The sequence below is a fragment of the Rhizobium sp. 62_C5_N11_2 genome (assembly GCF_051811185.1).
Lineage (GTDB): Bacteria > Pseudomonadota > Alphaproteobacteria > Rhizobiales > Rhizobiaceae > Rhizobium > Rhizobium leguminosarum.
On record NZ_JBPWPW010000004.1, the window covers coordinates 229,743 to 345,085 of the forward strand.

The 115,343-nt window shown below is 58.5% G+C and carries 74 protein-coding genes and 27 pseudogenes (2 of these 101 cut by a window edge); 65 read left to right on the forward strand and 36 right to left on the reverse strand.

Annotated elements, in window-relative coordinates:
• The 4 genes and pseudogenes from AB8B31_RS32880 to AB8B31_RS32895 all read left to right on the forward strand — a co-directional run.
• Positions 1-1,111 (forward strand): annotated as a pseudogene (locus AB8B31_RS32880) (glycosyl hydrolase 2 galactose-binding domain-containing protein) (it extends 1,318 nt beyond the left edge of the window).
• A 24-nt stretch (positions 1,112-1,135) separates the two neighbouring features.
• Positions 1,136-2,149, forward strand: a complete 1,014-nt coding sequence (locus AB8B31_RS32885) for a 1-aminocyclopropane-1-carboxylate deaminase (protein WP_096772145.1) — start codon at positions 1,136-1,138, stop codon at positions 2,147-2,149.
• 351 nt (positions 2,150-2,500) lie between these two features.
• Positions 2,501-3,547: an aspartate-semialdehyde dehydrogenase gene (locus AB8B31_RS32890; RefSeq protein ID WP_096772144.1), complete on the forward strand. Its 1,047-nt coding sequence runs from the start codon at positions 2,501-2,503 to the stop codon at positions 3,545-3,547.
• Positions 3,529-4,692, forward strand: a complete 1,164-nt coding sequence (locus AB8B31_RS32895) for an amino acid kinase family protein (RefSeq protein ID WP_096772143.1) — start codon at positions 3,529-3,531, stop codon at positions 4,690-4,692. The genes AB8B31_RS32890 and AB8B31_RS32895 overlap by 19 nt, the downstream gene beginning before the upstream one ends.
• 247 nt (positions 4,693-4,939) lie before the next feature.
• On the opposite strand, the gene AB8B31_RS32900 is transcribed toward AB8B31_RS32895, so the two are convergent.
• The 3 genes and pseudogenes from AB8B31_RS32900 to AB8B31_RS32910 form a co-directional block, all read right to left on the reverse strand.
• Complete coding sequence (locus tag AB8B31_RS32900; RefSeq protein WP_239621050.1) at positions 4,940-6,073, reverse strand: response regulator transcription factor; 1,134 nt, start codon at positions 6,071-6,073, stop codon at positions 4,940-4,942.
• A 364-nt stretch (positions 6,074-6,437) separates the two neighbouring features.
• Positions 6,438-6,949, reverse strand: a pseudogene (locus AB8B31_RS32905) (IS66 family transposase); the annotation flags it as partial.
• Between the two features lie 13 nt (positions 6,950-6,962).
• Positions 6,963-7,052: pseudogene (locus AB8B31_RS32910) on the reverse strand (IS5/IS1182 family transposase); the annotation flags it as partial.
• 75 nt (positions 7,053-7,127) lie between these two features.
• Between AB8B31_RS32910 and AB8B31_RS32915 the strand changes: the two are divergent.
• The 8 genes and pseudogenes from AB8B31_RS32915 to AB8B31_RS32950 all read left to right on the forward strand — a co-directional run bounded on the left by AB8B31_RS32915 (position 7,128) and on the right by AB8B31_RS32950 (position 15,188).
• Positions 7,128-8,230 (forward strand): annotated as a pseudogene (locus AB8B31_RS32915) (IS3 family transposase).
• A 120-nt stretch (positions 8,231-8,350) separates the two neighbouring features.
• Positions 8,351-8,965: a group II intron maturase-specific domain-containing protein gene (locus AB8B31_RS32920; protein WP_170961545.1), complete on the forward strand. Its 615-nt coding sequence runs from the start codon at positions 8,351-8,353 to the stop codon at positions 8,963-8,965.
• A 79-nt stretch (positions 8,966-9,044) separates the two neighbouring features.
• Positions 9,045-9,533, forward strand: a pseudogene (locus AB8B31_RS32925) (IS630 family transposase); the annotation flags it as partial.
• Positions 9,534-9,625: 92 nt separating this feature from the next.
• Positions 9,626-10,278 (forward strand): annotated as a pseudogene (locus AB8B31_RS32930) (aminotransferase class III-fold pyridoxal phosphate-dependent enzyme).
• Positions 10,279-10,372: 94 nt separating this feature from the next.
• A complete protein-coding gene (locus tag AB8B31_RS32935) occupies positions 10,373-10,618 on the forward strand; it encodes an aminotransferase class III-fold pyridoxal phosphate-dependent enzyme (protein ID WP_245424680.1) in 246 nt (81 codons plus the stop codon).
• Between the two features lie 447 nt (positions 10,619-11,065).
• Positions 11,066-12,451 (forward strand): annotated as a pseudogene (locus AB8B31_RS32940) (condensation domain-containing protein); the annotation flags it as partial.
• Positions 12,452-12,694: 243 nt separating this feature from the next.
• Positions 12,695-13,747, forward strand: a complete 1,053-nt coding sequence (locus tag AB8B31_RS32945) for a KamA family radical SAM protein (RefSeq protein WP_342588558.1) — start codon at positions 12,695-12,697, stop codon at positions 13,745-13,747.
• Positions 13,748-14,294: 547 nt separating this feature from the next.
• The gene (locus AB8B31_RS32950; RefSeq protein ID WP_096772316.1) at positions 14,295-15,188 is read left to right on the forward strand and encodes a MurR/RpiR family transcriptional regulator; all 894 of its coding nucleotides are present in this window, start codon (positions 14,295-14,297) and stop codon (positions 15,186-15,188) included.
• Here the strand turns inward: AB8B31_RS32950 and AB8B31_RS32955 are convergent.
• From AB8B31_RS32955 to AB8B31_RS32965, 3 genes and pseudogenes are all read right to left on the reverse strand, one after another.
• On the reverse strand, positions 15,172-16,038 hold the full coding sequence (locus AB8B31_RS32955; protein WP_439004414.1) for a recombinase family protein: 867 nt from the start codon (positions 16,036-16,038) through the stop codon (positions 15,172-15,174). The two genes, AB8B31_RS32950 and AB8B31_RS32955, sit on opposite strands and share 17 nt — an antisense overlap.
• Positions 16,039-16,382: 344 nt before the next feature.
• Positions 16,383-17,579: an IS256 family transposase gene (locus AB8B31_RS32960; protein ID WP_097622234.1), complete on the reverse strand. Its 1,197-nt coding sequence runs from the start codon at positions 17,577-17,579 to the stop codon at positions 16,383-16,385.
• 183 nt (positions 17,580-17,762) lie between these two features.
• Positions 17,763-19,404: pseudogene (locus AB8B31_RS32965) on the reverse strand (MFS transporter).
• A gap of 593 nt (positions 19,405-19,997) precedes the next feature.
• Here AB8B31_RS32965 and AB8B31_RS32970 point away from each other — a divergent pair.
• Both AB8B31_RS32970 and AB8B31_RS32975 read left to right on the forward strand, forming a co-directional pair.
• Positions 19,998-20,769, forward strand: a pseudogene (locus AB8B31_RS32970) (IS110 family transposase); the annotation flags it as partial.
• Positions 20,770-21,105: 336 nt separating this feature from the next.
• Complete coding sequence (locus AB8B31_RS32975) at positions 21,106-21,672, forward strand: UPF0149 family protein (protein ID WP_096772352.1); 567 nt, start codon at positions 21,106-21,108, stop codon at positions 21,670-21,672.
• A 96-nt stretch (positions 21,673-21,768) separates the two neighbouring features.
• On the opposite strand, the pseudogene AB8B31_RS32980 reads toward AB8B31_RS32975, so the two are convergent.
• Both AB8B31_RS32980 and AB8B31_RS32985 read right to left on the reverse strand, forming a co-directional pair.
• Positions 21,769-22,002, reverse strand: a pseudogene (locus tag AB8B31_RS32980) (IS5/IS1182 family transposase); the annotation flags it as partial.
• A 183-nt stretch (positions 22,003-22,185) separates the two neighbouring features.
• Positions 22,186-22,878: a GntR family transcriptional regulator gene (locus AB8B31_RS32985; RefSeq protein WP_239621056.1), complete on the reverse strand. Its 693-nt coding sequence runs from the start codon at positions 22,876-22,878 to the stop codon at positions 22,186-22,188.
• Between the two features lie 1,276 nt (positions 22,879-24,154).
• On the opposite strand from AB8B31_RS32985, the gene AB8B31_RS32990 reads away from it, so the two are divergent.
• The 6 genes from AB8B31_RS32990 to AB8B31_RS33015 all read left to right on the forward strand — a co-directional run bounded on the left by AB8B31_RS32990 (position 24,155) and on the right by AB8B31_RS33015 (position 30,037).
• Complete coding sequence (locus AB8B31_RS32990; RefSeq protein WP_096772288.1) at positions 24,155-25,237, forward strand: lysine-2,3-aminomutase-like protein; 1,083 nt, start codon at positions 24,155-24,157, stop codon at positions 25,235-25,237.
• A 435-nt stretch (positions 25,238-25,672) separates the two neighbouring features.
• On the forward strand, positions 25,673-26,374 hold the full coding sequence (locus tag AB8B31_RS32995) for a CoA transferase subunit A (RefSeq protein ID WP_096772291.1): 702 nt from the start codon (positions 25,673-25,675) through the stop codon (positions 26,372-26,374).
• On the forward strand, positions 26,358-27,014 hold the full coding sequence (locus tag AB8B31_RS33000) for a 3-oxoacid CoA-transferase subunit B (protein WP_245424675.1): 657 nt from the start codon (positions 26,358-26,360) through the stop codon (positions 27,012-27,014). The genes AB8B31_RS32995 and AB8B31_RS33000 overlap by 17 nt, the downstream gene beginning before the upstream one ends.
• A complete protein-coding gene (locus tag AB8B31_RS33005) occupies positions 27,015-28,298 on the forward strand; it encodes an ArgE/DapE family deacylase (RefSeq protein ID WP_096772286.1) in 1,284 nt (427 codons plus the stop codon).
• Between the two features lie 3 nt (positions 28,299-28,301).
• Complete coding sequence (locus AB8B31_RS33010; protein WP_096772285.1) at positions 28,302-29,480, forward strand: thiolase family protein; 1,179 nt, start codon at positions 28,302-28,304, stop codon at positions 29,478-29,480.
• 53 nt (positions 29,481-29,533) lie between these two features.
• On the forward strand, positions 29,534-30,037 hold the full coding sequence (locus tag AB8B31_RS33015) for a GNAT family N-acetyltransferase (RefSeq protein ID WP_096772290.1): 504 nt from the start codon (positions 29,534-29,536) through the stop codon (positions 30,035-30,037).
• Between the two features lie 99 nt (positions 30,038-30,136).
• Here AB8B31_RS33015 and AB8B31_RS33020 read toward each other — a convergent pair.
• Both AB8B31_RS33020 and tnpA (AB8B31_RS33025) read right to left on the reverse strand, forming a co-directional pair.
• Positions 30,137-30,298, reverse strand: a pseudogene (locus tag AB8B31_RS33020) (IS110 family transposase); the annotation flags it as partial.
• 100 nt (positions 30,299-30,398) lie between these two features.
• The gene (tnpA, locus tag AB8B31_RS33025; RefSeq protein ID WP_439004415.1) at positions 30,399-30,860 is read right to left on the reverse strand and encodes an IS66-like element accessory protein TnpA; all 462 of its coding nucleotides are present in this window, start codon (positions 30,858-30,860) and stop codon (positions 30,399-30,401) included.
• Between tnpA (AB8B31_RS33025) and AB8B31_RS33030 the strand changes: the two genes are divergently transcribed.
• The 3 genes from AB8B31_RS33030 to AB8B31_RS33040 all read left to right on the forward strand — a co-directional run bounded on the left by AB8B31_RS33030 (position 30,782) and on the right by AB8B31_RS33040 (position 34,796).
• The gene (locus AB8B31_RS33030) at positions 30,782-31,177 is read left to right on the forward strand and encodes a cupin-like domain-containing protein (protein ID WP_239621062.1); all 396 of its coding nucleotides are present in this window, start codon (positions 30,782-30,784) and stop codon (positions 31,175-31,177) included. The genes tnpA (AB8B31_RS33025) and AB8B31_RS33030 overlap by 79 nt on opposite strands.
• A 433-nt stretch (positions 31,178-31,610) precedes the next feature.
• Positions 31,611-32,864, forward strand: coding sequence for an ATP-grasp domain-containing protein (locus AB8B31_RS33035; protein ID WP_096772284.1), 1,254 nt, complete (start codon positions 31,611-31,613; stop codon positions 32,862-32,864).
• A 687-nt stretch (positions 32,865-33,551) separates the two neighbouring features.
• A complete protein-coding gene (locus AB8B31_RS33040; protein WP_096772283.1) occupies positions 33,552-34,796 on the forward strand; it encodes an ATP-grasp domain-containing protein in 1,245 nt (414 codons plus the stop codon).
• Here AB8B31_RS33040 and AB8B31_RS33045 read toward each other — a convergent pair.
• The gene (locus AB8B31_RS33045) at positions 34,753-35,067 is read right to left on the reverse strand and encodes a M81 family metallopeptidase (RefSeq protein ID WP_275593049.1); all 315 of its coding nucleotides are present in this window, start codon (positions 35,065-35,067) and stop codon (positions 34,753-34,755) included. The genes AB8B31_RS33040 and AB8B31_RS33045 overlap by 44 nt on opposite strands.
• 13 nt (positions 35,068-35,080) lie before the next feature.
• A pseudogene (locus AB8B31_RS33050) lies at positions 35,081-35,131 on the reverse strand (hypothetical protein); the annotation flags it as partial.
• A 345-nt stretch (positions 35,132-35,476) separates the two neighbouring features.
• Here AB8B31_RS33050 and AB8B31_RS33055 point away from each other — a divergent pair.
• Positions 35,477-36,430 (forward strand): LysR family transcriptional regulator, encoded by a 954-nt coding sequence (locus tag AB8B31_RS33055; RefSeq protein ID WP_239621063.1) that lies wholly within the window; start codon positions 35,477-35,479, stop codon positions 36,428-36,430.
• A gap of 42 nt (positions 36,431-36,472) precedes the next feature.
• On the opposite strand, the gene AB8B31_RS33060 is transcribed toward AB8B31_RS33055, so the two are convergent.
• Positions 36,473-37,255: a GntR family transcriptional regulator gene (locus AB8B31_RS33060; RefSeq protein WP_439004416.1), complete on the reverse strand. Its 783-nt coding sequence runs from the start codon at positions 37,253-37,255 to the stop codon at positions 36,473-36,475.
• Positions 37,194-38,501 (reverse strand): aspartate aminotransferase family protein, encoded by a 1,308-nt coding sequence (locus AB8B31_RS33065; protein WP_096772375.1) that lies wholly within the window; start codon positions 38,499-38,501, stop codon positions 37,194-37,196. Before AB8B31_RS33065 ends, AB8B31_RS33060 begins: the two co-directional genes overlap by 62 nt.
• 167 nt (positions 38,502-38,668) lie before the next feature.
• Between AB8B31_RS33065 and AB8B31_RS33070 the strand changes: the two genes are divergently transcribed.
• Positions 38,669-39,625, forward strand: coding sequence for an IS481 family transposase (locus AB8B31_RS33070; RefSeq protein ID WP_116273131.1), 957 nt, complete (start codon positions 38,669-38,671; stop codon positions 39,623-39,625).
• A 6-nt stretch (positions 39,626-39,631) separates the two neighbouring features.
• Here the strand turns inward: AB8B31_RS33070 and AB8B31_RS33075 are convergent.
• Positions 39,632-40,580 (reverse strand): IS630 family transposase gene (locus tag AB8B31_RS33075; protein ID WP_097622115.1). Its coding sequence is split into 2 segments (ribosomal slippage): positions 39,632-40,243 and positions 40,245-40,580, totalling 948 coding nucleotides; the frame shifts between segments, so codons are not numbered across the junction.
• A 407-nt stretch (positions 40,581-40,987) separates the two neighbouring features.
• Between AB8B31_RS33075 and AB8B31_RS33080 the strand changes: the two are divergent.
• Both AB8B31_RS33080 and AB8B31_RS33085 read left to right on the forward strand, forming a co-directional pair.
• Positions 40,988-41,746, forward strand: a pseudogene (locus tag AB8B31_RS33080) (transporter substrate-binding domain-containing protein).
• 160 nt (positions 41,747-41,906) lie between these two features.
• Positions 41,907-42,047 (forward strand): annotated as a pseudogene (locus AB8B31_RS33085) (ABC transporter permease subunit); the annotation flags it as partial.
• 229 nt (positions 42,048-42,276) lie between these two features.
• Here AB8B31_RS33085 and AB8B31_RS33090 read toward each other — a convergent pair.
• The gene (locus tag AB8B31_RS33090; protein WP_096772056.1) at positions 42,277-43,323 is read right to left on the reverse strand and encodes a C45 family autoproteolytic acyltransferase/hydolase; all 1,047 of its coding nucleotides are present in this window, start codon (positions 43,321-43,323) and stop codon (positions 42,277-42,279) included.
• 955 nt (positions 43,324-44,278) lie between these two features.
• On the opposite strand from AB8B31_RS33090, the gene AB8B31_RS33095 reads away from it, so the two are divergent.
• From AB8B31_RS33095 to AB8B31_RS33105, 3 genes are all read left to right on the forward strand, one after another.
• Positions 44,279-45,382 carry an ABC transporter substrate-binding protein gene (locus AB8B31_RS33095; protein WP_096772057.1) on the forward strand — a complete coding sequence of 368 codons (1,104 nt, stop codon included), beginning with the start codon at positions 44,279-44,281 and terminating at the stop codon, positions 45,380-45,382.
• A 143-nt stretch (positions 45,383-45,525) separates the two neighbouring features.
• On the forward strand, positions 45,526-46,620 hold the full coding sequence (locus AB8B31_RS33100; protein WP_096772058.1) for an ABC transporter ATP-binding protein: 1,095 nt from the start codon (positions 45,526-45,528) through the stop codon (positions 46,618-46,620).
• A gap of 15 nt (positions 46,621-46,635) precedes the next feature.
• On the forward strand, positions 46,636-48,402 hold the full coding sequence (locus tag AB8B31_RS33105) for an ABC transporter permease subunit (protein WP_096772059.1): 1,767 nt from the start codon (positions 46,636-46,638) through the stop codon (positions 48,400-48,402).
• Positions 48,403-48,519: 117 nt separating this feature from the next.
• Here the strand turns inward: AB8B31_RS33105 and AB8B31_RS33110 are convergent, their stop codons facing one another.
• The gene (locus AB8B31_RS33110; protein ID WP_096772073.1) at positions 48,520-49,404 is read right to left on the reverse strand and encodes a MurR/RpiR family transcriptional regulator; all 885 of its coding nucleotides are present in this window, start codon (positions 49,402-49,404) and stop codon (positions 48,520-48,522) included.
• 232 nt (positions 49,405-49,636) lie between these two features.
• Between AB8B31_RS33110 and AB8B31_RS33115 the strand changes: the two genes are divergently transcribed.
• The 19 genes and pseudogenes from AB8B31_RS33115 to AB8B31_RS33205 form a co-directional block, all read left to right on the forward strand.
• Positions 49,637-50,962, forward strand: a complete 1,326-nt coding sequence (locus AB8B31_RS33115) for an aspartate aminotransferase family protein (protein WP_096772060.1) — start codon at positions 49,637-49,639, stop codon at positions 50,960-50,962.
• Positions 50,963-50,974: 12 nt separating this feature from the next.
• On the forward strand, positions 50,975-51,511 hold the full coding sequence (locus AB8B31_RS33120; protein ID WP_096772061.1) for a carboxymuconolactone decarboxylase family protein: 537 nt from the start codon (positions 50,975-50,977) through the stop codon (positions 51,509-51,511).
• Positions 51,512-51,866: 355 nt separating this feature from the next.
• The gene (locus AB8B31_RS33125; RefSeq protein WP_239621066.1) at positions 51,867-52,190 is read left to right on the forward strand and encodes a transporter substrate-binding domain-containing protein; all 324 of its coding nucleotides are present in this window, start codon (positions 51,867-51,869) and stop codon (positions 52,188-52,190) included.
• The gene (locus tag AB8B31_RS33130; RefSeq protein ID WP_342588547.1) at positions 52,180-52,989 is read left to right on the forward strand and encodes a N,N-dimethylformamidase beta subunit family domain-containing protein; all 810 of its coding nucleotides are present in this window, start codon (positions 52,180-52,182) and stop codon (positions 52,987-52,989) included. The genes AB8B31_RS33125 and AB8B31_RS33130 overlap by 11 nt, the downstream gene beginning before the upstream one ends.
• A gap of 115 nt (positions 52,990-53,104) precedes the next feature.
• Entirely contained in the window at positions 53,105-54,283 is a 1,179-nt protein-coding gene (locus AB8B31_RS33135; RefSeq protein WP_096772062.1) for a M24 family metallopeptidase, read from the forward strand.
• A 182-nt stretch (positions 54,284-54,465) separates the two neighbouring features.
• Entirely contained in the window at positions 54,466-54,933 is a 468-nt protein-coding gene (locus AB8B31_RS33140) for an Lrp/AsnC family transcriptional regulator (protein ID WP_096772063.1), read from the forward strand.
• 152 nt (positions 54,934-55,085) lie between these two features.
• Positions 55,086-56,270 (forward strand): M20 family metallopeptidase, encoded by a 1,185-nt coding sequence (locus AB8B31_RS33145; protein ID WP_096772064.1) that lies wholly within the window; start codon positions 55,086-55,088, stop codon positions 56,268-56,270.
• A 29-nt stretch (positions 56,271-56,299) separates the two neighbouring features.
• Positions 56,300-57,253, forward strand: a pseudogene (gene eutB / locus AB8B31_RS33150) (hydroxyectoine utilization dehydratase EutB); the annotation flags it as partial.
• Between the two features lie 27 nt (positions 57,254-57,280).
• Entirely contained in the window at positions 57,281-58,270 is a 990-nt protein-coding gene (gene eutC, locus AB8B31_RS33155; RefSeq protein WP_096772074.1) for an ectoine utilization protein EutC, read from the forward strand.
• A 187-nt stretch (positions 58,271-58,457) separates the two neighbouring features.
• Positions 58,458-59,174: a hypothetical protein gene (locus AB8B31_RS33160; RefSeq protein WP_096772065.1), complete on the forward strand. Its 717-nt coding sequence runs from the start codon at positions 58,458-58,460 to the stop codon at positions 59,172-59,174.
• 28 nt (positions 59,175-59,202) lie between these two features.
• A pseudogene (locus AB8B31_RS33165) lies at positions 59,203-60,378 on the forward strand (M24 family metallopeptidase); the annotation flags it as partial.
• A 399-nt stretch (positions 60,379-60,777) separates the two neighbouring features.
• Positions 60,778-62,181 (forward strand): aspartate aminotransferase family protein, encoded by a 1,404-nt coding sequence (locus AB8B31_RS33170; RefSeq protein ID WP_096772066.1) that lies wholly within the window; start codon positions 60,778-60,780, stop codon positions 62,179-62,181.
• A gap of 136 nt (positions 62,182-62,317) precedes the next feature.
• A complete protein-coding gene (locus AB8B31_RS33175; protein WP_096772067.1) occupies positions 62,318-63,727 on the forward strand; it encodes an aldehyde dehydrogenase family protein in 1,410 nt (469 codons plus the stop codon).
• Positions 63,728-63,834: 107 nt separating this feature from the next.
• Positions 63,835-64,533, forward strand: coding sequence for a CoA transferase subunit A (locus AB8B31_RS33180; protein ID WP_096772068.1), 699 nt, complete (start codon positions 63,835-63,837; stop codon positions 64,531-64,533).
• A gap of 16 nt (positions 64,534-64,549) precedes the next feature.
• A complete protein-coding gene (locus AB8B31_RS33185; RefSeq protein WP_096772069.1) occupies positions 64,550-65,179 on the forward strand; it encodes a 3-oxoacid CoA-transferase subunit B in 630 nt (209 codons plus the stop codon).
• A 74-nt stretch (positions 65,180-65,253) separates the two neighbouring features.
• Positions 65,254-66,435, forward strand: coding sequence for an acetyl-CoA C-acetyltransferase (locus AB8B31_RS33190; protein ID WP_096772070.1), 1,182 nt, complete (start codon positions 65,254-65,256; stop codon positions 66,433-66,435).
• A 14-nt stretch (positions 66,436-66,449) separates the two neighbouring features.
• On the forward strand, positions 66,450-66,932 hold the full coding sequence (locus tag AB8B31_RS33195) for a UPF0262 family protein (protein WP_096772071.1): 483 nt from the start codon (positions 66,450-66,452) through the stop codon (positions 66,930-66,932).
• Between the two features lie 57 nt (positions 66,933-66,989).
• Entirely contained in the window at positions 66,990-68,435 is a 1,446-nt protein-coding gene (locus AB8B31_RS33200) for a Glu/Leu/Phe/Val family dehydrogenase (protein ID WP_425351035.1), read from the forward strand.
• A 369-nt stretch (positions 68,436-68,804) separates the two neighbouring features.
• A pseudogene (locus AB8B31_RS33205) lies at positions 68,805-68,994 on the forward strand (aspartate aminotransferase family protein); the annotation flags it as partial.
• Here AB8B31_RS33205 and AB8B31_RS33210 read toward each other — a convergent pair.
• On the reverse strand, positions 68,942-69,610 hold the full coding sequence (locus AB8B31_RS33210) for a GNAT family N-acetyltransferase (protein WP_245424655.1): 669 nt from the start codon (positions 69,608-69,610) through the stop codon (positions 68,942-68,944). The pseudogene AB8B31_RS33205 and the gene AB8B31_RS33210 sit on opposite strands and share 53 nt — an antisense overlap.
• A 1,089-nt stretch (positions 69,611-70,699) precedes the next feature.
• Here AB8B31_RS33210 and AB8B31_RS33215 point away from each other — a divergent pair.
• The 4 genes and pseudogenes from AB8B31_RS33215 to AB8B31_RS33230 all read left to right on the forward strand — a co-directional run bounded on the left by AB8B31_RS33215 (position 70,700) and on the right by AB8B31_RS33230 (position 74,349).
• Positions 70,700-71,678, forward strand: a pseudogene (locus tag AB8B31_RS33215) (IS30 family transposase).
• A gap of 343 nt (positions 71,679-72,021) precedes the next feature.
• A pseudogene (locus AB8B31_RS33220) lies at positions 72,022-72,117 on the forward strand (integrase catalytic subunit); the annotation flags it as partial.
• Between the two features lie 211 nt (positions 72,118-72,328).
• Entirely contained in the window at positions 72,329-73,966 is a 1,638-nt protein-coding gene (locus AB8B31_RS33225; RefSeq protein ID WP_439004417.1) for an MFS transporter, read from the forward strand.
• A gap of 77 nt (positions 73,967-74,043) precedes the next feature.
• Positions 74,044-74,349, forward strand: a complete 306-nt coding sequence (locus tag AB8B31_RS33230) for an autotransporter (RefSeq protein ID WP_096772359.1) — start codon at positions 74,044-74,046, stop codon at positions 74,347-74,349.
• A gap of 777 nt (positions 74,350-75,126) precedes the next feature.
• Here the strand turns inward: AB8B31_RS33230 and AB8B31_RS33235 are convergent.
• A pseudogene (locus AB8B31_RS33235) lies at positions 75,127-75,453 on the reverse strand (AIR synthase-related protein); the annotation flags it as partial.
• 13 nt (positions 75,454-75,466) lie between these two features.
• Here AB8B31_RS33235 and AB8B31_RS33240 point away from each other — a divergent pair.
• Positions 75,467-76,139: pseudogene (locus AB8B31_RS33240) on the forward strand (helix-turn-helix domain-containing protein); the annotation flags it as partial.
• Positions 76,140-76,535: 396 nt separating this feature from the next.
• On the opposite strand, the gene AB8B31_RS33245 reads toward AB8B31_RS33240, so the two are convergent.
• Both AB8B31_RS33245 and AB8B31_RS33250 read right to left on the reverse strand, forming a co-directional pair.
• A complete protein-coding gene (locus AB8B31_RS33245; protein WP_439004418.1) occupies positions 76,536-79,622 on the reverse strand; it encodes a Ulp1 family isopeptidase in 3,087 nt (1,028 codons plus the stop codon).
• Between the two features lie 721 nt (positions 79,623-80,343).
• The gene (locus AB8B31_RS33250; protein ID WP_439004419.1) at positions 80,344-82,920 is read right to left on the reverse strand and encodes a Ulp1 family isopeptidase; all 2,577 of its coding nucleotides are present in this window, start codon (positions 82,918-82,920) and stop codon (positions 80,344-80,346) included.
• Between the two features lie 1,538 nt (positions 82,921-84,458).
• On the opposite strand from AB8B31_RS33250, the gene AB8B31_RS33255 reads away from it, so the two are divergent.
• Positions 84,459-85,346, forward strand: coding sequence for a host specificity protein (locus tag AB8B31_RS33255; protein ID WP_096772325.1), 888 nt, complete (start codon positions 84,459-84,461; stop codon positions 85,344-85,346).
• Between the two features lie 142 nt (positions 85,347-85,488).
• On the opposite strand, the pseudogene AB8B31_RS33260 reads toward AB8B31_RS33255, so the two are convergent.
• Positions 85,489-85,756, reverse strand: a pseudogene (locus AB8B31_RS33260) (nuclear transport factor 2 family protein); the annotation flags it as partial.
• A 284-nt stretch (positions 85,757-86,040) separates the two neighbouring features.
• Here AB8B31_RS33260 and AB8B31_RS33265 point away from each other — a divergent pair.
• On the forward strand, positions 86,041-86,244 hold the full coding sequence (locus AB8B31_RS33265; protein WP_096772326.1) for a transcriptional regulator: 204 nt from the start codon (positions 86,041-86,043) through the stop codon (positions 86,242-86,244).
• Positions 86,245-86,520: 276 nt separating this feature from the next.
• Positions 86,521-87,096, forward strand: a pseudogene (locus AB8B31_RS33270) (radical SAM protein); the annotation flags it as partial.
• A 210-nt stretch (positions 87,097-87,306) separates the two neighbouring features.
• On the opposite strand, the gene AB8B31_RS33275 reads toward AB8B31_RS33270, so the two are convergent.
• The 12 genes and pseudogenes from AB8B31_RS33275 to tssK all read right to left on the reverse strand — a co-directional run bounded on the left by AB8B31_RS33275 (position 87,307) and on the right by tssK (position 102,225).
• The gene (locus AB8B31_RS33275) at positions 87,307-88,317 is read right to left on the reverse strand and encodes a LysR substrate-binding domain-containing protein (protein WP_096772327.1); all 1,011 of its coding nucleotides are present in this window, start codon (positions 88,315-88,317) and stop codon (positions 87,307-87,309) included.
• Between the two features lie 192 nt (positions 88,318-88,509).
• Positions 88,510-88,836 (reverse strand): annotated as a pseudogene (locus AB8B31_RS33280) (carbamoyltransferase N-terminal domain-containing protein); the annotation flags it as partial.
• A gap of 943 nt (positions 88,837-89,779) precedes the next feature.
• On the reverse strand, positions 89,780-90,079 hold the full coding sequence (locus tag AB8B31_RS33285) for a hypothetical protein (protein ID WP_096772366.1): 300 nt from the start codon (positions 90,077-90,079) through the stop codon (positions 89,780-89,782).
• The gene (tnpC, locus tag AB8B31_RS33290) at positions 90,079-91,713 is read right to left on the reverse strand and encodes an IS66 family transposase (protein WP_096772363.1); all 1,635 of its coding nucleotides are present in this window, start codon (positions 91,711-91,713) and stop codon (positions 90,079-90,081) included. Before tnpC ends, AB8B31_RS33285 begins: the two co-directional genes overlap by 1 nt.
• Before the next feature lie 59 nt (positions 91,714-91,772).
• Positions 91,773-92,123 carry an IS66 family insertion sequence element accessory protein TnpB gene (tnpB, locus tag AB8B31_RS33295; protein WP_096772364.1) on the reverse strand — a complete coding sequence of 117 codons (351 nt, stop codon included), beginning with the start codon at positions 92,121-92,123 and terminating at the stop codon, positions 91,773-91,775.
• On the reverse strand, positions 92,120-92,551 hold the full coding sequence (gene tnpA / locus AB8B31_RS33300; protein WP_439007666.1) for an IS66-like element accessory protein TnpA: 432 nt from the start codon (positions 92,549-92,551) through the stop codon (positions 92,120-92,122). The genes tnpB and tnpA (AB8B31_RS33300) overlap by 4 nt, the downstream gene beginning before the upstream one ends.
• Positions 92,552-92,764 (reverse strand): annotated as a pseudogene (locus tag AB8B31_RS33305) (SIR2 family protein); the annotation flags it as partial.
• 99 nt (positions 92,765-92,863) lie between these two features.
• Positions 92,864-94,480: a hypothetical protein gene (locus AB8B31_RS33310; protein ID WP_096772076.1), complete on the reverse strand. Its 1,617-nt coding sequence runs from the start codon at positions 94,478-94,480 to the stop codon at positions 92,864-92,866.
• Between the two features lie 296 nt (positions 94,481-94,776).
• On the reverse strand, positions 94,777-98,382 hold the full coding sequence (gene tssM / locus AB8B31_RS33315) for a type VI secretion system membrane subunit TssM (RefSeq protein ID WP_096772078.1): 3,606 nt from the start codon (positions 98,380-98,382) through the stop codon (positions 94,777-94,779).
• A 9-nt stretch (positions 98,383-98,391) separates the two neighbouring features.
• The gene (icmH, locus tag AB8B31_RS33320) at positions 98,392-99,681 is read right to left on the reverse strand and encodes a type IVB secretion system protein IcmH/DotU (protein WP_096772079.1); all 1,290 of its coding nucleotides are present in this window, start codon (positions 99,679-99,681) and stop codon (positions 98,392-98,394) included.
• Complete coding sequence (locus tag AB8B31_RS33325; RefSeq protein ID WP_275593050.1) at positions 99,681-100,862, reverse strand: type VI secretion system-associated FHA domain protein; 1,182 nt, start codon at positions 100,860-100,862, stop codon at positions 99,681-99,683. The genes icmH and AB8B31_RS33325 overlap by 1 nt, the downstream gene beginning before the upstream one ends.
• Before the next feature lie 7 nt (positions 100,863-100,869).
• The gene (gene tssK, locus AB8B31_RS33330) at positions 100,870-102,225 is read right to left on the reverse strand and encodes a type VI secretion system baseplate subunit TssK (RefSeq protein ID WP_007636670.1); all 1,356 of its coding nucleotides are present in this window, start codon (positions 102,223-102,225) and stop codon (positions 100,870-100,872) included.
• A 601-nt stretch (positions 102,226-102,826) separates the two neighbouring features.
• Between tssK and AB8B31_RS33335 the strand changes: the two are divergent.
• Positions 102,827-103,382: pseudogene (locus AB8B31_RS33335) on the forward strand (transposase); the annotation flags it as partial.
• Positions 103,383-105,307: 1,925 nt separating this feature from the next.
• The gene (locus AB8B31_RS33340) at positions 105,308-107,788 is read left to right on the forward strand and encodes a hypothetical protein (protein ID WP_239621081.1); all 2,481 of its coding nucleotides are present in this window, start codon (positions 105,308-105,310) and stop codon (positions 107,786-107,788) included.
• On the opposite strand, the gene AB8B31_RS33345 is transcribed toward AB8B31_RS33340, so the two are convergent.
• Both AB8B31_RS33345 and AB8B31_RS33350 read right to left on the reverse strand, forming a co-directional pair.
• Positions 107,779-108,998 (reverse strand): IS3 family transposase gene (locus AB8B31_RS33345; RefSeq protein WP_096772081.1). Its coding sequence is split into 2 segments (ribosomal slippage): positions 107,779-108,662 and positions 108,662-108,998, totalling 1,221 coding nucleotides; the frame shifts between segments, so codons are not numbered across the junction. The genes AB8B31_RS33340 and AB8B31_RS33345 overlap by 10 nt on opposite strands.
• Before the next feature lie 1,428 nt (positions 108,999-110,426).
• Positions 110,427-110,608 (reverse strand): annotated as a pseudogene (locus tag AB8B31_RS33350) (IS3 family transposase); the annotation flags it as partial.
• Between the two features lie 159 nt (positions 110,609-110,767).
• Here AB8B31_RS33350 and tssA point away from each other — a divergent pair.
• The 6 genes from tssA to tssF form a co-directional block, all read left to right on the forward strand.
• On the forward strand, positions 110,768-111,760 hold the full coding sequence (tssA, locus tag AB8B31_RS33355) for a type VI secretion system protein TssA (protein ID WP_007636664.1): 993 nt from the start codon (positions 110,768-110,770) through the stop codon (positions 111,758-111,760).
• A 33-nt stretch (positions 111,761-111,793) separates the two neighbouring features.
• A complete protein-coding gene (gene tssB, locus AB8B31_RS33360) occupies positions 111,794-112,348 on the forward strand; it encodes a type VI secretion system contractile sheath small subunit (protein WP_096772082.1) in 555 nt (184 codons plus the stop codon).
• A gap of 2 nt (positions 112,349-112,350) precedes the next feature.
• Positions 112,351-113,838, forward strand: a complete 1,488-nt coding sequence (gene tssC, locus AB8B31_RS33365; RefSeq protein ID WP_007636661.1) for a type VI secretion system contractile sheath large subunit — start codon at positions 112,351-112,353, stop codon at positions 113,836-113,838.
• Positions 113,839-113,953: 115 nt separating this feature from the next.
• Entirely contained in the window at positions 113,954-114,487 is a 534-nt protein-coding gene (locus AB8B31_RS33370) for an Hcp family type VI secretion system effector (RefSeq protein WP_007636660.1), read from the forward strand.
• An 84-nt stretch (positions 114,488-114,571) separates the two neighbouring features.
• Entirely contained in the window at positions 114,572-115,078 is a 507-nt protein-coding gene (tssE, locus tag AB8B31_RS33375; protein ID WP_054185915.1) for a type VI secretion system baseplate subunit TssE, read from the forward strand.
• On the forward strand, positions 115,078-115,343 hold the beginning of the coding sequence (gene tssF / locus AB8B31_RS33380) for a type VI secretion system baseplate subunit TssF (protein WP_096772083.1). Its footprint extends 1,621 nt past the window's final position; only the first 266 of its 1,887 coding nucleotides appear in the window; the start codon lies at positions 115,078-115,080; its stop codon lies off the right edge, out of view. Before tssE ends, tssF begins: the two co-directional genes overlap by 1 nt.

A 115,343-nucleotide genomic window follows, 5' to 3' on the forward strand; every position in this document is an offset into this window, starting at 1 on the left:
GCGGTTGCCCGATCGCTTCGGCCGGATATCCCCTATGTCGCCAATTCGCCCTTCGGCGGCGCCATGCCGTCGGCGTCGGAGCCTATATGCGCCCTCTCGATGACTCACGCCGCGCTGACGTCCGCTTTGCGGCGGAAAGCTTGGGTTTCGCGCATTACCACAGGCCCGGAGCTGTCGCGGCATCTCTCGGTTCCTCCAGTCCAAAGCCCGCTATGGAAGGAGCGTGTGCCGCGCGATCGTGGCGCCTCCTGGGATTTTGAGGATGTGCGCGATCATTATCTTGCGAGCTCTATGGTTTCGAGTCGGATCGGCTGCTCCGGGAGGATCCTGATCTCTATCTTGCTCTGTCGCAGGCGGTCACCGGCGAAGTCGCGGAAGAGTGTTATGCCGAGTGGCGGCGGCAGGGTTCGGGCTGCAACGGCGCTCTGGTCTGGACGCTGTAGGATTTATTGCCTGGCCCGGCTGGGGCGTATCGATTCGACCGGAGAACCGAAGCCAACATGGTATGCGCTGCGCCGCCCCTTTCGGCCCGTGCAAGTGCTTTTCACCGACGAAGGCACCAACGGTCTCGATTTGCATGTGGCCAACGAGAGCAATGTGACGCTCGACCTCGATCCCGAGGTCCGCTGCCTGCGCGATGGCCGTCAAAAAGTGGTGAGCGGTAAGCTTGGCCTCTCGATCGAAGCCCGCGCCAAGTGCAAGATCGCCTGCACCGATCTCTCGGCGCCTTCTTCGACACCACCTATGCCTTCCGCTTCGGCCCGCCGTCGCATGACGTCACGGTAGCGCGTCTCATAGCGCCCGACACCGAGGCGCTGATCGCGGAAGCTTTCTATTTCCCCTTGGGCAGGACGAAAGCCTTTCATGAGGCCGAAATCACCGCTTCCGTCGCGCATCAGGACGATCACTGGTTCCTTGATCTGCGCAGCGACCGGCTGCACAATCGGTACAGATCGATCTTGAGGCCTATCGGGCGGAGGATGATTGGTTCCACCTACCGCCGGGTCCGATGCGGCGGTTGAGGCTTCATCCGAGAACTGGAACGTCGGCGGAAACTGTTCCCACCTGTCAGATCAAAACCCTGGGTAGCCGGCGAATAGTCGAAGTCTGATCAAGGTAAGTCACTGGAGAGAACATGCTGAAAAAGTTCGAACGATACCCGCTCACCTTTGGACTTACGCCCATCGAGAAGCTCGACCGCCTCGGCAAGCATCTAGGGGGAAAGATGGAAATCTACGCCAAACGCGAGGACTGCAACTCCGGTCTCGCGTTTGGCGGAAACAAGCTTCGCAAGCTCGAATACATCATCCCCGCTGCGATCGCGTCGAAAGCCGATACGCTTATCTCCATCGGCGGCGTGCAGTCCAACCACACGCGGATGGTCGCGGCGGTCGCCGCCAAGATCGGCATGAAATGCGTGCTTGTCCAAGAGAGCTGGGTACCACATGAAGATGCCGTTTACGACCGAGTCGGTAACATTCTCTTGAGCCGTATCATGGGAGCAGAGGTGCGGCTGGTCGATGAGGGCTTTGACATCGGCATCCGCGGCAGTTGGGAAGAGGCACTCGACGAGGTCAAGTCAAGAGGAGGTAGACCCTATGCAATACCAGCCGGGGCATCCGTTCACACATTTGGTGGTCTCGGCTACGTCGGCTTCGCGGAGGAAGTCCGTGCACAGGAGAAGCAGCTTGGATTTGCCTTCGACTATATCGTGGTTTGCACGGTGACGGGTTCGACGCAAGCCGGCATGGTGGTCGGGTTCGCCAGTGACGGGCGACAGCGCAACGTGATCGGGATCGATGCCTCCGCAAGCCCCGCCCAAGCCAAGGCGCAGGTGCTAAAAATTGCTCGGCATACTGCAACGCTCGTTGACCTCGACAAGGAAATCGACGACGACGACGTGCTTCTGCTCGAGGGATATGCGTATCCTAGTTATGGCATTCCGTCAGAGGAAACGAAGGAGGCCATCCGCTTGTGCGCGCAGCTGGAGGGCATGATCATCGATCCGGTCTACGAGGGCAAATCAATGCAAGGGATGGTTGATCTCGTGCAGAAGGGCTTTTTTCCAGAAGGATCGAAGGTCCTCTATGCGCATTTGGGGGGCGTTCCGGCGATCAACGGTTACAGCTATGCCTTTCGCAACGGCTGACGCCAGGCGATGTTGCGGCGAGCGCACGCGCTATGCGGTGGTACTGCTCCACGAAGATGCTCTTGCGAGTCTCGGAAATCTCCAGTTTAGAGCCAACCTCGGTCTGAGTGACAGGCACCTCCAACAAAAAGTACGGTTTGCTGAATGTTTTTTCATGTGATGCATAGCAGGTGCATTCAATACGGCCCCTACCGAACCTGGTAGTTTTTGATGATTCCATCATCACATAGAGTGTGGGCGGTGATCGTCCACCATACCCAATCAGGAACCTGACACAGCCTCCATAGGAGCAGTGAACATAGCCACGCGGGCAGCGAGCTGCCCGGAACTGCCCTCTGGAGGTCGAGTATCATGAGAGCCTTGGATATTTCTATCATTGGAGCCACGGGGGCCGTCGGGGCTGAACTGATAAAGTTGCTGGATTCGAGCCAGCTTCCGGTCTCTCGTTTGCGGTTGCTAGCGTCCCGCACCTCGGTCGGTCGCCAAACAAGGTTTCGAGATGAAATCTGCATCGTGGAGCCACTCGACGAAATCGACGATACCCAAGCCGATATCGCGTTATTCTCCGCAGGGGGCGCGGTAAGCGCCAAATATGGACCTCTGTTCGCAGCCCAGGGCGCCCTCGTGATCGACAACTCGAACGCCTTTCGAATGAACCCGGACGTACCACTCCTCATACCACAAGTTAGTCCTAATGCGCTCGCGGCTCGCCCGCGTTCGGGGATAGTGGCAAACCCAAACTGTTCTACGATTCAGCTGGTCCGCGCTCTTAGACCATTGGTCACTGAATTCGATGTCCATCAGATCATTTTGACCACCTTTCAGGCCGCTTCGGGGGGCGGCCTGAAAGGGATCGACGAGCTATTGGAAGGGGCCAGAGCCGCACTGGTTGGACGAGCGCCGCCAACCGCGGAGCATTTCCCTTTTCCCCTTGCGTTCAATGTAATACCGCAAGTTGGTGAGATCGCCTCGGAGGGCGTGACTTTAGAAGAGCGTAAGCTCGTTCAGGAGTCTCGAAAAATCTTGGGTCTGCCTCATCTGCGGTTAACCTCCACCTGCGTTCGGGTTCCCGTAGTAAATGGCCATTCGGAGGCGGTGTATCTCGAGCTACACGAGCCCGTTCCCCTGGAGCGGGTTCATGAGTTGCTGGCGATAGAGTCCGATGTCCGGCTCTATGCAGACGGAACCCACGAAGGATACCCCACACCGCGCTTTCTGGAAGATCCTACGGTTGTTCACGTCGGGCGCGTGAGAGTAAACCCCGAGAATCCGTGCGGGCTCTGGCTCTGGATCGTCGCAGATAATCTTCAAGTTGGAGCGGCGCTTAACGCACTTCCCATCGCAAAGCTTGCAATCGCCAACAACGTGATTGGTGGACCATGTACGCAACGGTTCTAAAATTCGGAGGCTCTAGTTTTCGGCATCCTGAAGACTTCGGTCGAGTCGCTCGGCATTTAGCCGAGCGACTCGCAGCCGGTGAAAACAAAATCGTTGCCGTGGTCAGCGCAATGTCGGGAACGACCGACAACCTCAAATCAGTCATGCTCGACGTCAACAAGCAAGTAAAACCATCGAACCTCGATGCGGCACTCGCAACCGGAGAGATGCTCAGTGCCTGCCTGTTGGAGGCCGCCGTGAGCCGGCAAGGGATTCCCGTCATGTCTTTAAACGGTTATTCCCTTGGAATATGTACGAATTCAGACTTCGGCCGCGCTTCGATAGAAAGCGTAAATCCTAGTTCAATTATTGCAGCGTTACGGGGAAATGACATTGTCATTGCCACGGGCGGACAGGCAATTGATCAGTCGGGCAGGTTAACGTTTCTCGGCAGAAATAGCTCTGATCTGACAGCTATCGTAATTGCCTCCATGTTGGGAGAGCGCTTTTGTGAAATATACTCGGATGTTCCGGGTGTCTATACAGCAGACCCTTATCTTGTGCCGGGAGCGCGATTGATTCCAAAGATTGCCTACGAGACAATCGCACGGATGTCGAGATATGGCGCAAAAGTACTGCACCACAGGGCAGTGGAGTATGCCGAAAAGCACTCGGTCACCATTGCTTGCAAATCGCTCACCAGCGACGGAGTGGTTAATGGCACGATTGTCACAGAGCATGGGAATGCCCCTTCCGTGACACTGGCTCGCGGTGCAGCCGTGTTATCGTGCGGCAGCCTTGCGGAACGCAACAAGCTCCGCGCGATTCTTGATCAGGAGGACATCAGCGCAATCTGTACGGAGGACAACCGCGGGATCGGCATTTGCATTTTAAGCGACGTTGATTTTGCCCTTCGGATTGTCGCGCTGACAGGCAACCGCTCGGTCTCCGTTGGTTCAAGAACCGCAGTGACAGAGCTCGATTCTTCAACGTTGCGCGTCCATTTGGAAGACGATCATAAGCTGGCGATTTCCCGGGCGCGTGAGATCCATGAACGATTGTATCCCGGAACGGACGGCGAACCAGTTGCGCCGAGAGCGGCTAAGCAGCGCTCCGCTCACAGTTCGTTGCTCATCGGTACGGATGCGCCGGAAAATACGCAATGACGCCGTCGAGGGGTGCCGAAGCGGATGGGACCGTCGCTCGAGACACTTGGAGCCCCGGCGCATGGGGCAACGCGTAAGAAGCAGGAATGAGCAAATATTGAGCTTGCTCGTCATCCTTTCCCGGCATTGAACAGTAATCACATCACAGCTGATTTGATGGTATGGAACAGCTCCAACATCGGTACAATTGAGGGCGCGGGGGGAGGCAGGTCGACGAAGCTACCTGTAGCCAAAATACCTCGCGTGCCTAATCGGAAAGTGCGTATCCGACGGACCATACGGTGCGTATGAGATCCTGTCCGCCCGCCTTATTGAGAGCCGCTCGCAAGCGGCCAATGTGGACATCGATGGTGCGGGGGCCAACATGAACAGCGCGTTGCCAAGCCGCGCCCCGCAGTTCATCCCTGGAGTACACCTTATGTGGGTCCTTCATGAGATGGTGCAACAGTCGAAACTCCATTGGAGCGAGATGAATCGTACGTCCATTTCGCCGCACGCGATAACTGCTTGCATCCAGTTCGAGATCGAGAAAGGTCAAGAGTTCTCTTGGGCTGAGGGCGGGATCCCGATTCGCTTCCTGCCAGATCGCGCCAATACTTGTCATGAGTATCTCGGGCGAGAATGGTCTGCAAAGATACTGGTCGGCACCGGACTCAAGCATTTCTTGCCGACTTGCTTCGTGACCTTCGGCCGCAAGCGCGATAATCGACATTGACTGCGTCCGGCGGTCCAAGCGGAGGCGTTCACAGAGCGTCTGCGTCTCCACACCGGGTATACGTGATTCAAGAAGCAGCAGATCCGGCGCCGTTGTCCGGAGGCGCTTCGCAAGCGCCTCGCCATCGCTCACGCCTGCAACCACAAGGCCATTGCTTTTTACGGTGTATTCCAAAAACGTGCGAAAGCTATCGTCTGCCGCAGCGATCAGTACCATTGGCGGTGGCAGGAAACCCGGACTAGTAGCGTCATTCGACATCGTAGACCCTTCAGATGTGCCTTCGACCGGCCGCTCCATTTGTGGTTCTGTCGCGAATATGAATTTTGGCCACGAAGAGCAGTGTGCTACGCGACGCACTGATTGCCGCCGACACCATGCTTTCAAGTCAGCATCAATCGGATTGGACCGGACTTTGATGTAGTTCTTGTCAATATGCCAGTTTCCGGTGGGGCCGTTGCATCCGTTGAACAGCTCCAGCAGGTGAGTAGAGACGGGAACAATGCAGCGGTTGATCGTGGATTGATCAACCTGCAGATTCCGCTCAGCAATCGTATCTTCCAGATCGGGATGAGCGACCTGGGAGTGGCCGGGACAGTATTGTAGATGGGTGTTATCACAGGACGACTTCTCCTCGCTCGGTAATGCGGTTTGCTCACAATCATGCATGCACCGTGCCAAAGTAGCCCGACGTTCTAAAAACAATATGGCGTAAGTGCTGTTGTCGCGTTTGTGACGTCGCCGGACATGCTACAATGCGGGGCGCGGGTGGTATGGCGCGTGTGAATTCCGCTCGAAGGTGTCCTGGGTGCCGTTTCCTGGCCGGATACTCCAATCGCCGGTGCATGGGAGTTCGTGGCAATTGATAGCAAAAACGGCTGGAAACCGACACCTACTGTCGGGTTTGTCGAATCCGAAATATGGTCAATATTCGACCTAGCGCTTGCAGCGGCATAGTCGTAAGCGCGATTTTCGATGCGCATTGACGGCGGCAAGACCGATGACGTTCGCGCATTGGTAGCGAGATCCGGTTCTATCCGGCCTTAATAGTCTTGGAGAAGTTGAACGGCAGCAGGTCGTCGATTTCGGCCGCTTTGCCCCGTTGCGGCAACTCTGTGAGCAGTGTGGCGCAGCCAGGCGAGCGGGTCGATCCGCAGGCACGGCAGGTCAGCATGAGACTGTAGATCACGGCGCTGGCCTTGGCACCGTCGGAGGTATCACTGAACAGCCACGATTTTCTGCCGGTGGCAAAAACTCTGATCTCGCGCTCCAAAATGTTGTTGTCGATCGGCATCCTGCCATCGCTGATGTAGCGTGTCAGGTAATCCCATTGGTTCAGGGTGAGGAGACGGCATCGCCGAGCTTGGTATCCGGCACGATCTTTGGCGCGATGTTGTCGAGCCACGTCTTCAGGGCGTTGAGGACAGGCAAGCTGTGCTGTTGGCGGAATCGGCGAATGCAGTCACCTGTCGTTTCACCGGCGTCGGGCTTTTCGCCTCGCGTCTGCCTTTCGATCCGGTAGAGCTGCTCGAAGAACCTGAGAGCCCGATTCAAAAGTTCATTCGTATATCCAATATCTTGCGATGCGCCTTGTGAGCATTCTGATTGAAGCGATTTGCGCCCATGCGGTTGCGCTTTCGATTGATCTGAACCCTTCAAACTGGACCAATTTTGGTTAGAGTTTTCCGGTGCATTTTCCTGGCTGGGAAAGGACCAGAAGACGATGAAAGCATCGCAGTTTTCGGACGCTCAGAAGGCGTTCATTCTGAAGCAAGGTGATGAAGGCGTGTCGGTTGCTGAAATCTGCAGGAAGGCGGGGATCAGCCAGGCGACTTATTTCAACTGGAAGAAAAAATACGCGGGCATGCTGCCACCGGAGATGAAATGGTTGAAGCAGCTCGAGGAAGAGAATTCGCGCCTGAAGAAGATCGTCGCGGATCTAACGCTGGACCGCGAGATGTTGCAGGATGTCATCCGCCGAAAGCTCTGAGGCCTGCTCGGAAGCGGGAGATGGTGAAAGGCATGTGCCGCGATTGGGCGATCTCGATCCGGCGTGCTTGTGGAGCGTTGAACTTCGATCGATCAACTCACCACTATACCTCTCGCCGTGCTGATCAGGCCGGTTTGGAACGTCGTATTCGCGAGATCTGCGAGATCCGTGTGCGGTACGGCTATCGCCGCGTGCATGTGCTGTTGGAACGCGAGGGTTGGGGCACCAACATCAAGTGAACTTACCGCATTTACGGGGACTTGGGGCTACAGTTGCGGAACAAGACACCGAAGCGGAGGGTAAAAGCCAAGCTTCGCGAGGATCGGCACATGGCCGTCGGACCCAACGACGTCTGGGCGATGGACTTCGTTCACGACCAACTCGCAACGGGTAAGAAACTGCGCGTGCTGACGGTGGTCGACACCTTCTCGCGCTACGTGCCGGTGCTTGATCCACGTCATAGCTATAAAGGCGAAGACGTTGTGCAAACCCTTGAACGGGTGTGCCAAAAAGCCGGCTATCCGAAAACGATCCGTGTCGACCAAGGGACGGAGTTCGTGTCGCGCGACTTGGACCTGTGGGCCTATTCCAAGGGCGTGACGTTGGACTTCTCACGCCCCGGCAAGCCAACTGATAATGCTTTCATCGAAGCGTTCAATGGCCGCTTCCGTGCAGAATGCCTGAACCAGCATTGGTTCCTGACCCTTGCGGATGCCCGCGAAAAGATGGAGGATTGGCGTAGATACTACAATGAGGAAAGACCTCATGGTGCGATCGGCAACAAGGTGCCGATCTCGTTGGTGAATTCAGGGTGCGCAACCAGCCCGCCTCCCTGAGTAAAGCCGGAAAACTATAGCATCCGGTGGTCCAACGTTTGGGAGCGGTTCACCCGCAAGGGGGCGTGGTCAGCCCGATCCTATCGAATCCTCTTCGTGCATTACGCGTTTGACGTCTGGATGACCCGGACGCATCCGGATCTACCATGGTGTCGGTATGCAGACGATGGTCTGGTGCACTGCCGGACCGAGCAGGAAGCAGAGGCCCTCATGGTCGAGCTCCAAGCGCGGCTGGCAGAATGCGGACTTCAGATGCATCCGACTAAGACCCATATCGTCTACGGCAAAGATAATCGGCGCCGGGAAATGTATCCGACGTTCAAATTTGACTTCCTTGGATACCAGTTCAGGCCGCGACAGGTGGCGACTTCACAGCGGAATGAGTTCTTCTGTGGCTATACCCCAGCGGCCAGTCCGGCGGCGCTAAAATCGATGCGGGCCACGATCAAGAGCTTGAACATTCCGCGGCAAACGCCCGGGACGCTGGCTGAAATTGCCAAACAGATCAATCCGCTCCTCCGGGGATGGATTGCCTATTATGGGCGGTTCAGTGGTTCGGCCCTGTTCTTCCTGGCTGACTATGTCAATCGGAAGCTCAAGGCCTGGATCATGCGAAAGTACAAGCGCTTTCGGTTCCACAAAACTCGGGCTTCGCAGTTCCTGCGGCAACTTGCCCGAGATAGACGGGACCTCTTCGTACACTGGCAGGCGTCCGGAACGAACACGTTTACCTGATGGGAGCGGTGTAATCGAGAGGTTCACGCACCGTTCTGCGAGAGGCCGGCAGGTGAAATCCCTCCGGCCTACTCACCCCGGCCTTTCGACCAAGATGGCACGGCTACGCGGACGTGCACTTCGAGGTGAGCGTTGCCGAGCTGGCGTGCCACATGGCCATTGGAAAACAACGACCTTTACCGGAGCGTTGCGCCTCACCGGGATGACCGCGCCGTTTGTCTACGATGGCGCCATGAACGGTAACGTCTTCCTGGCTTACGTCGAACAGGTGTTGGTGCCTACCCTGGAGATCGGCGACGTGGTGGTCATGGACAACCTACCGGCTCACAAGACAGCCGGTGTACGCGACGCCATCGAACGTGTCGGCGCCACGCTCATGTTCCTGCCTCCTTACAGCCCAGACTTCAATCCGATCGATAACGCCTTCTCCAAACTGAAGGCGATGCTGCGAGGCCGGGCGGAGCGTAAGATTGACGCCCTGTGGGACGCAGTCGGCGCCTTGATACCCCGCTTCACCCCCGCAGAATGCGCCAATTACTTCAAGGCTGCTGGATATGATCCGGATTGAACAGGATTTGCTCCAGACGATGCCGTGGAATACTTGAAATCAAATCGGATTATCCACGCTTGGACATGGCCACGTCAGCGAAACGAGAGTTTATGGAGTATTTTGACGAGATAAAATGGCGCCCGCGTCGTCTGACATACAAATTTCAGTTTGCCGGTCCTACGGGCGCCAATGCCGTCGAAGCTGCTTTGAAACTCGCGCGCAAGGCCACTGGACGGCACAGTATAATTTCATTCACCAACGGCTATCATGGCGTGAGCTTAGGCGCGCTCGCAGTAACTGGCAATCGATACTGCCGAGATGCAGCAGGTCTTCCTGCTGGCGGCGCAGTGTTCATGCCCTACGACGGGTATTGGGGAGCTGACAAAGACACTTCAGAATATCTGGAAAGGGTGCTCGCGGATGCTAGCAGTGGTATTGACATGCCGGCAGCCATCATTTTAGAAACCATCCAAGGGAAGGGGGTATAAATCCTGCCAGCAAAGACTGGCTGCAGTCGCTCGATCGGCTTTGCAAAAAGAACGGCATCCTCCTGATTGTTGATGACATTCAGGCGGGCTGCGGCCGAACCGGCGATTTTTTCAGTTTTGAGTTTGCGAATATATCTCCAGACATCGTTCTTTTGTCAAAGTCCCTCAGTGGCTGTGGACTACCTCTGTCCCTTTTGCTGTTCAAACCCGACTGGACGTGTGGCGACCGGGCGAGCACAGCGGGACTTTCAGAGGCAACAATCTCGCACTCGTGACGGGCACTGCCGCTTTGCGAAAATACTGGACAAATGAAAACCTGTCTAAGCTGTTGTCGAAACAGGACGCATCCTGAGCGAGCGCCTTCGGCAAATCGCTCAAAGCAACCGAGATTCTTACCTTTCCGTACGTGGAAGGGGCATGATGATGGGGCTTGACTGCAGTACGGGCAAACTGTCCGAGAAAATTGTCCGCCAGGCCTTCGAAGACGGACTTGTGATAGAACGATGCGGCACGGAGGACCAAGTGGTCAAATTTCTTCCTCCGTTGACTATTGACGGGCAGACGCTTCAACGTGGTCTGGACATTCTGGACAAGGCTGTGCGTACAAGCCCCTAAAGCCGCCCTCTGACGGCGCAGCCGGCGCATTGAATTGCACAAACACCTGCCAACGCATCGAGAGCGACCACCAGGATCGGCAAATTGTTCGACTCAGCAAGAAAGGCCGGTGCCATGTTCGAGGCGATGCTTTCCTGAGCAAAGGATTGGACCGCTGACCATCCGTCCGCCAGCAGAACGAGCTGCTCGCGCTTTTTCTGAATCAAGGGTCAGGCTAAAAAGCAGGCTTTTTAAGGCATTCTCGCGCCCAAAGTCCGAGTTTGCGATAAGCCTGTTTATGTTCGGAACCTGACACGCCAGCCGCAAGTTTCCGTCGCTGCGATGCAAATCCCTTGGTTTTGCGCCTTTTGACACAATCTCTTCAATGGCACGCCGATTGCATGGGACAGCGTGAAATAATCCGTTACGACCATGGGGGTCTTGCAAGCTCCGGCCGAGGAGGTCTACATGAATTTTGCTCGAACGCTCCCAATCAATGCGATAGATGCTGCACTGTTTGGTGCGGTTCCGCCAATTGAAGCTTTGCCTCGCCCACAGCGGGTGCCGCTGTCGTTGTCCCAGGAGCGTTGGTTTTCGTCGCGTCCGGTGGACGGCAGCCGAGCCCGTCACGTTCAGATGGAGCTTCGGCTTCGCGGCGAGTTGAACGAGGCAGTCCTTCAGTCTTCTTTGGACGGGCTGGTGGCGCGTCATGAGATGCTGCGCACCACCTTCGGGGTTGACGACGGCCGGCCGTTCCAGCGGATCGGGCCGTCGGACGTCCGGCTGCCACTGAAACGGGACGATCTGACGGCGGCAGCAGATGTGGAGGCGACCCTCGCGGAGTTCATGAGCCACGAAGTGCAGGCGACGTTCGACTTGGACTCCGGGCCGCTGATCAGTGCTCGGCTCTTGCGCTTGGCAGCGAACGACCACGTGTTACTGATCACCATGCACCGCATGATCTCCGATGAGCAGTCAGGAAAGATCCTGGCGCGCGAGTTCAACGAGCGCTACACTGCGGCCTGCGAGGGCCGCGCCGATCAGCTGATGCCATTGCCGGTGCAGTATGCGGACTATGCTGTTTGGCAGCGTCGTTGGCTGGCGGGCGAGCTGTTGGAGCGCCACTCGGAATACCGGGGCCGGATACTGGTGGGCGCGCCAACGACGCTGAAGCTGCCGACAGACCGGCCGCGTCCGGCGCGGCAGGACCGCAGGGACAGTTACGTCGAGTTCGTGTTACGGGAGCCGCTGGCCACGCGGCTCAAGGCACAAAGCAGTCTTCTTGGGACCACATTGTTCGTCACTCTGCTGGCGGGCTGGGCGCTCGTGTTGGCACGGTTGTCGGGTCAGGATGAGATAGTCATTGCCACGCCGGACGCCAACCGCACGCGCTCCGAGATTGCGGGGCTGATCGGCCCCTTTGTAGACGCGCCGACACTGCGGATTGATCTGTCAGGCGACCCCACTCTGGGGGACTTAATGAAGCGGGTGAATGCCGCGCTTTGGGCGCAGGCATACCAGGACCTGACGTTTGAACAGGTGATCGAGCTCGCCAATCCGCCCCGTAACGAGTCTCACACCGCGAGCTTCCCGGCTATACTTGCATGGCAAAATAATTCTGCGGCTCCTCTGGAGCTGCCGGGACTTGAGTACGTCAGCGTTGACGAACGTGTGGAGCAACATGATCTTGCGCTTGAGTTTGTTGAGGTCGGCGAGGCGATTCGTGGAAGGCTGATCTACGCGCCGTCGCTGTTTGAGCGCAGCACGGTCGAGCCGTTTGTGAGCTATTTGCAGCACGCGCTGAGCGAGATGGCGGTCGACCTTGGGCAGCGAGTTTGGTCGGCGGCACTTCCGTTGGGGGAGGAACGTCACCGTCTTCCGGCAGAGCCGAACCCGAGGAAAGCGGCCTATCCTCAGGACCGGCGCACGCACGAGCGGTTTGGGGCGCAGCCGGAGCAGGACCCGAGGGAGAGTTCGGTTGACTGCAAGGATCAGAGCCCAAGCTATCGTGAGCTGCGAACGACCTCTGGCGCGCCTCGCGATTGGTCGTTTCAAACATCGCCAATCAACTCGGATCCGCCGATCGATACCGCAGTCATGACCTTCATTGAGGGGACGCGCAGCGTTAGCCCCGGTGAACTACAAGCCAACAGCATCACGCGTTATCATGTCACAAGATTCTACCGTGAACAGATCACCAAAAGTGGCTATTATAACCAACTTAAATACATCGTCGAACCCTCATTCGAAGAGTTCGAGAGCCCCGGCAATTTGGATACCAGCGGCGAGCACGATAACACAGTTGTACCGGGGTTTCAGCACAAATACGCCCGGACGGGATTGTTGCTGGTAACGGACCGTTGCGCTTCATACTGCCGCTACTGCTTTCGCAAACGCATTGTTGGCAAGGACTCCGATGAAATCGCAGCTGATTTCGCGCAGATTGCGCAATATATCGGAAGTCATCCTGAGATGACGAACGTGCTGCTCTCGGGAGGCGACCCGTTCATGCTCAGCACCGCCAGACTTGATGAAATTCTTGACCATCTGCTGCCCTTCCCACATTTGGAGTCCATTCGATTCGGCACAAAAATGGTCGCCTACACGCCCGAAAGGTTCGAGGACCCTGCGTTACCGGCTTTGTTCCAACGGATCCATGACGCGGGCAAGGCCGCAGTGATCGTCACACATTTCGACCACATCGGTGAAATCTCGGTCGATGCTGAGCGCAACATTCGCTCGTTACGCGCGTGTGGCGTGCAGTTCCTCAACCAATCCGTGCTTCTCGGGAAAGTCAACGATGATGCCGAGATCTTAGCGGCAACCTTCGCCAAGTGTCATCAAATAGGTATCCGCCCATATTATCTCTTTCAAGGCAGGCCGGTGAAAGGTGCATCGCATTTTCAGGTTTCATTGCTCCGCGGACTAAAGATTGTGCACGGCATCAACCAACGTCTCAGCGGCATCCAAAAGACATTCAAATACATCATGTCGCATTACACAGGAAAGATTGAGATCCTGGATCTCGGAGCCGATGGCCGCTTGTATATGCGATATCATCAAAACAAAGCCGCAGAAATGATTGGAAAGGTCTTTTCCCGGCCGCACCTCGATGGCGCCTGCTGGTTGGACGACTTGCCTGAAGCGTGAGATCGAAGCGGAAATGCGGATTGCCGTAGAGAGCGAGTGGAGCACGAAGCACCGCCTTTTTTATATGGCAGCACCGTGAGGCGGTGGTGGCGACTTTCTCGCTTGCCCGAGAGTGGAGATGCTATGTGTTCGACGGGAACACCATTAAGGGGTTGGTCACTGCGGCGTGCGGAGTGGCGGAGGACTGGCTTGAACGATTCCATCTGGAACGCGCCCCCAGGACATTCAGCGTGCTTGGTCGTTTGGTAACCGCTACCCTCATCTTGAAAAAATGCTTCGGCAGATCACAGATAGAGCCCTAGCCGGGACCATGACAGAGCTCACGACTGATAGCCCGAAGAGCGGCGCATCGAGTTGCCCACCCAGCTCTACAAGGCGGCCAGGGGCGTGCTGTTCGTGCTCCTCGTCAATGTCTCGTTACTTGGGGTGTTTAAGAAGGACCACAGTTGGGGCACGAGTGGCCGTTAGGCTGAGCCTCGTCGCTGCACTGCGTTTGCGCTTCTGCTGGACTCAACCTTGATCGATCGACCTGAGGACGTAAATCAGAATGGATTTCCCCGTCTCAAACCTCATAAGGGACAGCTATGAGCGCTTCCCGCGGCAAATGAAGGTCGCCGCGCGTTGGTTAGTTGATCATCCGACGGAGGTCGCACTGCTTTCGATGAGAGAGCAGGCACGTCGAGCACGAGTCCCTCCGGCAACACTTACGCGGCTTGCAAAGCGCCTTGGTTTCGATGGTTTCGAGAAATTGAAGGAAGTATTTGCGGACAGCATCAGGGAAGGGCCCGAGAGCTTCATCCGGAGTGCAGAGGAATTGCTGGTGCGACGGCATATCGAGGGCGATGAGGCCCTCATCGGCGATACAATTAGAGCTTTGCATGGCCATCTAGGCGAATTTGCACAGCCCTCAGCGATTGCCACGCTGACAGCAGCCGCCGACCTCATGGTGGAGGCAAGGCAAATTTTTTGTATCGGCCGCCGTTCAAGCTTTCCGGTAGCTTATCTGATGCACTACCTCGGGTCATTGCTCGACTCTCCCACGATATTGATTGACGGAATGGGTGGCTCCTCCACCGATGTGCTCCGAGCTGTCGGTCCACAAGACGCATTGGTCGCGGTTACAGTCAGCCCGTATACTCGCTTCACTGTGCAGGCCGCCGATTTCGCGGTCTCGCGCGGTGCTAAACTAGTGGCTTTGACCGACAGCGACCTGTCTCCGATCGCTAAGATTTCTGAAATTGTGATCCGCGTTCGGACCGAAATGCCCTCGTTTATCCACACAATGACTCCCGCATTTGCCGCGGTGGAATGTCTCCTGCGCCTGGTCGCCGCCAGACGCGGTAATTGCGCCCTTCAAGCTTTGGCAGCCAACGAAGGACATCTCGCAGAATTCGGCACTTATGTCCTGCGGACACCGCGCAAACCTATCGCAAATTTCTGAGCTCAACGACGACCTGTTGGGCTCGCGCAGCATGTCGATGTTGGTATTGGTCCCGCCAACTGATGTAACCTTGATGATTGTCGCGCAACAGCACGCTCCATTCATCCCTCGGCTTGCGCACCCCGGTAACCTTGCGAGCGCGGCCATCGACGATCCGCGTTCGCTGCGCACGTCTTCCGAAGGCATAGGCGCCCGCGTAGAGTGGATCGTGGAGAATCTGCATGACGCTGTGGTAGGCCGGCGCCTTCCAGGCAAGCTTGCAGACGTCGACATTGCGCAGAACGACCGGCATCTTGATATCGGCCCACCGCAGCCACAAAAAGACCTGTCGTCCACTTCCCAGTTCCCGGAATTTGGCGAAGACGAGCCTGATCGTTTCTGCCACATGTTCGTCCGGGTCAATCTCGATCTTGCCCGCCTCGCTCCAGCAAAATCCCGGCGGCAGCATGAACCGCAGTTCCCCGCGTCCTGCCTTGGAATCACGTGCGGCGATGCCGCGCTGACGCATCAAGCTAAGCTCATACTCCGACATCGTGCCTTTCAATCCAAACAGCAGACGATCGTTGACGAGCTGCGGATCATAGGCGCCATCCGGATCGATGACCAGCGTACCCGCAAGCGCGCAAAGGTCGACCAGATGATGCAAGTCCCTGCCGTTGCGCGCCAGGCGTGACGCTTCAATGCAATTGACAGCTCCGACATTGCCGGAGCAAACCTGTTCCACAAGCCGTTCGAATCTAGGTCGTTCCATGCTGCCTGAACCGGAGCGGCCGAGATCATCATCGATTACGCTCACCGACCTGGCGCGAAAGCCTTGGCCACAATCTGCGCACGATCTTCCCACGACCATCGCCGACGCCGCTCCGGCCCCGTCAACAAAACTGCATGTCTCATGCTTCAATGCACTCTTAATTCCACTCTTACGAGCGCAGACTCACGGGAGACGCGGAACTTCGCAAGGCGGTTCACGCCGAAGGGATACGTTCCGCTTCGGCGGGCTGCGGCAAGACCAGAATCGAAAAACGAGGAAAAGGCGGCTGTCGTGAGCAGGGATCGACGCCAGCCGAGTGAACCTGGATGGCAGGTGTTGATGCCACACCCAGGCCAGGAGCTGTGTTGGGTTTGCTGCTATTCTCCGCATCCTAATGAGGTTGTGTGCGTCAAGTTCAGCAAAATGGGCAGTCATGAGACTGGTCATGCGGCATTGCGGAGAGCGAGTTTCTTGTGCTCTCTGAGGTCGTCCATATTGATGTAGCGGTTGGCCTCCATCCAGTTTTCGTGGGTTTCGACGGCAAGCGCCCGGACTAGGCGCAAGCAGCTGTCGGTGTTGGGAAAGATGCGCACGACATAGGTTCTGCGCCTGATCTCCTCGTTGAGGCGCTCGAGCATGTTGGTGCTCTTGAGATGCTTGTGGTGAGTGCGCGGCAGGCGGAAGAAGGTGAGCGTCTGCTCGATGGCCTCCTCGACCCAGCCGGTGAGGCGCGGATATTTGCCCGACCATTTGCCCAGCCAGGCGGCAAGATCGGCCTTCGCCTCGTCGATGTCACGCCGGTCGTAGATCCATCGCAGTTCCTGCAGGCAATCGTCGCCGTGCTTGCGCGGCAGGTGGTCGAGCGCATTGCGCAGGAAGTGCACGTAGCAGCGCTGCCAGGCGGCTTCCGGAATGACTTCGCCGATCGCCGCGACGAGGCCGGCATGATCGTCAGAGACGACGAATTCGATACCCTTGAGGCCGCGGGCTTTCAGCCCCAGCAGGAAGTCCTTCCAGGCCGACCGGCTCTCGCGGCCGGCCATCTCGACGGAGAGGATCTGCCGCCGGCCATCCCAATCGATGCCGACGGCGATCAGCACCGCCTGGCTCCTGACGACGCCGGCCTCTCTGACCTTCTCATAGCGAGCGTCGAGAATGAGATAGGGAAAGGGCTCTTGAAGCGGGCGGCAGGCAAAGGCCTTCAGGCTTTCGTCCAGGCGCTTGTTGATTGCTGAGATCGATGACGCCGAGAAGGAATGACCGCACAGTTCCTCGGTGATCGCCTTGACCTTGCGCGTCGACACTCCCTGCACATACATCTCCGCCAGCGTCGCCACCAGCGCCCGCTCCGAGCGCTGGTAGCGCTCGAACAGTTCGGTGGAGAAGTGCCCGGAGCGATCCTGCGGCACCCGGAGCTCTAACTTGCCGACCCGCGTCATCAGCGTGCGACCGTAGTGGCCGGAGCGGTAGCCGAGCCGCTCGGGCGTGCGTTCGCCTTTCGCAGCTCCCAAAGCCTCGTCCATCTCGGCTTCAAGTACCTCCTGCATGACAGCACGGATCACCTCGTGCAGCCCATCGGGGTTTGAAAGCAAAATATCTTTGACGGCGCCAACGGCAGTCTTATCTTCAATCTTGGTCATGGTGGCGTTCCTTCCAGGGAATCAGGTGACGTTGAACATCACCAGCCTGCCATGGCCGCCCTTCTCAGCGAAATTTGCAGAACCTTCCGCACACTACCCCTAATGATCGTGAGGCTTCGTTTCTGGCCGGCGACACTATGACCGTTGCTGCTGCTCGATAGATGGCCTCATCGCAAAATCACCTCACGGACGCGAAACGCGCGCGGCCGGTTGGCTCCGGGTCCGTCGCGCGTCTGTTGTACGCTCAATTACAAGATCAGTTTCCGGAGGCTTGTCACTCATATGGAAATCGGCGAGAAGCTGGACGACTTGCTGATCCGATGGAGAGAGGCGATGATGCAGACGCAGGAAATCCATCCAGGTCGGCGTGCGGAACGTTTCCGTCCACCGGGAGGGCTTTCGAAGATTTCTCTGGAGCGTCCAGTCGCGCGCACCTGCGCGAGCTAGGGCGTATCTGCGAGTGCGCATGTGATCGAGGAAGATGTCAAGGTCGGTTTCATCTATGGAATATTCCGTCCTCGCTGCAATCGGACCGTTTCGGGGCTTTAGATCAAGCGCCACAGCGGGCGCCGGATACACCGAGCCCTGCTGATCACCCTCCGCCTCCAGATGCACCGGCAAGACGAACCCTGAAGCCGCAAAGAGGAATAGGGCGGCCGCGGCTAATTCGAGAGAAGAAGCCAGCGAATAGGTCTGGGCGACGGTCCCCCAGATCCAGCTCCCCGCTGCCATGCCACCCGACAGGAATGCATAGTAGATTGAGAGCGTACGGCCGACGACCCAGCGCGGACTGCCCAATTGTACCCAGACGTCGAACCCGGTCCAGGTGATGACCCATCCGGCGCCGCCGATGGCAAGCGCAAGTGTCGCCATAGGTACATAGGAGGTGAAGGCAAGCGAGATGCAACACACCGCGGAAGCGATCGAAGCGATCGCCATCAACCATTCCGGAGGAAGCAATTTCCTTAAGAGCCGGTTGTTTAGACCGGCGATGCAGGCGCCTGTTCCAAAACCGGCAAATAGTATGCCGTAGATGATAGGTCCGCCGGCCAAACGATCGCGTGCGACGAGCGGCAGAAGTGCAAGAATGGCAATGGCGGCAAGACCGAAGAGGTTGCACGGATAATCGCCGCTCGGATGTCGGAGGAAAGTGCCGTGAACCGCATGCCGTCGTGGATTGCTGTTGAAATCCGCTCTGCTGGCAGAGGAGACGAGCGAACGTGCCACTTGTTGCGCAACACGGCGCCGAGCGGTGCGAGGTTGCTGCACGCGGCAAAAAGAAAGGCCGCCAAAGGGCCAAGGAACGCGAGAACGGCTCCGCCCACAGCCGGTCCGAGGCTGCGCGTCACGTTGTATCCAACCGACATGAGTGTCACCGCAGCCGGAATATCTCGTTTGTCGAGTTATCACCCACCGAGGCATGCCAAGCGGGGTCATTCAGCGCAAATCCGCAGCCTGCCATAAATCCCAGCCCGAGAATGAGCCAGGGACTGACGAATCCAAAGGCGGCAGCAACTGCCAGTGCGATAGACGCGAGCGCGATTAATGACAGCCCGATGATCATGACCGATCGGCGGCTATACGTATCGGCGATAGCTCCAGCGATGATAGAGAGTATGAATGCTGGAAGCGTGGTCGAAGCCTGCACAAGTGCGACCATCAGATCCGAAGTGGAGATCATCGCCATGAGCCAACTGATTGTGACAGTTTGCACAAGCCATCCTAGATTTGCGACTTGCGTCGAACTCCAGATCGAACGGAATGCGATATTCCGCAGCTGATAGAGGGTGCTTGGCCCGCGCACGGAGACGTCTTTGATCTGCATTCTGCGGGACGCCTCGAGCTTCTTGGAACCCCAGTGACGTAGCAGGATATCCGCAACCATGCTACGAATTCCGCCGTTATTGAGGGCCCTTGGCGCAGGAAGCCTGTGTTGAGCGGGACTGCACCCGGCAGTCCGAGTCCCACTGACATTTCGCTTGCTTATTATAAAGCTTGTAGCCTGTTTAAGATTTTCCGTTTCGAACCCGGGTCAATCGTTTGTCGCGCTATTCTACCGTCCGTTTTTCGCGCACGTGATTGGTTTCACCAGCAGAGAGTGACGAGTCGTCTGTGACCAGCATATCGAGAAGGCGGGCGCTGAATCTGCGGCTTCTGTCTCGGCCATTTTGCTCACTAACACTGTCCGATTATTCCTCTGGAAGGGCGTACCGGAGCACGCGCACTTTCTCCTGGTCGTGGAGGGAATTTCCAACACTCGATTGACACGATAATTGTCATCCTCGAGTTGTTGTTGTCAAAACTTACTAGAGGCGCGGCGTTTTCAGCCAGTTAGAAACGCGACACTAGGACCGTCGGTCAGCCACCGATCTGACCGGCTGGTCCGGGTTGCAGGCGGAGTGGGGCGGGTGAGACGCACGCGGCAAGAACGACGCGGCGGACGCGGAAGCCTTGTGTGAGGCGATGAGCCGACCCACCATGAGGTTCGTGCCGGTGAAGACCGCGAATCAGCAGGCGGCGTTGATGCTGGTCGGCGTGCGGGAGAGACTCATTCGCAATCGAACGCAGCTCGCCAATGCCATTCGCGGTTTTGCCATGGAGTTCGGCATCGTCGCGGCCAAGGGCATGTGCCGGATCGAACCGCTATTGGAGCGAATAGCGGCTGATCAATCCCTGCCTGAATTGGCGCGCGAGCTCTTTGCCATGCATGGTGTTGAATATCGGCAATTGCTTGCCGAGACGAAAGCCATCGAGGAAAAATTGACCGCGCTGCATCGCTCCGATGAATGCAGCAGGCGGCTTGCCGAAATTCCGGGTGTCGGGCCGGTCGGCGCATCGCTTTTGAAGATGAAGACCCCAGATCCCCGAATGTTCAAGTCGGGTCGCGAATTTGCCGCCTGGATAGGGCTTACATCCAAAGACCATTCGACGCAGGCAAGGTAAGGCTTGGTGTGATCACACGTGCCGGCGATGCTGAGGAGCGTTTTAGTGGTTGGCGCGACTGCCCTTCTTCAGCACGTCAGAACAGGTCGAAGCAGACATGCTTCCCGATGGCTCACCGAACTCCTGCAAAGGAAGAAATCGAAGCTGGTTGCGGTGGCACGCCAACAAGATCGCCCGTATCGCCTGGAAGCTCATGGTGAGTGGCGAAAATTATCGGCGGACGGAGGGGCAAACACAGGCAGTATAGGAGATTGGCCATCACGGTGAGCATGATAATGCTACCGTGTTGAGCTGATGCAGTGAACTTGCAAGAGAAAAGCAGATGGTGCGATCGATCGATCCAAGACGCGTGAAACTCCGTCAGTTCCACTGGCCATTCAAGGCAGTTACCGTGTTAGGAGCACGCGTTGCGGAAACCATCTTGGCAAGTGGTCATGTGCGACCACACAGAAAGGCCGCACAGATGGAAGCAAGCGATCCGATCAAAAATTTCTGTTAAAAAACACTTGCAAGTGGGGGCCGTCAACATATGGAACTGGAAGGCTGAGCGCGAGGCGATGACAGAGCAGGAGCGACGGGCGGCATGACGCACAACAGCCAGGGGACGACGACCGCACGACCGAAGCTTGATGATGTGGCGTTCGAGGCGTTTATCAGGGCACGTCGTCCGGCATCGCCAATCTGGTCAATGAGCGGTCTCGATGGCTATCTCACTGCTCTCATCATCGGACCGAGATTTATCGACCCACGCCAATGGATCCCGGAATTGACCAGTCCGGATGCCCTGAATCTGCCGATGGAAACAACTGAACATCGGGCCGTGCAGACGATCGTTGCGGAATATAACCGCATCTCTGCGAGCCTTTCTGAAACACCGAAAGACCCCCGGCCCAAGTTCACCAGGATCGATGATCAGACCTTTGATCCATTCGATTGGATCTCTGCTTTCTGCGAGGAAACAAGTTACGCGCCCAAGCTTTGGCAGCCCGTCCTTCGAGGTCATGCCGTCACTGGGGATATCATCGCGCCCATCCGCAAGCTCGGCGAGGCAAAACGGAAAGCGACCCGCCACGATGCTGCTGAAGTCGCCGAAGCACTCGTCAATATCGGAACCCATTTTATGCCGAAGCGGGCAAAGCAGAAGTTCTGACCGAGAGCCAGAAACCTATTTAGCCGACCGTGAAGAACGCTGTTTTCATTGTGGCGGGCAGGATTGTCCGTCGCCACAGTTTTTACGTTGAGATCTTCAGGAAGCGTGTGACGCGGAAACGTGCGGGGATCGCGGCAGAGCCGCCAGGAGCAATGCGGCGAGCAGGCACAAACAGTCTCTGAACCAGTTAAGCAGGAGCGAGAAGTTGTAGCCAACGGCAGCCAGAACGGCATTGATGGCATCTCCTTGTTGTCCGGCGAGATAATTGCGATCCATCCGATGCTCGTTCTTGATGTGGCCGATGACGGGCTCGACGGCTGACCGTCGTCGTGATCCGTGCAATGCAGGCACGTCGAGGTCCATTTCGTGGTGAACCCGCGCCGAAGCATGAACCCAGCCGAGACCGCCTTCGTACGGACGATTCATGAGATGGTCGCGAAGACCTCGTTGGAGGAGCGCACCTATCTGTAGGGCGACCATCTGGGTTGTCGCGCTGCCCCGATCGGTAACGACTCAGTCCGTCGCCTCGCGGAACCTCATCGCCTCAAGCAAGAATTCGCTCGCATTGCGGATCTCCTCGATGAGGAAGTCGCGCGCTAGATCGGGCTGGTCCTGGCGCAGGGCGCCCATGATTTCCTTGTGCCTGTGCGGCGCCCGGCCGAGCGAGCTTCCCAGCAGCGCCCAGCGCGCCTCCCAGAACATTGGGCTGCGGCGAAGCCACAGGCTCTCGATGAAGCTGAGCAGCAAGGTCGAACCGGAGGAGCGGTAGAGCTCGAACAGGAAGCCGGTATCGGCTTGCCGCACTCCTGTCGGATCGCTGGCGAGCCGGGCGGCTTCATGCTGCGCCACGAAGGCGTCAAGCCGCTCGAACTGTGCGGGCTTCAGATGGGGCGCGGCAAGCGTCAGCGCCAGCGGCTCCAATTGCAGGCGCACCGCCGTCAGTTCGGAAAACTCGCGCCGGGTCATGCGCGGAACCACGGCCGTTCCCGATGGCTTGGCATCCAGCGCTCGCTCGTTGACTAGGCGGCGTAGGGCTGCACGCCCCGGCATGGGGCTCAGCGATAATGTCGCGCAGACTCCCCGAATGGAAAGCTTGCTGTCCGGTGTGAAATCGCCATTGATCAGCGAGTTGCGGATCAGCCGATAGGCCGCTGCCTCCAGCGCGCCCGCGGCCGTGGTTTCGGTGCTCGCTTCGCTCTTGCCCATATGCTCTATGCTCGCTCGATTTCGGCTCCGGATTTTGTCTTGCTGGAACTCAGTCGCACCGTCTGGCTCGTCACGACCGGGTTGCATGGATTGGCTGGTGAGACCGCTTCTGCCAGCCCCTACCTCCATGCTGCGCTTAGTTTTGGAGATACCGGTCGCGCTGAGTCGGCGCGGTCTCCGCCGTATCGCTCGGCACCGCCGTTGATCGTGGCGGGATGATCAGTCAGCGGCTTGTGTCCTGCGGGGTTCGGCCCGGCAGCCGGCAATCGCCTCGTCAGAAAACCAGACGGCGAGGCTTCCGCGCTGCTGCAAGGCAGATTCATACTCCGCCCAATTCCGCACCCGGTATTGCTGCTTCGGAATGCAGTGACGGCGAGCGGCATTAGTTTTGAAGGGCATAGCGGAAATCCGAGATCAGGAGGACGCGGTTCCCTATGCCATGCCACTCCGGCCGCTAAATCGCTCATCGGTGCAACAATGCGTATCAACACCGATCGCCTCGGTGGCGTCCCTCGCAATGTAGTGTACTGAGCTGGATCAGCCGACAGGGCCCTTGGATGAAAACCGAGACGCCAGGCCGCTTGGACGTAGAGCAGACCATCGCCCGGTGTATTGCTTTCAAACAGGATGAGGGCTCTTGTTGCCATTTGTGTTGGCCTTTCGTGGTGTCCGATGCGGCGACATGACGGTAAATCGAGCCAGTTCTCAGACGTGTCTGACTTCCGATTTTTGGTCAGCCTGCCATTAGATTGCCAAGCCTTCCCATCTGCTCCGCAGGTCGGGAAAGCGCGATCCTCATGGCAGTGACATCATTTTGGATGAGCGTGTTCATGAGATGTCCTCGTCGGTCTGCGACGCGCTTTAGGATAACCATGCATCTACCGTTCCAAAAGAGAATACCATTAAAACACAATACGATACCTCTCATGCTGCTATGTCGCTTGTCCAACATCGTTGGACATCAGACAACGCGGGGCGCGCTTGGATGGTGCGTGAGCCCCACTTTCCCGCGAAAGAACCTGTTCGCCATTTCTCGGAGAATGCTTGGGATCCAACAATTGTCGGGTTTGTCGAGTGTGTGGCACGATGCTATGTGACCTGGCGTCCTGCCGCAGTCTCATGGGAGCTATTGAATACACTGCCCAACATATCATCTGAGGCTCTTTCTGCGCAGTTGGCATGACTTTTGAAGCTCCCCTTGTCGCGGTCAGGAATTGCCGTCTGGCATTCATGGCGTGAGTATAGCGCGATCGCTGAAACGAGGGAGTAAAGCAACATGTCAGGGCAGCACAATCAACCTAAGCCGACAAGCGCTCGTCCCATCCGCACACCTGCAGAGCTGGTCGAATCTGGCTTCGTTACGGCTGAAGACCTTGCTAGTAGTATCGACGCCGTGGCCGAGCGCCATGCCGTCGGGATCAGCCCCGCCATCGCCGCGCTGATCGACCGGAACGATCCGAAGGATCCGATCGCGCGCCAGTTCGTGCCGGATGCGGCCGAGCTAAATGTGGCGCCCGAGGAGCGCGAGGATCCCATTGGCGATCTCACGCACAGTCCTGTCGAAGGGATCGTGCATCGTTATCCCGACCGGGTCCTGCTCAAGGCCGTGCATGTCTGCCCGGTCTATTGCCGCTTCTGCTTCCGCCGCCAAATGGTCGGTCCGCAGGGGCTCGGCACCCTCTCGCCCGAGGCCATGGACGAGGCGTTTGCCTATATCGCCAATCGCCCGGAAATCTGGGAGGTGATCCTCACCGGTGGGGAACCGCTCATGCTCTCACCCCGCCGCCTCGGGGAAATCATGCAGCGGCTGGATGCCATCGATCACGTGAAGATCGTCCGCTTTCACACCCGCGTTCCCGTGGTCGAGCCGGAACGGATCAACGAGGCTTTGATTACCGCCATAGAGGCGAGCGGCAAGACGGCCTATGTAGCCCTCCATGCCAATCATCCGCGCGAGTTGGCGCCTTCGGCTCGCGAGGCCTGCGCTCGTCTCGTCGATTCGGGCGTCGTTATGATCAGCCAATCGGTTCTGCTCAAGGGCGTCAACGACGATCCCGACACGTTGGCGGCGCTCATGCGCGCTTTCGTGGAAACGAGGGTAAAACCTTATTATCTTCACCACCCGGACCTCGCCCGCGGCACGAGGCATTTCCGCCTCTCCATTGAGGAAGGCCGCGCCCTCGTGGCAGGCCTGCGCGGTCGAATCTCGGGGCTTTGCCAGCCGACCTACATCCTCGACATTCCGGGTGGGCATGGGAAGGCGGTGATCGGACCGGATGCCATTCAGCAAGAGGAGGCAGGTTGCTATAGGGTCTGCGACTTCAAGGGCGGCGGGCACGCGTATCCGCCTTCGGATTAACATAATTCAATTCAAGCACTACCGATCCTTATGTGGACGGCCTCCACCTCCTATGGGCAATACTCTGATCGACTCGCTTGCGCCCATGTTGGAATAGACGGCCCCTGCGCAGGCGGTTCCAGTCCAGCTCCCAGAGAAGACACTTTTCTCGTAAGGGAGAGCCATAAATTCAATCAATGATCATGATTATATTTATCTGTTTGCGTTATGTAGCGGGAGTGGTCAAATTCGCGAACAAAGTAGATTCCAAACGCAAAGCGACCTTGATGGGTGCTGTCTGGGCAGGGAGGTCCGCACCGGGAACGGCATTCCGCCGTCCGGGACATTGTTTTCCAAAGCCGACAGCGCGAAACCAACGTTTTGGCGCAAGACGATCTGTTCGAACTATTCGCGAACGCTGGCCCGCCGCATATGCGCGAGTCGGCAAGAAGTGGGATGACTTGCATGACACTGCCTGACAAGCGCGGCGCGATTGAAGAGGCCATCTCGGCCATTGGGGACGGCGCCTCGGTCATGCTCGGCGGCTTCGGCGTGCCCGGAACGCCCTTCTGCCTGATCCGTGAGCTGGTTAGGCAGGGCCCCCGCAATCTGATAATCATCAAGAACGACGCCAATGAAGCAGGAATGGGCGTCGATTGGTTGCTAGAAAATGGCCAGGTGGCCAAGCTGGTAACCAGTCATATCGGTCTCAACCCGACCGCCATACGCATGATGAACGAAGGCGCCATCGAGGTGGAATTCGTCCCGCAAGGCATTCTGGCCGAGCGCATCCGCGTGGCCGGAGCTGGAATGATGGGCTTTGTAACTGATATCGGCCTTGGCACTCCCGTCGAGGAGGGAAAGCAGAGCATTGTCATAGAGGGCAGGACGGGTCTTCTCGAGACCGCACTGCGTGCCGATTTCGCGTTGATCCATGCCCACAAGGCCGATGCTTTCGGCAATCTTTCCTTCTCGGCCTCGGCGCGCAACTTCAATCCCCTAATGGCCATGGCCGCGCGCCAAACCATTGTTGAGGCTGAGAGGATCGTGACCCTTGGCGCGCTCCTACCCGAGAGTATCCACTTGTCCGGAGCTTTTGTCGATACGGTGGTTGAACTGACTGAATTGCCGGAGGTCTACGGTGTCGTCCAACGCTAAAGAGAAGATGCTGAAGCGCACAGCTGCCGATATCCTGCCCGGCATGACTGTCAATCTGGGCATCGGGCTGCCGACTGAGGTGCTGCAATATGTGGTCTCCGGCATCCCGGTCTGCCTGCATTCGGAAAACGGGATCGCCGGCGTCGGACCTGTTCTATCGCCCGACATGGCCGACCGCAACCTGATCGACGCTGGCGGCGCCTATGTCTCCACCATACCCGGCACGGCATTCTTCGACAGCGCGGTCAGCTTCGCGATCGTGCGCTCCGGCCGCCTCGATCTGACCCTGTTGGGGGCCTTCGAGGTCGCGGCGAACGGCGATCTGGCGAACTGGAAGATCCCTGGCAAATTCTCGCCGGGCATTGGCGGCGCGATCGAACTGGCGCAAAAGGCGCGGCGGGTGGGCGTTATCATGATGCACACGGATCGCAAGGGCAACCCGAAGATCCTCGTACAATGTACCCTGCCCTTAACCGCCAAAGGCCGTGTGAGCCGGATCTATACCGATATGGCGGTCTTCGACGTCACCGCCGAAGGCCTACATCTGCGCGAAATCGCCGAAGGCGTCGGCCTCACCGAGCTTCGCGCGGCCACCGGCGCCCCATTCCGTATCCCCGATCAGGATTTGCCGAGGTTCTAGATGGACAGGACTGCCATCCTTCATGCGGTCGATGCACTCTTCGATCGCGAACTGGAATTTCTGACCGAACTGGTGCGCCAGCCGTCGACACGAGGGGCCGAGCAATCGGCACAGGATTTCGTGGAGAGGGAGTTGTCTGGACTCGGTTTTGAGGTCGACCGCTGGCAAATCGATGTGAAGGAGATCGCGAACATGCCCGGCTTCTCGCCGGTGATCGGCAATTATGAGAACGCCGTGAACGTGGTGGGCAGCCTACGCAGCCGGACCAGCAGCGGACGCAGCCTGATCCTTAACGGCCATATCGACGTGGTGCCGACAGGCCCGCTGGACATGTGGGATCGCGCACCCTTCGACCCGCACATCGACGGCGACTGGATGTACGGCCGCGGCGCGGGTGACATGAAGGCCGGGTTGACCTCGAACCTCTTTGCCATCGATGCGTTGAAGCATCTCGGCCTGCGTCCCGCCGCCGACGTGTTCTTTCAGTCTGTCGTGGAGGAGGAGTGCACCGGCAATGGCGCGCTAGCCTGCTTGCACCGCGGCTACCGCGCCGATGCAGCACTGATTCCCGAACCGTTTGCCGAAAAGCTCGTGTCCTCGCAGGTCGGGGTGATCTGGTTTCAGGTGCGCCTGAAAGGCTTGCCGACGCATGTCGCCTATGCCGGTTCGGGCGCCAACGCCATCGAGGCGGCCATCCCCCTATTCGAGGCGCTGCACCGGCTGGAGCGGCGGATGAATGCGCCGGAATGCCGCCATCACGACTATGTCGGCCACAGCCATGCGCTCAACCTCAACATCGGCAAGATCGAGGGCGGCGACTGGGCAAGTTCTGTCCCCGCCTGGTGCGTCTTCGATGTGCGCATGGGGGTATTCCCTGGCCAGAGACTCGACGAAGTGCGCCACATGATCGAAGAGACCATCTTCGATGCGGCCCGCAACCACCCCTTCCTCGCCGAGAACGGTCCCGAAGTTGTCTATAATGGCTTCGCCGCAGAGGGCTATTCCTTCAAGGATGACAAAAGTGCAGCGGCGCGCGCGGCGCTGGCCGCGCTCGACCGCGCCCACAGCCTTGTCGTTGGCAAGCCCCTTGAACACGAGGCGATCACCGCCACCACGGACGCCCGTTTCTTCGGCCTCTACGCCGACACCCCAGCGCTCGTCTATGGCCCGCGCGCCGAGGCGATCCACGGGTTCAACGAGCGCGTCGACCTAGACTCAGTCCGGCGCGTGACACAATCGACCGCCCTGTTCATCGCCGACTGGTGCGGCCTGGAGGAAGTATAACCCATGCGCGACGCCGTCATTGTTTCCACCGCCCGAACCCCGATCGGCAAGGCCTATCGCGGCGCCTTCAATGCCACGCAAGGGCCGCTTCTGGCGGCCTATGCCGTGCGCGCCGCCTTGGCTCGTGCCGGGCTAGAGGGCGGAGAAGTGCAGGATTTCACGCTGGGCTGCGCCCTGACTCAGGGCACCAGCGGCATCAATGTCGCCCGCCATACCGTCTTCGCCGCTGGCCTTCCCGACGGCGTGCCAGCCGTTACCATCGACCGGCAATGCGCGTCTGGTCTATCGGCAATTGCAACGGCAGCCAACCAGATCCGCTCCGGCGACTGCGATATTGCTCTGGCCGGCGGCATGGACAGCATCTCGCTGGTGCAGAACGACGATTGGAACGGCACCCACTATCGTGTGCCGGCGATCCGCGGGGGATACTATATGCCCATGCTGGCCACGGCGGATCTGGTCGCGCGCAAATATCGCGTCACCCGCGCGGCGCAGGATGAATATGCGCTGATCAGCCAGGAGCGCACTGCCGCCGCGCAGGAAGCGGGGCGCTTCGCCGACGAGATCGTTCCGGTTTTGGCCGAGCAGCCTCCAAAGAACCGGGAAACGGGCGAGGAAAGTATTGCGTCAGTCACATTGGGGCGCGACGAATGCAATCGTCCCGGCACCACCCTGCAAGGCTTGGCGGCGCTCGCGCCCGTGATGGGCGAGGATTCGACCGTCACTGCCGGTAATTCCTCCCAGCTTTCCGACGGCGCCTCGGCTTGCGTCCTGATGTCGGCCTCGGAGGCGGCCTCACGAAACCTCACCCCGCTCGGTGTATTCCGCGGCATGCTAACCGTCGGCTGCGCTCCTGAGGAAATGGGGATCGGACCCGCGCTGGCCATTCCGTCCTTGCTCGATCGCCACGGCCTTTCGCTCGACGACATCGACCTCTTCGAGATCAACGAAGCCTTCGCCGCGCAACTGGTCTATTGCCGCGACCTACTCGGACTTGACTCGGATAAGTTGAATGTCAATGGCGGCGCCATCTCCATCGGTCATCCCTACGGGATGAGTGGATCGCGCCTTGTCGGCCACGCGCTGCTGGAGGGACGCCGGCGTGGCGCGCGCTTCGCCGTGGTGAGCATGTGCGTGGGTTGGGGCATGGGGGCGGCAGCGCTGCTTGAGGTCGCTTCCTGAGCAATATCGACCTCTCTCGAGGTCGCCTGGCGAGCGGAGCAGAAAGGATCATGATGACGTCTGGATTATCATTCCGGTTGGCCAAGCGCGAGGATTGCGAAGAGATCCTGCTGGCGCTTCGGTTGCTGGCTGAGTCTCTCGGCACTCCCGGGCGCTTGAAAAGCACCAGGGAAAATATTGAAGCCGCCGGATTCGGTCCTCGGCGCGAATTTACCGTGATGCTGGCCGAGGTCGACGGCAAGATCGCCGCCATCTGCCTTTACTTCCCGATGTTTTCTTCTTGGATGGGCAAGCCGGGCCTGTACATCCAGGACCTCTTCGTCCACGAGGAATTTCGCAGCGCCCGGATTGGTGAAAAGCTGCTGCGCCACGTAGCCCGATCCGCTAGCAATGACGGTTACCACTATCTCCGCCTGACAGTCGATCATGGCAACCAGGCGGGGGCTCGCTTCTATCTTCGGCATGGATTCGAACCGGCGAACGATGAGACGAGCTACAGGCTTCATGGTGAGGCATTCGAGAGATTTTGTCGCAGCGGAACTAACCGCCACTCTTGAGGCTGTACGACTAGCGCCCTCTGCCCTTTGTTAAGGTGCCCCTCCGGATACGTGTGCCAGTTTTTTTGGACTTGTTTCGGAAAAGATACTGCTGTCGAATCCAGTACGAGATCGCACCTTCTCCTGGAGCTGAGCAAAACGATCCAGCAATGCCGTCACATCGCCACCAACCACCGAGTGCTTCGACATCTTCTCGCCGTTTCACAGCGACAACAAGGTGATCGGCCACATTGAGCGAGAGCGTTCCAATAATACGAAAATTGCGGCATGATCGTCAACACTGGTGGCGCTATTCGCAGTTCTTTGTGGGGCCGAAGGGAGTCGTTACCCCCTTCATTTTGACACGCTACCTAGCCATAAACTATTTTCCAGATCTACGGTCGATGGCGGCGATCCGGGCAGCAGACGCCCCTTCCTCAAGACGGATTGTGACAGAACCGACGACAATCTCGGCGCGGGAGGTCTGCTTGGCCGCCGGCGGCTCCGGCGCGGGAGTCTCGACAACGATGGCCGCGAATTCGACTGCGTCTTCCGGCTCAGGCAAGACCAGCTTGCCCTGCCGCGCCAGTGTTCGCCAGGACGACAGGTGATTGGCCTTCAACCCGTGGCGTTCCGCCACTTCGTTCACCGTCACTCCCGGACGCAAATTCTCCGACACGATCCGCGCCTTGACTTCGTCCGGCCATTGCCGATGAAACTCCCGTCGGCTCCGTACGCTTCGTAAGAACCTCCAGTGTAGTATCCATGGAGAAACTCCTTGTCGCTCGTCCATGGAAACTCGATCACAGATCAGGCGACAGCGGGCAATGTGGGGGCACAACATCGGTTAAGGTGCAAAACAAGTTCACCATTCTGCCGCCTAGCCAAGCCGCCTACTGTGGACGCCGCGGCTGGCGGTGGTTTGATGTCGACCCAGAGCAACCGGACTACAAACGCTTCCCTCAGTATAAACGAGCTGCACCCGCTGCAGTTACGGTGAATGCTGGCGACATCCTGTATATGCCGCCGGCAGCACTCCACCATGTCCGCAGCTTATCCACCTCAATTTCCTTCAATATCGATTTCCACACAAAAACGGAGCGTATTAGATGCGCTAGCGAGGGCGGACAAGGATATGCCGAAAGAGGTGGTTTTCTATAATGCAATCAACGCGCTCGCGGTAACAAGCAGCATACCAGAGGCCATCACCTTTCCGCTATGCCGGCCTTACTTAAGCTATATAAGTTGACGGACGAACGCTCTCTGCGGTGAGAGCTGCCTGCGCGACAGGCTCGCACCCATCAGTCTTAGTACACGCGCAGGACTAGCATTCTGGTGGGACAGTCGCTCACGCCGCATTTCACTTAGCTGCGGCTCAGCGATGGCAGGACCACAGCTCTGTGACGGCCTGATCCGGTCGGCATCCGATCTTGCGAATTTCGCTCGCATAACGAGCGCCGTAGAGGCCGATTTCAAAATTTTACACAATCTTTGCAACGCAATTCCACCGACAATGATACGCTCGCCGCGAGTATCCATTGAGAGAAAGACGCTACCTGTTACTTGCCCTTGCATCGGTCGGAGTTTAACACCAATGGCAAAAAGAGCGCTCATCCTAATTGAAGGTAGTAGAGGTAATGGTCCTCTGTATATGAAGGCGGCTGAGCGCCTTGGACTTTATCCAATTACATTAGCGGCTGATCCAACTCAGTACGGCTATCTTGAGTTGGAAAGGGGTGAGGCAATCCGTGCCGACACGGATAGTCTAGACGCTATGATCCGCCAGTGCTCCCGACTAAGTGCTCCGTATGACCTTGCCGGCATTACGGGCTTTGCCGGTCGCGATGAATCGGAATATTTGATAATAAGCAAGCTTTGCCGCCACTTCGATTTGCCCGGTCCGAATCCGGCTTCAATCGAACGGTGCTATGACAAATTCGCCCAACGGGAGGTCCTCGCACAAGCCGGGGTTCCAGTACCTGCTTACCGTCTGGCAACAGACGCGACTGGCATTGAAAGTGCTGCTAAAGAAATCGGGCTGCCGGTAATTCTTAAGCCAGTTGTTGGCAGTGGCAGCACGGGTGTTCGATTGTGCCGCAACTTGGCTGAATTGACTGAGCACACGGACCAGCTGCTAGGCGGGAAACACGTCTGGCGGTCTTCGCCGAAGATGCTGGTGGAAGAATTTGCGCAAGGCCCGTATTATACCGTCGACACTATGGGAAATGAGGTTATCGCAATTGGCACCGCTGATTTCGGCGATCCACCCTATTTCATTGCTCGTGAATACATCTTTCCGGCCCTGCTGGCTGACGCCGAGCATGAGCGAATCTCGGATGTGGCAATGAGCTGTTTGGAAGCTCTGGGTCTTGGGTGGGGGCCCGCGAACATTGAATTCCGGTGGACAAAACGCGGACCGGTCGCCATTGAAATCAATCCCCGCGTTCCGGGCTTGGCGACTCCTCGGCTAGTGCAGCTGGCGTATGGCGTAGATCTCGTGGCCGAACACATCAAGCTTGTGGTAGGCGAGGAATCGGTTTTGCGCATAACGCGGTCACAGGTCGCCGGCGCACGGTTCCTAGTGCCGGACAGGGACGGCATTCTCGAGTGGGTCGACGGTGATCGAAGGGCGGCGGCTGAAAAGGGAGTGGCCGAGGTCGAATTGTACATTAAACCCAAGACGCCAATTGTCAGAAAGAGCGACGACCGAGACGCGATCGGACATGTCATCGCTACCTCATCCCACCACACTCATACCGAGACGATACTCGAGCGTGCCACAGGCCTAATTACTTGGTCTATTGTACCGTTCTCGACCCCTGCCGATAAACGGCACCCAATCACATAAATTCCCTGCTTGCAGGTGGAGGAGACTCTCTCCCAGTGTCCTGCTGTTGATCGGTTTTGTGTCCGAGCGGCTTTATGCTGGGTCTAACTACCGCATCCTCAATCATCGCGTGCCAAATTATCATCGACCTAAGCTCCAATCGTATGGATGGTGTCCCAGGGAGTTGTGTAGCTCGATAGCGGTGGTCATCGGCTTTTTTCCGGTAGGGTTGGGTTGTTCAAGCGTTCAAGCACAACAGCGAGAAGGGGCTGAGAATGTCAATCGTCCGCAATCGAGCACGATTATTAAGCGCGCGACAGTTGTCGCCACAGGTGTGACGGTCGGCTCTGTCCCTTGCAAACCGCACAAACCAAGTTGATGGGCCGCCGTTCTCAATGTCCGAAAGCGGATAAGACCGGTTTCCCTTCGCGATGATCATGTTCTATACGCGATTTTAACGGCCGACTGATCAGCATCAAAACCGCCAGCATCTCTTCCGAGGGTGCACCTTTTTGAGGATGCTCCATGCTACCGACCGCCAATCAAAATATTGCACCAGATTCGTCAAATAAAAATTTACAAGATCTTTACGACCGCAACTCGGTGAGAATGGTACGTTCACTGCAGGTCGGGGTCGGGCGCGGCTAGCAAGCTTGATGCCGTTAACGTCCGGACCGCCGCACATAACGATACGGAGGTCAGTAGTCAATGGCAAGAAGAGCGCTCATCCTGCTTGAAGGCGCACACGGTGTTGGTCAGCAATATGTCCAAGCTGCCCAGAGTTTTGGCCTTCATCCAATTACTCTGTTGGCCGATCCAGCTCAGTACCACCATCTCGCAGCGGGAGGCCTTGACGCAATCCAGGTTGATACGAACAATCTTTCTGCGCTTATCCACGAATGCTCTCGGCTACGTGGGACCTACGAGATTGCTGGCGTTACAAGCGCCGAGGATAAGGTCTATGCGATGGTGGGAAAGCTCTGCCAGCATTTAGATTTACCGGGACCGAATCCCGCGTCCGTCGAACGATGCTGCGACAAATTCACTCAGCGTCGCCTGCTTGAAGACGCCGGCGTTCCGATACCCTTTTATCGTTTGGCCACTAACGCGGCGGAGGTTGAAAGCTCTGCCGCGGACATCGGCCTGCCAGTGGTAGTCAAGCCAGCGCTCGGCGGTACCGGCGGCGTCGGTGTCCGACTGTGCCGCAACGTCGCTGAATTGACTGAGCACACGAACCATCTGCTAGGCGGGAAACACCTCTGGCTGTCTTCACCGAAGATACTCGTCGAAGAATTCGCACAAGGCCCGTTCTATGAAGCTGAAACCATGGGAAATGAGGTCATTGGGATTAGCGCCGCCGACTTCGATCATCCACCGCATTTTGTCTTTCGCGAGAGCATCTTTCCGGCCTCGCTGACTAATGACGAGCACAAGCGCATCTCCCACGTGGCGCTGAGCTGTTTGGGAGCTCTGGGTCTGGGGTGGGGCCCAACTAACATTGAATTGCGGTGGACGACGCGTGGCCCAGTCGTAATAGAAGTCAATCCGCGTATCGCGGGTGGAACCTATCCTCGGCGGGTTCAGCTGGCTTATGGTGTCGATCTCGTAACCGAGCACATTAAACTTGCCACGGGCGTGGACTGGGAGTTGCGCAGACGGTATCTCCAAACTGCAGGCGTGCGGTTCCTATTGCCTGATCGCGATGGCACTCTCAATTGGATCGGTGGCGACAGTCGGGCTGCTACCGTGTCGGGTGTTGTAGAGGTCAAACTTTATGTCGAACCTAAGACGCAGATCGTCAGGAAAGGTGACTACCGAGACCGCATTGGACATGTGATCGCCGCTTCATCAAGCTTTGCACAGACCAAGGCCATACTTCAGGACGCGGTCGGTCTAATAGATTGGTCGATTACTCCATTCTCGCCCCCTGACCAAGAGGAACACCCCTCATGACTGGACGATTCGCCAGCGTGACGCTTGGCTTGATCTCACCCGGCATCGCTCGCTGCAGCAGGCGGGCGGCACGCTCGGCGGTCTCGTACGTCTCGGTATGCGGCGTCGTCCGGTAGGTGGTGATGATGTCGGCCAGGCACGCCATGTTTTCCGTTGCGTTTGCGTGCAGGTCCGGGGTGACGGCAACGGGCAGTTCGCACCCGACGATTGCCCGTACTTGCCGGGAGGATCTCGCCCTCGGCGTCGTCGTGGCTCTCGGTGACCATCGCACCGTCTAGCAGTATCACGCCGTCCACTGGCATCTCGCGTTTAAGCGCTTGAGTGATGATCCCCATCAGGTTGTCGAAGGCCTGGTCCGTGACTTTCCCCCGGCCTCTTCGATAGCGGCGGCGAAAACGGTAAGAGACATTCGATCAACTCCCTTTGTCATCTTATGCCTCAAGCGTGGCGGGAGGTTTGGGAACATCGATTCAAAACTTTTAACGGTCCGTCCCACTGCAATGGACGTTGCCAGCGCAATCTTAGCGATTTCTCGGCTATCGAATGGTCGTCTGCATGCGACGATGACTTCAAACTCGACTAGCACTTTGCATTTGGAATCAGGTTGTTGGCCAACTTGACTCATCACCGCTCATAGCGCAAAGAGATCATCATAATCCTGATGATTGATTGGATTAATAGTGCGGCCATACGAAGAGCGTTTTCTCTGGAGGCTTGACTGGAACCTGCTGCGCACTTTCACGGTGGTCGTCGAACAGGGCGGCATTACGCGGGCGGCGGAATTTATGAACCTCAGCCAGCCTACTATCAGCAGTGCGCTGAAACGCCTGGAAGAGACCACAGAGAAGCGGCTGCTTGATCGCCGACCCGGGCATTTCGCGCTGACCCCGGCGGGTGAGACGCTTTTTCGCGAAAGTTGCATGCTTTTGGGCTCGATCTCACGACTGCCGGGTCTAATGGCGGCGGCGGAGACCGTTGTCACCGGCCATGTGGCCATCGCGATGACCAGCCATGTGGTCTGCCCGCATTTCGATGAGGCAATGGCCCGCTTCAACACAGCCTATCCCGAGGTGACCTATTCGATCTCGATCACCGACAGCGCCGAGGTCCTAAGCCGGGTGCGGCAGAACCAGGCGTCGGTAGGCTTGTGCCTAATGTGCGAGGATGATCCCATGCTGGACAGCCGCATCCTGTTCCGGGAGTTCTTCGGCCTGTTCTGCGGTCCGCCGCACAGGCTGTTCGGCCGATCGGACATCGGGATCGAGGATGTGTCCGGCGAACGCTCGGTGTCGTTCCAAACCGAACTCGAGAACGGGCCGCTCTATCTGGTGCGCCAGTTGCGTGAGCGCGTCAATCTGCACCCCGAGCCCCACGGCCTGTCTGCCAATCTGCCCGAGGTGCGGCGAATGATCATCACGGGAACGGGCATTGGAGCGCTGCCAGTGCATATCGCCAGTCGCGACGTCGACGCCGGGCTCCTGTGGCAGGTGCCGCCGAAGGACCATCTGCCGGCGGTCGAGGTCCATTTCGTGGTGAACCCGCGCCGAAGCATGAACCCAGCCGAGACCGCCTTCGTACGGACGATTCATGAGATGGTCGCGAAGACCTCGTTGGAGGAGCGCACCTATCTGTAGGGCGACCATCTGGGTTGTCGCGCTGCCCCGATCGGTAACGACTCAGTCCGTCGCCTCGCGGAACCTCATCGCCTCAAGCAAGAATTCGCCCGCATTGCGGATCTCCTCGATGAGGAAGTCGCGCGCTAGATCGGGCTGGTCCTGGCGCAGGGCGCCCATGATTTCCTTGTGCCTGTGCGGCGCCCGGCCGAGCGAGCTTCCCAGCAGCGCCCAGCGCGCCTCCCAGAACATTGGGCTGCGGCGAAGCCACAGGCTCTCGATGAAGCTGAGCAGCAAGGTCGAACCGGAGGAGCGGTAGAGCTCGAACAGGAAGCCGGTATCGGCTTGCCGCACTCCTGTCGGATCGCTGGCGAGCCGGGCGGCTTCATGCTGCGCCACGAAGGCGTCAAGCCGCTCGAACTGTGCGGGCTTCAGATGGGGCGCGGCAAGCGTCAGCGCCAGCGGCTCCAATTGCAGGCGCATCGCCGTCAGTTCGGAAAACTCGCGCCGGGTCATGCGCGGAACCACGGCCGTTCCCGATGGCTTGGCATCCAGCGCTCGCTCGCTGACCAGGCGGCGTAAGGCTGCGCGAACCGGCATGGGGCTCAGCGATAATGTTGCGCAGACGCCCCGAATGGAAAGCTTGCTGTCCGGTGTGAAATCGCCATTGATCAGCGAGTTGCGGATCAGCCGATAAGCTTCTTCCTCCAGCGCGCCCGTGGCCATGGCTGACGAAGTTATGTCGCTCCTGTCCATCTTGTAGCGATCTGCCTTTGGTGCCGGCCTATCGTAGCAATGCCGCCCTTGCGTCGAGGAAATCCCCGACGGCAGCGGTGAAATGCGCAAGGTCGCGTTCCGTCGTCGGCAAGCTGAGCGCAGTCATGCCGCGGCGGGCGATGTAGATGCCGGCGTCGAGCATGTCGAAGAAGAACAGCTCTTTCAGCGCCTCCTCCCTGGGGGTGACCGCATAGGGGCGGTCAATGCGGCCCCGACGGAAATGGGCCGTGGCGAGCGAGCCAAGGCCACAGAACTGCAGCGGCGCGCCGGCCGTGTTGGAAATTGAGTTGTGTCGTTCGCGCAGGCCCTCCCCGAGCGCGAATAGACCGGCAGCTGCTGCGGCGGTAAACACCTCTTCCATGGCGGTGACGCCTGCCGCCATGGACATCACGTTGTTGTTGAAGGTGCCAGCATGAAGCACCTTAGAGACGAAGATCTCCATGAGGTCGTGGCGCCCGCCAAAGGCGCCGAAGCTCATGCCGCCGCCGATATATTTTCCAAGCGTGGTCATGTCGGGCAGGATACCGAGACGTTCCTGCAGGCCGCCTCCCGACATGCGCGAGGTCATCACCTCGTCGAAGATCAGTATCGCACCGGCAGCGCGTGTGGCCTCGGCGACTGCCGCCAGAAAGGCAGGCTCCGCGGCGATGCAGCCCCCGCTGCCCATCATCGGCTCGACAATTACGGCAGCAAGGTCGTCGCCGATGGCCCGGATGGCGGCCACTGTGCCATCGGTGTCGTTGTAGTCGCATAGCGTCACCGGGAACGGGGCTGTGATCAGGCTCGAGCCGGTCACGGGGTAATACAGAAGGCTGCCGTGATAGCCGCCGCGGAAGGCAATGATGCGCTTGCGCTCCGTCACCACCTGCGCGGCGCTAAGCGCAATAAGGTTGGCCTCGGTGCCACTGTTGGTGAAGCGGATCATGTCGATGGACGGAAAGCGGTTGCAGAGGATCTTGGCAAGGCGCTGCTCAGCCTCTCCCACCGCCGCCAGGCTCAGTCCTTTCGCCATCGCGTCGTGGAGGGCGGCATGGATGCGGCTGTCGGTATGGCCGAACAAACCGGCAGTGTATTCGCCGCACAGGTCGAGATAGGCGTTGCCGTCAATGTCCCAAAGCCGGCAGCCCTCGCCGCGCGCCATGGCAGTCGGAAAAGGCGCATAGGCGAGCACGGACCGGGTGTTGCCGCCGGGGAGGACGTTTATCGCCTCGCGATGCAGCGCCGCACTCTTGGGGCGCTTCGCGTTATAGCGTTCCCGCGCTTCGAGGAGAGCGGCGTCGAGGGAAGATTTCTGTTGGGCAGGGGGCTGGGGCATCACAGATCAGATCTCACTATGGATAGTTCTGAGATCACAAAAGTCTATTTTAGGGATTTAATCAAGGGCCTTCTGCTGACTAGATGTGAGCTTCCAATAGGTTGTCCATTCGATCCGGACCGGGAAAGCTGAGGTTGTCGAAGCTTCAGTGATTCTCGGGGGACCGAATGGACATCCATATGAATGCCCGCCTCACGCCGCTCAGTCGAGCGGTAATTGCGCACCGCGTGCTGATGGAAGGACAGCGACCGATGGCCGTCGCTGCGGCTTTCGGCGTCTGCGTGAAGACTGTCTATAAGTGGGTAAGACGCTATCGACGGGAGGGCGAGGCCGGTCTCAATGATCGCAGTTCCCGACCGCACCGCCTGTATCATCCGACCTCGCAGGCCACCGCCGCCCGGATCGAGACGTTACGCCGCCTGCGCATGACCGGCCAACACATCGCCAAGGAGACGGGTGTCTCGCCAGCCACAGTCAGCCGCATTCTCAAGCGCCTTGGCCTGAACAAGCTCAAGGCCTTGGCCCCGGCTGAGCCGGTGCGGCGCTACGAACGCGACCAGCCCGGCGAACTCATCCATATCGACATCAAGAAACTCGGCAAATTCAACCGAACCGGCCACCGCATCACCGGCGATCGCACGGGGCAGAGCAACAGCCGCGGCATCGGTTGGGAATACGTCCATCTGGCCATCGACGACCACTCACGCCTGGCCTATTTGGAAATATTACCCGACGAGACGCGACGCTCCTGTCTGCGCTTTCTCTTCAATGCTTTGCGCTTCTTCAAAGCCCATGGCGTCAAGGTCCAGCGCGTCATGACCGACAACGGCACAAGCTTCCGCTCCCATCGATACGCCAAGGCGCTGCGGCGGCTCAGCATCAAACACATCCGCACCAAACCCTATACGCCGAAGACAAATGGTAAGGCCGAACGCCTCGTCCAGACCGCACTGCGCGAATGGGCATATGCCAAGGCCTACGAAACCTCGCAGCAGCGCGCCGCCGACCTGCCGCTCTGGCTCCACCGTTACAATTGGCATCGCCCGCACGGCAGCCTACAATCCAAACCGCCCGTCAGTAGACTCGGCCTGATCAAGGACAACCTGTTGAGGCTCCACAACTAGAGCGTTTCAGGTTTTCACGGAAGCATATCCGGCATTGGCGAAGTAGTTGCTGCATTCGCTGGGCTCGATGGTTGTGACGAGGTGTCCGATGTGGCGCCAGGTGTCATCGATGGTTCGCTTCTGAGCCAGGCGCATCCAGTGCTTGATTTTGGCGAAAGCCTGTTCGATCGGATTAAGGTCGGGGGAGTATGGCGGCAGGTACCAGAGCCGAGCACCAGCGTTGCGGATCATCTGACGGATGGCGACCGACTTGTGGGAGCCGAGATTATCCATCACGACGATATCGCCGGGTTTGAGCACTGGTACGAGTTGCTGTTCGACATAAGCGCGAAAGCACTCACCGTTGATCGGTCCATCGAAGACACAAGGCGCGGTGAGCCGATCGCAGCGCAACGCGCCGAGGAAAGTCAGGGTGCGCCAATGTCCGTGCGGGGCGAAGCTGCGCAGCCGTTTGCCCTTCGGCCCCCAGCCTCGAAGCGGCGCCATGTTGGTCTTGATCCAGGTTTCATCGATGAAGACCAGCCGGCTTGGATCGAGGCCAGCCTGCCAGGATCGCCAGCGCTGTCGCCGTCGTGCGACGTCAGCGCGCGCCTGCTCAAGGGCGAACAGTGTTTTTTTTGAACCGTAGTCCCTCGCGCCGCAGAAACTGCCATACGGTGTCGTGGGATACCTTCACCCCTCGTGCGGCCAGTTCTTCCTTCAACCTGTTCAGTGACACATGCGGCGTCTGGTTGATCCGCTCGGCGATAAACGCTCGGTACGGCTCAAGAACCCGCTTGCGGTGGCCGCCCATCTTCCCAGGCGCGACAGATCCGCTCGAACGGTAGCGCTGAGACCACTTCACCGCTGAAGACACGGCAATACCGAACCGCACCGCCACCGACCGGCAGCTCTCGCCGGCTTCGATTGCATCAACAACACGCTTGCGAAGATCATTTGAAAGAGGTCGAGTCATCCGATGCTGGCCTCCACTCCAGCAGCATCTTGAATCACAAAACAGCCAAAAACGGAATCCCTTCCGATTCAACTAAATCCGGATACGCTCTAGCCGATGCGAGAGCGGGCGCAGCCGAGGGCCGCTTCCGTCTGGGGATGGAGGCTCGCAGCCGATGGTCTGATGATGATGGGGTTCCGATCAGCGATCGCATGGCGTGACAATGCAGCCTGGCATCAATGCTGTGCCTCATAGGTTGGCTCGCAGGCACAAGCCCATCGGCGTTGCATTCTGTAGATCTATACTCGCTATTCAAACTATTTGACGAATGACTTACAGGAGGAGAGTATCGAAATTCGGAAAGCACCGATGCATATCAATCATAAGCGGGGGAGTCATCCATGTTTCAATGCATCTCACGGGTCGCAATGCGCTCCACGGTTGTCCTCGGCCTGGCGTTCAGCGTGGCCTTGCCGGCGACTGCCGATGAACTGGCTTCGATCAAGGAGCCGGGCAAGTTCAGCGCCGCCATGTCGGGCCAGCATCCGCCCTTCAGCATGACTGACGGGCAGAACCGGCTCGTCGGTTTCGACGTCGATATTGCCAATGAAATCGCCAACCGTCTTGGCGTGAAACGCGAAGTTCTGACCACGGCGTGGGACGGCATCATTCCGGGTCTCGTCGCAAACAGGTATGATTCCATCGTCGGTTCCATGACCATCACCGCGGAACGTCAGAAGGTCGTTGATTTCGTTGGACCTTATTATAGTGATGGTCGCGGCATCTTCGTGCTGAAAGACTCGACGTCGAAAGGACTGGATGATCTCAAGGGCGGCCATCGGCGTAACCCTCGGCGAGACCCATGAAAAGTGGACCCGCAAAACCGGTGGCTGGACGATCCGAACCTGCAAGGGGCTTCCCGAACTGGTGATGGGCTTGAACGCCGGCCGTATCGATGCGGTTTGGTTGACTACATCGCGCTGCTTGCCGTGATCAAGCAATCCGGCGACCCAATCCGCGTGCTCGACATTCCGAACATCGAAGGCGCCAGCGTCAGCATTGGTATCGCAATCCGCAAGGGTAATCCGGAACTTAAGGCAGCGATGCAGAAAGCGCTTGATGGCATGATGGCCGACGGCACTTACGAGACCATTGCTACGAAATGGATCGGTCGCGACATCCGCTGATCGCCATTTGCCGGGCCTGATGGCCCGGCCTTCCACGGGAGGGGGCATTGGACATCGCGCTGATCCAGGGTTTTTTTCCCTATTTCCTTGACGCCGCCGGAGTGACGGTTGTCATATCATTTCTGGCTTTCGTTCTGTCCTTGCTGCGGTGCTGACCGCAATGCGGCTGTCGCGCAGCCAGATCCCACGGTCCATCGGTACGGGCTATGTCAGCGTCTTTCGCGGCACGCCCTCTCTCGTGCAGCTCTTCCTGCTTTACTTTGGCGGCCCGCAGATCGGCATAAACCTTTCGGCCTTCACCGCGGGCTGGATCGGTCTGGGCATGAACATCACGGCCTATATGGCGGAATCCATACGCGGTGAGTGTCAGCGACTGGACGGTGGAGCGGGGCCAACCCCATCGATGCCGAGGTGCCGGCTGTCGCAAGCCGGCAAGAGATGCCCAGACTTTTCTCGCCCGGGTCTACGCACCCATGGGCCGCCGATCGCAGGACGAAGCCAGCGCTACGCTCGGCGATCAAAGAGCTGCATTAGACGACGCGCATGGTTCCGCTTAGTGCGTTTCGCTCGTCACGAGCCGCATGTATGCGCCACTCGATGCGGTTTGGGAAAAGCTCGAAAATGCTCGTCGCGAGCGTCCGGGAGTCTTTCCATTCTTTAAAAATCGGAGTGGTCTCATCGAACAGCACAGCTTCTGCTCCACCCGCCAACGCGCCTTCGGCGATCATCCGATCTGCCGCTTCTTGTCGGTCGCGGGAGGAAGCACCGATGGTCTGCTTCAATCCACTGAACTCGCCGGAGAGAAGATGGTTGGCATGAGCGCGTGGCTCAGTAACCTCTACCGCGACGCAGCCGGAGGCCGGCGCTTCGACAGAGAGTACCTTGCGGGTCTTCGCATCGCCGAGAGTGTGATGGAATCCGCAAGAGCGGTCGTTTCGCTTCAAAATACCGACCGCATCCTCCAAGCTTTTTGCATCAAGGATGGCGCGGCAGAGAACCTGCCGGGGCACGCCCGGTTTTTGGTCGTTCGGCGTGATCTCGTTGATCGTCTGGACCAGGCCGGACTCGTTCAGGCCAAAAGTCCCACCTGGGAGCATGCCGGGCGTCATAAAGCTGCTCCACGCGAGCCCATCATCGGGCTCAATTTCTATCCAGAAATTGGCACCAAGATAGTCGGGTTCGCCGTCCTCATTATGGGCGATAACTGCCGGGCCGTTGCCTTCAGCTGGAATCAGGACAGTCGTGCAGCCCATTCCGGCAACAGAGTTTTGTGTGGCGGCCGCTTCTGAAATTTGCAGGTCGGCCTGGCAATTCAACAGGAAGATGGTCTCAAAATCCTTGCCGGCACCTTCTGCGATCCCCTCGATTTCGCGCACGTAGCGGGGATAGGCCGCGCGGGCTGCGGCTTCCAAATTCTTCAAATACTCCGATCCGCGCCAGCGAGCATCCAAGGCGCGAAATTGCTCGGTGCCAAGCCGATATTCAAGGAAGCTTGTGGCATTGGCTTTTCCGAGCGCACAGCCAATCTCGAAGGCGTTGCCCTTGGCGCGCACGCACGTGATAAGATTTTTTTTCATTGAGTCCTCAGCCTTTCACTCATTGTCCTATTTAGGCGGGCTATGCAGCAGTAGGTTCCTTTCGGCGGAACCCCGGCAAACGCACCCTGCGAAGCGCGCCGCGTGCGTCATTTGATACACAATGCAAAAATATGCGTCAAGTGTTTCACTCTGCCACTAGGACAGCGAGAAGGCTGCAGACCAAAAGATCCCTGAACCTGATGCGATTGAACTCAAACGATCGCCGTTGCCATTAGGTCCGATCAGTAAAAATTCCTGGCCTTCACCTTGAGGGTGTCGATATGCAAATCGAGTACTTATCCCGAGCCGGACACGATGCCGAGCCCATTCCCCAAGGCCCGAGATTTCCGGTAATCAGGATTGAAAACTCGGCATAGTTTAAGCGCGTTGGAAGACCGGGGTCGGCCGTTTGCGGAGGTAAGAATAGAGCCAGCGGTCTAGCGAGCGTGCAGTTCAGTAGAAATGAAGTCGGGACAGCTCGATTTCGTAAGGATCGATGAGAATCGGCTTTCCGTTTTCCTTATAGATTTCCAGCTCGGAGGGCTTTCCTTCGATCACATGCAACGCGAGCGCGCGCTTATCAGGTCAATCCCGCAGGCTATATTCCCCCAACGTTCTTCGAGTTGGCCAAAATCGCAGCTCGGGCCGACTGCATCTAATACGCTTGACGCATATCCGGACGCATAAAACATTTGTTGCAATAGGCGCCGTATTACGCTAGGCATTGCCTCCAGCCGGTATAGTCCGTGAGGGCGTGCCGTTGCTTGAAACTGGTCAGCCGGCAACCGCCGCGTTGGTTGGTGAAATGGAAGGATGAAGTCCGTCACAACAATGACGAACACCGCGGTCCAAACACCGCTTGCGGCAATGAGTTTGATCCCGTGAGTTGTGTTCGCCACAAACCGAGCAGAATGAATGCCCCTTGATAAGCAAGGGAATAACAGAGGGAACGAAAATGAGCTTTTTGATAAATCGCAGGCACTTCATGCAGGCCACATCCTCCGTGATCGCCGTCGGTGCGATGTCTTCCGTTTCGGGTCGCGCACGGGCCGCTTCCGCTGGTGAGTTGAAAGTCAACATGAGCGGCGGCACCTGGGGAAACGCAGTCATGAAGGCTTATGTCGAGCCGTTCGTGGTCGAGACCGGGGTTAAGGTTATCCCGGTTACCGCAGACTTTTCATCCACGCAGATCGCGATGATGGTCGACACCAAGAACGTCTCGGCTGACGTCGTGAATCTTGGTCAGACCAACGTCGACCCACTCACCGCCAAGGGATATCTCGAACAGGTAGATTACTCTTCGTGGAAGAAAGACGAATTGGACGCAATATCTGAATTCGCGAAACACACCAATGGCTTCGCTTCGTACGTCTATTCCACCAACATGGTGTATAACACCAAGAAGTTTCCGGCTGACAAGCCGCGGCCGACTACCTGGGCGGAGTTCTGGGACGTAGAAAAATTCCCGGGCGTGCGCTCGCTCTTCACCGGTGAATATGGAAACGGGCCGTGGGAGGAAGCGCTGCTTGCGGATGGCGTGCCTATGGACAAGCTATACCCACTGGATGTCGACCGCGTCTTTGCCAGCCTCAACAAGATCAGGCCGCACATCCGCAAATGGTGGACAAGTGGTTCCGAAATTCTGCAGATCATGCGCGATAACGTCGCCGACGTCGTGCAGTCCTATGATGGTCGTGCACTTTCACTGATCGATGAGGGGGCGCCAATCGAGATCAATCGCAATCAGGCGAAGTTGACCACGGATTTCTGGTGCATTCCAAAGGGCAGCCCAAATGCGGAAAATGCTCAGAAATTCCTCGAATTGACCGGTCGCGCCGATCGGCAAGCTGCGTTCGCTGAGTTGATCGGGCAGGGCCCAACGAACAAGAACGCTTACAAAACGATAGCTGAAAAAATCGGACGAAAGCTCGCATCGTATCCCGATTACACGGCCTCCAGTTTTGCTCTGAACGCAAAATGGTATGCCGAGACAAGCGCGGACGGCAAGTCGAATAAAGAGCTGATGGTCCAACGCTGGAATGAGTGGATTCTCCAGTAAGCCGTTCATCGAACTTCGATCGGTGGCGCCATCCAATCGCGGACGCTGGACTATGCTCCGTGAGGATGGTGCCACCTTATCTGACGACTGAGTTTTAGGCATGGTACGCCAAACTGGCGCACTGTTCCTCCTGGAGTATCCTGATGACCCTGAACCTGAAAAGTTATCTTCCTGCCGAGGACGAAGTATTGAAGAACGACCCAGCCGCCACCCAGATTGAATTCCGTAATGTTACAAAGATGTATGGGGCCGTGGCTGCGGTTAAGGATATCTCCCTTTCCGTATCTCGGGGTGAGTTTCTGACTATTCTCGGTCCAAGCGGTTCGGGAAAGACGACCGCTTTGATGCTCCTTGCCGGCTTCACGGCACCGACAAAGGGCGACATTCTCATTGCCGGAAAATCAGTTTCCAAGGTTCCGTCTTACAGACGTGACCAAGGCATCGTATTCCAGAGTTATGCCCTTTTCCCGCACCTCACGGTTCATCGCAACTTGGAGTTCCCGCTGGAGATGCGTGGGATCAAGGCCGCCGACAGGGCGACGCGAGTCAGCCGAATGCTGGAGCGCGTTCGGCTCGGCGAATTTGGCAGCCGGATGCCGTCACAACTGAGTGGCGGCCAGCAGCAGCGCGTCGCCGTTGCGCGCGCGCTGATCGCCGACCCGCCGATATTGCTGCTCGACGAGCCGCTTGGTGCGCTGGATCGAAACCTGCGCGAACAAATGCAGGTCGAGATCAAAGAACTGCATAGAGAATTTGGAAAGACCACCATTTGCGTGACCCACGATCAGGAGGAGGCCCTGACCTTGTCCGACCGCATCGTCGTGATGCAAGCTGGCCAAATCGAGCAGATCGATACGCCCGAAGCACTCTACGATCGACCGAAAACGCGCTTCGTCGCCAATTTCCTGGGCGAGGCCAACATCCTCGAGAACACCGAATTCAAAGTGGAATCGGACGCCGTGCCGTCTTCCGGAATGGTTTCAATGTTGCGACCCGAACGCATTTGCATTGGTGGGCGCACGGCCGCGAGACGCGCCGACGCGGATCAAAGACAGGCTGTGTCCGGCACCGTTGAAGATATGATCTATGCAGGTCCGCTGAGGAAATACCGGGTACGTGTCGGGAACACCATGCTAATCGCGCGCGAACATGTTGCCTCAGGCCAGGAAGTCTTCCAACCCGGGGATGAGGTCCGCTTAGACTGGCTCCGGTCCGATATCCGCTTTGTTGCGGCGTAACGTGGGGGCAGGTAAATGACGATTCAAAAACTACGGTCAATGCCGATCCTGCTTACGGTGCCGGCCTGCGGCCTCTTGTTTGCGGTTTTCGGTATACCGATGATCCTCTTGTTCCTGACGAGCTTGAACGCGCCAGCGTTTTCTCTTGCAAATTATGAAGGATTTTTTGCACAGCGATCCTTCGTCCTGATCCTGTTTCAAACCTTCGAGATCAGCTTCATCGCGACGGCACTGTGCTTGGTCATCGGCTACCCTACTGCATTTCTGATCGCCAACGCCGGTCGCGCACGTCCCATCTTGATGGTAATGGTCTTCCTACCTTGGCTAACGAGCGCACTGGTGCGCACGTATGCTTGGACGGTCGTTTTGGGCGACAGTGGCCTGATCAACACCCTGTTGCTCAATGCTGGTCTTATCGAAAGGCCACTATCGCTCATATATAATCGCTTCGCCGTATACGTCGGCATGGTGCATATTATGCTGCCGATGATGATCTTGCCATTGATCAGCGTGATGATGGGTATCGATAAGTCCTTGATGTCGGCTGCTCGTAGCATGGGGGCAAAGCCTCTCACAGCCTTTTTGCGTGTGTTCTTTCCACTCAGCATCCCGGGCATTCGAAGTGGCTGCATCCTGGTCTTTGTCGTGTGCCTTGGGTTCTACATCACGCCGCAGGCTCTTGGCGGTCTAGGCGACACTATGCTGTCTACCCTCATCAACTCGCTGCTTACGACCTCCTTGAACATCGGTCAGACGGCAGCTGCGGCTTTCATTCTCCTTGCGGTGGCGCTTCTGCTTCTTTCCACAGCAGGAGTCAATCTTGCAGCCGCCCATGACCAATCAGGACAAGCGGAGCGAAAGCCACGCCCGATCCGGTTGCCGTCTGCCAGCAAGGGCGTCCGCTTTCTGCACGAACTTGCAATACCGTATCAGGCCCGTCGGTGGGCTGCGGGGGTCTACAAGGCGCAACGGGATACCTCCTGGTCGAAGATCCTCGGAGCTGTCTTCCTTACCCCCGTTATGATCTATCTGCTGGCGCCGGGCTTGATCGTCATCGTGATATCGTTCAGTTCGGGAGAATTTATCGAGTTTCCCCCAAGAGCAGTTTCCCTGCGGTGGTACTATTCGTTCTTTGGGGATCCTTCCTGGATCGGAGCTTTGTGGAACAGCTTCCAATTCGGTGTGGTCGTCGCCGTCGTGTCCACGGTCGTTGGTACATTGGCCGCCTTTGGTCTAAGCCGCTGCGCACCCCGCCTCCGTTCGGGTCTGACCATGGCAATCCTGACGCCAATAACGTTTCCAATCATCGTCGTCGGTGTAGCCGTCTATCTCGGACTGGCGAGATTTGGCCTTGTGGGAACCAGCACAGGAATTATTCTGGGCCAAACCATCGGCGCCATTGGTTATGTCGTGGTGGTCGTCTTGGCGACTCTCTCGGGCTTCGACAGGAGGCTGGAGCAGGCTGCGATGAGCATGCGTGCCGGACCTATGCAGACCTTCATGCGGGTGACCCTACCGTTGATCCGCTCAGGTATCATCGGTGGCGCTTTGTTCGCGTTCCTTGCGTCCTTCGACGAGGTCATTATCACGTCGTTTGTCAGCGGCTATTCGATCCCCACGCTCCCTTTGAAGATGCTGGAGAACTTGAAGCAGCAAATCGACCCAACGATTGCTGCAGTTGGATCGTTTTTGACGCTACTCCCTGTTGTCTGGCTGGTCGCTCTTTACTTCACCTTGTGGCGGGGCCGAGGAAAATTGCAGGCAACGGTCGGCGCGACCTGAGCTTTCCCGACGATATCGCGTCTAAGCAGTGTGGATGCTTCTAACGAAAGGGCAGCCCCGGAGAATCTGTGGGGCTGGCTATTTGGGCAACGCACAACTGTGCTGGTATCCGCGCGCTCAGATCTTCCGCCGCGGAATGGAGGTGGCATAGGTATTCATCGCTGAAAGGTGGCGGTCGGCACGCTTCAGTTCTTCCAGAGCGGCTAAGCGATCATGGCTCGCAAGAAGGCCGCACAAGACCTCGGAAACGGCTAGCGCTGGCGTCAACGTATGAAAGAATGTTTGGCTCTCGGTCGGGAATAACACCACGTGCTCTGCGATCGTCACCAAAGGAGACACTTCGCTGTCGGTAATCGCCAAAATAGGCATCCCTTTTTCCCGGGCCGCCTCGGCCAATTCAAGGGTCTGAAGCGAATAGGGATTTATGGAAATAGCTAAAAGCACGTCGTCTTGGGTGGCGCGAATGAGCGGATCTCCGCTTGTGCCGGCCGGACCATCCAGATGAACTGTTTTCTCGCCAAGCAACGTCATAACGTAATGGAAATGCCAGGCGACAGAATGGCAGGAGCGCAACCCGAGCACATAGATGCGCCGAGCTTTGGCGAGGTGATCGGCCATCGTGTTGAGCCGCAGAATTGTATCGGAATCGCAGAGCCGATCGATCTGACCTGAGAGGCCCTGGAGCATGCGATACGCCAAGCCCTCGCCGTTGGCCGCTCCTTCGTCTCTTTGCAGTGCGCGGGCGGCAAAGCCGTCTGCGCTCACCCGGATGACGTCAGCGTGATGTCCTCTAAAGTCTTCATATCCTGAAAAGCCAAGAAACTTCGCCAGCCGAGTCATCGTCGACGGCTGCACACCAGCATTGCGCGCGAGCTCGCGCATAGAAACAAGCGCTACTTCTTGGGGATGCTCCAAGATGTGTCGAGCTGCTTGTTGCAACTGCTCAGACATCTCGTCGAACCGCTCAATAATTAGAGCGTGCAATGGACCCTTTTGCAACATTTGCCTCACATACGATGTCATAATTCACCCGGACCATCTCTCTCGGGAACAAAAAAGTCAAATAATTGAATGCCAATCCTTAACAAAAGCCGCTCCAGAAACATGGCTGGGGCGGTGAAAACAAATGCGTCAAAACCTATTGCATAAAACATTTGTTGCATATTTCGGCGAAACCTGCAAATCAATGGTTGGAAACGTTCGAAAGCCGGACGGATAAGCACCCGAGATCACCATGACCAAAATTCTCCATCGAACGATCGGTACAACTCTGCCTACCGCGGTAGCAGGGCAAGGCATCTACATCGTGGACAGCGACGGACGGAGCTACTTAGACGGATCGGGCGGCGCCGCGGTCAGTTGCCTGGGGCACAATCATCCAGAAGTTCTGGACGCGATGAAGGTGCAGATGGGCCGCATCAGCTACACCCATACGTCCTTCTTTACAACCGATGTCGCCGAGCGGCTTGCAGAGCAACTGATTGAACTCGCGCCGGATGGCCTTGATTATGTCTACCTGGTGTCCGGCGGTTCAGAAGCTGTCGAGGCGGCGCTCAAGATGGCGCGGCAGTATTTTGTCGAAATCGGGCAACCGCAGCGGCGCCACATCATCGCACGTCGGCAGAGCTATCACGGCAATACGATCGGAGCTCTGGCCACAGGCGGCAATGCTTGGCGTCGTGCCCAGTTCAAACCCATCCTGCCTGAAACACATCATGTTTCTCCCTGCTATGCCTACCGCGATCTTCAGGTGGGCGAAACGCCCGAGGCTTATGCCGAGCGTCTTGCATCGGAGTTGGAAGACAAGATCCTTCAACTTGGAGAGGACAAGGTCATTGCTTTCGTCGCCGAGCCGGTAGTCGGTGCGACGCTTGGCGCAGTGGGGCCGGTTGCCGACTATTTCAAACGGGTTCGGCAGGTGTGCGACAAGTATGGCATCTTGCTGATCCTCGATGAAGTCATGTGCGGAATGGGGCGCACCGGCACGATCTTCGCGTTGGAACAGGAGGGGATTGTCGCGGATCTTGTAACGATTGCAAAGGGCCTGGGCGGTGGCTTTCAGCCGGTCGGGGCGGTGTTGCTTTCCGAGAAGATCTACCGCGCGTTCGCAGACGGATCGGGTCTCTTCCAGCATGGCCATACCTACATCGGACATCCGATCGCAGCGGCGGCAGCCAGTAAGGTGGTTGAGATAATCAGCCGCCCCGAGATGGTGACAAACGTGATCAGGATGGGTGATCGCCTGCAGGCCGGCCTCGATGAGGCACTCGGGCAATCGCCGTATGTCGGCGACATCCGTGGCCGCGGTCTTTTCCGCGGCGTGGAGATCGTATCGGACAAAGACACCAAGCAACCTTTCGATCCAGCCCGCAAGATGTATTCCCGGATCAAGAAGGAAGCGATGCGCCGAGGCCTTATGTGTTACCCCATGGGCGGCACGATTGACGGGGTGCAGGGCGACCATGTGCTGCTGGCGCCACCCTATATTATTCAGCCCGAGCAGATTGACCTTATCGTCGAACGGCTTGGCGATGCAATCCGCGCCGCAGTGGCAGACTGAGGTTCTCGCGAAATGACGACACCGTCCTGCCCACCTATCTCTGACGAAAACTGGCCCGCAGATATCGCGGATATGAAAACTGGTTTTGCCGCCGCGCTCAATGTCTATCGCACCATGGCTCATCATCCCGCGCTCCTCCGAGCGTGGGCCCCCTTACGGCAGCATATCGTCAAGGACAGCGCTTTGGGGGCAGTTCGATCCGAGCTCGTGATTCTGCGCGCGGCACATCGGATGGGTTCTGCCTATGAGTGGGCCCATCATGTAAGCCGCGCTCGTGGTCTTGGCATTTCCGATGCCCGGATCCGGGGTATGGCTGGAACTCCGGATGGCGAAGATGGATTGATTGCCGGAGCTGTTGACGCGCTTTTTGACGGAGCGCGTCTGCCTTCGCATCTTGAGCGAGGGATTTCTGCTGCCATGGGGCAGCAAGCTGTCTTCGACATTATGGCCACGGTCGGCTTCTATTCGGTGCTGGGTTACATATTAATGACCTTCGATACACCGATTGACCAAGACGTTGCCGACGAGATGGCAAAGCATCCTCTTTAGGACGCTGGCAAAGCACGCATTCCGGCCAAGTTTTCAGGCGTGCGGGCGCAAGGGCATGAAGCCTTCGAACGCCCGGGCCATCGGCGCGATACGTTTGTATCATTGAATAGGTGTTAAAACAGTTGTTGCAATACGCGGGAGTTTCATGTACATGAACTAATTGAACGCAAGTCGCCCTAAAAATGCGGGTATCAGCGTTCCGAAGATGGATTTGGGTGCCAGTAGTCGTGCTCATGATCAAAAAGAACAGGGGAACATCGCATGAAAAAACACTCGCAAATATCGCAGCCATGTCCTTGGCTCTGGCCTCCGCCGCATTTTCTGCGTCCGCTATGCCGGCGAAGTCCTCGATCGCGTGCTTTCGAACAAGACGCTCACAGTCGCAGTTGGAACCGACTGGGGCCCGATCTCGCACCTGGACGAGAAGCACGAACTTATTGGATACGATGTGGACGTGGCGGGGAGCATTGCCAAATACCTTGGCACGGGAATTGCGTTCGTAACGCCGGGGTGGGACATCATTGCAGGCGGCAAATGGCAGGGGCGTTGGGACGTTGCCATGGGTCAGATGATACCGACCAAGGCGCGAGCGGAAGTATTCGATTTCCCGGCACTATATATTTGGGGGCCGAACGTCGCTGTGGTCCACAAGGACAGCAAAGATATTGTTGAACTATGAGTGTGTAGTCTTCGTCGGCCATGACGAATATTGGACTTGGGAGATGCGCGACGCCGTCGACGCCTATGTCGATCAAGGCGGTCGGGTGGCGCGTTTCGCGGGCAACTTTTGTTGGCAGACGAGGCTTGAAGACGAAGGGCGGCGGCAGGTTTGCTACAAAGCGCGGGCCCGTGCAGAGGACCCGGTCTACAAAACCGGCGACGCCAGTCGCACGGCGACCCTATGGGAGACGCCGGAGGTAGGCCGGCCCGAGGCCCACACGTTCGGCCTCAACTCCACCAAGGGCATTTATGCTGGATGGTTGGGCTGCGCTCCGCGCGGAGCCCGGGGCTTCCCTATCTATAGACCTGAGCATTGGGCTTTTGCCGACACTGGTCTTTTCTACGGTGACGTGCTCGGTGCCGAGAGCCACATCTTTGGCTACGAGGTGGACGGCCTGGACTATGAAATTCGCGATGGGCTGCCATACCCTACGGCAACAAGCAGGGCGCCGGAAGGAACGGAGATCCTCGCGATCGGAATGGCGGCACAGATGGAATGGAGCGCGGATTTGGCGCGTGAAGACCTGGCGCTCGACGACTCCGAGATGCGCCAGACCGCGGAATTGCTGTTCGGCGAGGCAACAAGAGAAAATATCGAAAAGCTCAAGCGTGGCAATGGAATGATCATCAATTTCAAGCGCAATAAGGGTGAGGTGTTTCATGCCGGAAGTTGCGAATGGGTTGCCGGATTGCTGAGAAACGATCCCATGGTCGAGCAGGTAACCCGCAACGTGCTCGACCGGTACCTGCGCCCGTAATAGGCTTAGCGCGGCGCATCTGAGTGACTTTCGAAAACTCCGCGCCTCGGCAGATTGTGCCGGAGCGCTCTGATCAAAGCTTCGCCATAGGCGAACGTCCTACACGGAGAACCACGTGATAAAGGAACTGCACTTCGAACTAGGCGAGTTCCAGACTCGTCTGGCGGCTGTCAAAAAGGAAATGGCGAAGCGAGGAATTGATATCCTCCTCCTCTCGGAACCGCCCAACCAGAACTACCTTACCGGCTACAATGCCTATTCCTTCTACACTCCTCAAATGGTGGTTGTGGCACAAGACCACGCGGAGCCGATCTGGATTGGCCGTTTCATGGACCGAGTTTCAGCCTCCATGACCACCTATCTGTCCGAGGACAACATCCGGGCCTATCCGGACACCTATGTTCAATCTGCTACGCTCTCGGCCTATACTTTCATGGCCGATATCGTGAAGGAGCTTGGAGGGGAAAAGGCGCGCATCGGCGTCGAGATGGGGGGATATTACTATCCGGCACGCGGCCACGCCGATCTCACCCGCGCACTACCGAATGCCGAGTTCGTCGACGCCGACCTCCTTGTTGGATGGATCCGACTCGTGAAGAGCCCGGCCGAAGTGGCCATCATGCGTCAGGCCGGCCAACTTGCAGACGCCGCCATGACGCGCGTCATCGATATGGTGCAAGCCGGGGTTCGTGAGTGCGATATCGCGGCTGCGATCTATCACCAGCAGATTTCGGGCACGCCCGAATTCGGTGGCGACTATCCTTGCTGCCCTCCGGATCTCTGCATTGGCGAGCGCTCGATCGCGCCACATGCCGCCTGGACCGACGATCCCCTACCGGAGTCCACCGTTGTCAACCTGGAACTGAACGGATGCCGGCATCGCTACCAGGTCAACCTGGCGCGCACGATCGTCGTCGGCCAGCCTCTACCCGCTTTCCTGAACCTGTCGGAAATTGCTGTTGAAGCCTTGAACGCTGGGCTGGAAGCAGTTCGACCCGGGCGAACCTGCTCGGAGGTCGATGGCGACTTCCGGAAGGCCCTGGCACGCCACGGGATCGAGAAAGAGTCTCGCATCGGTTATCCGACCGGCATCGGGTTCCCTCCGGCCTCGGGCGAACGCACGGCGAGCATTCGCAAGGGCGACGAAACCGTGCTCCAGCCCGGCATGGTGTTCCACATGATGCCCGGCCTGTGGCTCGACAATGTCGGAATCACGATCACACAAAGCTTTGCGGTCTCCGACACTGGTTATGAACCCCTGACGAAGACCCCGCGCACCCTCTTCGTCAAATAGAGACTGAATTCGGTGCATACTCGTCTGATTCCAACATGTCTCCTTCGCTCTCGAAATGGCGTGACCAGGTCGGATGACTATCTGTGCCGGAGACAGAAATGCGACAGAAGTTTGCGAGACCCAATAGGCCTCGCAGGCTTCCGCACGCGCGTCCCAAATTGCTTCTTCGGGGAGGCATAGCGGTGGTCGAACTCGATCGTGCGGACATCGCGCTTCTCCAGGCGGTCCAAAAGAACAATCGATTGACATCGGAGGAACTCGCGGGCGTCGTTCACCTCTCTCCAACGGCATGCCAGCGACGCTTGAGGCGGTTGCGCAACGAGGGTGTCATTGAAGGGGACGTTTCGATCGTCTCACCGAAAGCAGTCGGACGACATATCACCATGGTCGTCATGGTGTCCCTTGAACGAGAAAGAGCCGACATCGTCGATCGGTTCAAGGCGTCGATCCGAAATACCCGCGAGGTAATGATGGGCTTCTACGTGACAGGGGATGCCGACTTCATGCTCGTGGTTACCGCCAAAGACATGGAGGACTACGAACATTTCACGCGGCGGTTCTTCTATGAAAATGCGGATATCAAAGGCTTCAAAACGATGGTGGTGATGGATCGTCTCAAGGCAAGCTTCGCGATCCCTATCGAGGCGTAGCAATGGCAGCAGTATATTTTCTTTGCAGAGCCAGATCGCGCGCCACCGCCGCGTTTTGCAGGAACACTGCGTGACGTGCATTCAAATCGACGGGTTTTGCCGCTCAGCTGCTGCTAGCCTCGACACCAGACAACGCTGAAAAGACCGTGACGATGAACAATACCACGAACAACCTACTCTCCGAAGTCGAACGCAATGCAGTTGTCGAGATGCGACACGCAATGCATCGCGAGCCCGAACTTTCCAACAACGAATGGAAAACGCAAAAGCGGATCATCGAAACCCTCGCCGGCTTCGGATTGACCGAAGTGACGACCTTCCACAAGACCGGTGTCTATGTGGATATCCAGGGCTTGGCCCCAGGCGCAAATCGGTCAATCGCACTGCGTGGCGACATTGACGCCCTTCCCATACATGAAGCCCGCGAGGACCTGCCTTATAGGTCACAAGTGCCTGGCGTGATGCACGCATGCGGCCATGACATGCACGGCTCAATCGCCTTGGGAACGGCGCTTGCATTCCATCGCATGCGCGAAAATTTCTCAGGAAGGCTGCGGGTCTTCTTTCAGCCGGCCGAGGAAGCGGAGCCGCTCGGCGGCAGGACCGCTGTCGATGAAAAGTTGCTCGAAGGATTTGATGCCGCCGTCGGATTTCATGTCCGCACGGACATTCCTGTCGGCTCATACGGCGCTCGCGCGGGCGCTGTTACGAAATCTGCAGACCAGTTCTCGCTCGAATTCACCGGGACGATGGCACACGGCGCCAAACCGCATCTCGGCGTGGACGCAATTGCGATCGCGGGCGCCTTCATCAATGAAGTGCAGAAAGTCGTGTCGCGCGAAATGCCGGTAGACGATGGCGCAATCGTCACCATTGGAACGATCCGTGGTGGGGAAGCGACGAACATTATCTGTCCCTCGGTCACCATGACTGGAACGATCCGGACAAGCAGCCCCGAGAGAAGAAAGCTGTTGGTCCAGCGCGTTGGCGAAATCGCCGAAGGTGTCGCTGCCATGCACCGCGGACGGGCGGAGTTCAGCTCGCATGCCGGCGAACCTCCTGTGGTTAACGACAGCGCAATGGTTGCGCTGTTTAAGCACATCGTGGTGCATACTGACGGCGAGGACAGGTATGTCGAAGGCTCGGCGAGCTCGGGCAGCGACGACTTCGGCTTCTATGCCAGCTGCCTGCCATCGATTTATTTCTGGTTTGGCAGCAAGGAAGCCGGAAACGAGTCCGGCGTGCACACGCCGACCTTCGGCGTCTCGGACAACGCGCTAATCCCGACAACGGAACTGGCTATCCGCTACTGCTGGGAGCTGTTCCAAAACGCGTGATGACTGGTTTCGCGCCGAGGCTGACCCGAATGATCGATCTCAACGATATCGAAGATGCCCGAAAGCGCATCAAGGATCACATACTAACCACCCCGCTCACGCAATCGTCTACGTTATCGAGCTTTTCCAGAGTTCCGGTTTATCTCAAACTGGAGCACCGGCAGACCACCGGCAGTTTCAAGCTGCGCGGTGCCTTCAATGCGGTTCTCCAGCTTTCTCAAGAAGAGCGGCGACGGGGAGTTGTCGCCGCCTCGACCGGCAATCACGGGCGCGCACTTTCCTTCGCGGCGAACGCTTGCGGCGTGAATGCAACGATCTGCATGTCCAATCTGGTGCCTGAGAACAAGGTTTCCGAAATTCGGCAGCTTGGGCCTGGGGTTCGGATAGTCGGTCGATCGCAGGATGACGCTCAGGAAGAAGCCGAGAGATTAGCAGGCGAGGGACGATGCCTCATTCCTCCGTTTGATCACCCGGCAGTCATTGCCGGTCAAGGTACCCTCGGACTGGAAATCGTCGAGGCGCTGCCACACGTAGCTACTGTTCTTATTCCACTATCGGGCGGAGGGTTGGCTTCGGGCGTGGCGGCAGCAGTGAAGAGCCTTCGGCCGGCTGCGCGAATCATCGGCCTCACGATGGATCGCGGCGCCGCGATTAAAGCCAGCCTTGATGCGGGGCGCCCTGTCCAGGTCGAAGAATTCGAAAGTCTCGCTGATTCACTCGGCGGCGGAATCGGGCTCGCCAACAAATGGACATTTGCCATGTGCCGGGACCTGTTGGACGACGTCATATTGTTGAGCGAATCCGAAATCGCCGCCGGCATTCGACATGCGTACGCGCAGGTGCGCGAAGTCGTGGAGGGTGCGGGAGCGATCGGCATTGCGGCTTTGCTAGCAAACAAGATCAACGATCTGCGGGGACCGGTTGTGATCGTACTGTCGGGCGGCAATATCGATATGAAATTGCATCAACGTATCGTCAGCAATGACGAGGAATGGCTGAGGATGGGCTTCATGAGGTCGACGACGATCTTAACGGAACACCAGCTGAGAAAGCTGGTGTCATTGGATCTGGAGGCCGTCCGTTGCGTCGAAGAGGCGTTTCGCACGCTAGCGACGAAAAGCGTGGTGATGCCACCAATTTTTCGTCTGGATATTGTCGAGCATCGCGGCGAAGTCGACGTCAAAACCGCCTATGTCCCCGGCCTAGATGGCTTCGCCATAAAAATCAGCCCCGGCTTTTTCTGCAATCCGGAACTTGGTCTGCCCAGCACGAATGGCCTGATAATCCTACTGTCCAGCAAGACGGGCTTGGTTCAGGCATGGTTGCTCGATAACGGCTATCTCACCGATGTCCGCACGGCCGCCGCGGGCGCGGTAGCTGCAATGCGCCTCGCCCGCAAAGACTCGTCGGTGGCTGCTGTGTTTGGTGCTGGGATGCAGGCGCGTCTACAGCTGCAGGCGCTCATGTTGGTTCGGCCAATTCGCGAAGCCCGCATTTGGGCGCGCGGCAGCTCCAGGGCCGGAAAGACGGCGCGAGAACTGTCCGCCCAATTGGGTATCAGCGTCACCGCTTGCAAAAGCGGGAAAGAGGCTGTCGCCGGTGCGCAAGTCATCATTACCACAACACCGGCCGATCATCCGAACCTTGAGGCGCAATGGCTCGATCCGGGGCAACACATCACGACCATGGGTTCGGATGCCGAACACAAGAATGAGGTCGAGCCGCAGGCAATTGCCCGCGCCGATCTCTATGTCGCGGACAGCCTCTGTCAAACGCGTCGGCTCGGCGAGCTGCATCACGCTATCGCGGCCGGCGCAGTCGCTGAAGACCAATCTTTTGCCGAGCTCGGCCAGGTTGTTGTTGGTGCGATCGCCGGTCGCACCAGCAATAGCCAGATCACCATTGCCGATCTGACCGGGACGGGAATTCAAAACACCGCCATTGCCAATTTCGCCTTTGCCAGGGCGCTTGCTGCGAAAGCCGGAACCACAATCGATTGATCAACCGGAGGTTCTGGATGCGCAGTATGGCGCTAGAACTGAAAGAAAATTCGGCATGGCTTGGGAGGTGCGCTGGTTTCAGAAAGCAGGATGAGGGGCTCGTCGTTCCCCTCATTTCTCGAGGCCAGTTGCTAATCGAATTTTTCTCAAAGCGGTAACAGCCGTTTTAACCATGGAGCTTCATTTTATGTCTTCGCAAACCAACCTTACTCTCGGAATTCTTGAGCTCGATGAAGGCCTGACGGCAGACAGCCCGACTTTCGCTCCGCGGGAAGGATCGCTCTTCCACCCGGCGACTTTCAACCGACCCGTGATCACAGAAATGGTTGAGGGCGCTCTGGCGGAAGTGATCATTCCTGGCGATGCATCGCTCGAGAGTGCCTGTATAGCCGCCGCCGAGCGGCTGATCGCCCGCGGTGCTGGCGTGATTACCGCAGACTGCGGTTTTTTTATCCGTCACCAGCAAGCGATCTCAGCGGCGGTCAATGTGCCGGTTGTGACTTCCAGCCTGCTCCTCATTCCGGCTCTGCTGCGGCAACTCGCACCTCAAAAGAAACTTGCTGTTTTGACCGCCGACTCTCGACATTGCAGTGAAGACCTACTGGGCATCGAAAATCCCGCGGATCGCAAAAGCGTGGTCGTCGGAGGAATCGAAGGTGGCGTTTACGTGCGCAATGCTTTGGCTCGCCCGTTCGTCCGTACCGACGTTGACCAGATTCAACGGGAAGTTGGTGACCGCATCGCGCAACTTCGCGCGGACCATCCCGATATCGCAATGATACTCTTCGAGTGCACAGGCTTTCCCACCGTCGCAAATGCCCTGCGATCAAAGACCGGGCTGCCCATCTACGACATCACGGACCTCTGCAGGCTGACTATCGCCGCAGCAACCTGCCGCGCTTGAATTTTCGACTTCAATTGGAGGATCTGACGTGAACGGCGAAACGCTACGGTTCGATTTGTCTGAATACAAAACTCGCCTCGAAAAGGCGCGCGGGGCAATGGAGCAGACGGGCATCGACTTATTGGTCGTAACCGATCCTGCAAACATGGGCTGGCTGACGGGCTACGATGGCTGCTCCTATTGTGTGCCTCAATGCGTCGTGGTGTCCAAGGACAAGGATCCGCTCTGGTTCGGCCGGCGCATGGACGCCAACGGTTGCCGCAGGACGGCCTATATCGGCGAAGACCGCATCAAATGGTACGGTGACGAATATGTCCAGTCCGATACCTTGCACGCAATGTCGGCCCCGGGGCAGATCATTGCAAACGAGGGTCATGGCTCGGCAACGATCGGTGTCGAAAAGGACAGCGCCTGCCTGTCGGCCCGATCTTTTGAAGCGCTGTCCGCGTCGCTCCCGAATGCAAGATTCAAAAATGCCGACAGACTGATCAACTCGCAGCGCTTGGTAAAGTCCCCACGAGAAATCGAGTACATGCGCGGATGGTAAGATCGTCGAAGCCATGCATCAGCGTGTCGGCGAATTGCTGCGACTGGGAATAAAGCAATCCGACGTGATTGCCGAACTCACTTATATCGGCACCCGCGGCGTCGATGCCTACTGGGGAGATTATCCGGCCTGCGTCCCGAATCTTGGCGCCGGGGCAGACGCGTCCGCCCCGCATCTGACCTGGACGGACCGGCCTATACGGGCCGACGAGAGCGTTTTCTTCGAGCTTGCCGGCGTACACAAGCGCTATCACTGCCCCTTGTCGCGCACCTATTATCTCGGACGACCTACCCAGCAGATACTGGACGCGGAAAAGGCTGTTCTCGATGGCATGCAGGCGGGGCTCGAAAGGCCGTGGCCGGTAACCTCTGCGAGGATATCGCCAGAGCCTATTCCGGAACGTTGGCGCGATACGGCTTTGAGAAGACGAGTCGCTCAGGTTACCCGATCGGGATGGGCTATCCGACTGCGTGGGGCGAGAGCTCGGCGAGCTTCCGGGAGGGTGACAAGACGGAACTGAAGCCGGGAATGACGTTCCATTTCATGTCTGGTCTTTGGTATGGGGATTGGGGCATCGAAATCACCGAAAGCATCCTGATCACCGATCGACAAGCCGAATTCCTGTCCAACGTTCCGCGGAAATTGCTGGTCATCGACACCACGAACTGCGAAATCTCGTGTCTCGTAAGAGGATGTGTTGTCGGAGATAGCAATCCGATTCACCTAATGCAGGCGGGGTTCGGTGGTCCGATCCCCGCTTTGTCTTTTCACTCCTGTCTCGACAACCACGGTTGCTTCACAAGCCCACCGGCACGATTCAAATCGGCAAAGCCCGCACGAATAGCGAACTACTGCATTAAGCGGAAAAGTTTGCAGGAACCCTGCGCCACCCCAGAGCGAAATGGTGCGGTTTAGCTCGCACTTGAAGGCACTATCATCGGAGCGGGTCGGCCAAGCGAAGCTGTCCTAAACTTGAGGTTGTGTGCTCCTGCTCGATCTGGCCCTGTTCACAGATACAAAATTCGCAGCCGAGATGCGGCGGTGGAAGGAATTAAAATGACTGTCAACATCAAAAACATAGCTGAGAAGGATCGCAACTCGGTCCTGCATCCTTTCACGCAGTTGAAGGATTTTGCCAGCGGAAAGCTTGGCGAGCCGACGATCGTCGAGACGGGTAAGGGAATCCGCGTCCAGGATGCCCATGGCAACCAGCTGATCGATGGTTTTGCCGGCCTCTACTGCGTCAATGTCGGTTACGGTCGCACCGAGGTCGCCGAGGCAATCTCGCGTCAGGCTTACCGCCTGGCCTATTACCATTCCTACGCTGCACACACGACCGAAGAGCTTGCGATCCTTTCCGATCGCCTCGTGAAGATGGCGCCCGGCAAAATGAGCAAGGTGTTCTACGGCATGTCGGGCTCGGACGCCAACGAGACCCAGGCAAAGCTCGTCTGGTACTACAACAACCTGCGCGGCAAACCGACGAAGAAGAAAATTATATCGCGTGAACGCGGCTATCACGGCTGCAGCGTCGTCTCCGGCTCTATGACCGGCATGAGTTTCTATCACGACCACATGGATCTGCCGCTGCCGCAGATCGACCATACCGGTGTTCCGCACCACTACTGGGGTGCCAACCCCGGCGAAACCGAACACGAATTCTCAGCCCGCCGTGCTGCCGAGCTCGACGAGATGATCGAGACGCTCGGGCCGGACAATGTCGGCGCCTTCATCGCCGAGCCGGTGCTTGGCACCGGTGGTATCACGCCGCCGCCGGAAGGCTATTGGGAAGCGATCCAGGCGGTGCTCAAGAAGCACGACGTGCTTTTGATCGCCGACGAAGTCGTCACCGGCTTCGGCCGCACCGGCTCGATGTTCGGCTCGCAGCATTACTGCATCGAACCCGACCTGATCACCGTCGCCAAGGGCCTCACTTCGGCCTATTTCCCGCTTTCGGCGTCGATCGTCGGTGAGAAGGTCTATAAGGTCATGGAAGAGGGAGCTGACAAGGTCGGCGCCTTCTCGCACGGCTACACCTATTCCGGCCACCCGATCGGTGCGGCAGCTGCCAACGCGGTCCTTGACATCGTCGAGAAGGAAGACCTGCCGGGCAACGCCCGCGAGGTTGGCGCCTATTTCCAGGCACAGCTCAAGGAGAAGTTCGCACAGCTGCCGATCGTCGGCGAAGTGCGTGGCGTTGGTCTGATGGGTGCCATCGAGTTTGTCGGCGATCGTGAGAACAAGAAGCGCTTCGATCCGTCCCTGAAGGTCGGTGCCCGCGTCTCCAAGGCTGCCCGCGATCGTGGCCTCATCGCCCGCGCCATGCCGCATGGCGACATCCTCGGCTTTGCACCGCCGCTCGTCACCACCAAGGCGGAGATCGACGAGATCGTCTCGATCGCCGAGAAGGCGGTGCGCTCGGTCATGGACGACCTCGTCCGCGACGGTCAGAAGATCTGACGGTAGGCGTAGGCAGGTTCCGACCGCAACCCATCGCATTCATGGAATTGAGAATGGGGCAGGGATCTCTCCTTGCCCGGACCGAGAAACTTACCCGTCGCAAAGCAATGCGCACCAGTAAAGAGGAAGCCGGCCTATGACCGCCGCCGAACTTCATATCAGCACCAGCTTGGCGCCGATCACCGTCCATAGCCCCTATGACGGGTCTGTGCTGGGGACGGTTGAGGCCACGGATGCAAGCGAAATCGGTGAACTCCTCGCCCGCGCCCGTCGCGGCTCTGAGCTTTCCAGCAAGCTGCCAAGACACAAGCGTGCGAGCATCCTCAAAGGCGCTGCGCAGATTATCGAGAGCCGTCGTGACGCTTTCGCTGAGACCATCGTGCGCGAAGCCGGCAAGACGATCATCCAGGCGCGCAAGGAAGTGCTTCGTTGCGTCAATACGCTGAAGCTGTCTGCCGAAGAGGCAAAACGCAATGCCGGCGAGATCGTGCCTTTCGATGCCTATGTGGGGTCGGAACAGCGCCAGGGCTGGTTTACGCGAGAGCCGCTCGGCATCATCACCGCGATCACCCCCTATAACGACCCTCTGAACCTAGTCGCGCACAAGCTTGGTCCTGCGATTGCCGGTGGTAACGCGGTACTGCTGAAACCCTCGAACCTGACGCCGTTTTCCTCTATCAACCTTGTTGACGCCTTGGTCGAAGCAGGCTTGCCGCGCGAGATCATCACCCTCGTTCACGGCGACAGGGAGATCGTGACGGCCCTTGTCTCTGCACGGGACGTCCGCATGGTCTCCTTTACCGGTGGGTTTGCTACGGGAGAAGCCATCAGTCGCAAGGCGGGACTGAAGAAACTTGCAATGGAACTGGGCGGCAATGCGCCGGTCATCGTTATGAATGACTGCGACTTCGACAAGGCGGTTGAAGGCTGCGTTTCGGGCGCCTTCTGGGCAGCCGGGCAGAACTGCATCGGCGCCCAGCGTGTTCTTGTCCAGGCTGAACTCTATGGGCGCTTTCGCGACGCCTTTGTCGCCGCGACCAACAAGCTCAAGGCCGGGGATCCGCTGAAGGAAGACACGGATGTTGGCCCGATGGTCTCGAAGGAAGTCGCCGAACGCACCGAAGCAGCTGTCAATGACGCCATCGCCGCAGGCGCGAAGCTGCTCTGCGGTCACAAACGCGAGGGGTCGCTCTATCACCCAACCGTGCTGGAAGGCACGCCGGTCAGCTGCCGCCTGTGGCACGAGGAAGTGTTCGCGCCTGTGGTCATGCTTGCCCCTTTTCAGACGCTCGATGAAGCGATCGAACTCGCGAATGAACCGGAATACAGTCTGCACGCCGGCATCTTCACCAGCAACCTCAATGTCGCACTGGACGCCGCAGGCAGGATCGAGGCTGGCGGTGTGATGATTAACGACTCCTCGGACTACCGCTTCGATGCCATGCCGTTCGGCGGTTCCAAATATGGCTCCATGGGGCGAGAGGGCGTGCGCTTTGCCTATGAAGAAATGACCCAGCCGAAGGTCGTTTGCATCAATCGCGGGTGAACGAGATCGCCCGCAGCGGTTGGGAAACTGCTGCGGGTGTTCGGGAACCAAGGAATGAATTCAGGCGGCGCCTCGGCGCCGCAACAGACGAACCTAACGGGGGGAGTATGAACAAGATTTTCGACAATCCGACGTCGGCGCTTGAGGGCTTGCTGTTCGACCGCATGTTGATTGCCGCGGGCGGCTTCGGCCTTTGTGGCATTCCGAAACTGCTGATCGACGCGATTCGCGAGGCCGGCACCAAGGACCTGACGATCGCGTCCAACAATTGCGGGGTCGACGACTTCGGTCTCGGCGTGCTGCTGAAGACAAAGCAGATCAAGAAGATGATCTCGTCCTATGTCGGCGAGAACGCCGAGTTCATGCGGCAGTATCTCAGCGGCGAACTTGAGCTCGAGTTCAATCCGCAGGGCACGCTTGCCGAACGGATGCGGGCCGGCGGCGCAGGTATTGCCGGCTTCTATACCAAGACCGGCGTCGGCACGGTGGTAGCAAAGGGAAAAGAACTCAAGGTCTTTGACGGAGAGGTCTTCGTTCTCGAGACCGGCATCGTCGCCGATCTGTCGATCGTCAAGGCTTGGAAGGCCGACACGACGGGCAATCTCGTCTTCCGCAAGACGGCCCGCAACTTCAACCCGCCGGCGGCCACCTGCGGCAAGATCTGCGTCGCCGAAGTCGAGGAGATCGTGCCGGTCGGCAGCCTTGATCCCGATCACATCCACGTGCCGGGGATCTATGTGCATCGCCTGATCCAGGGTCAGCACGAGAAACGCATCGAACAGCGCACGACGCGTGCGGCGGCTTGAAGGGCAGGGAAGAGACATGGCCTGGGACAGAAACCAGATGGCGGCGCGCGCTGCCCGCGAACTCGAAGACGGGACTTACGTCAACCTCGGCATCGGCATTCCGACGCTGGTCGCCAATTACATCCCCGAAGGTGTCCATGTGACGTTGCAGTCGGAGAACGGCTTGCTCGGCATCGGACCTTTTCCGACAGAGGGTGAGATCGATGCCGATCTCATCAACGCCGGCAAGCAGACGGTTACGGCCTTGCCGCATTCCGCGTTCTTCGATTCAGCGCAGAGCTTCGCGATGATCCGCGGCGGCAAGATCGCCATGGCGATCCTCGGCGCCATGGAGGTGTCAGAGAACGGTGACCTCGCCAACTGGATGATCCCGGGCAAGCTCGTCAAGGGCATGGGCGGGGCAATGGATCTCGTTGCTGGGGTCAAGCGGGTGGTGGTCGTCATGGACCACACCAACAAGGCCGGCGAATCAAAGGTGCTGAAGGCCTGCACCCTGCCGCTGACCGGACAAAGCGTCGTCGATCGGATCATCACCAATCTTGGTGTGCTCGACGTCGTTGATGGCGGACTGAAGCTGGTCGAGCTTGCCGAGGGCGTCACCGACGGCGAGATCCGCAGCGCCACCGAGGCGACCATCGTCAACTAGGCCGACCGGCGGCTTATTGCCGAGATGCTGGAGCCGTCTTTGCCGGCTTCGCGAGGACCATAGAGGAGACCAGCATGAGCACCCCATCGATCGTCATCGCCAGCGCCGGCCGTACCGCGGTCGGATCCTTCAACGGCGCGTTCGCCAATACGCCGGCGCACGAACTGGGTGCTGCCGTCATCAAGGGCGTGCTTGAGCGCGCAGGCGTCGAGGCGAGCGAGATCGACGAGGTGATCCTCGGCCAGGTGCTGCAGGCAGGCGAGGGCCAGAACCCGGCGCGTCAGGCGGCGATGAAGGCGGGTGTCCCTCAGGAAAAGACCGCCTGGGGCATGAACCAGCTCTGTGGCTCGGGCCTTCGCGCCGTGGCTCTCGGCATGCAGCAGATTGCAACCGGTGATGCGGATATCATTGTTGCCGGCGGCATGGAGTCGATGTCGATGGCGCCGCATTGCTCGCATCTTCGCGGCGGCGTGAAGATGGGCGACTTCAAGATGATCGACACCATGATCAAGGACGGCCTGACCGACGCCTTCTACGGTTACCACATGGGCATCACCGCCGAGAACGTCGCCCGGCAGTGGCAGCTCAGTCGCGAGGAACAGGACGAGTTCTCGCTGGCATCCCAGAACAAGGCCGAGGCGGCACAGAAAGCAGGGCGTTTTGCCGACGAGATCATTCCGTTCATCGTCAAGACCCGCAAGGGCGATGTCACAGTCGACCAGGACGAATATATCCGCCATGGCGCAACGCTTGACCAGATGACCAAGCTCCGCCCGGCCTTCGACAAGGAGGGCACCGTCACCGCCGGTAACGCCTCGGGTCTCAACGACGGCGCGGCCGCGACCCTGCTGATGACCGAAGCACAGGCATCCACGCGTGGCATCCAGCCGTTGGCCCGTATCGTGTCCTGGGCAACAGCCGGCGTCGATCCGCAGGTCATGGGCACCGGCCCGATCCCGGCATCGCGCAAGGCGCTGGCGAAAGTCGGCTGGGCAATCGCCGATGTCGAACTGGTCGAGGCCAACGAGGCCTTCGCGGCGCAGGCTTGCGCGGTCAACAAGGACCTCGGCTGGGATCCGTCGATCGTCAACGTCAACGGCGGCGCGATCGCCATCGGTCATCCGATCGGGGCTTCCGGTGCCCGCGTCCTCAACACGCTGCTCTTCGAAATGAAGCGCCGCGGCGCCAGGAAGGGCCTGGCGACGCTTTGCATCGGCGGCGGCATGGGTGTCGCTATGTGTGTGGAAGCGATGTGAGGGGAGAGCAGGCTATGGCCTTCGCCAAGTACCGTCTCTGCGACGTATCGATCGACCGCTCGTTCGCTGGCCAGCACGCGAGCATGGAGCGTGAGCAAGCCATCGCGGTCATCGACCTTCTAGAATCCAATACATTCATTCCAGTCGGTCACGACGGCGGACCTTATCGCCTCAGGATCGAAGCGGTAGATGGGCGCCTGGCATTGCATGTTGCTGTTGATCAGGGCGAGCATGTTGTCAGTCACTACTTGTCGCTCACGCCCTTTCGCCGCTTGCTGAAAGACTACACCCGCATCTGTGAGAGTTATTACGACGCTGTTCGCCACTCTGGGCCTGAGCGCCTTGAGGCAATCGATATGGGCCGGCGAGGCGTTCATAATGAGGCCGCGGAATTGCTGAAAAGCCGGCTGTCAGCGAAACTGAAGATCGACAACGACACCGCCCGACGCCTGTTCACGCTGATCTACGTCCTGCTCGTTCGCAATGCCGACCGATGAATTTTGTGCAGTTGAAACAGCCGCGGCCGAGACTTTCCCAGCTAGGAGGAACGCCAAGTGAACGCAATACCACAACGCAATGTACAGCTCGGAGAGACCAGCTCTGCGGGCTTCCTGGATAGCGTTGATCAGAACTTCCGTCATGCGATGACCTTCCTCGATCTGCCGGAAGGCCTGTCGGAGCGGATCATGCAGTGCAACTCGACCTATACTGTCCGGTTCGGCGTTCGCCTGCGCGGCCGCATGTACAGCTTCGTCGGGTGGCGATCGGTCCACAGCGAGCACTGTGAGCCGGTGAAGGGTGGCATCCGCTACGCGTCGAACGCCGACGCTGAAGAGGTCGAAGCGCTGGCAGCGCTGATGACGCTTAAATGCTCGCTGGTTGATGTGCCGTTCGGCGGCTCGAAGGGCGCGCTGAAGATCGATCCGCGCGAATGGACGCCGCAGGAGCTCGAGCGCATCACCCGCCGCTTCACGCAGGAACTCAACAAACGCGGCCTGATCGGCCCCGGCGTCAACGTCCCAGCTCCCGACATTGGTACGGGCGAGCGGGAGATGGCCTGGATGATGGACGAGTTTCGCCGCGCCAATCCAACTGATGTGATCAATGCCCGCGCCTGCGTGACCGGCAAGCCGCTGTCGAAGGGAGGTATCGCCGGTCGCACCGAAGCAACCGGTCGAGGTGTCCAATTCGCCATCCAGAGCTATCTCCAGGATCCGCGCACCGCCGGATTGAGCGGCAAGCGTGATCTGAAGGGTGCCGCCGTCATCGTTCAGGGCTTCGGCAATGTCGGCTACCATGCGGCAAGGTTCCTCTCCGAAGAGAATGGTGCTCGGATAACCGTCGTCGCTGAACGGGACGGCTATGTCGCCAATGCCGACGGCCTGGCGATCGAGGCGCTGAAGCAACATCAGAACAAAACCGGCAGCATCCTCGGTTTCGAGGGCGCCACCTCATTTCCCTGCGATATCAAGGGCATCGAGCAGCCATGCGACATCCTCATTCCGGCGGCGATGGAAAATGCGATCCATGCGGGCAACGCGGAGTGCATCAAGGCGCGTCTCGTGGTCGAAGCGGCCAACGGACCGGTATCTTTCGAGGCCGACAGAGCACTGCGCACCCGCGGGATCATTATTCTACCCGATCTTTACGTGAATGCCGGCGGCGTCGTCGTCAGCTACTTCGAGTGGGTGAAGAACCTGACGCATATTCCCTTCGGGCTGATGGAACGGCGCCGGCGCGAGCGGCGTAACCAAACGATTGCCGCGGCGCTGGAACGCATGACCGGCAAGGAATTTCCAGCCGACATCCGCGGCGAGTTCCTTGAAGGTGGCGCAGAAATCGATCTCGTTCGTTCCGGACTGGAAGACGTCATGCGCAGCACTTGGGGTCGCATCGCCGATCTCATCGAACAGCAACCGGAACTCGGAAATTATCGAACCGCTGCCTATGTCGCGTCAATCCGACAAATCGCGGATGCCTATGAAGCGATCGGGATCTGATCACGATTCGATAATTGGCGCCGCAGGTGCGCTTAAGCCCTCCTGTCGAAACCGGGCGGCATCGCCCATGCACCACGGATCGAAGGGCCGCATTCTTGTCGCAGATGGCAGAGGTTTGGATGATCGCGGAAATTCCGAAGCTGGGTACCAACAGGGGTCGGTCACGAAAAATGCGGCGTCATTGCGCAAGATATTGCAGGGGCATGTATGGGTCGGTCAATGCTGCCAAATGGTTCCAGCTACATCTTAATCTTCAGGACAGAACAAATTGAAGACGCAGTCGGGTGTGTAGGTATGACGGTCGGCCACCGTTTTACAGCGAGCCGCGCGAAACCCGCACTCTGCCTGGCAGCACCGTAACATGGCTCTCATCCTTTTACGCATCTCAAAGATTTCGCAACGGGCAACTTGGTGAGCCGACGATCGTGGAGCGGGTAAGGGGATGATCCGCATCGAGGACGCCCGCGGCAACCAGCTGATCGACGACTTCGCGGGTCTCTACTGCTTCAACGTTGGCTACGGGCGCATCGAGGTCGCGGAAGCGATTGCGCGTCGGGCCTAATCGCCTGGCCTACAGAATCCGTCATCGCCGGCTTTTGAATAAGGTAGCGAACCGGCGCAAAGCTTGGATTTGCTGCGATTATTCCATTCAGGTCTTGTTGCCTTACCTCGAAGCAGCGCGTCAGTTGGTCGCCAAACCACCTATCACCGATCTGCCGGAATCCCATCTTTCCAACTGAACGCAAGGAACGCTGGTTCTCAGGCCGAACAAAGCACAGGACTCGCGGTGCTGCCAGGGTCGTGAAGGCAAAATCAAGGATGGCACATCCCGCTTCTGGAGCATATTCATTGCCGGATGCGGCCCGGTGAAAGCATGCGCTGAGCTCGAGATCGTCGCTTTCCGGCAGAAAACCTAGGCGGCGTTGTCCAAGGAAGCGGCCTTCCTGGCTGGCGCTGTCGCGTTCGAATACTGCAAAGAGACCGATTCCATACCTATCCCAATCGGCACGGGACTTCTTGAACTCGGCACATGTGTCTGCAAAGGACGGAGGCTTGCCGTCATATATGGCATTCGCAACGAAAGGATCGGCATGAAGTGCATGAAATCGCAGCAGGTCCCATGGTGTGGTTAGCGGGCGCAAATATAGTCGCGCGGTTTCCAGAGTCACCTGCATTGCGCGTGCCCTACCGCGCGGGGCAGACTGCCAGCGCGCTGTTGTGTCTCTCGGACCAGGACCACCCAACCCAATGTGACGATATCCTCTGTGAGCTTGAGCATGAGACTCTTTCTCCTGAAGGTGACGCAGACGTATCAGCGGATGTCAATGCATGTACCGTGCCAACGGGAACCACCAACCATGGCTCTGAAACCGCGATGTCGAATGCCTCTCTTCGAACGACGCTGAAACGACTGAACAGCGCGTGGAATCCACTTCCCCCAGCAGCGTCAGGTCCGGTTGTTTCCTCTGAAAGAGCCAATCAACGAACTGTCGGGTTTCTCGAGGCCGAGACACGGCGATGTCCTCTATAATACCGCGCACGCTCTTAAGCCATTGAATGATTGCAGACAATTGTTTGTTTCTTTCCGGCCAACTTGCACTGGTCCAAGCGCCGAGAGCCGTCGCTTGATTCTTTAGATTGGTTCCACACATTGGCTGCAAGGTCACACCAGAGCGACGAATTCAAGGAGCCGCCATAGGTCTGGAAGCCAGTTGGGCGCCTTACGGTTCTGCGACGATATTTGCCGACCCCTCTGCGCAATGTTCCAAATCAATGCTAGTCGACTACTTTTGGTCCGACGAGGAAAGGGTGAAGCGAATGGAATTTAGTCCAAGCTATCGACCCGATCATTTTGCTGGTCATGATCTGTTCGAACATGAGATGGGTCAGCTGGCGGCGGAATGTACACCTAGTGCCGTGGTTCCGGGTCAGGATCCAGTGAGGGTTCCGCTGGGCCGAGCGCCGGCGTTGAAGCGGGACAAATCTCGCCCGGCGTTCGACGTGCGGACGCTCTTGTCAAGGTGGTCCAGCCCTTCACTAAACCACTGCAATGCCCATTCCCGGTGCCCTTATCCTCCTGTTGATCGCTTGACGCGTGAGGCGTTTGCTAAGTCGAACAAGCCGTACGCGCGCAGGATAGTTCCATAATAACCCTTATGAAATGTTATAACATCACGCGATACATTCTATTTCCAAGTGCGACATGCCAGTATTTTCAATGACTTCACTTTGGAGATTCTGGCGTGTCTTGATGCTATACGCAGATCACCCTCGCCGATCGCCGACGCCTGCATCACTTGGTGGCGGCAAAAGTTCCGATAGACCAGATGGCACGTCAGCTTGGCCGTCATCGCTCGACCATTTACCGCGAGATCAAGCGCAATACGTTTCGCGATCGTGAACTGCCGGACTACGACGGTTACTACAGCACGGTTGCTGACGATACTTCCAAGGAGCGGCGGCGCCGGCTGAGAAAGCTGCGGCGTCACCCGAATTTGCGCACAGAGATCATCAACCAGTTGGAGGCTCGCTGGTCTCCAGAACAGATTGCCGGACGCCTGCTGTCGGAGGGGCTAAGTCTTGTTCGCGTCTGCAAAGAGACAATCTATCGCTTCATCTACAGCAGGAAGGCTATGGGCTAGGCCTCTATCGCTATCTGCCCGAAGCGCGCCGCAAACGTCGCCCACTGCGCTCCAGGAAGCCGCGCGACGGTGCGTTTCCAGCCACTCACCGCATATCCCAACGGACTGATTTTATTGGAGAAAGATCGCAGTTTGGGCATTGGGAGGGCGACCTCCTCATCTTCGAACGTCCACTCGGCCATGCCAAGTCACTTCCCTCGTGGAGCGCAAGAGCCGCTATACCGTTCCCATCAAGAAAACGAGCCGGCATTCGCGCCCGATCATGGACAAGATCATCAAAGCGTTTTCTCCTTTACCGGCCTTCGCGCGTCAAAGCTTCACATTTGATCGCGGTACCGAGTTCGCCGGGTTCAGGGCTTTGGAAGAAGGGATCGGTGTGTGCAGTTGGTTTTGCGACCCAAGTGCGCCTTGGCAAAAAGGGACCGTCGAGAACACCAACAAGCGCATTCGACGCTTCCTGCCAGGCACCACAGATCTGGCAGTTGTGTCGCAACGCGACCTTCTCCACCTCACGCGCCATATCAACGATCAACCGCGCAAGTGCCTCGGATACAGGACACCGACCGAGGTGTTTATGGCGCATTTGCACGAAGACAGGTGATCCCCTATCCTGCAGAACTGGCATGATGCACTTGGGTTAGCTTCTCCACGGCGATTTAGTAATGCGACAGTTGGGCCAGTTAGAGATGCGACAGTCTCGCCTCTCGATGCGCTGGTCAAGGTCAACGTTGGGAGCAAGGATGCCGACTTCAGCCTGGTGGAGACCAGGAGCGTTCGGAGGCGTGATGTCCTGTTTGATCACCATGTCGCAGAAAGAATTGCATCGCCTCGAAGTCATTCAAAAATTACTGGCGCGACTGTTTCGGTGAACTCATCCAGATCGACGGCTTGCACCGCTGGTGGTTAAGAACCGCTCGTCTGCATCTGCGGTTCGCCGGATCGGCAGGATCGTCAAGGAACTGCGGCTGCGCGGCATCGACACGATCGACGGGGCTAAAGCCTATGCGCCGGCGTTCATGGCGGACTTCGATGCTCGGTTCATTCGGCTGTCGTTCAACCTGCTTCGACGACGGCCTGCTGTCATTGATTTCGATTCGCGGTCTTGCCGCGTTGCGTCGACGCGAAGTTGGCCGACTTCTTGCGTGCGGCTTCTACAACGCTGGCGGTAACGCGCATGACGGACGCCCACCACCATGACCAAACGCCGCTCGGTCTCACCGAAGCCGACCCGCCCGAAAGAGACTGATCGACATGGACGCCATTGAAGAGCGAGCATCCTCGGCGCTGTTAGCGCCACTGAAGAATTCGACGTTCCGTTCGATTTTCTTCGCGTCGCAGCTCTCCAGCCTGGGTTGGCTGATGCAGACGGTGGCTCTCAGCTGGCTGATGGCCACCGTTTCCACCTCGGATGTGATGGTCGCCCTGGTCCAGGCCTCGTCTACCCTGCCTGCCTTTTTTCTTGCGATTTTCGTTGGCGCGATTGCCGACAACTACAGCCGGCGCATGGTCATGATCGTCGGCCGAAGCCTGATGATGGCGGCCTCGGCGATGCTGACGATCCTGATGGCTTTCGGCATCACCGATCCATGGATGATCCTGGCGTTCAGTTTCCTTGACGGCTGCGGTATCGCACTCAGCGATCCCGCGTGGCGCGCTTCGCTTGGCGACATGCTGGAACGCCGCCATCTGCCGTCGGCCGTCACCCTTCTCAATGTCGGATTCAACACGGTCCGTAGCGTCGGTCCCGCGCTTGGCGGCATCATCGTTGCGATTTTTGGGCCGCTCGTCACTTTCGCGCTCACCACGCTTGGCTTCGTCGCGCCCCTCACCGCTCTGTGGCGAAACAAGTGGACCGTGAAAGCGTCGCCCCTCCCTCGCGAAGCGCTTATGACGGCGATCTATGATGGACTGCGGTTCACGGCGATATCCTCGGAAATCAAGGCAGCTATTGTCCGCGGTACGCTGTTTGGGCTGACCGGAACCTCGATGCTGGCGCTCCTGCCGCTCGTCGCAAGAGACCTCTTGAAGGGCGGCCCAATCGACTACGGTATTCTCATGGGTGGCTTCGGCGCCGGCGCGCTGATCGCGGGGCTCGTGAACCCACCACTCAGGCGCGCGGTCACGCAGGAACTGCTGATTGTTCTGGCATGTGTCGCGTGCGCGGTATGTGCGATCTCACTTGCGCTGACGTCTTCCCTGATCATCGCAACAGTCTGCCTCGCCTTCGGCGGCGCCGGCTGGGTAACCGGATGGTCGGGGTTCGGCGTCAACGTGCAGTTGGCAAGCCCGCGCTGGGTGGTGGGTCGCACGATTTCCATCTACAGCGCTTTTACTTATGGGGGGATCGCCGCTGGCAGTTGGCTCTGGGGAATTATCGCCGAAAACCATTCCCTCTCCCTATCCTTGGCATGTTCTGCTGCCGCCTCGTTGCTGGTCGCCGCACTTGGGCTCAAGCTGCCGATCAGAAACCGCTTGGAGTCTGAACTCGAAGCCTCCGGCGCCTTCGATGCGCCAGTACCTGCACTCGATCTGAAGCCGAGAAGCGGCCCGATCCTGGTGACGACGGAATATGCGATTGCCGAAGAGAATGCCGCTGTCTTTCTTGAGATCATGCGCAGACGGCGGCATGTTCAAAGCCGAGCCGGCGCACGCCATTGGACCCTCACGCGCGACGTTCAGCAGCCTTCGCGATGGCTCGAGACCTTCCGGACGCCGACTCGGGTTGATTTTCATCGCCTTAATCACCGCCTCACGGCAGCGGACAAGCGCTTGGACGATGAGCTGAAGGGGTTGAGCGCAGCATGCAACCTGCCACGGACGACCATTTTGGTGGAGCGCCCGCCAGTTGCGCGCAATTCCCCGCCAGATCCCTACGTATCGCAGAAATGAGCAATTGCGTCTCAAGTGGTTCATTCGGAACAAGGCTCGCACAAGGCAGAACTCTTGTTGAGATCTCAGGATCGACGGTGGTCTCCGGAAAAGACTCCATCTCGGTCGGCGAGGATAATGACCGCGTATTCGGTAGCATGGGCAATGATCACGTCTTTGGCGACGAGGGCAACGACTACTTCTACGGCGACATGGGTCGCTTTAAGCCTCGCAACCTGGATGCGGCCCTCCTTGGTGGGGACAACGACAAGCTTTATGGCCGCGATGAGGCGACCTCACTCGCTCGCGTGGTCCACGGGTTCCCCCGCGACGCACGTTCCCGTGAAGACGCATTCGTCGCAGTAAGCCGGCCGAAGGCATCGCACAGGCGGCTGTCACGGTGACTTAGATTTCATCTCGGCCTATGGGTGCAAATAAGGCAATAGGGTTGGACGGCTCACTAACATTCCGCTTCTAAACAAGCGGACGTCTCCTTTGCCGCGGACAGGTCTGTGGGTTGTGCGCGTGTCATAGTGGCGCCCCCATTGGCACGCGCACCCCGCGGGCTGACTTGCTTCTAAAGCAAGGACTGAATCTCTACGGTTCGTCATAAACACTTGCAAAGCCTGGGTAACGCTCGAGGTCTCGTAGCGTCTTGACAAGACTCTGGCTTACCCTTGAGCTGAGCCCCTTAATTTTCTTCCTTACATTTCCCGGTGCGGGTACCTGCCTAATATAGCGGATAAGTAATTGGGCTGCGCCAGGAGTGATATCGTGACGCTTCTACGCTAACTCCTCAATCAGCAAAAATATATGCTCAACATCCTGCCCCATCCACGAAACGAGGCGGTGCAAAGGACGTTCTGCCCAACAACTGCCCTCCCAAGCATCGATTCGAGCTGTCGCCGCAATCCACCATCCTTCGAAAGGATTAACGATAGAGTCCCGAAGAGATAAAAGGCTTTTCGCGACTTGACGTTGCCAGAGAAGTTGCCCTCGCGAAATGGCATTGTCCGCGCTTGCTCCAGAACTCACTAAGGGCTCGCGGATTATTTGATGATGCGTCAATCATCTTCCCGCAGATACGTTCAGCTTCCGGAAGGTTATATGTGAATTCCATATTGTACCATCGACGCATCATGAAAATGTCGTGGTATCCGATACCTTCGGCCTGACGAAAAGGGGATCGCATCCTCCTCGATGCGAAAGCCGGCTTTCGACTGGCTGGCGATTTCGTTCAGGGTAGCGGCGATGCCGCCGCGCGTTGGATCCGCATCAACCGGATATGCCTCCCGCCGCCGCGACCATCACGGCTACGAGCTGGTGCAGCGTTGCGCTGCGGAGACGATATCTCTATCGAATTCCAGGTTCTCGCGCTTCGACATCACGGCGACACCGTGGTCACAGATGGAGTCTGGGATGATCACAGCATCGCCCAGCCGGGCCGCATCGGGACGAAAATCGAGCCCGTCGGGAGCCATGCCGACACCCGCCGTCGAGATGAAAACGCAGGAGGACCGAATGAACATTTACAAGAATGCCCGTTTGACACCGCGGCGTCGAGAGGAGATGGCGCGCGCCGTTATTGAGGGCGCTTGTCCCAAAGCCGAGGCTGCGCGGAGTGCCGTCGAAGGTGGTCGCTCGTTGGAAGGCGCGATTTCTGGCGGATGGCGCCGCCGGCATGGCGGACCGGTCGTCGCGGCCGAGGACAAGTCCGAGACGCACCGCGGCCAACATTGCCGGCGAGATTGCAGTGTTGCGCCGACAGCGGCTGACGGGCAAGCACATCGCCAAGCAGACGGGCGTGTCGGCGGCAACGGTGAGCCGGGTTCTCAAGCGCGCCGGTCTTTCCCGGCTGAAGGATATCGAGCCGGCCGAACCGGTGTGACGCTATGAGCGCGAGCGGCCTGGCGAAATGATCCATATCAACATCAAGAAACTTGGCCGCTTCAGCCAGGTTAGCCACCGCATCACGGGTGATCGAACCCGCCAAAGTTCGCGCAGGGGCAAAGGCTGGGGCGCCGGCTGGGAGTACGTTCACGTCGCCATTGATGACGCCTCGCGCATTGCCTTCTCGCAGATATTGCCAGACGAAAAGAAGGACAGCGCGGTCGCCTTTCTCAAGGCGGCACTGACCTACTATAATAACCTCGGCATTACCGTCGAGCGCGTCATGACCGATAACGGTCCCTGCGACATTAGATAGAGACAGCCCCAGACGAACATACGGAAATGCGGGACCCAGCTCGCGCATAAGAGTATGTCAGCCGTCGTCAAAATGCCCTGTCTCCCTCGTTTGCTCAATAGTTTCACGCTTTGCTTCCGTCGTCAAAGCCGGAAGGAAAAAGCATGACAAAGAGCTTGCATACGACATAAGAGAGATGCGACAGTCGTCGCCTCTTGGGATGCTGGCCAAACGTCAACGTTTTGAAGGAAGACTGGCGACGTGCACATTCGATGTCGCCCCCGGCACTGGGGATCGTCTTATCTGGTTGGCGCGCTGCACGTGGCCGCGTAAAAACGGATTCTCCCTCAACGGTTTGGTGCTTTTCAAGAACGACTGGCATCTATTGCTCGATCCATCTCCACCCTATTGCATGAAAAGGTAAATGTCGCTCTGCATGCCTGATGGCCCCAGAGTGGCCGTGTAGGGCACACCATGGATACTGAAGTTGGTGGGTTTGTCCGCGCTCGGCAGCAAGTCATACAAGTACATTGCAGGCAGAAGGTCATCTGGTACCGGTTGATTGCCGTGTTGCCAGCTCGGAGGGACAAATCCTCCCAAGTCTTCCACAGGCAGCGTGTACTGTGGGGTGCCGAAGATCGATGCCCCCAAGCTTTGCTCCCATGGTGCGTCTGGCGGATTGACGCTTTGCACCGGTGAATAGGCGGCTGATGGCAAATCCTGCCGGAAGGTCGCTGTATTCCAGCTATCGGGAAGCTGGCCGGGTTGACCCACTCCATGCCAAAACTCTGCGGGATCGGCGCTCTGTGTGGAGGACTCCGGTTCAGCCGCCGCAGCCCCCGCTCGAGCACTGTTGGGCGCGGGGCTCAGACGTCGTTGGAGTTGCTCCCGATCGGCGACGAGGTTGTCGAGGTGCAGCACGGCTGGCCGGCCTCTTCGCGCCAGACGTCTAACGAGCGCCCGCGTGCCGTCAACCACGAAGACTCCGCAATCATAGTCGTTGCGCTGTTGGGTCATGCGGACGGGCTCCAGACGGGTACCCAACCTTTGTGCGAGCATTGCTGCAAACTCGTCGTTCTGTCCCCGGAAGGAGTCATAGTGATAGGCAGCCGGCCCCTCGCGGTTGCGACGGTCAACGAGTAGCAGCGACCAATGGGTGCCGCGGTGATCAGGATCCGAAGCACTGGCATCGCTCACTGGAAGGAACAGGAAGTCGGCTGTATCTCTTCCATTCTGATCATTAACGATGCGCTGGAAAGCGCTCAGCGCGGTGCTCTCATCGCCCAGGCGCAGATGATAATGGGCTATCAGGGGATCGATAAGCCGCGTCCTGGCTGCGAGATCCGGATCGTTTCGCTGCAAGTCCTGCATTAGCAGCTCATAATCCGTCTGGATATGCTGGTCGCCCAGCCATTCGGTATGGTCGAGCGACAATCCGCTGCGGCCTTCGATCGGTGGATCAACCTGCTGCAGCGGCGAAGTTGATCTGAACTCGGCACGTGGATCCGAACGGCCGTCCAGACCGGCCGGTTCCCGGCCACTTGCCTGCTCAGGGGACAACCCCGACGCTGCGTTCGCCTCAACGACTTGCTGGTACTGCCGAAGCCGCTTGAAAGACATAGTGAGTTTTTTTCCCATGGCTTCGGTGAAGTCTTGGTAATCTTTTTTCAACGACCATTGCTGCTGATCACTGCCGTTGAGCCGGCTCGCTATGCTCTCCCTACCCCTGGTTTGCAGCCAAGCACTAAACTTTCGTTGATTGCTGGCCAGCCTCGAGACGCCTTTTCTCTTGGAAGTCGAGTCCGATCCGAGCTTGCTCAGCTCTTCATTGGCGAAGCCATCAATCATGCGGGCGTCGTCGGGATAAGGATCATGCTGTTTCAACTGCGACTCGGCGCCTAGATACTGCCGCAACCGATCGAGACTCACGTTTATTTTTTTTCCTTCAGCCTTGGTAAAGGCCTTAAAATCGTCCTTCAACGACTGTTGCTGCTGATCAGTTCCCGTGAGTCGACTGCCTATGCTCCCCCGACCATTCTTATGGAGCCAATTACTAAACCTCCGTTGATTGCTGGCCAGATTCAAGACGCCTTTCCTCTGCGAAGTCGAGTCCGATCCGAGCTTGCTCAGCTCTTCGTTGGTGAAGGCATCAATCATGAGGGCGTCGTCGGGATAAGGATGATGCTGTTTCAACTGCGACTCGGCGCCTAGATACTGCCGCAGCCGATCGAAACCAACGCTTATTTTTACTTCAACGTTAGTAGTAAATTCCCTAAAATCGTCCTTCAACGACTGTTGCTGCTGATCACTACCGGTGAGTCGGCTGACTATGCTCCCCCGACCATTCTTTTGGAGCCAACCACTAAACCTCCGTTGATTTATGGCCATAGTCCGGACAACTTTCCTCTGCGAAGTCGAGTCCGGTCCGAGCTTGCTCAAATGTTCGTTGGCTAGGTCATCAATGATGCGGGCGTCGTCGGGATAAGGTTCATGCGGTTTCAACTGCGACTCGGCGCCTAGATACTGCCGCAGCCGATCGAAACTCACGACCACTTTTTTTCCTTCAGCCTTGGTAAAGGCCCTAAAATCGTCCTGCAACGACTGTTGCTGCTCATCACTACCGGTGAGTCGGCTGACTATGCTCCCCCTGCCCTCCCTTTTGAGCCAATCGCTAAACTTTCGTTGGCTACTGGCATTTTTCCGGGAAATCGAGGCCGGTCTGAGCTTACTCAGCTCTTCGTTGACCAAGTCATCAATGACGCGGGCGTCATCGGGATAGGGATCATGAATTCGGCGGCCCATCAGGCGCGGCCCAGGTCCAACGGCTTGGAGTTCTTGCCCCTCAGACGCGAGCCTCCTGAAATGAGACAGTGCTGAGTTAAGACGGTTCTGATCGTCCTCACCGCTTGCCCAATAATCCGCGATATCACCGGCTAGTGAATCTGGATCGTTTAAAAACCGAGAAGTCATCGAATCTCTGTTCTCTGCTCGGAGCCAACGAGCGAAACCCCTAAGAATACCTAAATTGTTCTCGACGGTACGCTCGGGAACCCTTCCGTCCCCTCGGCCGATGCTACCGTCGGGTAGAATTTCGTAGTTTCGGACTGCTTCCGCGAACTGGTTGATGCGGGACTCGTCATCGGGATGCATGTCCCGGTCGGCGGGGCGACCACGCTTGGCGCCGACGCGAACCTCGGTTGAGACCTCCGTTGCGGCATCAACCTCTTGCTGCCCCGAACCCCTCTCCGGCGCCAGCGACTGCGGCGTCACTCGCATCGAACCGCCCACGGAACTGCGACGCGGCACACGGTCGCCGGCGTCACTATCGTGCGAACCGAGGCGCAAGTCGGTCGGATCCTGCTCCATGTCTCGGCTCTCTGGATAGTAGTCCTCGATCCAGGCGTCCGTATCGAAAGCTCCGGTCACGCCTTCGATCCACCCACTTACTTCGCGAGAATCGTCATCGCGCGGCTGGTTCCGTCTTGGGTACATCGATGCCGGTCCTCCGGAAATCAAATTTGGAACCTCGATCCTAATGCCTGCCGACCGCCGCCCAGCATGCAAAAGCCAGATCCGATCATGCCCTCAAGGCATGGCCGAACACCATATGGCGACGGCTTGCCGACAATCGTCTGCACTCGACCATCAGGCCGTCACAGAGCCTCGCCAGCTTGCCGCTTGCCATGCGGAGCCCGCCAGAATTGGCCTTAATTTAAGCAGTTTCGAGTGATGTGTGGGACATGCAGCGTGAAGGCGCCGTCAGGATTTCCGATTCCAACCAATCCATCCGCCGGGCGGTAAATCTTCCAAGGCCACCTCCAACATTCAAGCTAATCTTAGCCCGGCCGCGGCGCAGACACCTCCGGCGGACTGTCAGCCGTTTCGACGATGGTCTGGGAAGGGAGCCGTCGTCAAAATGCCCTGTCTCCCTCGTTTGCTCAGTAGCTTCACACGGTGCTTTCGTCGTCAAAGCCGGAAGGAAGTTGCATACGACATAAGAGAGATGCGACAGCCGTCGCCTCTTGGGATGCTGGCCAAACGTCAACGTTTTGAAGGAAGACTGGCGACGTGCACATTCGATGTCGCCCCCGGCACTGGGGATCGTCTCATCTGGGTTGGCGCGCTGCACGTACCGCGTAAAAACGGATTCTCCCTCAACGGTTTGATGTTTTTTCAAGAACGACTGGCATCTATTGCTCGATCCATCTCCACCCTATTGATATTGCAGGAAAAGGTAAATGTCGTTCTCCCTGCCTGATGGCCCCAGAGTGGCCGTGTAGGGCACACCATGGATAGTGATGCTGGTCTGGGGTTTGTCCGCGCTCGGCAGCAAGTCATAATAGTACATTGCAAGCCGAAGGCCAGCCGGTGCCGGTTGATTGCGGTGTTGCCAGCTCGAAGGGACAGCTCCTCCCAAGTCGTCCACAGGCAGCATGTACTGTGGGGTGCCGAAGATCGATGCCCCCAAGCTTTGCTCCCATGGTGCGTCTGGCGGATTGAGGCTTTGCACCGGTGAATAGGCGGCTGACGGCAAATCCTGCCGGAAGGTCGCTGTATTCCAGCTATCGGGAAGCTGGCCGGGTTGACCCACTCCATGCCAAAACTCTGCGGGATCGGCGCTCTGTGTGGAGGACTCCGGTTCAGCCGCCGCAGCCCCCGCTCGAGCACTGTTGGGCGCGGGGCTCAGACGTCGTTGGAGTTGCTCCCGATCGGCGACGAGGTTGTCGAGGTGCAGCACGGCTGGCCGGCCTCTTCGCGCCAGACGTCTAACGAGCGCCCGCGTGCCGTCAACCACGAAGACTCCGCAATCATAGTCGTTGCGCTGTTGGGTCATGCGGACGGGCTCCAGACGGGTACCCAACCTTTGTGCGAGCATTGCTGCAAACTCGTCGTTCTGTCCCCGGAAGGAGTCATAGTGATAGGCAGCCGGCCCCTCGCGGTTGCGACGGTCAACGAGTAGCAGCGACCAATGGGTGCCGCGGTGATCAGGATCCGAAGCACTGGCATCGCTCACTGGAAGGAACAGGAAGTCGGCTGTATCTCTTCCATTCTGATCATTAACGATGCGCTGGAAAGCGCTCAGCGCGGTGCTCTCATCGCCCAGGCGCAGATGATAATGGGCTATCAGGGGATCGATAAGCCGCGTCCTGGCTGCGAGATCCGGATCGTTTCGCTGCAAGTCCTGCATTAGCAGCTCATAATCCGTCTGGATATGCTGGTCGCCCAGCCATTCGGTATGGTCGAGCGACAATCCGCTGCGGCCTTCGATCGATGGATCAACCTGCTGCAGCGGCGAAGTTGATCTGAACTCGGCACGTGGATCCGAACGGCCGTCCAGACCGGCCGGTTCCCGGCCACTTGCCTGCTCAGGGGACAACCCCGACGCTGCGTTCGCCTCAACGACTTGCTGGTACTGCCGAAGCCGCTTGAAAGACATAGTGAGTTTTTTTCCCATGGCTTCGCTGAAGTCTTGGTAATCTATTTTCAACGACCATTGCTGCTGATCACTGCCGTTGAGCCGGCTCGCTATGCTCTCCCTACCCCTGGTTTGCAGCCAAGCACTAAACTTTCGTTGATTGCTGGCCACATTCCGGGCAACTTGCCTCTTGGAAGTCGAGTCCGATCCGAGCTTGCTCAGCTCTTCCTTGGCGAAGCCATCAATCATGAGGGCGTCGTCGGGATAAGGATGATGCTGTTTCAACTGCGACTCGGCGCCTAGATACTGCCGCAGCCGATCGAGACCCACGCCGCCAATATTTTTTCCTTCATCCTTGGTAAAGGCCCTAAAATCGTCCTTCAACGACTGTTGCTGCTGATCAGTACCCGTGAGTCGGCTGGCTATGCTCCCCCTGCCCGTCCTTTGGAGCCAAGCACTAAACCTTCGTTGGTTACTGGTATTTTTCTGAGAATTCGGGACCGGTCCGAACTTACTCAGCTCTTCCTTGGCCAAGCTATCAATGATGAGGGCGTCGTCGGGATAAGGATCATGTATCTGGCGCCCCATCAGGCGCGGCCCAGGTCCAACGGCTTGGAGTTCTTGCCCCTCAGGCCCGAGCCTCCTGAAATGAGACAGTGCTGACTTAAGACGGTCCTGACCATCCCCACCGCTTGCCCAATAATCCGCGATATCAACGGCTAGTGAATCTGGATCGTTTAAAAGCCGAGAAGCCATCGAATCTCTGTTCTCTGCTTTGAGCCAACGAGCGAACCTCCTAAGAATCTTTAAATTGTTCGTGAGGGTACCCTCGGGAACCCTTCCGTCCCCTCGGCCGATGCTACCGTCGGGTAGAATTTCGTAGTCTCGGACTGCTTCCGCGAACTGGTTGATGCGGGACTCGTCATCGGGATACATGTCCCGGTCGGCGGGGCGACCACGCTTGGCGTAATCGACGCGAACCGTGGTTGAGACCACGTGAGTCTCCGTTGCGGCATCGACGTCTTGCTGCCCCGAACCCCGCGACGACGTCTTGCTGCTCCATCCGAACGCCTTCTTGAACCCTGACGCCATGCGCGACTTAAATCCGCGGCTTTTGCCCTGCGGCGCCGCGGCGACTTCGCCCGCCTCCGCCATATTGCTCGATGTCTTGCCCCCCGAGCCGCCGAATCGCAAGCTGCTGGAGCCCGCCCGAGAGACGTCTATGCTGTGGCGGGCGCCGCTCAACGAGTTCTCTGGCGCCCGCGACTGCGGCGTCACTCGCATCGAACCGCCCACGGATCTGCGACGCGGCACACGATCGCCGGCGTCACTGTCGTGCGACCCGAGGCGCAAGTCGCTCAGATCCTGTTCCATGTCTCGTCTCAGTGAATAGTAGTCCCGGATCCAGGCGTCCGTCGCGACAGCTCCGGTCACGCCTTCGATCCACTCACTTACTTCGCGAGAATCGTCATCGCGCGGCTGGTTCCGTCTTGGGTACATCGATGCCGGTCCTCCGGAAATCAAATTTGGAACCTCGATCCTAATGCCTGCCGACCGCCGCCAAGCATGCTAAAGCCAGATCCAATCATGCCCTCAAGGCATGGCCGAACACCATATGGCGACGGCTTGCCGACAATCGTCTGCACTCGACCATCAGGCCGGCACATGGCTTGAGAGGCTCGCCAGCTTGCCGCTTGCCATGCGGAGCCCGCTAAAATTGGCCTTCATTTAAGCAGTTTCGGGTGATGTGTGGAACATGCAGCGTGAAGGTGCCGTCAGAATTTCCAATTCCAACCAATCCATCCGCCGGCCTTCTGATTTCACCGCCTCAGTGCGCGGCGGCAAACAAGGTGAGACTCAGCCAGATTGTCGCTCTACAGAACCCACTCGGCCTTCCGTGATCATTCAACTTTCGAGGCTCATTCCCGCACCCGTATCTGTCTACACTTCAGCCCCCCGTTACCGCGACGCCCGCAAGACTCGCCCCGGCTTCGCCGCTGTGACCTTGGCCGGATGGGACTTTGGCCGGATGGGACTTGCGCCGCCAAGCAGCTATCAGCTTGGCATGACGTATTCCCGAGCGGAGGTCCATCATCTCATTGGTCATCAGTGGCCTTCTATCGGGCTGTGCTTGAACCACCCGACCCTGCCGAAAAACCACTGATGCCCACCTACTCCTCAGAGCCTTCACCACCTAAGGGGACTCCGTGGATCCGCTTTTCCAAAGCATTTTGGAATATCGATTTTGCATGGTGGCGGCCAGTCCGGTTGCACTAGCATATGCGTAATCTGCAATTGGAGACCAACAGCGGTGAACACAGAACAGGCCCGCGGGGCGGTAAATCCTCCGAGGACACCTCTAACATTCAAGCTAATCTTAGCCCTGCCGCGGCGCAGACACCTCCGACGGACTTCGACGATGGTTTGGCGAAGGGACCACGCTTTCACGAATCCTCGGGGCTTGGGCTGAGGAAAGGAATCAGGAGGAGACGAGGAGCGGCTGGAGGCGGTAAGACGAACTATAACGTGGATGGACGCTGGCGATGTTAATGCAACTACAATCACTGCGGCTGGCCAAGCCGCCGGCACTGTTCCGCCAGAGCTCCAGAAGCTCGCGGACGACAACCGGCTGTGAGCAGCTTCCCGAGCGGGTCCGGACGACGCTGGCAGAACCAGTGATCGCATCGGGCTATATGGGCCCCGCAGGTCGTCTTTCCGCCCAGTTCGCGGAAGTTTAGTCCCCTCTAGGCGAGACCAGGAGCCGCGCATGCAACGCGTACCCCCCCGCTTCATCGAAGCTTAGCAGTCACGTATCCGCTTTATAGGCCGGACAGTGAGCGCACCGTTCCCACATGTGAAGCGACTGAACAGGATGCGCTTCATCACACCTTTCACTCTCAGGAGAGACCGCCATGGATAACTCAGAACGATCGCTGCGCTACAACATTTCCGAGGAAGATGATCGCACCGGGGCCATGGCGGGGTGGATCGAGAATATGACCGGGGCACAAACACTTACGGGCATGCCGTCCCGATCAACGCCAGATCCCAATGCTCGTTCGCCTTCGTCGCCAACGCGGCCATACTCGCTCTCTTCCGAACCTCCAATTAAGGTGCTCGACAGATCTACATTTGCCAGAAAAGTGAGGGAATTTTACGGTGATGATATCAAGCACATTTCCGTCAATCCACAAGAGTACTCGCCCTTCGTGTCCTCTAAAGCCCTGCGTGCGGCTACCATCGCTCGACTCTACGGCGGCACCGACGATGATACGCCCAGCGCGCGATATTTCAGCTATGATCTGGGAGAACGAAGCGTTGGGCTTTTAAGAACAGAGGATGGATTTAGCATCGAAAACGAGCCGTGGCGGGAACTATTTCCCGGTCGAAAAAGAATCACGTCGATTGTAGACCTTCGCGTTACTCATCCGCTTGTCGAGAACGCTGGCGATATTCTGCTCGAACATCAACTTCAACTCGACGGCGAACAGCCGTTGATCATGTCACGTCCCGCTTCGCCAGAGATGGGAACCCGTCTTGAGCAGATGGGTTTCGTTGACGTGGGTGAAAATCGCTGGGTGCTCGACCCTACGCAACATCCCGACAAGTGGATAAAGAATAGCAAGGGTGGATGGCAGCGCGCAGACAAACCTTCGAGTTATCTCTCTAAAACCGTGGGCTATCTTAGCGACGATGAAGCAGGTGTCGAGGGGCATTCGAGTGAAGCCAGTGTCGAGACAGATTCTTCCGATGATGACCCGTCTTGGTACTTCGAACAACTCAATTTGAACCGCGGATAAAAGTTTGCCGTCATCGTGATGACCTTTTGCGCCGCCGGCCGAGTTGATACGCCCCTCTATTACGAGGACGCAGGCGAAGATTAGAGACTGCAATCTTGCTGCGACTGTCTGCGACGGCCCGCCTCAAGCTGCACTGTGAAGTAGCTCTGACAGCTGCTTCAGTCGGGCTGATAAACTCAATCAGAACTTTCGTGATCTGGTGGATGTTGGGCGGTTCGGTCTTGAAGACACCAAGCGCGAACTCAATGAAGCCTCGGCGGAGCCCGTATACGCTCCGTGATTGTCCTGCGCGAGCCAGAAGGAGCTGCGCAGCGCCGCCTCGTCCGCCCGTCTATCGCGCGGCAATACCGATAGAGACAGTCGCGGATCGTTTCGCGATCATGCAATTCGACCATTTTCTCGTGGTCCATGGCCCGTCGCAAGTCTAGTCTTGAGTTGAAAGTGGCGTTCGGTGCATCTGCGAACGGACATTCGCGCCGTCGGCGCTTGACCTGGCCTCGCAAAGCCGCTTCCCAGGGAACGTCTGTGAACTTGAAACCGCGTGCGTAAGACAGCAACTCTCGCGCAATCAAGGACCATTGCTCCGTTGGATTTTGCCTGCAAGAACAGCCAGTGCCTCTCTGCGCTTGTGTGGAAGGGAGCTAACGGTCCATTCGGCAACAATGCGATTGACGAGTTCGCCAGAAAGAGCCGAATGTCGACTGGATCCCCGTTTGCGGCCGCCGGGCGCGCTGGCGCCTGCCTCGGCGAAGCCTCCTCCAAAGCCTGTGATCCGAACGATCCTGCCTGGCTCGCAATCGGTGCGCGTCTGACCGAGCGGGAACGGCTGATCGACGCGATGGAGAAATCTGGGTGGGTTCAGGCCAGGCGGCTCGCCTCCGGCCTCACCCGACCTTAGGTTGGTTATGCCATCCGCGGGTTCAAATCGGGGTGAAAGAAAGTTCTACGCCTGGTGTGGTCGAACGGCCCGACCTGCCCTCCTCAACTCATGCACCCGAGGCGAGCCGCCATTTTACCGGTGTCTGTCTATTGTCAAATGCCTGACAACCCTATGTCGGGTCGCAAATGGAGGGAACCGGACAAAAAACGCTAACATATTGAAAAAAAGTAGTGATTTTCATTGGCATGGCCCTTGCTTTTTGAACCGCGATGTTAAGCAGCAACGGAGCCTTCAATGTCCCCACCAATGATTTCGCTCAAGAGCCTGACCAGCACGACAACCATGAACCAACTGCTGGCCACAGCGAAGTCCACTGCTTGCGCCGCGTCATTGTGCGGTTCGTCCGCAAAGCCGCACCACGCCGAGCCGGCTGTGTGGGAGAAAATCAAGGACCTTTCCTGCTATTCAGAAGAAGCTTACTATTTCGCGCGCATGCACGTCGTAGCCGCACCAGCCTGCAATATCCAGTGCAACTACTGCGATCGTAAATACTGCGCCAACGAAAGCCGGCCTGGGGTCGTCTCGGAAAAGCTGACGCCTGACCAGGCGCTGCGAAAGGTCGTTGCGGTCGCCAATGAAGTCCCTCAGCTTTCCGTGCTCTTTATCACCGGACCAAGCGATGCCTGTTATGACCGGAAGAAGACAAAGGCGACATTTGAACGTGGAGCCACAGAGATCCCCGATATCAAGCTGTGTCTTTCAACCAACGGTCTGGCACTGCCGGACCGTGTCGGCGAGCTTGCTGACATGAATGTTGATCACTTGACGATCACCATCAACATGGTCGATCCGAGAGTCGGCGCGAAGATATCCGCGCCACTGCCGGGCCGTGCCGCAGCTCAGCAGAAGCCCGGACACAAGCAGGCCCCGCGAGCACATAGGCAGCCAAGTCTCGATATTCGTCCAACATGCCTGGCACTCTCGGTCGCAGCAGCGCTGGGGCCTTGGTCATCTCCCCGCGCAAAATGCCCGGTTGCTCTCTTTGATGCTTCAGGAGCATCCCGATCACCGCTTCTTGTGTCAGTCCGCTCCCGTCTCCAACGCGGCGGCGACCTCCTTGCGCAGCCATTTATGCTGCGGGTCGTGATGGCACCGCTCGTGCCAGATGAGCATGACCTTATACGGTGCCGGCTCGAGGGGTGGATCAACAACCCTAAGCGGCAGCATCGCGGAAACTTGGGTCGCAACGCGGCGCGGGACGAGCAATACCAAATCCGTTGCCGAAGCTACCACCGCTGCCGTGAGAACGCTGGAAAACAGTATGGGACTACGATCCGCTCGCAGGTTGGGCAAGTGGTCGTAGATCGGGCCGAAGTGGTCGGGGGAGTCCGTACTGATGGCAGCGTGACGCAAGGTCGCGAAGTTGTCGATCGTCCATTCCTGCGCCAGCGCTGGATGGTCGTGGCGCAACAAACACGCGAAGCGGTCTGTATAAAGACTCCGCCGAAAATAGCCAGGCAGTTGCACGTCGATATGCCCAACGGCCAAATCAATATCACCTTGCTCAAGCCCCCGCACGGCACGATCAAATGGCAAACAGGCGAGTGTGTCGAGATGAGGGGCACGCTCGCGTAACCACGGCAGGAGGCGCGGTAGTACAGCCAAAGCTTGATGATCGGGGATCGCCAGCGTTGCCCCCCTCCCCGCTTCTTTTGAGATTACGCTGCGGCTTGTCACCATCTCTCGGATCGTACGCAGTGCCGACGGCAGCCTTTGAGCCAAATGTTCGCCTTGCGGCGTTGGGATCAAACCCGTTGAAGACCGCACCAGGAGATCATCATTGAACAAGCCGCGCAGCCTTCCCAGTGCGCGGCTCATCGCCGGTTGACTCCGCCCGATGTGCTGGCCCGCGTGCGTCACGTTCCGGTATTCGAGCAGAGCCTCGAGCGCCACCAGGAGGTTGAGGTCTATTGATGCTAGGTTTATCTGGTGTCCAGTGAGGCGCTCTCCTCTCCAATCTTGCAACATCTTTCGCCTATAAGCGAGTTGATCCGTCACCTCTTGTTCTACATTGCGTTTCATGAAGTTCATTCCTCAACAATCAATTCCGGGTCCAACGTTTTCGAGTTCATCTCGGCGGTGGAGCGTGGGTGACAACCTCCATGGCATTGTGCCATCACGCGTCCAATGGGCGGCCAGATCTGTGTGACGATGGCGATCACATGGAACATCGGGGTGTCCCACAGGAATATAGAGCCCGTGTCGACCTCCCTGAGCCCGTTGCAACAGCCTCGCATCCGATACTGGGGTGCTTGGGTGAGAGAGGCGCACGCGCTCGAGCACAGCGTTGCAATAGGCCTCGGTTGCATAATACGCGATGCGGTCGATGTCGCTGAGCTGAACACCTGCAGATGCGAGGCAATATTGAATCGAACGAATTGGTAGCGTGTTGGAGTGCTTGATTCGGTTAGGCCGTTCCTCTTCGACAGCCGCTATCACTCGGCCGTCGCGAACGCGAACCGCAGCCCCATCGTGCATAAAGCTGTTCGGTAGATCGAACGAATTTTCGTAGACTCTGCTTAGACGCCCACTCAGCCCTAGACACAGCATGTTGCTCTCCAGTCCGTTTCGAAAGGTAGGTCGCTCTGGCCCGACCGCCGGCTTTCGTAAGTTCAAAGCTTGTGTTTGACGTGTCAGATAGAGCTCACAGGCGAAGCCGATACTAATAGCGACCGGCTCGGCGACATTGCCGACAATCGATGCTGCGCAACCTTCTTGATGCTATAGTTGCGACGCCGCACGGAAACCCTGACCGAAGCATTTGCAGCAGAACTGCCACGTAACCTATCCACATTACTCAGTCCTTCATATTTCGGCCCGACAGCCGCAAGAAAACATCACGAGGTTTGGTGTTCCTGCAAAAGGCGCAGATCATGTCCTTGCGGCTGCGAGCGCGCCTGCTCTGGCTTCTAGTCATTGTGAGGGATGCACTCACAGATTTAGTCGACCAGGCAACAGTGCTTCTTGTGAGAGCCCATTAGCACTGAAACGGCAGAAGCAACGGCCAAGATTTGGCCGATCACGTCCAACGTGATAACAATCGAGGCCAGGCAACTGACAGAGTGCTCCAACTCGTTTTCCAGCACAGTCTCTACCGAACCTGAGGACCCATTTTTAGAACTCCACACAATCGTTCTGCACAGCGCTCTTCAGCGTTTTTTCTAAGGGCAATTGTTTTGACCAGTAAAATTGTTTGTTTGGATGGAATGCGTGCAAAAAAGGGATGGGTGGATTGATAGGAAGGCGAGCGGCACTACCATCCTTCCTTTCAAATGGCGGCCGTGATGATCAACGTTTACGGCAAATCCGCCTCCGACGTCGGTGTCGACCGACCGACCGACGAAATCCTCGTGTATCGTCGCATCCGCAATACTCCTTCTCTACTCTAGTTTTCAGCCGACAAGCCGAGCCGCAGCTTCGCCAGTCTGCACGTCGATAAGCGTGATCGGGCTTGCTGCAAAGAAACGTATCCATCCGGCGAAGGCCGCGGCACTTATGATTTCGGCTCGTCTGCCATGATGCGTTCGATCTTTTCCGGATCACATTGCTCGTCGACAAGGAACTGGCGAAGACCTCCTTCCCAGGTGCGGATATCGGCGAGGAACTCCTTCAAGCTTTCGATGCCCCGGTCGGTGAAGGTCGTGATGCCCTCTTCGCTGCCGTCATGGGCATGGATCGTCTCACCATAGTCGATGTTGTCGGAGTTGCTGGCGACTTCCTGGATGAGTTCGAGGTTCTCGCCGATCAGCATGGCGACATAGTCGATCGTGTAGACATGCGTCGGGCGCGCCATCACGCCGCCATCTGCCGGGCGCTTCCGGCGGGCCAGTTCCACGGCAACAGCTCCGGCAGCCGTGATACGGGAATGCCGGGCATGCGGGCGAGCACGTCCGCCAACCAGGCCTGCGGATCGATATCGTTCATCTTTGCCGTGACGATTAGGGAATACATGAAGGCAGCACGCTCGCCTCCGCGCTGGGAACCGGCGAATAGCCATGCCTTTCTTCCGAGAGCAACGCCGCGCAGGGCTCGTTCAGCGGCATTGTTTGACAGACACAGTCTGCCGTCGTCGAGGAACCGGGTGAAGGCTTCCCAGCGACCCTCCTTCTCGAACATGTAGTTGATCGCCTTGGCGACGGGATTGTGCTTCGACATTTGCCCACGCTGAGCCATGAGCCAATCGTGCAGTTCTTCGACGAGCGGACGAGCATGTTGCTGCCGCGTTGTGAGCCGATCCTCGGCAGGCATTCCGTTTATGCCGCGCTCGATGTCGAAGAGCGCGTCGATGCGGGCCACGGCCTCAAGCGCGACGGGCGATATCTCATGGGCAGGTTTGCCCTTGCGCACGTTGCCGGCGATGTCAGCGAGTTCGAAGAACTTGCGTCGCGCATGGCTCCAGCAGAGCGCGCTCCTGACCGGCGCGGGGCGGCGATCGGCACGATAGAGGTCGTTGTAGCCGCCATAGGCATCGGCCTGCAGTGTGCCATGCCATCCGGCAAGATGCGTGTTGGGATGGGTCTTCTCGCGATCGGGAGAGAAATGGAAGAGTGCGGCGGGAGGCGCGCCGCCCGCGAAGGGACGGTCATCGCGCACATAAGTCCATAACCGTGCCTGCCTTGTTGCTCCCCTGGCCAGAAGCGGCACGGTGGTGTCGTCACTATGCAGCCGCTCGGCGGCCAGCACATGGGCGCGGATTAGATCATGGATCGGCTGCAGCGCCGTCGTGCAGGCTCCGACCTGATCGGCCAGCGTGGAGAGACTGAGATCGACGCCTTCCCTGGCGTAGCGCTCGGCCTGGCGGTTCAATGGCTGATGTTGGCCGAACTTCTCGAACAGGATCGTCGCCAGCAGGTTCGGTCCCGCCCATCCCCGCGGTGTCGCATGGAAAGGGGCCGGTGGCTGGCTGATCTTCTCGCAATCCCGGCAGGTGAACTTCTCGCGCACCGTCTGGATCACCTTCCACTGGCGCGGGATCGCCTCCAGCGTCTCAGTGACGTCTTCGCCCATCTTCACGATCCGCGCCGAGCCGCAGCAGGTGCAAATCGAGGGAGCTTCGATGATCAGGCGCTCGCGCGGCAAATGTTCCGGGAACGGCTTGCGTGCCGGGCGACGGCGTTCGAAGGCAGAGACATTTGTGATCTTCGCCGCCACGCGTTCCGCGGCGATCTCGTCCTCGGTGGCATCGGCCTCGAGTTCTTCGAGCTGCAGTTCCATCTGGTCGATCAGCCGGGCGCGCCGTTCCGAACTCTGGCCATATTGCTCGCGGCGCATTTTGGCAATCTCGAGCTTGAGGTGCCGGATCATCGCCTCGGAGGTCGTCACGAAGGCGCGCACCTGTGCGAGGTCGGACTCGGCAGAGGCGGCACGCACTTCCGATGCCGCAAGCGCGGCGCGCAGTCTGGCTATCTCCGAAGCAGCATCATCCATGGCCGAAAGCTACCATGCCGCATGTCGAAAGCCCAACAAAAACAGAGCAATGCAGGCGATCAGCCTGCCTTCGAAGGCCGCTGCGTCCAGCGCGGGTTGCGCCAGTCGATCCCTTCCAGGAGATAGCCGAGCTGCGCCGACGATACAGACACGGCGGAGCCATTCTGGCTGACCGGCCAGATGAATTTTCCAGCTTCCAGCCGCTTCAGGTAAAGCGACATGCCGACGCCGTCATGCCAGAGGACCTTGATCAGGTCACCCTTGCGACCCCGGAAGCAGAAGACCTCACCGCCATGAGGATCGCGGCCGAGGCCTTCCTGCACCCTCAGCGCCAGACTGTTCATGCCGCAACGCATGTCTGTCACGCCGCCCGCGATCCACACCTTCACCCCCGCGGGAAATGCGATCATGACATATCCAGAATCGGCAACAGCCGGGCGAGGACGATCGGATCAAGTGAGGCCGGGATCGTCAGCCGTCGGCCGTTCGGCAGGCCGATCTCGATCGTCATGTCGTCTTCAGAACGCAGCGGCGCGGTCATCTCCGCAGATGCCGCCGGCGGCGGTGGCGAAATCGTAAGCGGCACGAAACCCGTTGACGCTGAAACACTCAGAAGGCCGCTGCGGTATTGTCGACGCCAGGCCGTCAACAAAGATCGCGACAATCCATATCGTCGCGCCGTCGCTGACCCCTGACGAAAACCTTGCAGGCTTTCCTCGACGATCCGAACTTTCTCTTCGTCCGACCAATCCCGCCGGCGACCAAGATCATCGGCGGACAAGACCTCAATGGGGGAAATAATTGTAGCGCATGACATAAGGCATGCACTTAAAGCCAATCAGCAAATCGCGGCAGACGGCCTTCGCCGGATGGGTACAAAGAAACGGCGTTCGTTGTTGGTCAGCGCTGCCGCATCCAGCACCGCCAAACGTGGGGCGTTGGATCGCTTCGTGATCTGTCGGGCGTAGGTGCGCAGCATCTGGTCGTTGAAGCGGCAGCCGATGATGAAGAAGCCTCTGTTGGTGCGCCGCTCCTTCACCGCTTCGCTGATCCACCTGAGCGGCGGAACTCCTTCCGTCGCTGATGCAGCCGTTGATGGCGTGCTCGGCCGGCCTTCCGGTGGGCCGACCGGCATCGAGGCAGGCGATCACTACGCGGCGGGCGCGGCGCGCGAGGTTTCGATGCGCTTCAGTCCATCGGTGATGGCGGCGAGCCCTTCCCGCAGCGTCTGCCCTATAGTGCCCGGACCGATGTCGATTGGAGGATTGTCAAGCATGGCTACAATGTCGCTGCCGTTGAGATAGTCGAGCTTCTTCTGGACTGTGGTTCTGACACGCTCGGTCGCGCTCGACATTGCGTCACCGTTGCGTTCGGTGATGGCGGAGAGCTGATCCGAAAGCTCTCCACCGAACTGCAGGAAGATGTCGTCGACATACCTCCACGTTCCGCCGCGGGCTTCCACATCGACCATCTGGTTGATCTTGCTCTTTACCTCATCCCTCAGCGTCAAGGCAGTGTCGAGATGAGCCTGCCATGCAGCTATGATACTTTCGACCGAGTTTTCGACGGACTTGGTCCTTTCGGGCTGGTCTGTGATGCCAAGAAGGACCAGAAGTTGATCATCGTTACCGAGCCGCGGGACCACCGCTGCGATCAGACGCTCCACAACCGCGCGCCTACGGGCTGCATCGCCTAGTTCCTTCGGCCATTGCGACGACACTATCTTCGCAATCCTTTCAGAATTCGCGTTCTCTAGCGGATAAGAAAGCTGTCGCTCCTGAGCCTTTGCCTTGATCAGACGGAACAAGGACTCTACTACCTCGTCTTGATCGAGAGCACCCGTTGGGACTCTGTTCAGATCGATCCCATTCACCACGACCTCTTCGCGGCGGTCGCCGTTTGTCTCGCCCTGCCCCGCCCCATCGGGCATGTCATCCACATATTGAAGATTTCGCAGATTCTCAGGATAGGCCAGCATCAACAGAAGCCGGCCGGCGAAGTTGTGCAGCGTTGCCTCCTGCTCTTCCTGAGGCGTCGCAGCCAGCACACGTTGCAGCCAATCCGCGATCTTCGTGGTCAGATGGGACAACTCTGCGGTCTGTCCCGCGCCAATTTGCGCGCTGAGACTTACTGCGTGATTGGAAATGGTCGCTGCCGCGGCGGCAATGCCCTCCTTCACTTCCGGGAGAAGCTGCTCCAGGAGCTCAGCCCCGCCTTCACGCTTGCTTCTCTCTTCAGTTTCCTCAACACTCCCTGCGGAGTTCCCTTCCGCGCTATCGAGTGCCGCCATCGGCCGATTTAATTCTTCAGAGTCGTCGGGTGGAAGAAATTGAGAGTTCTCCTCGGCGTTCATCTCAAACTGCTGAATGTCTTCTTCAGTTAAAATTCCTGCTTCCTGCATGTCAGGCAGCCTCATGCGGAAGTTCACGAAATACTTCTTCATCACCTTTTGGACCTGCGGGAACCCGGCCTTTCCACCATCAGCCAACTTGACGAGGATAACGCCGTTTTCGTTCATCCTGCCCGTGCCTCTCCGCAGAAGCGAAAAGGTCTCCTTACCACTATCCTCATCATCTTCAAAAGGCATGCTTTTCAAAGTTTGTGCCAATCCATTGAGCTTTTTCTTACTCACCAGGACAGCAGGCTTCCGCAGATCGCCAACCGTGCCAACCGCAAAGCAGAACTCCAAATCCGCACTGTTCCTCGTCTGGTCGATCAACTGCATAAACTTCTTTGCTCTTGTCCTATTGTGCTTCATTCCGGCCATTATATCTCTCCAGTTTCCTGTTCTAGATCAGTGTACGTCGGTTGATAGGATGGGACAGGATCTGATCACCCAACTTCCCGAAGATCTGCCTGATGGAGGTGACCGCGCTCTCCAGCGGTCTAGTCGAGCCGGAAAGCGGCGCGCCGAGATCAAGCAACGATCGCCGCCAGTCGCAGCCGTGACCGCCTCCGATCCGGCCGGCAACCGAAATGCCGACCTCTCCCGCCGCGGACCTGCGTGGGCGTCTCGTGATCCCATAGGGCCTTCCCAGCGCAAGTCGGATGCTATCCCGGCGGTCATAAGAAATCTGGACATCGGAATTCTGACAGCAGATTGCGGGACAACGGGCTCATCACGCTGTCAGGCTGGAGGTTAAAAACCGCCCAATGGTCACCCGACACCAGTCGTACCTGAATAAGGTCCCCTCCTCCCAAGGGCCGCTTGTCCGCCTCATTTAAGAGGCGAAATAGCGCCCAATGGCCGCTCTTGGAGAGAATGGCGCCTTGAAAACCGATGAAAGCGACGGAAGCGCCGCCGACGCCGCTGGCCGTGGGCCAATGGAAATGCATGGCCGCGGCGGCCGTTCCTCGTCGATGTTCGAGGCGCTGGCCGTCGATGTCCACCACCACCTGGTCTGTCAACGGATCGGTCTCGGCGACGGTGAGCAGGAATCCAACTGACAACTGGCCGGTATCCTCGAACATGGTGTCGCGGATTGTGGCTGCCCGTTGGAACTGGGCCAAGGTATTGCGGCCGATAGGGAAATCGACACCGCTCGTTGGCCGAAACTGCCACGAACCTGTGGATTTGTCGACGAAGGGGGAAAGGTTCTCGGCGAAGAAAGTGTCGATCTCCGCCTTGCGGCCGAACAGTCGGGCGAAATCGCTCAAAGGGACATCCCGGCGGGATCCGCGCGCGAAGGGATACCGTCCTTCCGTAGCCCGCCGGCACAAATCGCCGGGGCCGCCCGCCCAACCGCTCGCCAACTCGCGCCTCACGCCGCTGACGGTTAGGTCCGAGCTGTGGCGGCTGAGGCCGAGGATCCATTGCCGGATGGGTTCGGGCAGATTGGTCGCTCCCGCCTCGATCTGGTGGATGGCGACGCCCGCCTGCCCGTTGTGTTCCAAGATGTTCGAACCCGCCAGCCCCTGCGCCTGGCTGAGGGAGCGATACAGTTCGCCCAGATCGCGGAGAGCACTGTCGATCGGCGCCTGCGCGCCCGCTTGGCTGTTCGACGGCACTTCGACCAACTGGTGCAGCCACTGGAAATGATCGCCCATATAGAGCCGGACGTGAGCTTCAGGCGTGTCCGCGGCCGGTTGAGAGCGGAACAGTGCCTCGAGCTCGCTTGGCAACACCTCGCCCTGGGGGACACTGTCACCTTTCGTCAAGCCGTCCTCGGGAGCCGGTGGTTGCTTGAGCTTTAGCTCCTGCGCCGCCGCGAAAAGGAACAGGCGCATTGGTGACGTCGGCGCGGACAGCGTGTTCAAGGTGCGCAGCGCGTCATCGATGCCCCCAAACGGGTGGATCGACATATCGCCAATGAGCTGGTCCCAGCGCAACGCGAACTCCTGAGCGTAGAGATCCGCCGCCGAACGCCGCAGCTTCTGGCTCACATCATCGGCTGCGGTCGGCGCGACTACCTGTGCGTCGAGAACCCAGCCTTCTGCAGCGACAGCGTCAGCCACCTGCGGCAGCAATCGCAGAAAAATTCCGTAAAACCCCGCCCTCGTGTAGATGCCAGGAACCCCCTCGCTGAGCGGCTGTCCCGATTTGCGAGCCAGGACGCCCTGCGCCAGCGGCCCGGCATGGTCGGCCAGACGCCAGGTTGGCGCCCGCGAGGCTTCGGGACTGGTCGCGATGATGTCGAGGACGCGGCGCGCCATCGAGACGGCCTGGAGCTTCGCGCGGCTCCTCTCTATCAGTTCGCCGTTAAGCTCACTATGGGGCAGCGGCCCTTCCATGAGGGCATCCAGATGATCAGCGAGCGCGCGGCGCAGGCCGGCATCGGCTTCGGCCGGAAACATCACTCCCCAGTCGGCAGCCATCCAGTTCTTGACGACCGCGCGCTGGAGCGGACCCTGCTGACCCAGCATCAGGTAAACCTTTAACGCCTGGTAGACGAACTGATCATCGTCGTGCCGCTCGGCCAGTAAGGTTTCCAACCGGAAGATCAGCCGCGGCAGCAGGACGGTGTTCAAGGCGCGGCGGTACGCCGCGAGCGTTTGAACCTTGATTTTCTTACTCTGGTCGAGACCCGAACTTGATAGGCGGCCGCCCGCGCTGTCGCCGTTAGAATCACGCAGCCGCTGAAGCAGTGGCAGGATGGGTCGAAGATCGCCACTCTCAACCCGGTCGAGCTTCAGCTTTTCGGCCCCTCTGGCATAGCTGCCAGCCATTAGGCGAACGCTCTCGATCCGCTCAACATTCCGAATATAGCTGAACGTCCACAAGACGCCGGCGCTAACGATGACCGCCGCTATCATCGTGTAGGCGCTATATCGGATCCGCCGCTGGCGCCGATCGAAGCGGTGATTGGCACCGACGAGCCCAGCTTCGGCGAAAACGACTTCGCGCAGCAGCCGGCTGATGAAATAACCACGCCCCGGGCCACGAAGCGCTGTACAGGGCGGCTGAGCGATCTCGAAGGTCTGAGATCTGGCGTTCGCAACTCGATCGAAGGGCATGCCAATTTGCGTGCCGCTTAAGAAGTAGACGCCGCGGAGCATAAGCGGTTCCTGGAACGAATTCCCGCCAAAGGCTTCCTTCAAGAACTGTTGCGTCAGGTGCTTGAGGCTAGCGACCTGCTGTGGGAAGCCGAACATGAGCGCGCGACGCTGGAGGTTGCTTTCATGCTGCATTCGTTCAAGCAGCCTTTCGTTTAGGCGGCCAACCAGCGCATCGTATGCTGCGGCAAACGCCATCGGATCGTCTTCGTCCTCCGAAGCCTCTTGCGCAAAGGTGAACCCCCACACCGCCTCCCGCCCCTCGCGACCCAGATCGTCGAAGAATTCAACAAATCCCGCCAGCAGATCGCTCTTAGTGAAAAGCACATAAATCGGCAGTTGCAGGCGAAGCTCCCTGTAAATTTCGAGGAGCCGCTCACGGATACAGCGCGCGCGATCGGCGAGCACTTCCTCGGATGTCGAGTTCAGCTCGCTGATCCCGATCGTGACTAAGACCCCGTTCAGCGGCTGCCGTGGCCGGGAGCGTCTGAGCATACGAAGCAAGCCACGCCAAACCGCTTTGTCCCGGTCTGCATCACCCTCCTGTATCGTGTAGCGCCCAGCAGTGTCGACGAACACCGCGTCATCGGTGATCCACCAGTCGCAGTTTTCCGTACCCGCGACCCCACCGGCGGCTCTCAGACCGGACCTTGCCGCCAGCGGAAAGCTGAGCCCGGAATTGACTATTGCTGTGGTCTTCCCCGAGTCGGGCGGACCGATCATCACATACCATGGCCGCTGATAGAGCCACCGCCTGCTGATACCTCCTGCGTAGCGGCGCCCCTTGAGTGTGGTAAGGGCCTCGCGGAAACGATGACGAATCGCCTCAAGCTCTCTTTCAGCAAGCGTGCTGGCTTGGCCCACACTTCGGTCGGAAGGCCTTGGGTCTCCCTTCTTCTGCTCGGCCCCAACCTCGTCCAGGGCTCCCGACACTCGTGATTGGACGAGGTCTTCAAAATAGGCCTGAACCTTGTAAAGCTGGGACTGGATCAAGTAGATCACGGTGTATCCGACCGGAATCAGCATCGATGCCGCGATCTGGCTGCGAAGGCTGTCAAGCGGCGCAAATCCTCCGACCGAGATGTGTGGTCCGAGCGTGAAGATTAAGGCACACACGATCCCTGCCCCGCCGACACGGAGCCATTGCCACCTAAGCGCTTTTTTGATTGACTGCATGGCCTGCCTTCATCGTGTCTTTGTGATGATGATTTCAATCCGACGGTTCCGCGCGCGGCCCTCGGGCGTATGGTTCGAAGCGACCGGTTCACCGCTCCCTCTGCCCTCTTCTCGCACGCGGCCTGGGTCATCCATGATGGATTTAATAATCTCGGCAGCTGTCCTCGCACGCGCGAGCGAAAGGGAATCGTTTGAAGGGAAGGCGAGCGATTGCACCGGCATGGCGTCGGTGTGCCCGGTCAGGAGGATTGCTCCCGACTCATCGTTCAGAGAACGACCAATTCGTAAAAGAAGCGGCAGGAACATTTTCTTCACTTCCGGACTAGCAGAATCGAACATCCCGGAGGCGCGAATGGTAACGACGATCTGCTGTGGGTCCTCGGACACAGTGACAAGCCCTTCGCGGATTTCGGGCTCGAGGAAGTTACGCAGTCGGCCGCTGCTCATCACAACCTTTGGCGGCAATACGATTCTCACCGATCTGACAGCGCCGTTCGGCGGCAATGTCGCGAGATCGTTGAAGACAGCATCGGCGCGGGCATTTAATGCATGCAGGAGTCCGGTATAGATCGAGAGGAGTAACCCTGCCCCAAACGCTACGACAGCCCAGATTGGAACGATTGTGCGGCGTGGCTTCGGATTATTAGAGTTCCTCCGCCAGTGCGGGGATAGTTCGCGCTCGAAGTCACCACGGGCTGCTCGGATCAGGCGGTAGACGTCTTCGCACAGCACACTGAGCTCTGCGGCTCCTCCCGCAGTGACGCGGTAGCGGCCTTCGAAGCCCAACCTCATGCAGTAGTAGAGCAGCTCCAGCAGTTCAATATTGATGGCCGGTTCATATTTCAATTGCGTCAGTAGATCGAAGAAACGCTCGCCGCCCCAGGTATCGCTGAACAGCGATCCCACCAAGCTGCGCGTCGTCCAGACGCTGTTGCTGCCCCAGACTGTGTTCAGAACGATGTCATCGATGGTCGCGCAGAGGGCGTATTTGCAGACCTTGATCGCTCGCGATGGCAATCCGAGCGGCGTGATCCGACGCTCAAAAGCATCGATCTCCTGCAGCACTCTAAGGCGCAGTGCTTCAACGTCGATATGGCTAGCACTGCTCTTGAGCTGAGCGCTGAGACCCAGCAGCGCCGCCGCGGCGGCGACCAGTGGATTAAGTCGGTCGAGCGCAAGCATCTCCCAGGTAAGTTCGTCCGGCACTGGCGATGACGGCGAAGGGACAGCCAACTGCTCCTCGGCGTGGAGGAGGACGAGTGGCTGGGATTTTGGCATCGTTTCCTCAATCACCATCATCAACCCGCCCACTTCCCTTCGGAGCGGACGCTCTCATCGTGGGATCGGCGGGCGGGTCGGCGACGCTCTCGCACTGGGCGCGCGAAGTCGGCGCCGAAGCTCCGGAGCAAATCAGTTTCGATGTTCGATACGACGTCATTGAAGACACGCACGTACGCACTCCGGTTTCGCGCCTTATGGTTGCAGTGCAAAAGGGAACGGGTCCGCCCCATCGCCTTCTCGATCCCTGGTAGGGACAAGCGTGCACGGACGCTGGACAGAGCCTTCTGCACAGCCGCGAATAACACGTCATGCGTCCCACGGTCGGCGAAGGCATGCTCAATGGCCAGGTCTCCGCGGAGGAACCCCCTGACATCCGGAACGAACCTCAGGGGTTTTTCGTCGGGACTCTTATTTCTGAATGATTGTTCGCCAGCTCTCGCTCGGAGAGAATGCTGTGCAGCGCGGCGGAATACAGAAGCATTTTCCCTGCACGATCCAGCACGCTTACGATGCCGGCATTCCGGACATCTGCCAATGATAAGCCGCAGGCGGCAAGAAAAGCCGTGACGGCCGCCCGATGATTCTTGTCGAGATGATTGATCTACCTTGGGTTGCGCCAAGATGGGGGCCCGATCCGGCACACTGTCTGCGTAGATATCCAACGGACTTCTCATCATGCCCGCCAGCGCGTCAAACCGAGTGTCTAAGACTGGCAATGGTGGGAAATCGCCGTCCCTCAGGTCCAGCAGCGCTTCTTCACCCCGGGTGCAATTGCCCGCCAGGAGCGACGAGGCCATTTCGAGGGGGCCAAGAAAACTCAACTCCTCACTTGTCGCTGCAAGTTGTCCCTCCGGTTCGGCGGCACTCTCCGCAATGGATATCGAAGGCGACACGACGACATCGATCCTATAGGCGCCGATCTGAATAACATCGCTGGTTTTCCGGGCGACCGGCGCCTCTGACGGAAGCGGCACAGCCTCGTCACTCAGACATGTGTTGCCGCGGCCTCGGTCGATCAGTCCGTATCGCCGTGCCATGCATTCGATTGAGCAGTGGTATTTCGAGACCATCTGCTGATCATCCGGCAGAACGAGGCTGTTGCCTGCTCGGCTGGTAGTCAGCCCACCAGCCGCGTCGCCCGGCACGAGATATTCCGGAAAACTGCATCTATTGCAGTGTACACGTAGCGTGAGGGGCATTGGTGGGCTAACTCAAATTTGGGTTCTGTCCGGCTCGGATGGCCCAAAGAGCCATTTCGAGATTTGGGAAGTCGCCAGCAACGTGCAGCGCCAAGCCAGCGGATTGGGGCATATCCTTCCAGAAGCGGCTATTTTGATCGATCTCGAAATAGCTGAATCCAACATGGAACGGGATCTGACGCGGCGCGACCGGTAGGGGATTGATGATAATGCCGGGCAGTGCGACATTGACGAGTTCCGTGATTTTCTCCGCCGGGCCGATCTTAATCTGAGACGGGAACTCGCGCCGGAGGCGCTCGACCTCAATATCAGCCCGAGCAGCCAGCACGAAGCTCGAGGTCGTAAAGAGAGAGCGGTCGGCCACCTCAGCCACATGGATACCGTATTTTTGCCGCTGCAGCGGTACGGAGACCGCAGTCTGCTCAATCACCGCACCCAGCGAAGCCCGGATCGACTGGATCACTGGCAAAAACGCCTCCGCGAGAGAGTCGTGCTTGTAAACACCAAGGGTCGGGGCACGTTTATCGAGGCGGGCGAACGTGGCTAGTTCACCCGCCAGCTGGAGCATGAGAACATACAGCGATTCCGGATTTACAACGGCGGCCTTGGACAGGTGGCAGAAGTACGGCTCGTACCGATTGATCGCCTGCAGCAGAAGGAAGTCCGCGAGCTCTGCAACCCGGTTCGTGCCCGACTGGGAGACCCGAGTAGCCAGAGCTTCACCACGATGGTGAAGCAGGCCGGTGATCTCAGTGATGTAGTTCGAGAGGACCCGGGAGCTGGCGCAGTCGGGGGTTGGCGGCACGTGCGTCTCGTCCAGAATGATCTGTCGGTCGGCCCGGACCTCTATGATACGGGCGATTGGGATGCAAGTGTAGCCAGACCGGTCTGCCGCGTCCGGCAGCAGTCGAAAATCCAGCCGCGCTACGTCGATGGAGGCGCTGCCCCGCTCGCCAGCGTTGGTGTCGACAACATCCTCAGTGGAGACTGCGAAGCGGATAGGTACGTCAATTCCCGCTTGCGCGTCGGTTTCAAGAGCGCCGGGTTGATAAAACGGTACCGCCAAGTGAATAAGCGAATCTCGAAAATCCCGCGGAACGTCGTAGGGAGTTGGCTGGTTGGCTTCGTCAGGAATACTGAAGGGCATGCCGTCCTCCAAGACGCCGCGAGCCGCTTCGATGGCGATCTTGCCGAGACCAAGTAGCTCTCGATTGAGCCGCAGCTCGCTGATACCCCACCCGTACCCATGCAAAACCGCCGTCCTGCTACGCACCAGCTGTTCGACGTGACGATCGGCCTGCTGAAAATGCTGGGGGCGGAGGAATAAGCCCTCCGACCAGACGACCCTATTATTCCACGACATTCAAGACTCGCCTCGCGTCCACCTGACAGAACGGCTTTCTCCGTAAAAAGTAGCAGAGCTTCACTGCCCCCTTGCATGCACATCTGATATCCAACAATGCGCTGGTAGAAGAGCATCGCGTGTCGAGACAGCTCAGATATGCAAGTGCCTAAGCTCATCAGGATTGGTCATGAGCCCCCCTTGCAGCGCGACACGCAAGGGATCTCATCTAGACTGTCGCTCAGCAGCCCGTTGCCCTCAGAGCCGTATTGGTCGTTCATGTTCACACTGACCTACTACGCGCCAATTCGGCCTGTCCTGTCGCTCGTACGGGATGAATCTTGCAAATGACCGCCCGGAAGCCTTGAGAGCCGGCGCCGCAAGTACGGGGCCAAAAGTGCAGCGCAACAGGCAAGGTGACACGTGATGCGCATTGCCTCGTCGAAAATGTTCGTGAATACGCCGAAGGCATGTGCCGCCGCCAACATCGTCTTCACGCGCCGCCGCCCCTAAAGCACCTTGACGACTAGTTTAGCGATTAGCGGGATAGCAGCTCTGGCGGCATGGATCATTCATGCGGCGAAGATAGGCATTTGCACATTTGGTGATGCCCAATAGCTAGCGAATGGGATATGCGCTGCGCCTCATGTTGGCGCGCGAGCACATGCTCGATGGCACGGTGGAGATTGACCGTTTTCATCTCGGTGAGCGACCGAGAAAGAATCCGGACGGTCTACCGCCTGGACGGGGCCGAAAAGGCCTTTCGATACGTGCAGGGCGCGCGACGGCGAAAAGGGATCGAACCGCATGCCTGCTTGATGGGCGGTGAGGCGTTCATGGCGATTGGCAAGAGCTTCGCTACGCATGAGAACGTAAAGCATTCGAGCCGCGAATTCGTTCGAGACGCCGCCCACGTCAACTCGGTGGGAGGTTTCAAGTCCCGGGTCCGCCGCACCATTGCCGGCGTCTTTCATCATATCAGCCCGCAGCATGCCTTGTCTTGCCACGAGATCGGCTTCCGCTGGTCACAGCGCATTGTTACGAGCCAGGCAGTGCGGATACTGGTCACGGGTGCCGCCGGCGCTGCGATTGCTGCAAGTCTTTCGCGCTATTACCGGCCGGCAATGCGCAGAAGTCCGGATGCCGGGATTATCGTTAAATCTCCCAGTCTTTTGTGATAAGGCCGCGTTGTTTAGCGGAAGCCAGCAAAGAGTTCGAAGACGAAGGGCCGACCTCACTGGCGCCGCAATTGGTGACAGTTGCCACTACCCTGGTATCGGTGGGCCAATCAATCCCACCATAGAAGAGATTATGTCGATGTTCGCGTCGTAACTGGCTTGCGCGGCACCGGCGGCCGTCAGCGTTGATAGCAATCCGTACCGATCGCCACATCAAGCACGGACCTCCGGTCTGGAGAACGGGTCGTCGCTGCATCTCTCGAAGGATCGCCGCTGTCGTTACGGGTTCACGCAGGAGCTGCGCCATAGCCGCTCACTAACTGGATGCGAGCATATCACCTGTGCATGCAATCCAATACCGGGACTGCGCTAGTTTGAATCGCGGGCTCTTCTCCGTGGTTTTCGAGGTTCTGCTGCAATGATGCGTTCACGCCACCAGCTATCAACGGCCTGGCCATGTCTTCGGGATCTGCCGGCCTCCCGTCACCTGAGCTCGATTCCGCAGAGCCGCCCCATGCCACAACAGCAGAAAACGGGACCCACGGTGATTGAGCGGCGTCCGAACGAGGCTCGGCAACCTGGAGCGGTCGATGGTTGCAGTCGCGTCCCTTGCGATCTGGTTAAGTCGCTTGAGCCCCTGATAAATTCTGACCTCCCGTCAGCAGTCGGTGCTCGACAGCTGACCCCTTGTTTCCTGAAGGCCATATCCCAGGGGGGTGAGCATGGTTGACTGGGACCCTCGGACTAAAGGGCAGGGCTCTTCGCGCGCGAAGGAGGGCCGGCACCCAGCGGATCAAAGAGCGCAGTCTTCAGTGGCGCGTGTCGATCACGTGGCCGACAACTTCAATTCGGACGACATCTGGCAAGAGAATCCGATGTTGCGTTACGTGGAAAGGCTAACGGGGCTTACCCGAGTACCCGTCGCCCCGGCAGAGACCGCGTTCAACCTCGCGAGCGCGACAGCGGCGGGAGCCAGCCCTCGGCAGCCAATGGATCAAAGCACGCAGCCTTTGGTGGCGTCTGCCGATCAAGAGGAGCTTTGGCAGGCGGTGGATCAAGCCGGTCCGCCGTCGGCCGCCAGCTTCAATTCACAGGACTTCTGGCTGGAGCCTTCTGAGTGGGCCTCTTGGGCTGCGTTAAGCGTCGACCAGCCAAGCCCGCCGACCGAGCTTCAAAGCCCTGAAGAACTAACCCCGCAAATGATGGCTGACATGACGGAACTGATGAGAGTTCCGGTCGCCCCGGCAGAGACCGCGTTCAACCTCGCGAGCGCGACAGCGGCGGGAGCCAGCCCTCGGCAGCCAACGGATCAAAGCCCGCAGCCTTCAGTGGCGTCTGCCGATCAAGAGGAGCTTTGGCAGGCGACGGATCAAGCCGGTCCGCTGTCAGCCGGCAGCTTCAATTCGCAGGACTTCTGGCTGGAGCCTTCTGAAACGGCCTCTTGGGCTGCGTTAAGCGTCGACCAGCCAAGCCCGCCGACCGAGCTTCAAAGCCCTGAAGAACTAACCCCGCAAATGATGGCTGACATGACGGAACTGATGAGAGTTCCGGTCGTCCCGGCAGAGACCGCGTTCAACCTCACGAGGACAACAGATGAATACAATAATGCCGATCGCATTATTCACCTCGTCGAGGGACAGCCGCTGGAGACTGGCCCTCAGCGCAGGGGGCTGCATGGCCTTGGGAATTTAGAAGCCTCGGCGGTTGCCAGGCCGACCGAGGTGCCGGGTGAAAGAGAGGAGCATTCGGCCATGTCCGAGGTGCCCGCGGAGCCCAGCGATCCGACCGGTGGCGGGCGCAAGAGGCAGACTACTGAGAAGGGCGCAGATCCCAGGCCCAGCCGCAAGCAAAAGTTTTATAATTTTGAAGCTTCGGCGGTTGCCAGGCCGACCGAGGTGACAGGTGAAAGAGAGGAGCATTCGGCCATGTCCGAGGTGCCCGCGGAGCCCGGCGATCCGACCGGTGGCGGGCGCAAGAGGCAGACTACTGAGAAGGGCGCAGATCCCAGGCCCAGCCGCAAGCAGAGGTTATATGCTCAAAGGCCGCTGGCGTTGGCGCCTGATCTCAGCGCCGCGAATGCCAGCATAATCGTGGGGGCCTCAACGGGCGATCTCGTCGATCGAGCGGCGTTCCAGACGGTGTCGGCCCAGGATCAGGCGAGGCTGGACGAAGTCGCCAGGCAGACACCGCGGCAGTCGAGGCAGAGCAAGGGGGCGTGGGCGGACGCGCTGAAGGCGGCCCATCCCGATCTCAGCGCCGCCGATGCCGCCGCCATCGTGGGCGTCGTAAAGCGGGTTATCGCCAGGAGGGCGGCGTTCCGGACGGTGTCGGCCCAGGACCGGGCGAGGCTAGACGAGATCAAGGCGGCGACACCGCAGCTGCCGGGGCAGAGCAAGGGGGCGTGGGCCGACGCGCTGAAGGCGGCCCATCCCGATCTCAGTGCCGCCGATGCCGCCATAATTGTGGGCACTTTTAAGGACGATATTGCCAGGAGGACGGCGTTCCGGACGGTGTCGGCCCAGGACCAGGCGAGGCTGGACGAAATCGCCAGGCAGACACCGCGGCAGTCGAGGCAGAGCAAGGGGGCGTGGGCGGACGCGCTGAAGGCGGCTCATCCCGATCTCAGCGCCGCCGATGCCGCCATAATCGTGGGCGCCGTAAAGCAGGATATTGCCAAAAGGGCGGCGTTCCGGACGGTGTCGGCCCAGGACCAGGCGAGGCTGGACGAAATCGCGGCGGCGACACCGCGGCAGGGGCGGAGCAATGCGGCCTGGGCGGACGCGCTGAAGGCGACCCATCCCGATCTCAGCGCCGCCGATGCCGCAACCATCGTGGGTGCCCTGAAGCAGGATATTGCTAAAAGGACAACGTTCCAAACGGTATCGGCCCAGGACCAGGCGAGGCTGGACGAGATCGCCAGGCAGACACCGCGGCAGTCGAGGCAGAGCAAGGGGGCCTGGGCGGACGCACTGAAGGCGGTCCATCCCGATCTCAGCGCCGCCGATGCCGCCGCCATCGTGGGCGCCGTAAAGCGGGCTATCGCCAGGAGGGCGGCTTTCCAGACGGTGTCGGCCCAGGATCAGGCGAGGCTGGACGAAATCACCAGGCAGACACCGCAGCTGCCGGGGCAGAGCAAGGGGGCGTGGGCGGACGCGCTGAAGGCGGCCCATCCCGATCTCAGCGCCGCCGATACTGCCACCATCGTGGGTTCAGTAAAGCATAATATTGCTAAAAGGGCGGCGTTCCAGACGGTGTCGGCCCAGGATCAGGCGAGGCTGGACGAAATCGCCAGGCAGACACCGCGGCAGTCGAGGCAGAGCAAGGGGGCGTGGGCGGACGCGCTGAAGGCGGCCCATCCCGATCTCAGCGCCGCCGATGCCGCCATAATTGTGGGCGCCTTAAAGGACGATATCGCCGTGAGGGCGGCGTTCCGGACGGTGTCGGCCCAGGATCAGGCGAGGCTGGACGAAATCGCCAGGCAGACACCGCGGCAGTCGAGGCAGAGCAAGGGGGCGTGGGCGGACGCGCTGAAGGCGGCCCATCCCGATCTCAGCGCCGCCGATGCCGCCACCATCGTGGGCGCCGCAAAGGACGAAATCGCCAGGAGGGCGGCGTTCCGGACGGTGTCGGCCCAGGACCAGGCGAGGCTGGACGAAATCGCGAGGCAGACACCGCAGCTGCCGGGGCAGAGCAATGCGGCCTGGGCGGACGCGCTGAAGGCGGCCCATCCCGATCTCAGCGCTGCCGATGCCGCCATAATCGTGGGTGCCGTAAAGCAGGATATTGCCAAAAGGGCGGCGTTCCGGACGGTGTCGGCCCAGGACCAGGCGAGGCTGGACGAAATCGCGGCGGCGACACCGCGGCAGGGGCGGAGCAATGCGGCCTGGGCGGACGCGCTGAAGGCGACCCATCCCGATCTCAGCGCCGCCGATGCCGCCATAATTGTGGGCACCTTTAAGGACGATATCGCCAGGAGGGCGGCGTTCCGGACGGTGTCGGCCCAGGATCAGGCGAGGCTGGACGAGATCAAGGCGGCGATACCGCAGCTGCCGGGGCAGAGCAAGGGGGCGTGGGCGGACGCGCTGAAGGCGGCCCATCCCGATCTCAGCGCTGCCGATGCCGCCATAATCGTGGGTGCCGTAAGGCGCGATATCGCCGTGAGGACGGCGTTCCAGACGGTGTCGGCGCAGGACCAGGCGAGGCTGGACGAAATCGCGAGGCAGACACCGCAGCTGCCGGGGCAGAGCAATGCGGCCTGGGCGGACGCGCTGAAGGCGGCCCATCCCGATCTCAGCGCCGCCGATGCCGCCATAATTGTGGGTGCCTCAAAGAAACGGATAGCCAGGAGGGCAGCGTTCAAGGTGATATGGAGTTGCCCCCAAAAGACCGGACATGCTCAGGTTTGAGATTGCGAGCTGATGAACTCGCGCGGCGATTGATATCCTAAAGCACTGTGTGGATGAAGATTGTTGTAATGCTCGAACCAGAATGGCAGTTGAGCGATGACGGTTTCAGCATCCGGGGTTGGATTGACCGAGACGTAGTCGCGCTTGAAGGTTTTGACGAACGCCTCCGCCATTCCGTTCGACTGTGGGCTTCGCACCGGTGTCGTGCACGGCTCCATGCCGATGTCGCGTAGCAAGGATGCGGTGTCCTTCGCGATGAAGCAGGAGCCGTTGTCGGTGAGCCATTCGATGGGCTCGGATAGCACGTTGATGCGGCCGAAACGGTTCTCGACAGCGGTGATCACGAGGTCCTGCACGTCTTCGCTTTTGATGCCCTGGGTGGTGGCGACATGGGCGATTGCCTCGCGGTCGCAGCAGTCGAGGGCGAAGGCGACGCGGACCTTCTCTTTGTTGTCACAGCCGATCTCGAAGCCGTCGGAGCACCATCTGACGTTCGAACGCTCGACGGCGACTTGGCCGTCGTGAAGGCGATCATCGACCGCTCCGGTATGACGCACCAGCAGCAGATTGTGCAGCTTCATCACCCGGTAGACACGCTTGGCATTGGGCCACGAACGCCCATCTTTCCGGGCATTCCGACGCAGGATGGCATGGACACGCCGATAGCCGTAGGTGGGCATGTCGGCGATGATGGCCTTGATGTGCTCCACCAGTTCTCGATCCGGGAGTGGCGGGCGTCCTCTGGCTCTGGAAGGGGAGCTTGCGGCACGCGCGGCGATATTCGAGCGGGCGACACCTAGAGTTTCGCAGACGGTCTTCATTCCAAAATCCCCCTCGGAAGAGAGAGCGAGCGCAACAGATGTTTTTTTGGGCCACCGGCGATTTCGAGAGCTTCCTTCAGGATTTCGCTCTCCATCGTCTTCTTGCCCAACAGGCGTTGCAACTCCTTCACCTGGGCCTGAAGCGCCCGGTATTCGGAAGCCGGAACAACCTCCTCTTCGGCGGCCGTCGCCGTCAGAGCCCCTTGGGACGCCAGTTTGCGCCAGGCGAACAACTGGTTCGGCTGGATGCCGTGCCGACGCGCGACGATGCTCACCGTCGCGTCCGCCTCATAGGTCTCGTGGATGATCGCGAGCTTCTCTGCCGTGCTCCAGCGCCGCCGACGTTCCGGCCCCCCGAGGACTTCCATCTTAAAATTGCTGCTAGTCATATTACCAACATTACTCCTACCCACTTAGCTAAGTGGTGGAGCATGTCCGGACCTTTCGGGGGCTAATTCAGCGTTCAAGGTGATATAGGACGGCTCATGGCTCATCACCACATTCCCTAGGAACTGCACCATCATGTGCGTTGGTTGTCCACCACGGGATTGCATGAGCATGTGAGAGCGCCGAATTTTTCTTCAGCCTGGAGGCCAATACCTGGCTCGAGATCGAGATTTAGGGGCACGACGGCCGGCGCATTCCGGCTGACTAACACGCCGAGAGCGACCTCGTCTTCGACGGCGCGGATCGCAGAATGTCGGCTCGCATGCCGCTGCGACCATCGGCCTGCTCCTCGCAAGATTGGCGCCAAGGCCGCCGTCGAACGATGACGAGGAGGCAAGTTTTCCCAAAACGTTCTTTAGCATAGAGGTAGAAGGATCGGTACAGCGGGGTTGCAGTGCCCGGGCGGCTAGGGTGACTAAGTGCGTGCACTCCACGACCGTCTAACGGGTTCGGTGTCCGTCAATTCGAAATCGCAGGGATCTGCACGAGAGACCGCGTGGTTGCCCTGCACGATTAATGGAAGCAGGGTCGACAGTCACGTTGGGGTCCGGTAGGTGCGCGGTAGAACGGGAGATTGGCGGCGGGATTCGATTCCTTTTAGAAGATCACGCAAAGCCGCATCACACCCATTGTCAATAGAATATACCGCGACGATGGTTATTAGACTTCGACTTCCGTCGAAAACGGCAATGGCGCTCGCGAAGGAGGCCGGCCGCTGCGAAACCCCGCCATCTCCGCACCCCACTCCTTCGCTCCAACTGGGAGCGAAATGAATGAGGCAACGTGCGAATCTCGGGGAGCATCGTTACATGCGGTCAATACGGATCTCATCTAGATTGTCGCCCTATAAGCCTCGTGCGGCGGTCCGGCGGAGCGCAGGAGATTACATGCCGTTGAAGTGCTCGAGGCGTTCTACCACTGACGGCGGGTCGCTGCACGCGCGATGGACCCGCCGGCTGGCCGCTCGTTCGATGTGGGGCCGCGCCCCGACACCCCCAAGACCGATCGCCGACGACGCCATCCACCTTATGCAGCACCCATTGCACACTCTGCGCTTCGAATCCTCCACTAGGCAGAGCGGCAGACGGCCGAATGGTTGCAGCTCCGAGGCTTTCTCGCGCTAGCAAGCTGAAGCGTTTGACCGGGTGGCGTGGACCTCGCACGTCGGCAATCTCGTATACCTCATCAGGTCAATTCGAGGCCAGCTGGCGTTGAGCTTCACATGTATCACACCAAGCCCGTCGCCTTGGTGCGGACCCTGGTGCTGGCGCGGAGGCGGCCGCGCGAAGACTCCGTAGTTGGAGGCCTTCCGGCTCACGTTTGCAACGGTATTCCGCAGGTTGCCCTTTGCACCGACTGCCCCCCGCGCTATCGGTGAGTTGATCCGACACGAAGTCCAGCGACCAACGATCATTGGCAGCCAGCGGGATCAACACCAACGCTTGCCTTTCGCTCGTTTCCGGCCATGGCGCTTGCGCATCGTGAGCTTCTCCTCCCGATGGAGCCGGAAGAGCTTCTTGTGGTTCACAAGGTGTCCTTTGCGCCTCAGCACATAGCTGCATCAAGATCCGAAGCGGCGGCGTTCACGCCCCAAGCATTCACGACATATACGAATGTCGATTGTGCATGAGCAATCGCGTCTGCTCATTGCTAAACGTTGAGAAACAGAGGCGCGACGATCTTTAATGTCGGGAAAACTGGGATTTTGGTCATGCTCGATGCAGATCATTTATTAAAACCGATCAGCGACGGCAACGCATGCGGGGATGCTCTCGATTACGATCTGAGCTTCCTGGAGCTCGAGATCGCGTCGCATGGCAAGCCGCACCAGCAGATAGGCGACTCCATCGCCACCGAGGAAGCTCCCAATTGGACAGAGGTGTGGCGGCTTGGCCTCGACCTTTCTGCCCGCACTAAGGATCTAAGAGTCGGCATCTTGCTCACACGATCCGCCCTCAGTCAGTTCGGCTTCCCTGGTCTAAGTCAGGGGCTTGAGCTGCTCGCGGCCTATGTCGAGCTCTACTGGTCAGAGCTACATCCGCGACCGGATCCAGAAGATGACGGAGATCAGACCGTTCGCCTCAACGCTCTGGCAAGCCTCTGCGATCTCTCCGGGATCTTGGCGGAAATACGCCAAGTTCCACTCACCGCCTCCAGGCAATTCGGGGCATTTACGCTCCGCGATTGGGCTGGTGCGCTACGGTCGCAGTCTGCGGAAGTTGATCGTTCGACTATCGAGCTCGCTTTCACCGACACCGACCCACTGCAGCTCGAGCAGATCAGCACTGGTCTCGACGCCAGCCTAGCAGCCGCCACCGATCTAGACGCGAGTGTTCGGCGGCACGTTGCGAGTGACGAGGCCGTTCGATTCGACCCTCTGATAGTGCTACTCACCCAGGCCAAGGATCTGGTCGACGTCCATCGGAAAAGGGCCCAGCCTGCCGCCGCGGCATCTCCATTGCCAGACTCCAGCAAGGCCCCATACCCCGACGTGATCCGCAACCGCGATGACGTTGTCGAAATCCTTGGCCGCATTTGCCACTGGTACCAGGTGAACGAACCCGCGAGCCCGCTATCAGCCCTTCTGGAGCGCGCGCAGCGACTTGTCTCGAAGGACTTCATGGCTCTTGTCAAAGAGTTGGCGCCAGAAGGGGTTGCCCAGTACCGCTCGATTGCCGGCCTGGCGGTCGATGAGGGCACGTGACGTGCGTAATCTTCCTAATCAGGAGTGGAACACATGACAAAGGCGAGTAGTCAAAAGTTCATCGCGCGGGTTCGTCCGCCTCGCGTACAGATCGAATACGACGTGGAGACCTATGGCTCTCAGAAGAAGGTTCAGCTTCCCTTCGTGGTCGGCGTGATGTCCGATCTCGCTGGCAATGCTGCCGAGCCGCTTGCTCCTGTCGCGGAGCGTAAGATGATGGAGATCGATATCGACAATTTCGATGATCGGCTCAGATCGCTGAGGCCCAGGGTGGTGATGCGGGTGCCGAACCTATTGACCGGAGAAGGCCAACTCGCTGTCGACTTGACCTTCGAGCGGCTCGAAGATTTCTCGCCGGCGGCCGTGGCGCGCAAGGTCGACAGCCTTAGCAGGCTGCTCGAAGCGCGAACGGAGCTCTCCAATCTGCTGGCCTACATGGACGGGAAGAACGGTGCCGAAGAGTTGCTCACCCACTTCCTCGCCGATTCGGCACTGCTAAGCGCCCTCGGCAGTGGCATCGAGACTGAGAAGCCTGATGCAGTGGTTGCCGCTCCGCCATTGGCATCCCCAGACACAGAGGAGAACTGATCGTGACGCCTGCAGATGCCACAGATGTACAGGTCGCCACCGTTGATCTCGGCGATTTCACCCGCATGCTTCGATTCGAGTTCAGGATCCGCTCGGACCACTCCCGTGACTTGGTAGAGAGTGCCGTCCGAACACTGGCCGAGCAGGCACTTCAAAACACGTCGCTGATCAGCGACGATGTCGTCGCGACTATCCAAAAAATGATTGCTTCGATCGACCAGAAGCTTTCTGCGCAACTCAACGAGATCCTCCATCACGAAAATTTCCAGCGCGTGGAATCAGCTTGGCGGGGCTTGCATCACCTTGCCCTCAACACCGAAACCGATGAGACGTTAAAGATTCGCGTTCTCCCAGTTTCAAAGGTGGAGATGTCCCGAACTTTGCGGAAATATAAGGGTGTCACCTGGGATCAGAGTCCGCTATTCAAAAAAATCTACGAAGACGAATATGGCCAAATCGGCGGTGAACCCTATGGCTGCCTGATTGCCGACTACTATTTCGACCATACCCCACCGGACGTAGAGTTGCTTTCGGGACTCGCGCAGATCGCGGCGGCGAGCCACTCACCGCTTATATCTGCCGTCTCACCACATCTGCTGCAGATGGATTCTTGGCGTGAGCTTGCGAACCCGCGTGACATCACCAAAATCTTCCTCACTCCCGAACATGCTCCTTGGCGAGCGTTCCGCGAAAGCGAGAACTCGCGGTACGTGGCCCTGACCTTACCACGCACCCTTGGCCGGCTGCCCTACGGGGCCAAAACCAACCCGGTCGATGAATTCGCCTTCGAGGAGGACACAGACGGCGGCGACAGCGAGAAATACCTTTGGACGAACGCAGCCTACGCCATGGGCGTAAATATCACGCGCTCGTTCAAGCTCTATGGCTGGCTCTCCAGAATTCGTGGCGTCGAATCCGGCGGCCTCGTCGAGGGCCTGCCGGTACATACCTTCCGCAGCGACGACGGTGGCGTCGACCTAAAATGCCCCACTGAGATCGCGATCAGCGACCGCCGTGAGGCCGAACTCTCCAAAAACGGTCTTCTACCGCTGTTGCACCGCAAGAACACGGACCTCGGCGTATTTATTGGCGCTCAGACTATTAACAAGCCGGTCAAATACGAAGACCCCGACGCGTCAGCGAACGCCGAACTCAGTGCCCGGCTACCCTACATCTTCGCAACCTGCCGCTTCGCACATTATTTGAAGTGTATGGTCCGGGACAAGATTGGCACGTTCAAGGAGCGCCACGAGGTCGAGGAGTGGCTCAACCAATGGATTCAGGGCTACGTCCACCCCTCGCCCGAGCTTGGGAGCGAAGAGAGTAAGGCACAGCAGCCGCTCTCCTCGGCCGAGGTCAAGGTGGAAGAGGTCGAAGATAATCCCGGATATTACGTTGCGAGATTTTACATGCGGCCACACTATCAGCTCGAAGGCCTAACCATCTCTTTGAGACTGGTCTCGCGCCTGCCATCCGCCCGCAAGGGCTGAGAAAACCCGCAGATGATTGTGCTCCGTTCTCGGCGCCAAAACTCGGGAATGGCTGCCCTGGGCTGGCCGATGCAATCCAGGCCCAATCAGATCAACGAGATAAGGAAAATCCATCATGGCGTTCGACGCGGTTATAAAGTTCACGCAGGCGTCCAAGGACGGCATTTTGCCCAAGGGCGAATCTATCATTCTAAAGGACGGTATCACGCTAGCGGACGAATGGAGCTTTTCACTCGAAAACAAGCTGAACATTGGGCCTCATACCGCCGGGGCGGGCGCGGGCAAGGCCGAATTCGAGGTCTTCACTATCAAGAAGCAGGTGGATACGTCATCGCCCTCTTTGTACGTTGCCTGCGGTCGCGGCGCCCACTTCAATAACGTTGAACTAAAACTTTTCAAAGCGACGGGGAGCGGACAAGCTACATCAGAATCGAACCTGTTCTTGCACTGGAGTTTCAATATGCTGGTAGTCGAGAAGGTCGAGTGGTCCTATGCGGAAGAGGCCCCCGAGGAGACGATCACATTCCGGTTCGGCGCCTGCAAGGTCATCTATTACAGGCAGGATGAAAAAGGCGCTCTTACCAAAGCAGGCGAGGGCATCTGGAACCAAATCGCGAACAGTACCGACTTCAATAGGCTCGTCGGCTGATGGGGCCATCGGGAACGGGAATATTCCGGGCCGCGCGCGAAAACGGCGGATCGCCTCTTCGATATTGCACCTGGAGATTGTAACATGGGCAGAGATGTTAAGCGGGATCTCGTGCAACCATCCCTCCTGGACCGGCTTACGGACGATGAGCCGCGCAGCTCGTGTGAAGCGCAGGACAAGCGCAGTTTCTCTGTTCGCCAACTGGAAGAGGTGATTCTACGCGATGTTTCCTGGTTGTTGAACACCAACCAATTGGGTGCAACCGTAGATCTACAAGCGTACCCTCACGTAGCGGCCAGTGCACTTAATTATGGTGCCTGGCCTCTCAGCGGACAAATTCGCGAAGGCATGGATAAGAGCGCATTGCGCGAAGCGATAATCGAGAGCCTTCAGCGCTTTGAGCCGCGTCTCTTACCGGACACCCTCAAGGTGACGGTCCTGGACGATGGTCAGGGTTGCGGCACTTTTCGCTTTAGGATCGAAGCCGATCTGTGGGCGCAGCCATTGCCGGTGCGAATGGTGATGCGTACGGAGGTAAACTCCGAGCTCGCATCCGCCCGCGTCCTTCATCTCGGTACAGAGATAAGCTGATGGATCCCCGGCTCCTGCGACTGTACAACGATGAACTTGCTTATATGCGCGAGATGGGGGCCGAGTTCGCCCGCGCATTCCCGAAGGTCGCCGCCCGGCTCGGGATGGAATCAGTGGAGGTCGCCGACCCCTACGTCGAGCGGCTTCTGGAAGGCTTCGCTTTCATGGCGGCGCGGGTGCAATTGAAGCTTCAGTCTCGCTTTCCGGAATTCACCCAGCACCTCCTGGAGATGGTCTATCCGCATTTTCTACCGCCGCTCCCGTC

Bases quoted from the DNA above. Each gene is read 5' to 3' on its own strand.
- AB8B31_RS32885 (WP_096772145.1), top strand. From the start codon at position 1,136: ATGCTGAAAAAGTTCGAACGATACCCGCTCACCTTTGGACTTACGCCC.
- AB8B31_RS32890 (WP_096772144.1), top strand. From the start codon at position 2,501: ATGAGAGCCTTGGATATTTCTATCATTGGAGCCACGGGGGCCGTCGGG.
- AB8B31_RS32895 (WP_096772143.1), top strand. From the start codon at position 3,529: ATGTACGCAACGGTTCTAAAATTCGGAGGCTCTAGTTTTCGGCATCCT.
- AB8B31_RS32900 (WP_239621050.1), bottom strand. From the start codon at position 6,073: ATGCATGATTGTGAGCAAACCGCATTACCGAGCGAGGAGAAGTCGTCC.
- AB8B31_RS32920 (WP_170961545.1), top strand. From the start codon at position 8,351: ATGACCCGGACGCATCCGGATCTACCATGGTGTCGGTATGCAGACGAT.
- AB8B31_RS32945 (WP_342588558.1), top strand. From the start codon at position 12,695: ATGACCTTCATTGAGGGGACGCGCAGCGTTAGCCCCGGTGAACTACAA.
- AB8B31_RS32950 (WP_096772316.1), top strand. From the start codon at position 14,295: ATGGATTTCCCCGTCTCAAACCTCATAAGGGACAGCTATGAGCGCTTC.
- AB8B31_RS32955 (WP_439004414.1), bottom strand. From the start codon at position 16,038: ATGGTCGTGGGAAGATCGTGCGCAGATTGTGGCCAAGGCTTTCGCGCC.
- AB8B31_RS32960 (WP_097622234.1), bottom strand. From the start codon at position 17,579: ATGACCAAGATTGAAGATAAGACTGCCGTTGGCGCCGTCAAAGATATT.
- AB8B31_RS32975 (WP_096772352.1), top strand. From the start codon at position 21,106: ATGACGCACAACAGCCAGGGGACGACGACCGCACGACCGAAGCTTGAT.
- AB8B31_RS32985 (WP_239621056.1), bottom strand. From the start codon at position 22,878: ATGGGCAAGAGCGAAGCGAGCACCGAAACCACGGCCGCGGGCGCGCTG.
- AB8B31_RS32990 (WP_096772288.1), top strand. From the start codon at position 24,155: ATGTCAGGGCAGCACAATCAACCTAAGCCGACAAGCGCTCGTCCCATC.
- AB8B31_RS32995 (WP_096772291.1), top strand. From the start codon at position 25,673: ATGACTTGCATGACACTGCCTGACAAGCGCGGCGCGATTGAAGAGGCC.
- AB8B31_RS33005 (WP_096772286.1), top strand. From the start codon at position 27,015: ATGGACAGGACTGCCATCCTTCATGCGGTCGATGCACTCTTCGATCGC.
- AB8B31_RS33010 (WP_096772285.1), top strand. From the start codon at position 28,302: ATGCGCGACGCCGTCATTGTTTCCACCGCCCGAACCCCGATCGGCAAG.
- AB8B31_RS33015 (WP_096772290.1), top strand. From the start codon at position 29,534: ATGACGTCTGGATTATCATTCCGGTTGGCCAAGCGCGAGGATTGCGAA.
- AB8B31_RS33030 (WP_239621062.1), top strand. From the start codon at position 30,782: ATGGAGAAACTCCTTGTCGCTCGTCCATGGAAACTCGATCACAGATCA.
- tnpA (WP_439004415.1), bottom strand. From the start codon at position 30,860: ATGTTGTGCCCCCACATTGCCCGCTGTCGCCTGATCTGTGATCGAGTT.
- AB8B31_RS33035 (WP_096772284.1), top strand. From the start codon at position 31,611: ATGGCAAAAAGAGCGCTCATCCTAATTGAAGGTAGTAGAGGTAATGGT.
- AB8B31_RS33040 (WP_096772283.1), top strand. From the start codon at position 33,552: ATGGCAAGAAGAGCGCTCATCCTGCTTGAAGGCGCACACGGTGTTGGT.
- AB8B31_RS33065 (WP_096772375.1), bottom strand. From the start codon at position 38,501: ATGCCCCAGCCCCCTGCCCAACAGAAATCTTCCCTCGACGCCGCTCTC.
- AB8B31_RS33070 (WP_116273131.1), top strand. From the start codon at position 38,669: ATGGACATCCATATGAATGCCCGCCTCACGCCGCTCAGTCGAGCGGTA.
- AB8B31_RS33090 (WP_096772056.1), bottom strand. From the start codon at position 43,323: ATGAAAAAAAATCTTATCACGTGCGTGCGCGCCAAGGGCAACGCCTTC.
- AB8B31_RS33095 (WP_096772057.1), top strand. From the start codon at position 44,279: ATGAGCTTTTTGATAAATCGCAGGCACTTCATGCAGGCCACATCCTCC.
- AB8B31_RS33100 (WP_096772058.1), top strand. From the start codon at position 45,526: ATGACCCTGAACCTGAAAAGTTATCTTCCTGCCGAGGACGAAGTATTG.
- AB8B31_RS33105 (WP_096772059.1), top strand. From the start codon at position 46,636: ATGACGATTCAAAAACTACGGTCAATGCCGATCCTGCTTACGGTGCCG.
- AB8B31_RS33110 (WP_096772073.1), bottom strand. From the start codon at position 49,404: ATGTTGCAAAAGGGTCCATTGCACGCTCTAATTATTGAGCGGTTCGAC.
- AB8B31_RS33115 (WP_096772060.1), top strand. From the start codon at position 49,637: ATGACCAAAATTCTCCATCGAACGATCGGTACAACTCTGCCTACCGCG.
- AB8B31_RS33120 (WP_096772061.1), top strand. From the start codon at position 50,975: ATGACGACACCGTCCTGCCCACCTATCTCTGACGAAAACTGGCCCGCA.
- AB8B31_RS33145 (WP_096772064.1), top strand. From the start codon at position 55,086: ATGAACAATACCACGAACAACCTACTCTCCGAAGTCGAACGCAATGCA.
- eutC (WP_096772074.1), top strand. From the start codon at position 57,281: ATGAGGTCGACGACGATCTTAACGGAACACCAGCTGAGAAAGCTGGTG.
- AB8B31_RS33160 (WP_096772065.1), top strand. From the start codon at position 58,458: ATGTCTTCGCAAACCAACCTTACTCTCGGAATTCTTGAGCTCGATGAA.
- AB8B31_RS33170 (WP_096772066.1), top strand. From the start codon at position 60,778: ATGACTGTCAACATCAAAAACATAGCTGAGAAGGATCGCAACTCGGTC.
- AB8B31_RS33175 (WP_096772067.1), top strand. From the start codon at position 62,318: ATGACCGCCGCCGAACTTCATATCAGCACCAGCTTGGCGCCGATCACC.
- AB8B31_RS33180 (WP_096772068.1), top strand. From the start codon at position 63,835: ATGAACAAGATTTTCGACAATCCGACGTCGGCGCTTGAGGGCTTGCTG.
- AB8B31_RS33185 (WP_096772069.1), top strand. From the start codon at position 64,550: ATGGCCTGGGACAGAAACCAGATGGCGGCGCGCGCTGCCCGCGAACTC.
- AB8B31_RS33190 (WP_096772070.1), top strand. From the start codon at position 65,254: ATGAGCACCCCATCGATCGTCATCGCCAGCGCCGGCCGTACCGCGGTC.
- AB8B31_RS33195 (WP_096772071.1), top strand. From the start codon at position 66,450: ATGGCCTTCGCCAAGTACCGTCTCTGCGACGTATCGATCGACCGCTCG.
- AB8B31_RS33210 (WP_245424655.1), bottom strand. From the start codon at position 69,610: ATGCAGGTGACTCTGGAAACCGCGCGACTATATTTGCGCCCGCTAACC.
- AB8B31_RS33225 (WP_439004417.1), top strand. From the start codon at position 72,329: ATGGACGCCATTGAAGAGCGAGCATCCTCGGCGCTGTTAGCGCCACTG.
- AB8B31_RS33245 (WP_439004418.1), bottom strand. From the start codon at position 79,622: ATGTACCCAAGACGGAACCAGCCGCGCGATGACGATTCTCGCGAAGTA.
- AB8B31_RS33250 (WP_439004419.1), bottom strand. From the start codon at position 82,920: ATGGAACAGGATCTGAGCGACTTGCGCCTCGGGTCGCACGACAGTGAC.
- AB8B31_RS33255 (WP_096772325.1), top strand. From the start codon at position 84,459: ATGGATAACTCAGAACGATCGCTGCGCTACAACATTTCCGAGGAAGAT.
- AB8B31_RS33265 (WP_096772326.1), top strand. From the start codon at position 86,041: ATGTCGACTGGATCCCCGTTTGCGGCCGCCGGGCGCGCTGGCGCCTGC.
- AB8B31_RS33275 (WP_096772327.1), bottom strand. From the start codon at position 88,317: ATGAACTTCATGAAACGCAATGTAGAACAAGAGGTGACGGATCAACTC.
- AB8B31_RS33285 (WP_096772366.1), bottom strand. From the start codon at position 90,079: ATGGCGCGCCCGACGCATGTCTACACGATCGACTATGTCGCCATGCTG.
- tnpC (WP_096772363.1), bottom strand. From the start codon at position 91,713: ATGGATGATGCTGCTTCGGAGATAGCCAGACTGCGCGCCGCGCTTGCG.
- tnpB (WP_096772364.1), bottom strand. From the start codon at position 92,123: ATGATCGCATTTCCCGCGGGGGTGAAGGTGTGGATCGCGGGCGGCGTG.
- AB8B31_RS33310 (WP_096772076.1), bottom strand. From the start codon at position 94,480: ATGGCCGGAATGAAGCACAATAGGACAAGAGCAAAGAAGTTTATGCAG.
- tssM (WP_096772078.1), bottom strand. From the start codon at position 98,382: ATGCAGTCAATCAAAAAAGCGCTTAGGTGGCAATGGCTCCGTGTCGGC.
- icmH (WP_096772079.1), bottom strand. From the start codon at position 99,681: ATGATGGTGATTGAGGAAACGATGCCAAAATCCCAGCCACTCGTCCTC.
- AB8B31_RS33325 (WP_275593050.1), bottom strand. From the start codon at position 100,862: ATGCCCCTCACGCTACGTGTACACTGCAATAGATGCAGTTTTCCGGAA.
- tssK (WP_007636670.1), bottom strand. From the start codon at position 102,225: ATGTCGTGGAATAATAGGGTCGTCTGGTCGGAGGGCTTATTCCTCCGC.
- AB8B31_RS33340 (WP_239621081.1), top strand. From the start codon at position 105,308: ATGTCCGAGGTGCCCGCGGAGCCCGGCGATCCGACCGGTGGCGGGCGC.
- tssA (WP_007636664.1), top strand. From the start codon at position 110,768: ATGCTCGATGCAGATCATTTATTAAAACCGATCAGCGACGGCAACGCA.
- tssB (WP_096772082.1), top strand. From the start codon at position 111,794: ATGACAAAGGCGAGTAGTCAAAAGTTCATCGCGCGGGTTCGTCCGCCT.
- AB8B31_RS33370 (WP_007636660.1), top strand. From the start codon at position 113,954: ATGGCGTTCGACGCGGTTATAAAGTTCACGCAGGCGTCCAAGGACGGC.
- tssE (WP_054185915.1), top strand. From the start codon at position 114,572: ATGGGCAGAGATGTTAAGCGGGATCTCGTGCAACCATCCCTCCTGGAC.